Source organism: Klebsiella sp. BDA134-6, from assembly GCF_015601345.1.
GTDB lineage: Bacteria > Pseudomonadota > Gammaproteobacteria > Enterobacterales > Enterobacteriaceae > Klebsiella > Klebsiella grimontii.
On sequence record NZ_CP064784.1, the window covers coordinates 5,512,937 to 5,628,279 of the forward strand.

The following is a 115,343-nucleotide window of genomic DNA, read 5'->3' on the forward strand; positions in this document are numbered from 1 at the left end:
TTTACGAACAATTGCTGGCCGAGGGGTACGTCGTATCCCGCCGCGGCAGCGGAACATTCGTCGCGAAAACGCTGCCCGATATGTTCCTTCCCGCCAGCAGCGCCAGTGAAAGCAGCCCGGCGCCCGCAGCCAGCGCGCCTATCTCCAGGCGCGGCCAGCATCTGCTGGGACAGGTCAGCGCCAGCCCGCGTCAGTGGGGGGCGTTTATCCCCGGCGTACCGGACGTCAACGCGTTTCCCCATCCGCTGTTCAGTAAAATCCAGGCGCGTATCAGCCGCCGTCCAAAACCGGAACAGCTCAGCTACAGCTGTAACGGCGGAACGGCCGAGCTACAGCACGCATTGGTGGACTATCTGAGAGTAGCGCGCGGCGTTCAGTGTCAGGCAGATCAAATTCTTATCACCGAAGGGATCCACCAGGCGATCGACCTGATTACCCGCATGCTGTGCGACCGCGGCGATCTCGCCTGGGTGGAGGAACCGTCCTACTGGGGCATTCGCCATGTGCTGGCGATGAATGAAGTGCGGGCCGAGCCCGTGGTGGTTGATGCCAGCGGCCTGTGCCCGCCCGAAAGCATAGCCGAAGCCCCGCGGCTGATCTTCGTTACGCCATCCCATCAGTATCCCCTCGGCGCGGTAATGAGCCTTGAGCGCCGACAGCGCCTGCTTACGCTAGCCCATCAGCACGACAGCTGGATTGTGGAAGATGATTACGACAGCGAGTTTCGCTTTTCCGGCCAGCCGATCCCGGCGCTACAGGGCTTAGTCCCCGAAGCGCCGGTGGTCTATGTCGGTACGTTCAGTAAAACGCTCTACCCGGGACTGCGGCTTGGCTACGTCGTGCTGCCTCGACCGTTGGCGGCTGAACTCAAAAACGCCCATGCCGAGCTCTATCGCGGCGGCCATTCGCTTATCCAGCTGGCGCTGGCGGAATTTATCAACGCCGGTCATTACTCGGCGCATATTCGCCGCATGCGCCTGCTCTACAGCCGCCGCCGCGTCTTTTTGACCGAGCTGATTCAGCGGCACTGCGGGCCGCACGCGCTGTCGGACTTCAGCGATAATGCCGGGCTACATCTAATACTGAATTTGCCGGATGAGGCGGATGACGTGGCGATTGCCCGCGACGCCAACGCGCGCAATATCTTAGTGCGTCCGCTGTCACGCTATTACCTGACAACGCAACGCAAGAAAGGGCTGTTGATGGGCTTTGCTTCGCAGCCGGAAACGCAGATGGAGCCGGCGTTCAACATCCTGCTTGAGTGTCTGAAAATGCACTGCCCACAGGCGCTGGCGGAGGCAGAAAAACAAAACGCCCCAACGTAATGTGGGGCGTTATCGGGGGACTGGCGCTCAGATTAGGCTTCGATAGCGGCGCGCAGTTTTTTCATGGCGTTCTTTTCAAGCTGGCGCACACGTTCAGCCGACACGCCGTAGCGGTCTGCCAGCTCCTGCAGCGTGGACTTGTTGTCTTCGTCCAACCAGCGGGCGCGGATGATGTCCTGGCTACGTTCGTCAAGACCCTGCATCGCGTCGGTCAGCTTGTTCGCCGCCTGCTCTTCCCAGTTATCGTCTTCGATGCCATCGGCAAAGTTAGACGTTTTATCCTGCAGATAGAGTACCGGCGCCATCGGCTGGCTATCGGACTCATCATCCGAAGACATGTCAAAGGTCATGTCCTGCGCCGCCATACGTGACTCCATCTCACGCACGTCTTTGCTCGACACGCCCAGCTCGCGGGCAACCATTTCGACTTCATCCTGATTAAACCAGCCCAGACGCTGCTTGGTTTTACGCAGGTTAAAGAACAACTTACGCTGTGCTTTCGTGGTCGCGACCTTCACGATACGCCAGTTACGCAGCACGTATTCATGAATTTCCGCTTTGATCCAGTGCACGGCGAAGGAAACCAGACGCACGCCCACTTCCGGGTTAAAACGGCGCACGGCTTTCATCAGGCCAATGTTGCCTTCCTGAATCAGATCCGCCTGCGGCAGGCCATAGCCCGAGTAGTTACGAGCAATATGAACAACAAAGCGCAGGTGAGACAGGATCAGCTTTTTCGCTGCTTCCAGATCGCCCTGGTAATGCAGCTTTTCAGCAAGCTCCCGCTCTTCATCAGCCGATAACATCGGCCAAGTGTTAGCAGCCCGGATGTACGATTCCAGGTTACCAACGGGGGCTAAGGCTAAAGTTTGCATATCTTTGGTCATTCAAATCCTCTCAATCGATATCTTCTGGCATCATTCTGTCCTCACAACGGAGCAACAAACATGCCAGCATTGATGAGCAACGAGAATATCACTCACATTAGTATCAGACAGTGATTTTATCCACAAGTTCCATGCAATGATGTGAATAGATTACGCACAAAATGTGACATGGTCATGAAGTTTAGGGAAGCGTCGACAGGGACTCTTTCCCTGCAGAGAGATATTCAGTGCAGGGAAAGATTATACCAGATTTTTACTACTCGGGAGTAAAGTGACGTAAATGTTGAACGGTTGCCAGCCAGGCGGCGACCCAGCCAATCATCGAGCAAACAATCAGCATCAGCAGGCACTCGTCAAAGCCTAAGCCGCTGAGTTCAAACTGCGTGCCGAAGACTTTCGCCACTTCGGTAACCGCCGACGACAGGCGCATGACCATAATTTCCGACAAGATCAGCGACAGAAACGCGCCGGAAAACCCCAGCAGCGCTCCGCCGTAAAGGAACGGACGCAGAATGAAGCCGTCGGTCGCGCCAATCAGTTTCTGCACGTTAATGGTATCGCGACGGGCGAAGATGCTCAGACGTACGCTGTTGCCGATCACCAGGAAGACCGCCGCCACCATCAGTACGCCGATCATCGCCGACACGCGTCCGACCAGCCCGGTGAGCGACGAGAGGCGCGCAAACCAGCTGTCATCCATACGCACTTCATCAACGCCCTGAACGTGGCTCACGCGGTCGCGCAGCGTGTTCAGCGCCTCAACGCTCTGGAAATCAATCTTCGGCACCACGATCGCTACCGCCGGCAGCGGGTTCTCTTCCAGCATATCCAGCGCGCCGCCAAAGCCAGACCAGTTGCGGAATTCGCCAAGGGCTTCATCACGCGACAGATAGTTAACCTTCTCGACGCCCTGCTCCGCCTGCAGCTGGCCGACTACCCGGGCAGCCGCATCGTCATCCAGCGTTTTTTCCAGATAAACGGTGATTTGCGGCGTGGGGTAATACTGCGACGCTGCGGTGCTGACGTTTTTGTAGACCATGTAGCACACGCTCGGCAGGGTCAACGAAATGGCGATCACCATCACCGTCAGGAACGTCGCCAGCGGCGTACTTTTCAGATCCTGTACCGCGCCGTGCCAGGCGTAGCGCACCTGCTCATTGAATACGTTGCTCTTACGGGAAGCCGGATTCGGCGCGGCTTTTGGCCGCTTCGACCCATTGCGTCCGCCGCTACCACCCGCCCCGCCCGCATTGCGGAAACGGTCGAATCGATTGCCGAATCGGCGAATGTGGTTCATTGCCTCGCGCTTATTCACCGATGTGGCCTCCATGCATATGCCCCTCGCTGAGGGACAGGACGCGGTACGGACGACTGGATATAAGCCCCAGGTCATGCGTCGCCATCAGCACCGTCACCCCAACGCGGTTAAACTCTTCAAACAGACGTAAGATCCCTTCCGACAGCGCCTCATCGAGGTTACCGGTCGGTTCATCCGCCAGCAGGACCGCGGGTTTATTGACCACCGCGCGGGCGATGCCCACGCGCTGTTGTTCACCGCCTGAAAGCTGAATCGGCAGGTTTTTCGCTTTGTCCAGCAGCCCGACTTTATCCAGCGCCGCCGAGACGCGACGACGGATATCATCGCCACTGGCGCCGGCGATAATCAGCGGGATCGCCACATTATCGTAAACGGTACGGTCCATCAGCAGATGATGGTCCTGGAAAATCATGCCAATCTGACGGCGCAAAAACGGCACCTCGCGGCTCTTCAGGCGGCTGATATCATGGCCGCCGAAGAGGATTTTGCCGGCGCTGGGCCGTTCGATACCGCAGATAAGCTTCAGCAGGGTACTTTTCCCCGCGCCGGAATGGCCGGTCAGAAACGCCATCTCGCCCGCCTGCAGGTGGAAAGTCACCCCCTGCAGCGCTTGTCTCCCACCGAGATAGGCTTTGCTGACTTGTTCAAAGCGAATCATTTTTAATCCTCTCGGGCAAAAAGTGCCTCAATAAAGTCGCCCGCATTAAACGGACGCAGATCTTCAATACGTTCGCCAACACCGATGTAGCGAATCGGAATACCGAACTGATCGGCAACCGAGAAGATAACCCCGCCCTTGGCGGTACCATCCAGCTTAGTCAAGGTGATACCGGTCAGTCCAACCGCTTCGTGGAACAGTTTGGCCTGGCTAATCGCGTTCTGCCCGGTGCTGGCGTCAATGGTCAGCATAACTTCATGCGGCGCATCGACATCGAGTTTTTTCATGACGCGGACAATCTTCTTCAGTTCTTCCATCAGGTGCGATTTATTCTGCAGACGGCCCGCAGTATCGGCAATCAGGACGTCAATATTGCGCGCCTTCGCCGCCTGGATGGCATCGAAAATGACCGATGCCGAGTCCGCGCCGGTATGCTGGGCAATCACCGGAATATGGTTACGCTGCCCCCAAACCTGAAGCTGCTCTACCGCCGCCGCGCGGAAAGTATCGCCCGCCGCCAGCATCACCGACTTGCCCTGCTGCTCGAACTGACGCGCCAGCTTACCGATGGTGGTGGTTTTACCGACGCCGTTGACGCCGACCATCAGAATCACAAACGGCGTTTTGCCTTCAACGTTCAGCGGCTCATCCACTTTCGCCAGAATATCGCCCATCTCTTCTTTCAGCAGACCGTACAGCGCCTCGGCGTCGCGCAGCTGCTTACGGCTGGCGTCGTTGGTCAGATTAGTGATGATCTTACGCGTGGTTTCCACGCCGACGTCGGCAATCAGCAGCTGCTCTTCCAGCTCTTCAAACAGATCATCGTCGATTTTCTTACCGCGGAACAGACTGATAAATCCGGAACCGAGGTTTTGTTTGGTTTTTACCAGGCTGCGTTTGAGGCGGGCGAAGAAACCTTCTTTGGTCGGTTTTTCCTGCTCTAACGGCGTCACGACGGTTTCGTCCGGCACCACTTCCTTAGCGTTTTCTGCCGCATCGGCCGCCGCCATAGCCTGCGCTTCCAGCTCTTCATCGGTGATATCGGCCTCAGCCTCTTCTGCCGTTTCGTCTGGTTCCGGCTGGTCAACGGCGGTTTCTTCAATAACTGCTGTTTCCGGTTCGGTAATGACCGCTTCCGGCGTCTGTTCAGCGACGGCTTCAGCCGCTACCGGCTCGGCAATGACCTCTTCAATCAGCGGCTCAGCGACAATTTCTTCAACCGCAGGCTGCTCCGCAACTGCTTCAACGACCGGGGATTCGACAACCGCCTGCGGTTGTTCGCTCTCCACGACCTGCTCGGTCACCTCAACCACCTCGGCGGCAAAGGCTTCGGCGTCCGGTTTCTCCGTCGCAGGCGCGTCGACCGTTTCCGGCGCAGCGACAGGCGCTTCACTTTCCGCAGACGGTTCTGCAACCTCTTGCTGGGCTTCTACTTTTTGTTCTGTTTCGCTTTCCTGCGCCTGTTCTTTTTGGCCAAAGCCCAGCCAGGAAAAGAAGCCACGTTTTTTGTCTTTCGCCATTTGCGACTACACTCCTCGCTGTTAATTCATGGCACAGCTTCGGCCTGTTGGCAGCGGAAGCTGAAAAATGATGAAATTAGTCGGATAGTCTACCACTTAACTTAACTCGCATCACCGCCCCCGGATTAAGGTTTCGTCAACCGCTGCCGATCGTTAGAATAGCAGCCCGGAAGTTGAGACTTGAGCAAAGAGATGAAGAAACCAAACCACGCAGGCAGCGGCCAGATCCGTATTATCGGCGGGCAATGGCGGGGCCGTAAATTACCGGTGCCGGAGAGCCCGGGTCTGCGCCCGACCACCGACCGGGTACGCGAAACGCTATTTAACTGGCTGGCGCCGTCGATCGTTGACGCTAACTGCCTCGACTGCTTCGCCGGCAGCGGCGCGCTGGGCCTTGAAGCCCTCTCCCGCTATGCGGCCAACGCCACGCTGCTGGAAATGGAGCGCGGCGTCGCGCAGCAGCTGCAAAAAAACCTGGCGACCCTCAAAGCCAGCAACGCTAAGGTCGTGAACACCAATACTTTAGCGTTTCTCGCTCAGGCGGGCGCACCGCACAATATTGTGTTTGTCGATCCCCCGTTTCGTAAGGGGCTGCTTGAAGAGACGCTGAAACTGCTGGAAAACAACGGCTGGCTTAGCGATGAAGCGCTCATCTACATCGAGAGTGAAGTCGAAAACGGCTTACCGCCGGTGCCGGAGAACTGGCACGTCTATCGTGAAAAAGTGGCCGGACAGGTCGCCTACCGTCTCTATCAACGTGAGGCCCAAGGAGAAAACCATGCTGATTAATTTTGGCCGCTTGCTGATGCTGTGCGTGTGGGCGTTTTTATTGCTGAATCTGTTTCAACCGTTCCCAAAGCCACTGAATATCTTCGTTAACGTGGCGCTAATCTTTATGATTCTGATGCACGGCCTGCAGCTGACGCTGCTCAAGGCGACGCAGACGAAAGAGATGCCGCCGCTGGGGCGTTTCGAACAGGTCCGTATTTTCATCTTCGGCGTGTTCGAACTGGTCGCCTGGCAGAAAAAACTCAAGGCGACCCTGAAGAAGAAGTAACGCCGGGAAAAGGTTCAGGGATCTGGCGCAAAGCCCATAAACCGCGAACCTTTATAGCTCAGGACGCCTTTATCGCCGACGCTTAACGCATGATACTGCGGCGCCTGCAGACGAAAAACCATTTCCATTCCGCCGCTTTCCGGCCTGAAGCTGGCTTCATAACGCATCTCGCTGCCGGCAGGCGTCACCGTCTGCTGGCGCGAACGGCGATCGTTAATCACCTTCTCCCGCTTATTGCTCACCACCACCCGTTTTTGCAACAGCGGCGCGGCGTCATTCTCCATTTTTTCGCGGCGCTGCTGCGCATAGCGATACGACGCGGCAACCGCAATGATGGCAACGGCAACCATAAAAAACAGCGGAACCTTACTCATTCACCTTGCCCCCAGGAATTATCAGGAATAAGCATACTGTGGCTTGATTATCATTGTCATCTTCCTCTGCAAACCACTACACTGAGATTCAGTACTGTAAGTACAATCACTTACTTAATGATAACAGATACAGGGACTTACTATGCTTTGGTCATTTATTGCTGTCTGTTTCTCCGCATGGCTTTACGTCGATGCGTCCTATCGTGGGCCAGCCTGGCGTCGCTGGGTATTTAAACCCGTCACGCTGATCCTGCTTCTGTTACTGGCCTGGCAAGCGCCGATGTTTAACGCCATCAGCTATCTGGTGCTGGCCGGGCTTTGCGCTTCGCTGGTCGGCGACGCCTTGACCCTACTGCCCCGGCAGCAGGTGATGTACGCCGTGGGGGCGTTCTTTCTCTCCCATCTGCTCTACACCATCTGGTTTGCCAGCCAGCTGACGCTATCGTTCTTCTGGCCGCTGCCGCTGGTGCTGCTGATCCTCGGCGCGCTGCTGCTGGCCATCATCTGGACGCGCCTGGAAGAGATGCGAATGCCGGTGTTTACCTTTATCGCGATGACGCTGGTGATGGTCTGGCTGGCTGGCGAGCTGTGGTTCGCTCGCCCGACGGACACCGCGCTGTCCGGTTTCGTTGGCGCCGCGTTCCTGCTGCTCGGCAACGCGGTCTGGCTCATCAGCCATTATCGCCGCCGCTTCCGCGCTGACAACGCGATCTCCTCGGCGTTTTACTTCGCCGGGCACTTCCTGATCGTCCGCGCACTCTATTTGTAATTAAGCGCTTGACTCTGGAGTCGACTCCAGAGTGTATCCTGCGGGTAATGAGAAAATTATCATTACCCGGAGGGTCCTATGTCGGCTCCAGAATCGCAGGATAAAAAAGTCCCACAATTCTCATCGTTAAAATTTACCCCTGCCGCACAGCCTGCGGAAAGCTGCTGCGCGGACCACGCCTGCAGCAGCGAAACCGCCGCTGAAAACGACGCGTTCAGTCACGCTCGCTTTAGCTGGCTGGTAGAAGGCATGGATTGCGCGGCCTGCGCCCGCAAGGTTGAAACCGCCGTTCGCCAGGTGCCGGGAGTAAGCCAGGTTCAGGTGCTGTTCGCCACCGAAAAGCTGCTGGTCAACGCCGAGGGCGACGTTGGTCCGCAGATCGAAAGCGCCGTGCGCGCCGCGGGCTATCAGCTGCGGGATGAAAACGCGCCCCGGACAGAGGACTCCACCTCGTGGCTGCGCGAGAATCTGCCGCTCATCACCCTGGTCGCAATGATGGCCCTCAGCTGGGGGCTGGAGCAGTTTAACCCTCCTCTGGGCGAAATCGCCTTCATCGCAACCACCCTTGTCGGCCTGTGGCCGGTCGCCCGGCAAGCAATACGCCTGATCAAAAGCGGAAGCTGGTTCGCCATCGAAACCCTGATGAGCGTCGCCGCCATCGGTGCGCTGTTTATCGGCGCCACCGCCGAAGCGGCGATGGTGCTACTGCTGTTCTTAATCGGCGAACGCCTTGAGGGTTGGGCCGCCAGCCGCGCGCGTCAAGGCGTCAGCGCGTTGATGGCGCTGAAACCCGACACGGCAATCCGCGTGCGAGACGGCGTACGCGAAATCGTAGCCCAGCGCGACCTGCGCCCCGGCGACGTGATTGAAGTGGCCGCCGGGGGCCGTCTGCCCGCCGATGGCCAGTTGCTCTCGCCCTTCGCCAGCTTCGATGAGAGCGCGCTAACCGGTGAATCCGTACCGGTGGAGCGTAACGCCGGGGAACGCGTAGCGGCCGGCGCCACCAGCGTCGATCGTCTGGTACAGCTGACGGTGCTCTCCGAACCGGGCGACAGCGCCATCGATCGCATTCTTAAGCTGATTGAAGAAGCGGAGGAGCGCCGCGCCCCGATTGAGCGCTTTATCGATCGCTTCAGCCGCATCTATACCCCGGCGATTATGGTCGTCGCGCTGCTGGTAGCCCTTGTTCCGCCGCTGCTGTTTGCTGGCGCATGGCTGCCGTGGATCTATAAAGGTTTAACGCTGCTGCTGATTGGCTGTCCGTGCGCGCTGGTGATCTCCACCCCGGCGGCGATTACCTCAGGGCTGGCGGTGGCGGCGCGTCGCGGCGCGCTGATTAAAGGCGGCGCGGCGCTGGAGCAACTGGGCCGCGTGCGCCAGGTGGCGTTTGATAAAACCGGCACCTTGACTATAGGCCAGCCGCGCGTCACCGCCGTGATGGCGACCGCGAACATTGGCGAAAACGATCTGCTGGCGCTGGCGGCCGCCGTGGAGCAAGGCTCCAGCCACCCGTTAGCCCAGGCCGTCGTACGTGAGGCGGAGCAGCGTCAGCTGGTGATTCCGCTGGCCAGCGGCCAGCGCGCGCTGGCCGGCTCCGGCATTGAGGCGCAGGTCGAAGGTCGTCAGGTGCTGATTTGCGCCGCCGGGAAAAATAACGATCCGCAGTACGATGAACGTATTCAACAGTTGGAGAGCGCCGGACAAACCGTGGTGCTGGTGATGCGCGATGAGACGCTGCTGGGGATTCTGGCGCTGCGCGATACGCTGCGCGACGATGCCCGCCAGGCGGTGGATGAGCTCCATCAGTTAGGCGTTCAGGGAGTCATACTGACCGGCGACAATCCGCGCGCGGCGGCGGCCATCGCCAGCGAACTGGGGCTGGCGTTCCGCGCCGGGCTGCTGCCTGCGGATAAAGTACAGGCGGTGATCGCGCTCAACGCCGAGTCGCCGCTGGCCATGGTCGGCGACGGAATCAACGATGCGCCGGCGATGAAAGCGGCGACGATTGGCATCGCCATGGGCAGCGGCACCGACGTCGCCCTGGAAACTGCTGATGCGGCATTGACCCATAACCGCCTGACCGGGCTGGCGCAAATGATTTCGCTAGCGCGCGCCACCCACGCCAATATCCGGCAGAACATCGCTATCGCGCTGGGTCTGAAGGGGATTTTCCTCGTCACCACCCTGCTTGGACTGACCGGCCTGTGGCTGGCGGTGCTGGCGGATACCGGGGCGACGGTGCTGGTCACCGCTAACGCGCTGCGGCTGTTACGTAAGAAATAAGGGCAAGTCCCGGGACGGCGCTTGACGCGCCTGGCCCGGGCTACAGGTTAGTGCGGTCTGGTTTGTTGTAGCCCGGATCAGGCGCCAGCCGCAATCCGGGGAAACCTGAAGCGGATCAGTGGCTTTTACGGATCAAATAGCGGTACGGCAGCGCCTCGGTTTCCTGCGCCAGCAGTTCATGCTCCATAAAGCGGCAGAAACCGGGAATATCGCGGGTCGTCGCCGGATCGTCGGCCACGATTAGCAGCGTCTCGCCCACCGGCATGGTACGCACGGTCTTACGCACCATCATCACCGGTTCCGGGCAACGAAGCCCCTGCGCATCAAGCGTATGATCAGGGCTGGAGAAAAGTTCGCTCATTTTCATCTCACATTAACAAAACGGCCCTAGTTTACCCCCAGTTCGCCAGTACGCAAGCCAGGTTAACGTTTGCGCGAAAAACAACCATTGCAATACGCTCGCAACGCAGTATCATGCAGCCGTTTTTATTGGGTTCCCTCACCCCAACTCTCTGGCCCTAAATCATTCGAGTTGCAGAAAGGCGACGACGCAGCGAATTTCCAGCAGCTTACATCAGTAAGTGACTGGGATGAGCGAGGAAAGTTAACGCATCTGCAGCTTGAAGAATAACGGGCATAAAAAGGTCACAATATGAGTCCGTTTACTACCGTACAGCGTAAAAAAGCGCTGATCTGGCTATCGCTTTTCCATCTGCTGGTCATCACTTCCAGTAACTATCTGGTGCAGCTGCCGATCTCCATCTTTGGTTTTCATACCACCTGGGGCGCGTTCAGCTTTCCGTTTATTTTCCTCGCCACCGACCTGACGGTGCGGATTTTCGGCGCTCCGCTGGCGCGACGCATTATCCTCGCGGTGATGATTCCGGCGCTGCTCATCTCCTACGGGGTTTCCGCGCTGTTCTATATGGGCGAGTGGCAGGGCTTTGCCGCATTAACCAGCTTTAATCTGTTTGTCGCCCGTATCGCCGCCGCCAGCTTTATGGCCTACGCGCTGGGGCAGATCCTCGACGTCCACGTCTTCAACCGCTTGCGTCAGAACCGCCGCTGGTGGCTAGCGCCCACGGCATCCACTCTTTTCGGTAACGTCAGCGATACGCTGGCCTTCTTCTTTATCGCCTTCTGGCGCAGCCCGGATCCGTTTATGGCGGCGCACTGGGGTGAAATCGCCATCGTCGACTACTGCTTCAAGGTGCTGATTAGCATCGTATTCTTCCTGCCGATGTACGGCATGTTGTTGAATATGCTGCTGAAAAAGCTGGCAGATAAATCTGATTTATCCGCATTGCAGCCAGGTTAAGAGTACTCGTGAAACGATGTGATAAGATAAGCGAATGAGCCGTTAGTGGCCGTTTATCGAAAGGAAGATGTCAATGCGCAATTTGGTTAAATATGTCGGTATTGGCCTGCTGGTTGTGGGTCTTGCGGCCTGTGATAACAGCGATACAAAAACGCCGACTGCCGGGGCGGCTGCGGAAAGCAACGCCAGCGGGCAACCTATTAGTCTGCTGGATGGCAAACTGAGCTTCTCCCTGCCAGCCGGTATGACCGACCAGAGCGGCAAGCTGGGCACCCAGGCCAACAATATGCACGTCTATTCTGACGCTACCGGCCAGAAAGCGGTGATCGTGATTGTTGGCGACAGCACCAATGAAGATCTGGCCGTCATGAGCCAGCGTCTGGAAGAGCAGCAGCGCAGCCGCGACCCGCAGCTGCAGGTGGTGAGCAATAAATCCATTGAGATCAAAGGCCACACCCTGCAACAGCTGGACAGCATCATCTCCGCCAAGGGCCAGACCGCCTGGTCTTCCGTCCTGCTCGGTAAGGTTGATGACAAACTGCTGACGCTACAGATCACGCTGCCAGCGGATAATCAGCAGCAGGCGCAGACCGAAGCGGAAAACATTATCAACACCCTCGTCATCCAGTAACTACTGGCCTGACGCCGCGGCCTCCGGTTCAGCGACCGGGGGCCGTTTTTTTAACCGCCATCCCAGCAGCAGCGCCGCCGCGACCAGCCCCGCCGTCGCCAGATAGATCGATGAAATGCCCGCCCACGCCATCAGCAGCCCGGCAAGCGGACCGGTGATCCCCAGCGAGAGATCCATAAATACCGTATAGGTTGCCAGCGCCGCCCCCTGGTTCTGCTGCGGCACGGCCTTCACCGCCACCACGCCAAGCGCCGGGAACACCAGCGAAAAACCGGCTCCGGCAAAGAAGGTGCCGACTTTCGCCAGCAGCGGCGTCTCCGCCAGGCCTACTAACAGCAGCCCAATAATCTCGACGACAAAACAGATCATCGCCACGTTCAGCCCGCCGAGGCGGTTAATTCCGTTGGGGAACAACAGCCGGGTGCCGACAAAGGCGCAGCTAAACAGCGTCAGGGCGAAGGCGGCACCGTCCCAGCCTTTAGCATCATAAAACAGGGTGATAAAGGTGGCGATAACGCCAAACCCCGCCGAAGCCAGGGCCAGCGCCATGCCGTAGAGCCAGACGCGCCCCAGCACCGCGCGAAACGACATCGCTTTACCCCTGCCCGCTTTCACCGCTGCCCGCGGCAACGCGCACAGCACCGCCACCAGCGCGACCGCCATAATGGTCAACGCCAGCCCGTGCAGGCCCATCAGCGAGTAACAGAGCACGCCGAGCGGCGCACCCATCGCCATCGCCCCGTAAGTGACAATGCCGTTCCAGGAGATAACCCGCCCGATATGCAGCGAACCGACTACCCCGACGCCCCACAGCGTGGAGCCGGTTCCCGCGAAGCTCTGCCCGATGCCGAGAATTATGCGCCCAAGGCACAGCAGCGCCAGGCTAACCACGGGCAAACCGCCGAAGAGCGCCGCCAGCAGATAGCCGAGTCCGCTCAAAAAGCAGCCGCACAGGCCGAAAATGACGATCTTTTTTGGCCCCAGCTGGTCGGCGTAACGCCCGGCGTGCGGGCGGCTGAGCAGCGTAGCGAAGTACTGGAGGCTAATCACCAGCCCGGCCCAAAAGGCACTAAACCCCATCACATCATGAACGTAGCCGGGCAATACAGCCAGCGGCAGGCCAATGGTCAGATAGCTGGCAAAGTTAAACATCACGACAGAGACAATCCGCAGATTGAGGCGCAATCCATTGAGCGCCGGTTCAGCGACGGTTTCGGGCATCGGGTTCCACCAGATTTTTACAACTGTGTTTCATTTCTACCACGCCACACGTTATAAATCAGCAGCCAGATTAGGATTCCTGGCAGCAAGCCAGCCGCTACACTTAGAGTCTATCCCACCAGGCGTTATTGTCGCAGGCAGTTTGAACACGGACAGCGCACAGAAACCGGAGCGTACACGGAGTACGTGAGGATTGACTCGCTACGCTCGCCCTCCGGGCCGCCCTGAAGGGCGTTCAAAATACTTTCGTATTTTGTCGAGCACTGCCCGTGTTCAAAATGGCAAGTAAAATAGCCCTAATGGAGTGGGCTCTTTATGAAAATCATAGAAAGGAAGAGTGAATGACAACCCCTCAGCCCGATAAAACGGGCATGCATATTCTGCTCAAACTGGCGTCACTGGTGGTTATCCTCGCCGGTATTCACGCCGCGGCAGATATCATCGTGCAGCTATTACTGGCGCTGTTCTTCGCCATTGTCCTCAACCCTCTGGTCACCTGGTTTATTCGCCGCGGCGTGCGTCGCCCGGCAGCCATTACTATCGTGGTGGTGGTGATGCTGATCGTGCTCACCGCGTTAATTGGCGTACTGGCCGCGTCGGTTAACGAATTTGTCGCCATGATGCCAAAATATAATAAAGAGCTGACGGCAAAAGTCCTGCGATTGCAGGAGGCGCTGCCGTTTTTGCATATTCACATGTCCCCGGAGCGTATGCTACAACGCATAGACTCTGACAAGCTGATGACGTTCACGACCACCCTGATGACCGGGCTGTCCGGCGCTATGGCCAGCGTCGTTCTGCTGGTGATGACGGTAGTATTTATGCTTTTTGAAGTCCGTCATGTGCCCTATAAGCTCCGTTTTGCCCTCAACAACCCGCAAATCCACATCGCCGGTCTTCACCGGGCGTTAAAAGGCGTTTCGCATTATCTGGCGCTGAAAACGCTGCTCAGCCTGTGGACAGGGGTGATTGTCTGGTTAGGACTGATGCTGATGGGGGTACAGTTTGCGCTGATGTGGGGCGTGCTGGCTTTTCTGCTGAACTATGTGCCTAACATTGGCTCGGTGATTTCCGCCGTCCCGCCGATGATCCAGGCGTTACTTTTTAACGGGTATTATGAGTGTCTGCTGGTCGGCGCGCTCTTTTTAGTCGTGCACATGATTATCGGCAATATTCTCGAACCCCGCATGATGGGCCACCGGCTGGGCATGTCTACGCTGGTGGTTTTCCTCTCATTGCTGGTCTGGGGATGGCTGCTTGGCCCGGTGGGAATGCTGCTGTCGGTACCGTTAACCAGCGTGTGTAAAATATGGATGGAGACCACCAGGGGCGGCAGTAAGTTAGCCATCCTGCTCGGGCCCGGTCGCCCCAAAAGCAGGCTACCGGGCTAGCCCTGCCGCTTCACCGGCCAGAAGATCGTCAGCACCCCGGCGACAATCAGCAGCACGCCCAGCAGCGATTGCCAGTGGAAAGGCTCATGCCAGCCGGGGAGCCAGATGGCGGCGGCCCATACCAGGATGTAGCTCAGGCTCAGCAGCGCGTAGGCTTTCGCCAGCGGCAGTCGATGCAGGGCGAAGTACCAGCAGACCATCGACAGCAGGTAACCCATAAGCCCAAACGCCAGGCCAAACGTGCCCGCCCGCAGATGCAGCAGATGGTTGAGGAAGGTGAATATCTCCGTCAACGGCGGGAGCTCGACCATCGCGCTGCGCAGCAGCAGCTGCGCGCCGCTCGCCAGGCCGACGCTGAATAACGCCCAGATTAAGCCCATCAGATACGGCTCCCCAGAATAACGATCCCGACGACGATGAGTCCCACGCCAATCCAGTGGCGACGCGCGACCGGCTCGCGCCAGATCCCCCACGCCGCCAGGGTCACCCAGACAAAGTTCAGGCTTAGCATAGGGTAGGCGATACTGACCGGGATCGACTGCAGCACGCTAAGCCACAGCAGCATACTGCAGCCCAGAGCGAGCAGCGCTAAACCCAGCCAGCCGAGGATATGGCGCCCGCGCCGCCCGGATTTGGATGGGCGGGTGGCCTGTTTCTGGCACAGCTGTCCAGCGCAGCTCAGCAGGCTGGCGAAAACCAGACAGATCCACACGCTCATTGCGGCAGATACTGGATAAACACCACGCGCCCTAGCTCGTAGGAGCTATCTGGTTTCGGTAGCGCTAAATCAGCCATACTTTCTCCTTTGTCCATCAGCAGAACCAGCGAGACGGGGCCCTGCTGGCGGTGTGTCGCCAGCCAGTCAGCAAAATGCGCCTGATCGACAAACTGGCGCTGCGCGTCCGGCCAGGAGAGACCGTACTTCAGCTCGCCCTGCTTGTCGAACAGAATGATATCGCTGCGCTTGAGCTCCCACGACAGCCCGCCGGCGATACCGACGTTATTGGTCAACACGTAGCGGCTCGGGGTCAGCGATTCGCTGACGATATCCACCAGGAACTGCGGCTGCTTGCTGTCGATCACCCGATCCGGGATAGCGAAGCCCACCAGCAGCGCCAGCCCGAGCGGGCAGCAGGAGGCGAGGGTCCAGCGGCGGCCGTTGTCCTTCATCGCCAGCCAGCCCATCAGCGCCCAGCAGCCAAATATCAGCGCAGCCAGCAGGCATTTATAGAGCTCAATATGGCTCCATACCGGCTTGTGCATAAAGCCCCACGGCGAAACCACCAGCACGGCGACCAGGCCAATCAGGCCAAAGGCCAGGTTGATCGCGCCGTTAATTTTCAGCGCCTTCACCCCCGCCTTCGCGGCGTCCAGCGCGTAGCGCGCCATCAGAATCGACAGGGGAGCAAAACAGGGCAGGATATAGGTTGGCAGTTTACCCTTAGCAATGCTGAAGAACAGGAACGGCATCACCACCCATCCGAGCAAATAGAGCGCGCCGCGCGACTCATCGCGTTCGGTCCAGCCGCGCTTGAGCGCCCCCGGCAGCAGCGCCAGCCACGGCAGGCTGCCGGCAATCAGGAACGGAATGTAGTACCAGAACGGCGCTTTATGCTGGGCATCTTTTTCCGCGAAACGCTGGATATGCTCCACCCAGAAGAAGTAGCGCCAGAAGTCCGGCTCGCGTTTGGCGATGGCGAGCCCCCACGGCAGCACCACCAGCGCGCAGACGCCCACCGCCAGCCAGCCGTAAGTCAGCACTTCGCGCCAGCGCTTACGCGCAATCACCCACGGCAGTACCCCGACCACCGGCACCGCCAGCGCGAGGAAGCCTTTGGTCATCACCCCCATCCCGCAGGCCACGCCGAGTAAAACATAGCCGAGAATTTTGCCGCCGTGGCTTTGGGCCTGCGCCGCGCCCCAGAAGCTGCACATCGCCAGCGCCATCCACATGGTGATCATCGGGTCGAGCACCGCGTAGGTGCCGATACCGTAGACCAGCAGCGCGGTCAGGAAGATCACCGGCGACAGGATCGCGACGCGTTTATCGCGGAAAAGACGCCATGCCAGCCAGGCGACCAGCAGCGCGGTGACGGTAATGGAAAACACCACCCCAAAGCGGACGGCAAAATTATTGTGGCCGAATAGCCACTGGCCGATGCTGTTGATCCAGTAGCCGGCAATCGGTTTTTCAAAGTAGCGCAGCCCGAGGAAATGCGGCACTACCCAGTCGCCGGTCGCCAGCATTTCGCGGCTGATCTCCGCGTAGCGGGTTTCATCAGGCTGCCAGAGCAGGCGGAAGTTGAGCGGCAGTAAATAGTAGAGGACAAAAAGGGCGACCAGAGAGGCGCCGTAGCGAATGCTTTTCATCAAACACCCGAATTGAGTAATTGTTCACGTCCAAGCCAGCCTTCCCGGCCGGCCAGTTCACCACGAACCACCTTCCCTCGCGGCAGCACGCTAAAGTCGGCGGGCAGAAGCTGGCTTAGCGGGCAAAACTGGATCTCTTCCTGTGCGGCCATGGTCAGCAGTTCATCAAACTGATCCGCAAAGGCGATGCCTTCCACTTCAGCATGGATGGTATAGACCGGCGTCCCCGCGTCGCGGTGGATGCAGTCCAGCAGATAGCGGTTGAAGCCCGCAATATCCACCGCGTTTCCCACCGCTTCATCCCAGGTCGGTAAGGTCACCGGGATCTGCACGGTCCCCGGCGCCCCGTTCCCCAGCTGCGGCAGAAAAGGCCCGGTCCCCCGGCAGTCGCTGTTATAGAGGAAATCGAAAGCCTCTTTGGCTTTGATCACCCGCTGATCGGCGCGCCAGCCAGCAACGGCGGAACAGGTTACCGGGCGACCGATAATCCGCTCCAGCTCCAGCAGCCCGCGTTCAACCTCCAGCGTCAGCCTTTCCTGCGGCCAGACGCCGCTCCACGCCTGCCAGCTATAGTGATCCCAGGCGTGCAGGCCAACTTCATGCTCCTGCGCGGCGGCGCGGATAACTTCTTCATTACCCGCGCCGATCCTGCGCCCTGGCCAGGCGGTGCCGGCCAGCAGGATATCCCAGCCGTATAGCGACGCGGCCTTTGAGCGCAGCATCTTCCACAGAAACTTCGGCTTTACCAGGCGCCAGATATGACGCCCCATGTTGTCCGGCCCGACGCTGAAAAAGAAGCTTGCCTGAATCCCGTGCTGGCTCAGCAGAGCCAGCAGTCGCGGGACCCCGTCCCGCGTACCGCGAAAGGTATCGACATCTATGCGTAAGCCGACCTGTTTCATGATTTGCCGCTGTCCGTCAGTTCAACCGTACGCAGGAAGAAGTCCAGGGTATGTTCCACGGTCTCTTCCATTTCCACCGTCGGCACCCAGTTCAGGCAGCGCTTCGCGTTGCGAATGCTCGGCTTACGATGTTCGACGTCCTGGTAGCCTTTACCGTAGTAATCGCTGCTTTCCACTTCGCGGAATCCGGCGAATGGCGGGAAGCGGTCGCGCAGCGGATGGCGTTCAAAGCAGGCCAACAGCATTTCCGCCAGTTCTTTGATACTCGCTTCGTTATCCGGGTTGCCGATGTTGATGATCTGCCCGTCGCAGCGGCCGTCCTTGTTCTCAATGATGCGGAACAACGCTTCGATACCGTCGCTGATATCGGTAAAGCAGCGCTTCTGCTTACCGCCCTCAATCAGCTTGATCGGCGAACCTTCTACCAGGTTGAGGATCAGTTGGGTGATGGCGCGAGAGCTACCGATGCGCGCGGCATTAAGGTTATCGAGGCGCGGCCCCATCCAGTTAAACGGGCGGAACAGAGTAAACTTCAGGCCGTTCTTATCGCCGTAGGCCCAGATCACGCGGTCCAGCAGCTGCTTGGAAACCGAGTAGATCCAGCGCTGTTTGTTAATCGGCCCGACCACCAGATTGGAGGTATCTTCATCAAAGTTGTTGTCGGTACACATGCCGTACACTTCCGAGGTCGACGGGAAGATGATGCGCTTATCGTATTTCACGCAGTCGCGGATAATCTTCAGGTTCTCTTCGAAATCCAGCTCAAATACGCGCAGCGGGTTGCGGGTATATTCGATTGGCGTGGCAATCGCCACCAGCGGCAGGACCACATCGCACTTCTTAATGTGGTACTCGATCCACTCGGAGTGGATGCTGATATCGCCTTCAACGAAGTGGAAGCGCGGGTTGTCGAGGAAGCGGCTGATAGCGTCGGAGCCAATGTCCAGGCCGTAAATCTCGTAGTTGTCGTCCTGCAGCAGGCGCTCGGTCAGGTGGTTGCCGATAAAGCCGTTCACCCCGAGGATCAGCACGCGGGTACGGCGCTTAATCGCCACCACCGGTTTGCTGCTCAGCACCGCGCCGGCAACCAGGCCAAGCGCCTGCGCCAGCTGGGTACCCTGCATATAAACGCCGCGCTCGGTCTGCCCGGTAACGATTTCTAACGCCCCTTCCTGACAGGCGACGACCAGCGGCGCAACGGAGAGCACCGTCCCTGCTTTGGCGGCGGCCAGATCGTGGCGCACGCGGGATTTCCAGACGATAAACTTGTTTGCGCCGGCGTAGCCGAACGCACCCGGCCACGGATCGGAGACCGCGCGGACGAGGTTGTGCAGCGTCTGGGCCGAATGTTCCCAGTCGAGGCGACCGTCTTCCGGCGTACGGCGACCGACGTAAGTCGCCTGGCTTTCATCCTGGACGCGCTCTTCGGTTTTACCGTCGCGGATGGCGGGTAGCGCCTGCGCCAGCAGATCCGACGCTGCGGCGCAGAGTTTACGGTGCAGCGCCAGCGCCGCGTCATCCGCGCCGATCGCGACGCTTTTCTGCGCCACGATATTGCCGGCATCCGCGCGGTTAACCATACGGTGCAGCGTTACGCCAGTTTCGCTTTCGCCGTTCACCAGCACCCAGTTCAGCGGCGCGCGGCCGCGGTATTTCGGCAACAGTGAACCATGCAGGTTAAAAGCCCCCTGCGGCGCAATATTCAAAATGTCATCGCACAGCAGGTTGCGGTAGTAGAACGAGAACAGCACGTCCGGTTTAATCTCACGGATACGTTCGATCCACAGCGGATGATTCACATCTTCCGGCGCCCATACCGGGATGCCTTGCTCAGCGGCAATACGCGCCACGGAGCCAAAAAAATGGTTTTCGCCAGGGTTATCCGGATGGGTAAAAATAGCGGCGATGTCATAACCGGCGTCCAGCAGAGACTGAATACCTGCACAACCCATATCGTGATAAGCGAAGACTACGGCTTTCATGAACGATCTTCCTCTTGAGATGCCGTTTCCGGCTGGCGAACAACACGTTGAATAAAGTAGCGGGGGCGGGCGCGGACATCGTTATAGATGCGGCCGATATACTCCCCGAGCAGGCCCATCCCGACGAACTGGGCGCCGATAAACATAAATAGCACCGCGAACAGCATGAACACCCCTTCCGCCGCCCACTGGGGACCAAACACCAGACGCAGCACAACCAGCATCAGGCCGAAGGCGAAGCCCAGCAGAGCGATGACGCTGCCGAACAGGCTCAGCAGGCGCAGCGGCGTGGTGGTCAGGCAGGTCACCAGGTCGTACATCAGGTTAATCAGGCGCATAAAGCTGTATTTGGAATCGCCGAATTCGCGCTCGGCGTGCATCACCGGGATCTCAACCGCCCGGCGGGCAAAAGTGTTCGCCAGAATCGGGATAAACGTACTGCGCTCATGGCAGTTGAGCATCGCGTCGATGATATGGCGGCGATAGGCGCGCAGCATGCAGCCATAGTCGCCCATCGCTTTACCGGTGGTGCGCTGGATCAGGCGGTTGATCATCTTCGAGGCGCTTTTACGGAAGAAGGTGTCCTGGCGGTTCTGGCGCACGGTACCGACCACGTCGTAGCCCTCGTCGGCCTTCTCGACCAGGCGCGGGATCTCTTCCGGCGGGTTTTGCAGGTCGGCATCAAGGGTAATGATCAGGTCGCCGGTAACGTGACTGAAACCCGCCATAATCGCCGAGTGCTGGCCGTAGTTGCGGTTCAACAGGACCGCCACCACGTGGCTGCCTTCGGCCTCGGCGGCTTCGGTGAGCATCCGCGCCGAGTCATCGCTGCTGCCGTCGTCGACCAGCAGAATTTCATATTGCCGTCCGAGCGTCGCGCAGGCGGTGTCGGTGCGGCGGATAAGCTCCGGCAGGCTCTCCTGTTCGTTATACACAGGAATAACGACCGAGACCTTTTTCACGGGAGGATAGCTAAACATATCAACGTCCTGACAGCTGGTGCAGTGCGGAAATGACCCGAGTGACATCGTCATCGGTCATATCCGGGAACAACGGAATGGAACAAATGCGCGCGCTGTTCCATTCCGTATGCGGTAATGAAACTTCAGGGAAACGCTCGCGGTAATACTTTTGCGTATGGGCCGCACGGAAGTGCAGGCCGGTGCCAATGCCCATGGCCTTCAGTCTTTCCATCAGCGCATCGCGGCTGATGCCGCAGGTGGCTTCATCAACGCGGATAATAAACAGGTGCCAGGCGTGCTGATGCTCCCACGACGGTGCCACCAGCGGCCTGAAGGGCGTATCCGCCAGCTCGCGCAGATAGCGTTGCGCAATCGCGGCGCGACGCTGATTGGCGTGGGCGAGCTTGTCCAGCTGCACCAGCGCCAGCGCGGCGTTGATATCCGCGAGATTGTATTTAAAGCCCGGCGAAATCACCTCCGCCTGCGGGGCGCGGCCCAGAGTCTGGCGGTCATAAGCGTCAACGCCGAGGCCGTGGAACTTCAGGCTGCGAATGCGCGCGGCCAGCTCGTCATCATCGGTCACCACCAGCCCGCCTTCGGCGCAGGTCATATTCTTGATCGCATGGAATGAGAAAATGGCGGTACCGCGCCAGCCGACGTGACGGCCTTTGTAGTACGTCCCCGCCGCGTGGGCGGCATCTTCAATCACCGGAATAGCGTGACGCTCGCCAATCGCGCGAATAGCGTCAATATCCGCCGGTGCACCAGCGTAGTGCACAGGGATAATTGCTTTGGTTCGCGGGGTGATTGCCGCTTCAACCGCTTCGGGGGTAATCATCAGGTTATCGGGATCGACATCGATCATCACCGGGGTCGCGCCGAGCAGGCAGATCATGTTCAGCGTGGAGACCCAGGTCTGAGAAGGGGTGATCACTTCATCGCCCGCACCGATACCCAGCCCCATCAGCGTGACGTGCATGCCGCCGGTCGCCGAACTGACGGCGATGGCGTGACGGTTGCCGGTTAACGTGCAGAACGCCTCTTCCAGCGCCTGATTTTTCGGTCCAGTGGTGATCCAGCCCGATTGCAAAACTTCACGCAGCGCAGCCAGCTCTGCGTCGCCCATCGACGGGCGCGAAAACGGCAAAAAATCGCTCATCATGTTCCTGTTCTGTGAATGACCCGCGAAAAACCGGGTCGATAAGAAATATCCTGCACCTGCTGACCTAAACAAAATGAAAATGAAAGCGAAATCAGCCCGAGGGCGCATTTCATTATTTTGTATTCAGATGTTATTAAATTTAGTCAGCTTTGCTTAGGATAATATTAAGAAATTAATATTAATTAGATATGCATGATGATTTCTTTAAAAATCATTGAGATAGAGTGGAATTTATCGCAGAAAAAGGCGCTATAGCGTTCCCGCCGGACGGCGAAATAGCGGGAACGCATTGCTGAAAAGTAAACGGATGCTCAACCAGATTCTCATAAACAGTCTTTAAACATGGTTCAGCAAATATAAAAAATCCAGTCGAATCACGAAACTATTTCAAAATGATTACAGGTTGGCAGGAAAGTTGTCAGGTAATTCGTTAGCCGGGCAATTAATCACTTCGTCATTATCCGCGCCGCAATCGCGCACAAAAGTGATGGTAGCAAACTCATCAATCACTTCTGTCGGATAAGCCGGACCGGCTTCACGATAAGAGACCATCAGCGGAATATGATCGTTCTGGAAGCAGACGGTTTTCTCCGGGTTATTCATTACCCAGCGCGGGAAAAAGATGGTGCCGTGAAACAGTTTATCGCCGAGGTTAACGATCAGGCTCACGTCGGTACCGGTCGGTTCGGTCCAGGAAATTTTGTAGATGCTTTCGCCGACGCGAACGATGTAAGCCTGCTGATCTTTCACCCAACGATTCGCGACGATACCGCTGTGAATACGATAATCCAAAGTGGTGCCGTTTTTAACGTAAATTTCGTAGTTCCAGCCATTATCATAGGTATAAACCAGATGTTTGCCGATAAAACCGCTCAGGTCATGTTTGTCGAATGTGCTCATAATCTGTTCTCCTCTGTTTGTTGAGAACAAGCATACTGCTTTAAAAAATGGATGAATAACGCTATGTTTGGATTAAACTCATTCACTTTTTAGATGGATTATGCACAAGACTACGCTGGAACAATGGGCGCTGCTGGAGAAAGTTGTCGAGCTGGGTAGCTTCGCAAAGGCGGCGGACGAGACCCACCGCAGCCAGTCGTCGGTGAGCTATAATCTCGCGCTATTGCAGGAACGGCTGGGCGTCACGCTGCTGACGCCATCGGGCCGTCGCGCGGTGCTGACCCCGGCAGGCGAGCTGCTGCTCGGTCAGGTTAAACCGCTGCTGCAGGCCTTCTCTTACGTCGAAACCCATGCCGCCACCCTGCGAGACGGCACCCGGACCCGGCTGGATCTGGTGGTCGACAGCATTTTCCCACGCCAGCGGCTATTCGCCATTCTGCGCCAGTTTCAGCAGCGCTACCCGCAAACCCAGGTCAGGCTGACCGAAGTGCTGGAAAACGTTGAGGAAGAGCATCCGGCCCGCAGCGAGGCGGACGTGATGGTGCTGACCCGTCGTCAGGATATTACCGGCCGCGGCGAATGGCTGATGAATATTGATTTTGTCGCCGTCGCCCATCGCGATCATCCGCTATCCGCCCTCGAAGGGCCGCTGGACGATAACGCGCTTACTCCCTGGCCGCTGGTGCGCATCGCCGACCGCAGCAACGATCCGCAGTCCGCCCGCGACGCGTGGACCTTCTCCACTATTGATGCCGCTATCGATGCGGTGCTGTATCAGGTCGGGTTCGGCTGGCTGCCGGAAGAGCGGATTCGCCCACAGCTTCAAGAGGGGGTACTGAAGGCGCTACCGTTAGGACACGGCGCGCGGCGGGCAACGCCGCTTCACCTGATCGTGAAGCGTGATTTAACGCCAATTGATGAGCAGGTCGCCACGCTGTTGGATCTGTTCAGAACGCCCTGATGGGCTTGTTTACCCGGCTCGCGCTGCGCTTAGCCGGGCTACAGGTTCTACAGGTTCCCCGCCGTCTGCGGATCTGGTAGCCCGGACAGATGCGCAGCATCGCCTCCGGGAAATGTGCCGAAGCTGATGCTTCCCGGCTTGCGCTGCGTTTAACCAGGCTGCAGGCGGGTTCGTAAACTCATACAGCCAAAGGAACTATATCTTTTTCTTATACTTTCAGGCGCTATATTGATCCAGCTTACGCCGAAAGTATGATGAATCATTAAAATCGTCATACTTTCCTGTCGCTGAGAAAAAGCCTTGTCTATTATCCGCACCACGCTGCTGGCGCTACTCGCCTGCGTTTGTTTGCTGGTCCGTGCCGCGCCGAATGATATCACCACCGCATGGCCGGTTAACGTGGGACCGCTCAACCCGCACCTCTACACGCCCAATCAGATGTACGCCCAAAGCATGGTGTATGAACCGCTGGTGAAGTATCAGGCGGATGGCTCGGTGAAGCCCTGGCTGGCCACGAGCTGGACGCACTCGGAGGATGGCAAAGTCTGGACCTTCACCCTGCGCGATAATGTAACATTCTCCAACGGCGAAGCGTTTGACGCTCATGCCGCCGCGGAGAACTTCCGCGTGGTGCTCGATAACCGCCAGCGCCACGCCTGGCTGGAGCTGGTCAATCAGATCGTCGATGTCAACGCGCTCGACAAAAGCCATCTGCAAATCACCCTGAAAAGCGCTTATTACCCGTTCTTACAGGAGCTGTCGCTGCCGCGCCCTTTCCGCTTTATCGCTCCGTCGCAGTTCAAAGACAATGAGACCCTGCTCGGCATTAAAGCGCCGATTGGCACCGGTCCATGGGTACTGAAGGAATCAAAACTCAATCAGTATGACGTGCTGGTGCGTAACGACCGCTACTGGGGTGAAAAGCCGCAAATTCAAAAGATCACCGTCAAGGTGATCCCGGACCCGACCACCCGCGCGGTGGCGTTTGAAACCGGCGATATTGATCTGCTCTACGGCAACGAAGGGCTGCTGCCGCTCGACACCTTTGCCCGCTTCAGCCACAACCCGGCCTACCGTACCCAGCTTTCCCAGCCGATAGAGACGGTGATGCTGGCGTTGAACTCCGCCAGGGCCCCCACTAATGAGCTCCCGGTGCGCGAAGCGCTGAACTTTGCGGTGAATAAAAAAGCGTTGATTGATAACGCCCTGTACGGCACTCAGCAGGTTGCCGATACGCTGTTCGCTCCTACCGTGCCCTATGCCGATATTGGCCTGAAGCCGCGTCGGTACGATCCGCAGCAGGCGAAGGCGTTGCTGGAAAACGCGGGCTGGGTACTGCCTGCGGGAAAAGATATTCGCGAGAAAAACGGCCAACCGCTGCACGTTGAACTGTCGTTTATCGGCACCGACGCGCTGAGCAAATCGATGGCCGAAATCATTCAGGCCGATATGCGCCAGATTGGCGTGGACGTGGCGCTGGTCGGCGAGGAAGAGAGCAGTATTTATGCCCGCCAGCGCGATGGTCGCTTCGGCATGATTTTCAACCGTACCTGGGGCGCACCCTACGATCCGCACGCCTTTATGAGTTCGATGCGCGTGCCGTCGCACGCCGATTTTCAGGCGCAACAGGGATTAGCCGACAAACCGATTATTGATAAAGAAATTGGCGAGGTGCTGGAAACCACCGACAAAACGCGGCGTCAGGCGCTGTATCGCGACATTCTCACGCGTTTGCACAACGATGCGGTCTACCTACCCATCAGCTACGTCTCGATGATGGTGGTCGCCAGACCGGAGCTGGGCGCGATCCCCTATGCGCCGATCGCGTCTGAGATTCCGTTTGAACAGATTAAGCCGGTGAAACCCTGATGTTACGTTACGCGCTGCGGCGGGTTGCGCTGCTGATACCGATGATCTTCGCCGCCTCGGTGATTATCTTTTTAATGCTCCGCCTGGGCACCGGTGACCCGGCGCTGGACTATTTGCGCCTGTCAAACCTGCCGCCGACGCCGGAAATGGTGGCCTCGACCCGCGCGATGCTGGGGCTGGATCGGCCGCTTATCGTCCAGTACGGCGGCTGGCTGTGGCGGGCGCTGCAGCTGGATTTTGGCGTTTCGTTCGCCACCCAGCGCCCGGTGCTGGACGATATGCTGAGCTTCCTGCCCGCCACGCTGCAGCTGGCGGGGGCCGCGCTGGTGCTGATCCTCCTCACCTCCGTGCCGCTCGGCATCTGGGCGGCGCGGCACCGCGACCGCCTGCCGGATTTTATTGTGCGGATCATCGCCTTTCTCGGCGTGTCGATGCCCAACTTCTGGCTGGCTTTCCTGCTGGTGATGTTCTTTTCGGTTTACCTGCAATGGCTGCCGGCGATGGGCTATGGCGGCTGGCAGCACATCATTCTGCCTGCGGTGTCGATTGCCTTTATGTCGCTGGCGATCAACGCCCGTCTGCTGCGCGCCAGCATGCTGGAAGTCGCCGGACAGCGTCACGTAACCTGGGCCAGACTGCGCGGCCTGAACGCTAAGCAAACCGAGCGTCGCCATATTCTGCGCAACGCCTCGCTGCCGATGATTACCGCGGTGGGAATGCATATCGGCGAGCTGATTGGCGGCACGATGATTATCGAAAATATCTTTGCCTGGCCCGGCGTGGGCCGCTACGCCGTCTCGGCGATTTTTAACCGCGACTACCCGGTCATTCAGTGTTTTACCCTGATGATGGTGATCGTTTTTGTGGTTTGTAACCTGATGGTTGACCTGCTGAACGCCGCGCTGGACCCACGCATTCGCCGCCATGAAGGAGCGCGCTCGTGAACTTCTTCTTCTCTTCACGCGGGTCAGTCCGCATATCCTTGCTCATCATCGCCCTGCTGGCGATCGTTGCGCTCACCAGCCAGTGGTGGCTGCCGTACGATCCGCAGGCCATCGATCTGCCTTCGCGCCTGCTGCCGCCTGGCGGACAGCACTGGCTCGGCACCGATCATCTGGGGCGCGATATCTTCTCGCGCCTGCTGGCGGCGACCCGCGTATCGCTTGGCTCGGTGATGGCCTGCCTGCTGCTGGTGCTGGCGCTGGGGTTCATCGTCGGCGGCAGCGCCGGGCTTATCGGCGGCCGCGTCGATCAGACCACCATGCGCGTCGCGGATATGTTTATGACCTTCCCGACCTCAATCCTCTCTTTCTTTATGGTAGGAGTACTGGGAACCGGGCTGACCAACGTGATTATCGCCATCGCCCTGTCGCACTGGGCATGGTATGCGCGGATGGTGCGCAGCCTGACGATCTCCCTGCGCCAGCGCGAATTTGTGCTCGCCGCGCGGCTTTCCGGGGCGGGCCACGTACGGGTATTTGTCGACCATCTGGCCGGGGCGGTCATTCCGTCGCTGCTGGTGCTGGCGACCCTGGATATCGGGCATATGATGCTGCACGTCGCCGGGATGTCGTTCCTCGGCCTCGGCGTCACCGCGCCCACCGCCGAGTGGGGAGTGATGATTAACGACGCCCGCCAGTATATCTGGACCCAGCCGCTGCAAATGTTCTGGCCGGGACTGGCGCTGTTTATCACCGTCATGGCCTTCAACATGGTGGGCGACGCGCTCCGCGATCGCCTGGATCCTCATCTTATCGCGGAGCACGCCCACTAATGCCGCAACAAATTACATTGCAAAACATAGTCTTACAGGCCGAGTGTCCGCTGGTGCACGGCGTATCATTGACGCTCAAACGCGGGCGCGTGCTGGCGCTGGTTGGCGGCAGCGGCAGCGGAAAATCGCTAACCTGCGCGGCGGCGCTGGGCATTCTGCCTCCCGGCGTGCGGCAAACGGCGGGAACAATTCTCGCCGACGGCCAGACGGTTTCTCCCGGCGAACTGCGCGGCAGCAAAATCGCCACCATTATGCAGAACCCGCGCAGCGCCTTTAATCCGCTGCACACCATGGCGGCCCACGCGCGGGAGACCTGCCGGGCGTTGGGTAAACCCGCAGACGACGCCGCGCTTATCGCGGTGCTGGAAGCCGTTGGGCTGGAGGAGGCGCGGCGCGTCCTGAAGCTTTATCCGTTCGAGATGAGCGGCGGCATGCTGCAGCGGATGATGATTGCCATGGCGCTGCTATGCGAGGCGCCGTTTATCATTGCCGATGAACCGACCACCGATCTGGACGCGGTGGCCCAGGCGCGCATTCTCGATCTGCTGGCAGGCATTATGCAAAAGCGCGGGCCCGGGATGCTGCTGGTCACCCACGATATGGGTGTTGTGGCGCGGCTGGCGGACGATGTGGCGGTGATGGATAGCGGCAGCATCGTGGAACAGGGCGATGTGGAAAGAATATTCAGCGCTCCGCAGCACAGCATCACCCGCGGTCTGGTGGCGGCGCATCTCGCCCTCTATGGTCTGGAGCTGGCCTGATGACATTACTGAGCGTATCCGCGATTACCCATCAATATACCGATTTAAAGGTGCTAAAAGAGGTATCTTTGGCGCTGAAAAGCGGCGAAACCGTAGCCCTGCTGGGACGCAGCGGCTGCGGGAAAAGTACCCTGGCGCGCCTGCTCGTCGGCCTGGAATCGCCCACTGAGGGCAGCGTCTGCTGGCGGGGAGAACCGCTCTCCCGGCTCAATCGCGCTAAGCAAAAGGCGTTCCGGCGGGATATTCAGATGGTATTCCAGGACGCCATCAGCGCGGCGAATCCGCGTAAAACGGTACGCGAAATGTTGCGCGAACCCATGCGTCATCTGCTGTCGCTGACCAAATCGGAGCAGCTGGCCCGGGCAAGCGCAATGCTCAAAGCGGTGGATCTCGACGATAGCGTGCTGGATAAACGCCCCCCGCAGCTGAGCGGCGGACAGCTGCAGCGCGTCTGCCTTGCGCGCGCGCTGACGGTAGAACCGAAGCTGCTGATCCTTGACGAGGCGGTTTCTAACCTCGACCTGGTGCTCCAGGCAGACGTCATTGGTCTGCTCAAAAAACTCCAGCAGCAGTTTGGCACCGCCTGCCTGTTTATCACCCACGATTTACGTCTGGTGGAGCGCTTTTGCCAGCGGGTGATGGTGATGGATGAGGGGCAAATCGTTGAGATACAGGCCGTGGGCGATAAATTAACGTTTTCTTCCAGTGCCGGCCGCATGTTACAAAATGCGGTACTTCCTGCCTTTCCCGTGCGCCGCAATAAGGTTTAAAACAGATGCAACGTATCACGATTACTCTCGATGACGATTTACTCGACATGCTGGATAACCTCAGCCAGCGCCGTGGCTATCACAATCGCTCCGAAGCCATCCGCGATATTCTGCGCGGCGCGCTGGCCCAGGAAACCACTCAGGAGCAAGGTACCCAAGGCTTCGCGGTCCTCTCCTATGTTTATGAGCATGAGAAACGCGATCTCGCCAGCCGTTTAGTCTCCACCCAGCATCACCACCACGATCTCTCGGTCGCCACCCTTCACGTCCATATCAACCACGATGATTGTCTCGAAATCGCCGTGTTGAAAGGCGATATGGGCGACGTTCAGCATTTTGCCGATGACGTTATCGCCCAGCGCGGCGTGCGCCACGGCCATTTGCAGTGCCTGCCGATGGAGAAGGAATCCCCCTACTCATAAACTGTGCGCGGCGATAAACGGCTTTTTAACTCGCGAGCGGAGCTAACGCTATCATGCTGGCTCGTTGGCCCATGCGCCTCGTAGCGGTTTTTCTCAACGATTAATAAACAACATGAATTATACGTTTGGTTAATTATTTCACTTCGCTAATAATCACGTCTCATTTAACGATCTCGTTATGGCGAGGCTCCTGCATAAACATAAGTTACCGCCCTGTTGGTATCGAGAGAGACCACTCAGGGAAATACAGGCTTCCATCGAATCAAGGTGTTGCCAAGGTAACTTCTGACGGCGTTCATGCCGGACAGATACGTTGTGCAGTGCTAAAACCAGGACGTAGGGATCTGCCTGTGCTCATCCTGTCTTGTTCGCCCCTATGAGTGATTTTTTATAGGGAATTACACCATGTCTTCCATTCAACTGCGCGCCGCACACCACGCCACCTCGGCTTTCGACGGCGACGCGATCGTCCAGTACATGCGTACCGATTTCATCACCCTGCCGGAACATCTTAGCGTGCATGAAGCCCGCGAGCTGTTTGTTTCTCAGCTGGCCAGCGATGAGATCCCCGGCCAGGTTTTTGTCGTCGCCGGAAAAAAACTGCGCGGCAGCTTATCGATAAAAAAGCTGCTGCAGGAGAGCGATGCCGCACAATCCATTCGTTATTTAATGGATAGCTGCCTGTTTCGCGTCAGGCCTGACGACCCGCGTCCACAGGTGGTCGCCGAACTGGCCGAGCGCGGGCTCGATCTCGTGCCGGTGGTCGAAAAGGGCGAGCTGGTCGGCTGCCTGATGGAAAAAGAGATTGCGCATCTGCTGGAAGATGACGTGACCGAGGATGCTCAGCGCCAGGGGGCAACGCTGCCGCTGGAAAAGCCCTATCTGGAAACCAGCCCGTGGGCGCTATGGAAAAAACGTTCGGTATGGCTGCTGCTGCTCTTCGTCGCCGAAGCCTACACCAGCAGCGTGTTACAGCATTTTGAAGAGGCGCTGGAGTCAGCTATCGCGCTGGCCTTTTTCATTCCGCTGCTGATTGGTACCGGCGGCAACAGCGGGACGCAGATCACCTCCACCCTCGTGCGTTCCATGGCGCTCGGGGAAGTGCGGCTGCGCGATATGGGGCGCGTGATCCGTAAAGAGGTCTCAACCTCGCTGCTGATCGCCATTACGCTCGGTCTGGCGGGCTGCCTGCGCGCCTGGATGATGGGCATCGGCATGGAGATCACCCTGATCGTCAGCCTGACGCTGGTTTGTATTACCCTGTGGAGCGCGGTGGTATCGTCGGTGATCCCCCTGACGCTCAAACGCGTCGGTATCGACCCGGCGGTAGTTTCAGCGCCGTTTATCGCCACCCTTATCGATGGTACCGGACTGATTATCTACTTCAAAATCGCCCAGTATTTCCTTGGGCTGAACTGATTATCTTGCCCGGCGGGAAAGATTTGCCGGGCTGTTTTATTCCTGCCCGAATATCCGCAATCACATTAAGCAATCTCAGTAACTCTGGGGCAAGTCGATAAAACGCGTGCCCTTTTTCCGTTAAGATAACTTTTCTGATATTCCTGCCGCGCTTAATAAGATTGAAACCCAGCGCATTTTCAAGCGCACAAATGCTGGTTGTTATCGAAGAGGGTTCAATACTTAGCCGCTGAGATACGCAATGAATATTCCCCTCCTGAACCATAAGCATGAATATCTCCAGCTGTAGTTTATTCACTGGCAATAATTCCCCTTGAGAAAACGTCACCCTGACGTTTTAAGTTGTCCGCTGAACAATGTCAATGGATACAAACAAACCTTTACTTTGCATCAACAACAGAAAATGTGAAGCGAATAGCCGCCTCATTTAATTTTGCATTTCAACCATTTCAAAATTAAATATCCCAACCCACAGCACTATCTTAATATGTGAAGAGCATCACTCAGCCGCAAAAACAAAAATAAAAAAACTGAATATTTATCATGTAGTTGAAAATTTAATTCGCACAATATTAATTTATGGCACACCCCATGCAATTACCTCCACGTAATCAACACTGGAGATAGTTAAATGACCTACAAAATTTTACTCCCGCAGGAAATCATGGCGGAAGGAAGAGAATATCTGGAAAGCCGCGGTTATCAGCTGATTAACGGCTCAGGGATGGAAGAAGAAGATATCATTCGCGACATTGGGGATTGCGACGGTATTATCGTACGCCTTTCAAAAATGTCCGATCGCGTATTTGAGGCGGCTAAAAAGCTGAAAGTCGTTGCACGACATGGTGCTGGTTACGATACGGTCGATCTGGAGTCCGCTAAACGTCATGGCGTAGTCGTATTAAATGCGCCCATTGCTAATAGTATGTCCGTTGCCGAACTGGCCATATTTTATATGCTGCACTGCTCGCGTAATTTCAAGCTGGTACAGGAAAAGATGCTTGAAGATTATTACTGGGCAAAACTGCGCACGCCAAAAGTGGAACTGGATGGTAAAACGCTGGGCCTGATTGGCGTGGGAAATATCGGTTCACGCGTGGCAATAAAAGCGCTGCATGGCTTTAATATGAAAGTTATCGCCTACGATCCGTATAAAACTCAGCAGCAGATCCCCGAAGGCGTAGAGCTTACCGACGATTTTGACCGTATTTTCAAAGAAAGCGACTTTGTTTCTCTGCACTGCCCAACAACCGCGGAAACCACTGATTTTGTCGGTGAGAAACAGTTTTCCATGATGAAGCCCACCGCCTACTTCATTAATACCGCACGCGGAAAGCTGGTCGATGAAAAAGCGCTGTATCACGCCTTGAGCACCCACGCTATCGCCGGGGCGGGCGTGGATGTTTTAAAGAAAGAGCCGTTTGATGCCAACGATCCGATTTTCTCGCTAAGCAATATCGTGATTGCCCCGCACATTGGCGCCGCCACTATCGAAGCGACCGACAGAGCATCGCTCCATTCCGCTATTGGCATTGATGAAGTCTTATCCGGTAAGAAGCCGTCCTGGCCGGTCCCGGGTTTTTAAGGAGAAAGAACATGACTATTGGTAACCGCATTTTTTTAAAACGTCCAGCCTGCAGCGTCGATCTCCTTAAAGAATTTGAACAGCTCCCGGCGGCGAATATCGCTGACACCATGAACCGCATTGCCGTACTGGGTAACGGAATTAAACGTATTTCTTCGCCGAAAAAACCGATTATGGCGGGCTTCGCCATCACCGTAAAAGTTCGCGCGGGCGATAACCTGATGCTGCACGCCGCGCTGGATATGGCGGGTGAGAACGATGTGATTGTGGTCTCCAACGAAGGCGACCGCTCGCGAGCGTTGATGGGCGAGATCATGGTGGCCTATGCCCACTGCATGAAGAAAGTCGCCGGTATCGTGCTGGATGGACCTATCCGCGATATCGATGCGCTGTCGGTTCTCGATTTTCCGCTGTTCGCCACCGGCTCCAATCCCGCGGGCCCGTTTAAACAAGGTCCGGGAGAGGTGAACACGCCGATCGCCGTTGGCGGCGTCGCGGTTTGTCCGGGCGACCTGATCGTCGGCGATGCGGATGGCGTGATTGTAATCCCCCTCGGCGACGCAGAAGCCGTACTGAATAAAGCCAAAGAGTATGCAAAATTCGATGCCAGCAAAGTAGAGGCCGCCAAAAACGGCACCGCGAATCGCCTTTGGGTCAAAAAATCACTGGATGAGACAGGCGTTGAGTTTATCGACGACATGTATCGTTAATTTGATTAAATAATATCAGGCCGCGGTGCCCTGAAGGGCCGCGGCATTAAAGCAAAGGTAATAAAAATGCTTTATTTAAAACTCTTGCCCATTATCTTTTTCCCCGTTTTATTTTGGATAATACCGCACCCGGAAGGCGTCTCCGCACCGACCTGGCATATGGTTGGCATCTATCTGGCGATGCTGTGCGGGCTGGTTTTGCGCCCGTTTACCGATGCGGTCATTATGCTGATTATTCTCGGGTTTGCCTCTCTGGTTCTCGACCCTGCTCCCCTGTTTGCCGGTTTTGGCAGCCCTATGGTCTGGTTTATTATCAGCGCCTTTATTATTTGCAAAGCGTTTGTTATCACCGGACTGGGTAAACGTATCGCCTATCTGCTGCTAAAACGCTACGGTAAAAATACCCTCACCCTGGGATATCTGATGATGGTGACGGATACCGTACTGGCCCCGGCAACGGGTTCAAATATGTCCCGTTCGGGAGGCATCACCTATCCCATCTTCAGGAACATCGCCGAAGCGCTGGGCTCTAAGCCCGACGACGGTAGCCGGAAAATCGGCGCCTATCTGACCATCCTGATGTACGTCGTCTCAATGGGAACCTCCAGCCTGTTTCTGACGGGGATGGCGACTAACTCGATTACCGTCTCGCTGGCCAATGAGATCATGAAAGTGAATCTCGAATGGATGACCTGGTTTAAAGCTGCCGTGGTGCCTGCCGGACTGGTGCTGCTGCTCGCGCCGTGGATACTGTATAAAATCTACGCGCCGGAACTGAAAGTTATCGATAACGTCAATGAAATTGCCGAGAAGGGTCTGCGTGAACTGGGTCCGGTAAAACGCGAAGAGAAGCTGCTGATCGTGTTCTTTGTTCTGGGCGTGCTCGGCTGGATGACGGGTTCCATCACCGGTATCGCCTTTATTCCCGTCGGCCTGGCGTTTCTCGCCTGTCTGCTGCTTTTCGGCGTGCTGAGCTGGAATGACGTGGTGAGTGAAAAATCGGCCTGGCAAACTTTCGTCTGGTATGGCGCGTTTTATGGATGTGCGGTTGCCCTATCAAAAGGCGGTTTCTACGTCTTTCTGGTGGACGTTATCAAAAACTATCTCGACCTGTCGCACCTGAATGAAATCAGCGCGATTGCCGTCCTGGTCTTTATCAGCCTTGCTGTCCGCTATTTCTTTGTCTCGAATAGCGCGTTCGTCGTCTCTTTCTATCCGGTACTCTTTACCCTGGGAATGACGACCCAGGCGCATCCTATGTACGTGGCGCTTTCTCTGGCCTTCTCCGCAGGATACGGCGCACTGCTTACGCACTACGGCAACGGCGCTGGCGTATTTACGTTCTCCAGCGGCTATGTCCCGCAAAAAACGTTCTGGATGCTGGGCACCATCATGGTGGTGGTCAACGTATTAATCTTCTTCCTGATCGGTATCCCCTACTGGAAGTTTATCGGCATTTAACAGGAGCAAAAAATGAAACTGGATATTCTGATTAAAAACGGTCTGGTCGCCGATCTCGAAGGCCATGATTATATTAATCGCAATATTGGCGTTATCGGTAATCGCATCGTGGACTTAAATGCCGTTGACGATTTGCAGGCCGAAACGGTGATTGATGCCGCGGGTTGTATCGTGCTGCCTGGTTTAATCGACTTCCATGGTCATGTTTTTCACGGCGGAACCGCCATCAGCGTCAACCCTGACATCGTATGCTTGCCCAACGGGGTCACCAGCATGGTCGATGCCGGCAGCAGCGGCTGGGTGAATTATCAGCTTTTTCGCAACAGCGTGATTCATCCTGCCATGGTGAAAATCAAAAGCTATTTGAACGTGGTCAACGTCGGGCTTTCCACCCTCGGGGGCGGGCCGACCGGTTATCTGGAAAATACCAACCCGGCAAATTACAACGAAGAGAAGATAGCCCAAACCCTAAATGGCAATAGAGACAATATTCTCGGCTTGAAACTACGCTACAGCCAGGATATCGCCAAAGGGAAACAGTACGCCAGCGACCCGCTTCTCTCTACCGTCTCCCTGGCGCGTAAACTGGATACCACGATTTGCGTTCACGTCACGGACTCGCTTCTCTGTGCCGATGAACTGATCCGTTATTTTAATGCCGATGATATTTACGCACACTGCTTCCACGGTACCGGCCACTCGATTCTTAATGAACAGGGCGAGGTCTATGCGGCGATAAAAGAGGCGCAGACCCGGGGGGTTATCTTCGACTGTTCAAACGGCGTGGCCCACTTTGATTTTCACGTTGCCAGAACCGCCATGGAGCAGGGATTCTATCCGGATATCATTAGTACCGATCTCACCCTGAGAAATAGCTTACGGACGGATAAGGTCTACAGTCTGCTCCACGTCATGTCGAAATATCTCAACATGGGAATGTCCTTCTTCGATATCGTTCGCGCGGTAACCGCTACGCCGGCGCGCTTAATGAAAATGCAGGGACAAATTGGTACCCTGGCGCCCGGTGCTTGTGCTGATATTTCCATTGTTAAGCTGCGAAAAGAGAAGATTGTTTTTGAAGATACTCAGGGCGTTAAAATTGAAGGGGACCGTTACATTGATAACTGCGCAACTCTGTGTAATGGTCAAATCGTCTATCGCCGCCTGCGCTTCTAATCGCTAATTATGAAGCCTTACGTCTACATCGGCGTAGGGCTTTTATTCTGAATCACTCATAACATGACTTCCCTCATTGCTTCTCCTCGGTCTCATCATATACTAAGGCTTGCCTACTCTGATGCCTGCGAGAATAATGCATGAATAATAATGAAATTGTTATCTTTTCAGTTTCCAGGACAATAACCCAAAGAATTATGAATGTCCTTATTGAAAGAAAGCTCGACATCCCCGTCTATGAATTTCGTTATTCAGATGTTCTCGACAAAGCCCATGAGATGATTCAATCCGGCACTAAGATAATTATTAGCCGGGGCGGTACCGCCGCACTCTTGCGTAGCAACATTACTATCCCTGTCGTTGAAATCGCCCATGATTTTCATGGCGTTTATCGCATCTTACAAGAAGCCAACAGCAAATCGCAAAAAATTGCCGCCGTTGGCTTCCCGCAATTTTGTAGCGCCTTGCGCCATTACCAAAACATGACCAATGAAGAGTTTAAAATTTGTCAGGTTTACAACCATCACGATATTGAAAATGTCATAAAGAATCTTTCGGAGAATAATTATCATACCGTAATCGGCGGCCTGACCGTTGCTGAAATGGCGCAAAAATATCACCTCAATGCAATCATGGGTGATACCGATAACATTTCCATTGAACAGGCCATCAATGAATCTCACAGTTTATTGAAATACATTAATCGAGAAAACAGCAAGCTAATCATGAGCCATTCAGCCTTGAATCAGGCGCGTGAAGGTATTATGTGCATTGATCAGCTTGGTGAAATTATAAATATCAATGCCACCGGTGTTGAATTATTTCAATGTCAAGCCGGAGATAAACTATTCAAAAAAGAAGCCTTTAAAGAGATTTATGCCAGCATTATTAATGAATTAGACATCAAAGAGCAGGCTATAGACATTAACGGCGTAACGATTCATATTTCCGTGCGCCATTTTTCTAACCCAAAAATATCTTATGCCGTTATTACGGGGTTAAGCCAGGAAAGCTCGCTTTGGCAAAATAGTATCAGCAAAAAAAGTAAGCTCCGCGGTTTTTCCACAACCTGGTCTTTCGACGACATTATTGGCCAGTCTCCGGCGATACGCGATGTCATAAAAAAAGCTAAACTGTGCGCCCGCCACGAACTTCCCATTCATATTTTAGGCGATACCGGCACAGGCAAAGAGCTTTTCGCCCAGAGTATTCATAACCATAGCGCCAGAAGCCATAGCCCTTTTATCGCGATTAACTGCGCGGCCATCCCTGAGGGTATTCTGGAAAGCGAACTCTTTGGCTATGCCGACGGCGCATTTACCAGCGCACGTAAGGGCGGAAAACCGGGTGTGTTTGAAATGGCGATGAACGGCACAGTGTTTATCGATGAAATCAGCGAAGCGCCGTTATCGGTACAGGTTAAGCTGCTGCGCGTGTTACAAGAGAAGCAATTCTCTCGTCTCGGGGGCGATACGTTGATCACCGCCGATTTTCGCCTGATCACCGCCAGCAATAAGGATCTGCGCCAGCTCGTCGCCAGCGGTGAGTTCAGGCGGGATCTGTACTATAGAATTAATATTCTTGAGTTGAGTCTACCGGCCTTACGCCAACGACCGGGCGATATCATGTTGTTGATTCAGAACCTGCTTTATCAGCAAGGTAAGCAAATCACATTCACCCCCGACGCGGTGGATTTTTTGCATCGCTATAGCTGGCCTGGCAACATTCGTGAACTTCAGGCGGTTATCTACCGGCTCATCGTCCTGCTGGACATCGATCGAGTGAGCAAAGACGTTTTGCTGCAGATCGGTCAAATTTCACCGGATGGCGACAACGAGAGCTCTCACTTCCCGGCCACGGGCGTGACATCAGATGAAACCGATTTATTAAAGAAACAAGAGAAACGGCTGATTACCGATGTCATCGAAAAAACCGACGGGGACAGAACCAAAGCGTCGGTGATGCTCGGCATCAGTCCCACGACCCTGTGGCGCAAATTAAAGCAGCACAATATCAGCGGATAAGGCGGAGCCGGGTCTGCGGATACAGAGCAAGCGGTTATTTCTGTTCCGCTAAAGCCTGCGCGCAAGCCCAGGCTGATGCCCACGCCCACTGGAAGTTATAGCCTCCCAGCCAGCCGGTGACGTCCATCACTTCGCCGATAAAGTACAAACCGGGCACCTTTCGGGCTTCCATGGTGCGCGAAGAGAGCTCATTCGTATCGACACCGCCGAGGGTCACTTCCGCCGTGCGATAGCCTTCGGTACCATTCGGCTGGACGCGCCATGCGGTCAGCGTCTCAACCAGCGCCTGCTGCTCGCGAACGTTAAGCTGTTTCAGGGTGACATCCGGAAGTTGGCCCAGCTGCTGTAAGCACTCAACCAACCGCTTCGGCAGCTGCATCGCGAGGGTGTTTTTCAGGCTCTGATTGGGATGCGCCGCACGCTGCTCGTTAAGGAAGTCATCAAGATGGCAATCCGGCAGCAGATTGATGCTGACGAATTCTCCCGGCTGCCAGTAGCTGGAAATTTGCAGTACCGCCGGTCCGGACAGCCCGCGGTGGGTAAAGAGCAGATTTTCCCGGAAGACGGTCCCATTTTCCGCCGTGATGGTCGAGGGTACCGACACCCCGGAAAGCACCTGCAGCTGTTCAAGCAGCGGCTTATGCAAGGTGAACGGCACCAGGCCCGCTCGGGTCGGCAGCACCTTCAGGCCAAACTGCTCGGCAAGCTTATAGCCAAACGGCGAGGCGCCGAGGCCCGGCATAGACAGTCCGCCAGAGGCAACCACCAGCTTTTTCGCCGCCACCGTCTCGCCGTTAAGCTGTAGCGTGTAGCCCTCATCATCCCGTTCAACGCCGATAATTTCGCTGCGCAGACGAATTTGCACGCCGCCTTTTTCGCACTCGGCCAGCAGCAGGTTAACGATTTGCTCGGCGGAATCATCGCAGAAAAGCTGGCCCAGAGTTTTCTCATGCCAGGCAATACCGTATTTGCCAACCAGATCGATAAAGTCCCACTGGGTGTAGCGCGCCAGCGCAGATTTGCAAAAATGCGGGTTTTGACTGAGATATGCCGCGGGTTCGATATACATGTTAGTAAAGTTACAACGGCCACCGCCGGACATCAGGATCTTACGCCCGGGCTTTTTGCCATTATCGAGCAACAGTACCCGGCAACCTGCCTGCCCCGCCTGCGCCGCACAAAACATTCCCGCCGCTCCGGCGCCGATTACGATGGCATCAAACCTTTCCACACAACATTCCTCATATCCCGATTGTCGGGAATTGTAAATTTTTCATTCTGGTCGCACCAGCCTGAAAAAAACAGATTTATGTACCTTATTGAAAGATATAGGAATACTCCCAACAAGGTAAAACTTAAACAGGAAGAAAATCAAAAAAAGTCTATATTTCACTTTGCCCGCGCCGCGAAAGTCACTGATAATGCGCCGCGTTCATGTCCTCAAAATGGCGTAACGTCCTATGCTACATTTATTTGCCGGTCTGGATTTACATACCGGGCTATTATTATTGCTTGCTCTGGCTTTCGTGCTTTTTTACGAAGCGATCAATGGTTTTCATGATACCGCAAACGCTGTTGCAACTGTGATTTACACACGCGCAATGCGGTCGCAGCTTGCTGTGGCGATGGCGGCTCTTTTTAACTTCTTCGGCGTTCTGCTGGGCGGTCTCAGCGTAGCCTATGCCATCGTGCATATGTTGCCGACCGACCTGCTGCTTAACATGGGTTCAGCGCATGGCCTCGCCATGGTCTTTTCCATGTTGCTGGCGGCAATCATCTGGAACCTCGGCACCTGGTACTTCGGCCTTCCGGCCTCCAGCTCGCACACTCTGATCGGCGCGATCATCGGTATTGGTTTAACCAATGCGCTGATGACCGGCACGTCGGTGGTAGATGCGCTGAACATCCCGAAAGTCATGGGTATTTTTGGCTCGCTGATCATCTCGCCAATCGTGGGTCTGGTTGTGGCGGGCGGCCTGATTTTCATTCTGCGTCGCTACTGGAGCGGAACCAAAAAACGCGCCCGTATCCACCTGACCCCAGCCGAGCGTGAAAAGAAAGACGGCAAGAAAAAGCCGCCATTCTGGACGCGTATTGCGCTGATTCTGTCCGCCATTGGCGTCGCGTTCTCCCATGGCGCGAACGATGGCCAGAAAGGCATTGGCCTGGTGATGCTGGTTCTGATCGGCGTTGCTCCGGCGGGCTTCGTGGTCAATATGAACGCTTCCGGCTACGAAATCACCCGTACCCGCGATGCGGTCAACAATGTGGAAACCTTCTTCCAGCAGCGCCCTGAGCTGTTGAAGAAAGCGACCGGCGCCGAGCAGCTCATTCCGTCTCCGGACGCAGGGGCAGCCGCTAACGGCGAGTTTCACTGCCACCCGGCCAACACCATCAACGCACTTGACCGCGTGAAGACGATGCTGGCCGGCACCGAAAGCTACGACACGCTCTCCGTTGAGCAGCGTAGCCATTTGCGCCGTATTATGCTCTGCATCTCCGACACCACCGATAAAGTGGCTAAACTGCCGGAAGTGAATGCTGACGATAAGCGTCTGCTGAAGAAGCTGAAAACCGATATGCTGAGCACCATCGAGTATGCGCCAATCTGGATTATTATGGCGGTTGCTCTGGCGCTGGGAATCGGCACCATGATCGGCTGGCGTCGCGTGGCGACCACTATCGGCGAGAAAATCGGTAAGAAAGGGATGACCTACGCGCAGGGTATGTCAGCTCAAATGACCGCAGCCGTATCGATTGGTCTGGCGAGCTATACCGGGATGCCGGTTTCCACCACCCACGTGCTCTCCTCCTCGGTAGCGGGGACGATGCTCGTTGATGGCGGCGGTCTGCAGAAGAAAACCGTCACCAGCATCCTGATGGCCTGGGTGCTCACCCTGCCGGCAGCGATTCTGCTGTCCGGTGCGCTGTACTGGCTCTCGCTGCAGTTTATCTAAGCGGGTATCAGTCAGAAGAGAGACAAACGGGTCAGGAAACTGGCCCGTTTTTTTTGCCTGCCGTAAAGCTAGTGCCAGATAGCCAGGGCAATCATGCTGACCACCACCAGGCCGCATAGCGCGCTGGTGAGGATAAACTGCCGACGAACCCGCTCGCAGCGGCGAATAAACTCATCGTCATGGTGATCGCGGTAGCGCTGAGCGTAGATGTACCACACCAGGCGCATCTGTTTGCTGGGCTGTCCGTGCGACGTAAAAAAACCGCCGCCGTCGACATATTGATAGAGCAAAGGGTCACAACCACGTAGCACAACAAGCAATGCACGCAGCGACGAGAAGTAGCGTGCCATATTCACTACACATACGATACACAGGGCCCAAAACAGCGCAATAGTGCTGATCATACCTCCTCCCCGGCGACCCGTCCTCGGAGGCTCCCTCCGGGACTACCGCTCCCCAATAGCAAACCGACTGTACAGTAAAAGAGTGCGATTCCGATCACGTTTATTTATCCGACCGGCTCATTAAATAGTGTAGGAGATCAGTTAATTTTTTTACCACAACGTTAATCATTATCAATGCATAAGTCGGATATATTTGTTTAACTATTCGCTGAACAAGGTGGATTGACGGATCGCGAGGGGCGCTATAAGGTAGAAATATCTTCTACAATTAGGTCCTTAAGGACTAGCCCCCGCGAATGTAGCACGCAGGACGCGGGCGAAGCGGCAGCGCTGGCTGTCAGGTCCAACGGTCATCGACAACTTATGGAAGGAGTAACACTATGGCTTACAAACATATTCTTATTGCAGTAGACCTGTCCCCGGAAAGCAAAGTACTGGTAGAAAAAGCCGTTTCTATGGCCCGTCCCTACAATGCAAAAGTTTCCCTGATCCACGTGGATGTGAATTACTCCGATCTCTACACCGGCCTTATTGACGTCAATCTGGGCGACATGCAGAAACGCATCTCTGAAGAGACTCATCACGCGTTAAGCGAGCTGTCGACTAACGCGGGCTACCCGATCACTGAGACCCTCAGCGGCAGCGGCGATCTCGGCCAGGTTCTGGTTGATGCGATTAAAAAATATGATATGGACCTGGTGGTTTGTGGTCACCATCAGGACTTCTGGAGCAAACTAATGTCCTCAGCGCGTCAGCTTATCAACACCGTTCACGTTGATATGCTGATTGTCCCACTGCGCGACGAAGAAGACGAATAACAGGACGTTATTTAATTCGCTGATGACCAACGCCCGCTAACGCGGGCGTTTTTGTTTCTCGCCTCACCCACCGCAGAAAAAGCACATACATCCACAAAATCACCACAATGCCAGATTTATCAACCATTTCACCGGCAATTTACCCATATAATAATTTGTTAACAGCCATGAGCATCATATCATTACGCAAAATAAAGCTTTTTCAGCGCGTTTTGGCATACGCGTTCATACTTTTCCGGACAGGACTTAAAGGCGAAGAAAGATGAATTCAACCGCACCGACAGGCTTGCTGCAGCAACCTCGCCCATTCTTCATGATCTTTTTTGTGGAACTATGGGAGCGATTTGGCTATTACGGCGTACAGGGCATCCTGGCTGTATTCTTTGTTAAACAGCTTGGTTTTTCTCAGGAGCAGGCGTTTATTACCTTCGGCGCGTTTGCCGCGCTGGTCTACGGCCTTATCTCCATCGGCGGCTATGTCGGCGATCATCTGCTGGGTACGAAACGTACGCTGGTTCTGGGCGCGATTGTGCTGGCAGCGGGCTACTTTATGACCGGCCTGTCGCTGCACCAACCCAATTTGATTTTCATCGCGCTGGGGACTATTGCGGTGGGAAACGGGCTATTTAAAGCCAACCCGGCGAGCCTGCTATCTAAGTGCTATCCGCCAAAAGATGCCCGTCTGGATGGCGCCTTCACGCTGTTTTATATGTCGATCAATATCGGTTCGCTGCTGTCGCTCTCGCTGGCGCCGGTGATTGCCGATAAGTTCGGCTACGCGGTGACCTACAACCTGTGCGGCGCAGGGCTGATCGTCGCCCTGCTGGTTTACTTCGCCTGTCGAGGAATGGTGAAGGATATCGGCTCTGAGCCGGACCGCAAGCCGCTAAGCCTGCGCAATCTGCTGTACGTGCTGGCCGGAACGGTGGTCATGATTTTTCTCTGCGCCTGGCTGATGCATAACGTCAAAATCGCCAACCTGGTGCTGATTATCCTCTCGGTGGTGGTGACGATTTTTTTCTTCCGCGAGGCCTTCAAGCTGGATAAGACCGGACGCAACAAAATGTTCGTCGCCTTTATCCTGATGCTGGAAGCGGTGCTGTTTTATATTCTGTACGCGCAGATGCCCACCTCACTCAACTTCTTTGCGATCAACAACGTCCACCATGAAATTCTCGGCTTCGCGATTAATCCGGTGAGTTTCCAGGCGCTAAACCCGTTCTGGGTGGTGGTTGCCAGTCCGATCCTCGCCGCTATCTATACGCGTTTGGGTAATAAGGGCAAAGATTTGACCATGCCGATGAAGTTCACCCTCGGTATGTTCCTTTGCGCGCTAGGCTTTCTGACGGCCGCCGCCGCGGGAATGTGGTTTGCCGATGCCCAGGGGCTGACCTCGCCGTGGTTTATCGTGCTGGTCTATCTGTTCCAGAGCCTGGGGGAACTGCTGATTAGCGCTCTGGGGCTGGCGATGGTCGCCGCGCTGGTACCGCAGCATCTGATGGGCTTTATTCTTGGGATGTGGTTCCTGACGCAGGCCGCCGCGTTCCTGCTGGGCGGCTACGTGGCGACCTTCACCGCCGTACCGGACAATATTACCGACCCGCTACAGACGCTGCCGATTTATACCGATGTCTTCAGCAAAATTGGCCTGGTGACCCTGGGCGTAACGGTGGTCATGGCGATCATGGTGCCGTGGCTGAACCGGATGATTAATACAAAAAGCGCGTAAAAACGCGGCCGCCGACAAGGTTTCCCGGATTGCGGCTAACGCCTTATCCGGGCTACACCCCCCCAGACCGCACGAACCCATAGCCCGGGCAAGGCGCGATGAGCGCCGCCCCCGGGGGAAGCACGCACGCTATTTCAGTCAGAAACATGCCCGGATTGTGGCTCAACCGCCGTTCCGGCGTATATATCAAACCGGTGGCCTTTGGTCACGACTGCGTTCGGCGTCGCCACGTCCGCCAGCGGCGGCGCGTAGTCCGGTCGCTTAACCACTACCCGTTTGCTCGCCAGCCGTCGCGCCGGTTCCAGCAGACCATCGGCGTCTAAATCCGGCCCCACCAGCGACTGAAATACCCGCATCTCTTTCTTCACCAGCGCGCTTTTCTGCTTATGCGGAAACATCGGGTCGAGATAGACCACCTGCGGACGCGGGGTGATATCGGTCAGCGCCGTCAGGCTGGAAGCGTGGATCAGCTGCAACCGCTCCTGCAACCACGGGCCGATCTCCGCATCGGCGTAGCCGCGCGCCAGGCCATCGTCGAGCAGCGCGGCAACCACCGGGTTACGCTCCAGCATCCGCACGCGACAGCCCACGGAGGCAAGAACAAAGGCATCCCTTCCCAGACCGGCGGTCGCATCGACCACATCCGGCAGGTAGTCGCCTTTGATGCCCACCGCTTTCGCCACCGCCTCGCCGCGGCCGCCGCCGAACCTGCGCCGATGGGCCATCGTCCCACCGACAAAATCGACGAAGATGCCGCCAAGCTTCGGCTCATCGCGCTTGCGAAGCTCCAGATGCTCGGGCGTCATCACCAGCGCCATCAGGTTGTCCTCATCCTGCTCCAGCCCCCAGCGGTCAGCCAGAACGGATAGGGCGCCGTCTCCGGCGCCCGCTTCATCAATTAAACAAATTTTCACAACAGGATTAACTCTTAATACCGTAATGCTCAAGCATCGCGTCCAGCTGCGGCTCGCGACCGCGGAAGCGTTTGAACAGGACCATTGGCTCTTCCGAACCGCCGCGGCTAAGGATGTTGTCGAGGAACGACTGGCCGGTTTCGCGATTGAAGATCCCCTCCTCTTCGAAGCGCGAGAAGGCATCCGCCGCCAGCACGTCGGCCCACAGGTAGCTGTAGTAGCCCGCCGCATAACCTCCGGCGAAGATATGGCTGAAGGCGTGCGGGAAGCGGCCCCACGACGGACCAGGAATCAACGCGACCTGCTGCTTAATTTCCGCCAGCGTTTCGAGGATTTTCGCGCCCTGCTGCGGGCTGAACTCTGCATGCAGGCGGAAGTCGAACAGACCGAACTCCAGCTGGCGCAGAATAAACATCGCCGCCTGGTAGTTTTTCGCCGCCAGCATTTTCTCCAGCAGCTCCTGCGGCAGCGGCTCGCCGGTTTCGTAGTGGCCGGAGATAAACGCCAGCGCTTCCGGCTCCCAGCACCAGTTTTCCATAAACTGGCTCGGCAGTTCGACCGCATCCCACGGTACCCCGCTGATGCCGGAGACGCCAGCGGTATCGATACGGGTCAGCATATGGTGCAGACCGTGACCAAATTCGTGGAACAGGGTGATCACTTCATCGTGGGTGAACAGCGCCGGCTTACCGCTGACGGGACGGTTAAAGTTGCAGGTCAGATAAGCGACCGGCTTTTGCAGCGTGCAGTCAAGCTTGCGCATCTGGCCGACGCAGTCATCCATCCACGCCCCGCCGCGTTTGTGTTCGCGGGCGTAGAGATCGAGGTAGAAGCTGCCGCGCAGCTCGTTATTTTCATCATAGAGTTCGAAGAAGCGCACCTCCGGATGCCAGACGTCAACGTCAGTACGCTCTTTCGCGGTAATGCCGTAAATACGCTTAACCACTTCGAACAGGCCGTTAACGGCTTTGTTTTCCGGGAAGTACGGGCGAAGCTGTTCATCGCTGATGCTGTAAAGATGCTGCTTCTGTTTTTCACTGTAGTAAGCGATATCCCACGGCTGCAGCTCATCAACGCCGCATTCGGCTTTGGCGAAGGCGCGCAGCTGAGCCAACTCTTTCTCACCCTGCGGACGGGCGCGTTTGGCCAGGTCGGTCAGAAAGTCGAGCACCTGCTGCGGATTTTCCGCCATTTTGGTCGCCAGCGACTTATCGGCATAGCTGTCAAAGCCCAGCAGCTGCGCCAGTTCATGGCGCAGGGCAAGAATTTCCGCCATCACCGGGCCGTTATCCCATTTTCCGGCGTTCGGCCCCTGGTCGGAGGCACGGGTGGAATACGCGCGATACAGCTCTTCACGCAGCGCCTGATTGTCGCAGTAGGTCATCACCGGCAGATAGCTCGGGATATCCAGGGTCAGCAGATACCCTTCCTGCTCTTTGGCTTCAGCCTGGGCTTTCGCCGCGGCAAGCGCGCTTTCCGGCATCCCGGAGAGCTCGGACTCATCGGCGATCAGCTTGGTCCAACCCATGGTCGCGTCGAGCACGTTGTTGCTGTACTGATTGCCCAGCTCGGAGAGGCGAGCGGCGATTTCGCCGTAGCGTTTCTGCTGCTCTTTCGCCAGGCCAATACCGGAGAGTTCAAAATCACGCAGCGCGTTATCGACCGCTTTTTTCTGCGCGGTATTCAGGGTGGCGTAATGGTCGCCGTCGCGCAGATCGCGGTACGCTTTGTACAGACCTTCATGTTGCCCAACCCAGGTGCTGTACTCGGAGAGCAGCGGCAGGGTTTGTTCGTAGGCTTCGCGCAACTCCGGGCTGTTTTTAACCGAGTTCAGGTGGCTGACCGGAGAAAAAAGGCGCCCCAGCACATCGTCCACTTCCGCCAGCGGCTGGCAAAGATTTTCCCAGGTATACGGCGCCCCTTGCGCCACCGCGCGCTCTACCGCCGCCCGGCAGTCATCCAGCGCTTTAGTGACCGCGGGGACCACGTGCTCGGGTTTGATTGCAGAAAATGGCGGTAATGAAAAAGGCGTCAGTAATGGATTGGTCATATGCGCAGTCCTGTTGAATAGGGTGAATGAAGCGCGCGTCCCGCGCTGTAGCATGGGATCTAGAATGGGGGATAGTTGGGTGAATTTCAATGTCAGGCGCCGCGCGCAGGCGGGTATTACTGCGATAAGTCTGGCCGTTGTGGCCATCACGCATAAAAAAGCCGGGTTCGCATCGCGGCGACCCGGCCCGTTTTAAGGCGATAACTGGCTTACACCACCATACCCAACAGCAGGCAGCCGATCAAACCGCACACGGAGATAATGGTTTCCAGCACTGACCACGACTTAATGGTCTCGCCGATGGTCAGGTTGAAGTATTCCTTAAACAGCCAGAAGCCCGGATCGTTAACGTGGGAGAAGATAACGCTGCCGGAGCCAACGGCGATAACCATCAGTTCAGGGCTCACGCCGGTGCTGGCGATCAGCGGCGCGGCGATACCGCCCGCGGTGATAGCCGCAACGGTGGCGGAACCCAGCGCGATACGCAGAACCGCAGCAATCGACCACGCCATAAACAGCGGGGACATATTGGATTCATGCATGATAGAGGCGATGTATTTATCCATCCCGCTATCGACCAGCACCTGCTTGAAGGCGCCGCCGCCGCCGATGATCAGCAGCATCATGGCGATGATTTTGATCGAGGAGGTCAGCGTATCGTTAATCTGCTCCATTGAACGACCGCGGTTGAGACCGAAGGTGAACATCGCGATCAGTACCGCGATCAGCGTCGCCATCACCGGGTCGCCGAAGAATTCAGCGATCGGCAGAAAGGCGTGGCCTTTCGGCAGAACCATCTCGGCCACGGCGCGCATCGCCATCAGGATAACCGGGACCAGCGAGGTCCAGACGCTGACGCCAAAACCCGGCATCTCTTCTTCAGTGAAGGTTTTCGGGTTATGCAGCCCTTCCGGAATCGGCTTATCGATGCCTTTCAGGAAGCGCGCATAAACCGGGCCCGCGAGGATAACCGTCGGGATCGCCAGAATCGTACCAAACAGCAGGGTCTTGCCCATGTCGGCATGGAAAATAGTGGCAATCGCCGTCGGGCCCGGGTGCGGAGGCAGGAAACCGTGCGTCACGGAGAGCGCGGCCGCCATCGGCACGCCGATATAGAGCAGCGGGATACCGGCGGATGCGGCGATGGTAAAGACCAGCGGCAGCATCAGTACGAAGCCCACTTCATAGAACAGGGCGAAGCCGACGGTAAAACCGGTCAGCACAACCGCCCATTGAATATGTTGTTTACCAAATTTGGCAATCAGCGTGGTGGCGATACGCTGCGCACCGCCGCAGTCCGCCAGCATTTTACCGAGCATCGCGCCGAAGCCCATGATCAGCGCGAGGCTGCCGAGGGTTCCCCCAACGCCGTTTTTGATGGAGACGATAACTTTATCCAGAGGCATACCCTGCATGAGCCCGACGGCAAGTGCCACCAGAACCAGAGCGATAAACCCGTTCAGCTTGAAACGGATCATCAGCAACAATAACAGGGCAACCCCGATAGCAACGATGACTAATGGCATGATTTACCTGGCCTTAATTTGTTATGGGTAACGTCATAGTTTCAACATTGACTTCATCCGTTCCGACCGGAACAAAAAATGTCTGACGCCGTAGAAGCTGGCTTTATCCTTACCCAGAGAAAGGATAGCTGGCTATTTTTTTATCTGTGGCGCCTGAAGTGAATGATACGGGTAACATATGAAGTTTGAGAATCACCTGGGCGGTGAAAATTTCAAATATGAGACTTAAGTCATACTCTTTCCCGGGTTTTTGCCGGGTCGCTTAGCGGGGAATGTTGCGCGGTAACATGGGGGAGCCGCCCGGCTGCGCAAAGGCAACCGGGCGGATAATTAGTAGTAGGAGTGCTCGCCGCGCTGGTGTTCGGTCAGATCGCGTACGCCTTTCAGTTCCGGGAACTCGTTTAGCATCTGCTTCTCGATCCCTTCTTTCAGCGTCACGTCGACCATCGAACAGCCGTTGCAGCCGCCGCCGAACTGCAGGATCGCCAGGCCATCTTCGGTGATTTCCATCAACGTGACGCGCCCGCCGTGACCGGCCAGCTGCGGGTTAATTTGCGACTGCAGCAGGTACTCGACGCGCTCCATCAGCGGGGCATCGTCGGACACTTTGCGCATCTTGGCGTTTGGCGCTTTCAGCGTCAGCTGGGAGCCCAGTTGGTCGGTAACAAAATCGATTTCAGCGTCTTCCAGATACGGCGCGCTAAGTTCATCGACATAAGCGGTGAGCTGTTCAAACTTCAGCGCGGTATCGGAATCTTCCACCGCATCCGGTGGGCAGTAGGACACGCCGCACTCGGCGTTAGGGGTGCCGGGATTGATCACAAATACGCGAATTTGTGTCCCTTCTTCCTGATTTGCCAGCAGTTTGGCAAAGTGCGCTTGTGCAGCATCGGAAATACGGATCATAGCGTTGGCCTAATAGTTGACTATTTTACTGGGTTATAATACGCCCATCAGCAGGGGTCTACAAGGTACGGCATATACACCATACCTGAACCGTCGCGGCGCCGTTTCGCAAAAGCAGGCGGGATATCTCGGCGACGGTGCTTCCGGTTGTGACGACATCATCCACAATGGCGATATGGTGACCCTGTAGCGACAATTCAAGCTGAAAGGCGTTTTTCAGATTCTGTTTACGCAATCTGGCGCTGAGCTGATGCTGGGTGCCGGTACGGCGCCGACGGGTCAGCGCGTCGCTACGCCAGGCGCTGCCCAGCCAGCGGGATAGCGGCCGACACAGCAGGTCGCTCTGATTAAACCCCCGCTTCCACTGGCGCCGCTGCCAGAGCGGCACGCTAATTATCCGGTCCGGGCGGGGAAGATCCCGACGCAGGCGAATGCGCAACAGCAGCAGACGCGCCAACGCCGGGGCCAGCTCGGGCCGCTTATTGAATTTCAGCTGGTGAATCAGGCCGCTCAGCGGCGGTCGATAGTCATTCACCGTCACCAGCCGCTGCCACGGCGGCGGTTTTTGCAGGCAGCGCCCGCAGGGCAGCGCGCTTGATTGGGCCGGCAGGCCGCACTGCGGGCACAGCGGTTCAGACGCCAGCAGCGCCGACGTGCATCGCGAGCAGATCCCCCAGTCGGCGATGGCTAGCGGCATTTGGCATAGCCAGCATAAGCTGTGTGCTGTTAGCATATTTCCCCCTCATATTGGTGGAAAGAGAACAGTAACTGATGAAAACGATCGCGTGGCAGACCACGGGCGAAGGAAATTGTCATCTTGTGCTGCTGCACGGATGGGGGCTGAATGCCAAAGTGTGGGATTGCATCACGCCGCAGCTGGCTTCGCATTTTACGCTGCACCTCGTCGATCTTCCTGGCTATGGCCGCAGCGGCGGCTTTGGCGCGATGTCGCTGGAAGAGATGGCGCAGCGGGTGCTGGAAAAAGCGCCGGATCGCGCGATCTGGCTAGGCTGGAGCCTCGGCGGGCTGGTGGCCAGCCAGGTCGCGTTATCCCATCCCGATCGCGTGCAGGCGCTGGTCACCGTCGCCTCTTCCCCCTGCTTCAGCGCTCACGACAGCTGGCCCGGCATTAAGCCCGACGTGCTGAGCGGATTTCAGCAGCAGCTGAGCGAAGATTTTCAACGCACCGTCGAACGCTTTCTGGCGTTGCAAACCATGGGTACCGAAAGCGCGCGTCAGGATGCGAGAGCGCTGAAGAGCACGGTACTGTCGCTACCGATGCCGTCGCCGGAGGTTTTAAACGGCGGGCTGGAGATCCTCAAAACCGCCGATTTACGCCAGCCGTTGACTACCCTCGACGTGCCGTTTTTGCGCCTGTACGGTCGCCTGGATGGCCTGGTGCCGCGTAAAATCATCCCGGTTCTCGATGCGCTGTGGCCAAAAAGCACGTCGATTGTCTTCGATAAAGCCGCCCATGCGCCATTCATTTCACATCCGCAGACGTTTTGCGCTCCGCTGATTGAGCTGAAGCATGAGATCGATAAATTTTTTTAGCGGGACGTGGTAAAAACGCAAGGTGCAGCAATACTTAGGTTGTTGCGGGGGTTGACTATTTCACGTCGGACCCGTGACCTAAAAAAACAACCTAATGGAGAGTAGAGGCTATGAAACTTGTTACAGGAATTGTTGCATCTCTGGTGATTGGCTCCCTGTCCTTCGGCGCATTCGCCGCCAAGGAAATTCAAAAAGACGAAGTGGCTAAGATGAACCTGACCAAAATTGGTTCTATTACCACCTCAAGAACGACCTCTCCGATGGATGCAAAGCGCGATCTGTCGAAAAAAGCGGATGAGCTGGGTGGCACCTATTTCGTGGTGATTGCAGGCGAGAAGAACGAGAAAACGGTTCACGCTAACGCGGACGTCTACAAGTAAGCCAGAAAGCGGGTCTCAGGACCCGCTTGCAGCCCTGGGCCCGGAGACGTCGCGGTGAGACTGTCCGCGCTCCCCACCCCAAAACCGTACAAATCTGTGATCGAATCTCCCGGGTCGCGGCGTAAACGCCTTACCCGGGCTACCAGACTCAAACCGCACAGGCGTGTAGCCCGGATAAGGCGTAAGCCGCAATCCGGGGAAATCAACCTTTACATACCCATCAGCGCAGCGACCACCACTCCCGCAGGCAGGCTTTGCCTTCTGGGCAGCTTTTACAGCTGCCGGAGAGGCAGCCATCGGCATCCTCGGTCACTTTCACCGCTTTACCCATCGCTTCCAGGCGGCTCAGCATCGCGTCGATCAACGGCTGCGGCGCTTGCAGGCGAGCGCTGAGCTGCTTTGCGTCCATCCTCCCCTGCAGGGCCAGCATATCGCGCACATCAATTAACGACGCCATCATCGCTCCTTAGTGACAATCGCCAGCCGGACTCTGGCAGCAGGACGACGGCGTTTTGCGCGTCGCCAGCAGCGAGACGTCCACCCGGCTACGTGCTCTGCGCAGCAGGCCGAAGACCACAATATTAAATAACACAACGGCCAGAATGCACACCAGGCTATAGCGCGGATGCTGGCTAAAGCTGACGGTCTGGTAGTACAGCGTAGAGAGCGAGTAAGCGATATTCAGCCCCCACAGAACCGAGAACATCATCCAGCCACGGCTCGACTCACGGGCAATCGCCCCCATGACCGAGATGCAGGGAATATAGAGCAGGACGAAAATCAGGTAGCTGTACGCCGCAGCGGCGCTACCGAATTTGCTGCCCATCACGCCCATCGCGCCGGTTGCCATTTCGCCGTCGCCTTTACTGGCTTCGATAGGGTTGGCCAGCACGCTCAGGCTAAAGGTGTCTTTCAGGCTCTGCCAGGTCTCATCTACCGCGGCCAGTAGCTCATCGCCGAGGTTAAACGCCTGCGGATTAAACGCTTCGTTCTGGATATCTTCGGCGGTGTAGAGGGTGTTCAGCGTCCCGACCACCACTTCTTTCGCCATCGCGCCGGTAAACAGGCCGACGGTCGCCTGCCAGTTATCCTCATGTACGCCAATCGGCTTAAACACCGGGGTAATCACCCGGCTGACCGACGCCAGCGCCGAGTCGTTGATGTTATCGACGATCTTACCGTTCAGCGAGAAGCTGTTCAGCGCGCTGAGGAAGATACTGACGATGACGATAACTTTACCTGCCCGCAGGACGAAGCCTTTCAGGCGCTGCCAGGTCTGGATGAGCAGGCTTTTCACGTGCGGAACGTGATACACCGGTAGCTCCATCACAAACGGCGATGCTTCGCCGCGCATAATGGTATGCTTCAGCATCAATCCGGTCGCAATCGCCATCACAATCCCCAGCACGTACAGGGAGAAGACCGCCAGCGCGCCGTTCTGGCCGAAAAAGGCGGCGGCGAAGACAGCGAAAATCGCCAGCCGCGCGCCACACGACATAAACGGCGCCATCATAATGGTCATTAGACGCTCGCGCGGCGCATCAAGCGTACGCGCGCCCATCACCGACGGGACGTTACAGCCAAAACCTACGATGAGCGGCACGAAGGATTTCCCCGGCAGACCCAGCGCCTGCATCAGGCGGTCCATGACAAACGCCGCCCGCGCCATATAGCCAGAGTCTTCAAGGAAAGAGAGGAACAGGTACATCATGCCGATCTGCGGCACCAGCGGCAGCACGGTATTGATACCGCCGCCAATCCCCTGGGCGAGAAACACCGTCAGCCAGTCCGGGAAGTGAAGAGAGTAGCCAATCCACTGTATGCCGTGAATAAAGATAGCGACGGAACCGGCATCAAAAATAGGCTGCAGCGCGCCGCCAATATTAATCGCCAGCAAGAACATCAGATACATAACGAACAGGAAGACCGGCAGGCCGAGGAAGCGGTTGAGGATCACTTTATCCATCGCTGTGGTAAAGCGGCTGGGCTCGGCAGTGAGGGTATTACTGACCGCATCGCAAATGGCGGCAATGCTTTGGTAGCGGGCATCGGCGATGTGCAGCGCAGGGTCATCCAGCTCTTCGCTCAAATTCGCCAGGGCTACGTCCAGCTTGTGGGCGGCGTCTCCGGCGAAGGCGCGACTATAAATATCGCCTTCAAGCATCTGTAAACCCAGCCAGCGGCGCTGGCGCGGCGGAATGTCCGCGGCCATTATCTCCGCCAGCTTGTCCGCCTCCCGCAGCAGCGGCCGCGGATAGTGCACCAGTTCAATATCCTGATTCTGCTGATGGCGGTCGATAGCCATTTTCAAGGCTTCGATACCGCGCCCGCGGGTGGAGACCAGCGGGATCACCGGGCACCCGAGGCGGGCGGCCAGGGCGTCGACATCAATGCGGATGTTCTGTTTTTCCGCGATATCGAGCATATTCAGCGCGACCACGCAGGGGATGCCGAGCTCCAGCAGCTGTAGCGTCAGATAGAGGTTACGCTCCAGATTGGAGGCATCGACCACGTTTATCAGCATGTCGGCGTCGCCGCTGAGAATATAGTGGCAGGCAATCTGCTCATCCAGCGAGGTTTGCGAGGAGATGGTGGTCAGGGAATACGTGCCAGGAAGGTCTACCAGCGTGACCTGATGATCGGTGGTGTTGAAGCCACCCTCTTTGCGCTCAACGGTTACCCCCGCCCAGTTCCCGACACGCTGGCGCGCGCCGGTGAGCTGGTTAAACAGCGTTGTTTTCCCGGAATTTGGATTACCAATTAAACCAAGGGTTAATTTTTTCATATTCATACTCTTAGTGCCGGTCAGGCATTATTGTGCAACCGCTTCCAGCTCAATTAACGCAAGATCCTTTTTACGTAATACCAGGCTAACGCGTCGGGTTTCAATATGAATAGGGTCGCCGAGCGGCGCCACGCGGACCACATTAAAAGACGACCCCGGCAGCATCCCGAGGGACAGCAGCTTCTGCCGATATGCCGGACTAATATCGCGGGAGAAGCCGGTGATTTTCCACGCACTATCAGGTGTGAATTGCATAGGACCTACTTGTTTATCGCCAACTGAAAAGAGAGTTTTCCGTATGCGCCGGAAACGCGGCGCCAGGGACCGTAGCCAACGAAGAATAAAAAATATTCAATGGAAATAATGATAATGAGAATAGTTTTTATCATCAATACATATAATGCGCTCGATTCTTTTTTTAAACAGAAAATTGAGCATTTGTTGATATTGAGCAAACTCTATTTTGTCATGGCCGTAGCGAGAATCATTATTTCTGCTTAGCAAATGTTTAATAAAGGTGTCATTGGTTAATGAAATGAAAATAATAATCTCATTATCCGCAATTCGCGCTTATTAAGAGGTTATAAGAAAATACTGATGCTTGTTTGCGCAATATGGCGAAGAGCAGAGGAGAAACGGCCCCTCAGAAAAGGGGCCGGAAAGAGACTAGCGTTTTTTACCCATTGCCGCCGCCAGCGCGTCCATCATCGCGCTGTTGCCCGCTGGCTGCGCTTCGCGACCGCGAGGTTTAGCGGCCTTCGCCGCCGGGCGGTTACCCTGAGGACGATCGCTTCCGCCGCCGCGGCGCGCGTTGCTGTCGCCAGGCTGTTCGTCCAGACGCATCGTCAGCGCGATACGCTTCCTCGGCAGGTCGACTTCCATCACTTTGACCTTCACGATATCGCCCGCTTTGACCACCGTGTGCGGATCTTCAACGAACTTATTCGACAGGGAAGAGATATGCACCAGGCCGTCCTGGTGAACGCCGATATCGACAAACGCGCCGAAGTTGGTGACGTTGGTCACCGCGCCTTCGAGGATCATCCCCGGCAGCAGGTCGTTCATGGTCTCTACGCCATCGGCGAACTGGGCGGTTTTAAACTCCGGACGCGGGTCGCGGCCCGGTTTTTCCAGCTCTTTGATGATGTCGGTCACCGTCGGCACGCCGAATTTCTCATCGGTGAAATCAACGGCTTTCAGATTACGCAGTTCGCCGCTGTTGCCCATCAAATCTTTCAGCGCCTGCTGAGTCGCCGCCAGAATGCGCTCCACCACCGGATACGCTTCCGGGTGCACGGTTGAGGCATCCAGCGGGTTGTCGCCGTGGTTGATGCGCAGGAAGCCTGCGCACTGCTCAAACGCTTTCGGCCCCAGACGACTCACCTTCAGCAGCTGCTGGCGGTTCTGGAACTGACCGTTCTCATCGCGCCAGGAGACGATATTCTGCGCCATCATGCGGGTCAGACCGGCAACGCGGGTGAGCAGCGGGACGGAAGCGGTGTTCAGGTCGACGCCGACGGCATTCACGCAGTCTTCCACCACCGCGTCCAGCTTACGCGCCAGCTGGGTCTGGCTGACATCGTGCTGATACTGGCCGACGCCGATAGATTTCGGATCGATCTTCACCAGCTCGGCCAACGGGTCCTGCAGACGACGGGCGATAGAGACCGCGCCGCGCAGGGAAACATCGAGATCCGGGAACTCCAGCGCCGCCAGCTCGGAGGCGGAATACACGGACGCGCCCGCTTCGCTGACGATAACCTTTTGCGCGGTCACTTTCGGGAACTGCTTCTGCACGTCGAGGAAGAAACGCTCGGTTTCACGCGAAGCGGTACCGTTGCCGATAGCCACCAGCTCAACGTTGTACTTTTCACACAGCGCGGCAACCGCCACCGCCGCTTTAGCGGCCTGCCCGGTATGCGGGTAGATGGTATCGGTAGCCACCAGCTTGCCGGTACCGTCAACAACGGCGACTTTAACGCCGGTGCGCAGACCCGGATCGAGGCCCATGGTGGCGCGCAGCCCGGCCGGCGCGGCCATCAGCAGGTCGTGCAGATTGCGGGCGAAGACGTTAATTGCCTCATCTTCCGCACGTTCGCGTACGGTACCCATCAGTTCGGTTTCGAGGTGCATCAGCACCTTGATGCGCCACGTCCAGCTCACCACGCCCTTACGCCAGCTGTCCGCCGGGGCGTTGTTCAGGCGCAGGCCGAGATGGTCGATAATGATTTGCTCGCCATGGCTCTCTTTCGGCGGCTCGTCGAACTGCGGGTCGGCATTTAAAGAGAGCTGCAGCACGCCTTCGTTGCGGCCGCGGAACATCGCCAGCGCGCGGTGCGACGGCACGGTGGCGATCGGTTCGTGATGGTCGAAGTAGTCGCGGAATTTCGCCCCTTCCTCTTCCTTACCGCTGACGACGGTCGCCACCAGGTGGGCGTTTTTCCATAGATAGTCACGCACTTTTGCCAGCAGGGCGGCGTCTTCCGCAAAGCGCTCCATCAGGATATAGCGCGCGCCGTCGAGAGCGGCTTTGCTGTCCGCGACGCCTTTATCGGCGTCGATATATTTGGCGGCTTCGGTTTCCGGGTCGTGGGACGGTTCGTTCCACAGCAGCTCAGCCAGCGGCTCCAGCCCTGCCTCAATGGCGATCTGTCCGCGGGTGCGGCGCTTCGGTTTGTACGGCAGGTAGAGGTCTTCGAGTTCGGTCTTACTCAAGGTCCCGTTGATGGCTTTTTCCAGCGCCTCGGTCAGTTTGCCCTGTTCGCCGATGGACTTCAGGATTGCCTGACGGCGATCTTCGAGTTCACGCAGATAACCGAGGCGGGTTTCCAGATTACGCAGCTGCGTGTCATCCAGACCGCCGGTGACTTCTTTACGATAGCGTGCGATAAACGGCACGGTGTTCCCTTCATCAAGCAGGCGAACGGCAGCTTCTACCTGTTCAGCTCTGGCCTGAAGTTCACCCGCAATAATGCGGCAGAGCGAATCATTCATCATCGGTTTAATTCATCTTTAGGATCAAAAATCAGGGGGATAGTTATACGGACTGACACGCTAAAATGCCAGCCGCGACCAAAGCCTCTCGGAATGTTCCGGGCCTATTTGGCTTTGACGTATTCAATTTCGTTCACGTACCAGGCCGCCTCGCCCGCGGGGGTGTTCACGATAGCTAAATCGCCGACCTCTTTTTTCAGCAGCGCGCGCGCCATTGGCGAATCAATGGAGATGTAGTCGTTGCGGCCAAAGATTTCATCGTAGCCGACAATCCGGAAACGCTTCGTCTCGCCCGCATCGTTTTCAATCTCCACCCATGCGCCGAAAAAGACCTTCCCCTCCTGCTGCGGCGAATAATCAACGATTTTCAGCTGCTCAAGGCACTTGGTCAGGTAGCGCACCCGGCGGTCAATTTCACGCAGGCGCTTTTTATTGTATTGGTAATCGGCGTTTTCACTGCGGTCGCCGAGGCTCGCCGCCCAGGTCACTTTTTTGGTGACTTCCGGACGTTCTTCGCGCCACAGAGTATCCATCTCTTTCTTCAGTTTTTCATACCCTTCACGGGTGATCAGCGGCGTTTTCATCGAAGGTTCCGGCTCCTGATTACAGATCTTTGTGCAATGCTGCGCACAATTCGTCGCACGTCATCATAGCAACAGGATAAATAATGTGTCTTATGCTTAAATGTATACTTAAGCTGCTGTTAAATATGCTTTGTAACAATTTAGCCTGGAATATATACCAGATTTCGCTGGTGGGCGACCCGGGCTTTTTTGAGAATACGTACTGACAATTGCAGTGAACCTTTGGGAGTATAAACAATGCAAGAGAATTATAAGATTCTGGTTGTCGATGACGACATGCGCCTGCGTGCGCTACTCGAACGTTATCTGACCGAGCAGGGCTTCCAGGTTCGTAGCGTGGCGAACGCTGAACAGATGGATCGCCTGCTGACCCGTGAATCCTTCCACCTCATGGTGCTGGATCTCATGCTGCCGGGCGAAGATGGCCTGTCCATTTGCCGCCGCCTGCGCAGCCAGAGCAACCCGATGCCGATCATTATGGTCACGGCGAAAGGGGAAGAAGTTGACCGTATCGTGGGCCTGGAAATCGGCGCCGACGACTACATCCCAAAACCGTTCAACCCGCGCGAGCTGCTGGCCCGTATCCGCGCCGTGCTGCGCCGCCAGGCTAACGAACTGCCGGGCGCGCCTTCGCAGGAAGAGGCGGTGATCGCCTTTGGTAAGTTCAAGCTGAACCTCGGCACCCGCGAGATGTTCCGCGAAGATGAGCCTATGCCGCTGACCAGCGGTGAATTCGCGGTACTGAAAGCGCTGGTGAGCCATCCGCGCGAACCCTTATCCCGCGATAAGCTGATGAACCTCGCCCGCGGCCGTGAATATTCGGCCATGGAACGTTCCATCGACGTACAGATCTCCCGCCTGCGCCGCATGGTGGAAGAAGACCCGGCGCATCCTCGCTATATCCAGACCGTTTGGGGCCTGGGCTACGTTTTCGTCCCGGACGGCTCTAAGGCATGAAACGCGTGCGCTTTTCGCCGCGAAGCTCGTTTGCCCGTACCCTGTTACTGATCGTCACCCTGCTGTTCGCCAGCCTGGTGACGACCTATTTAGTGGTGCTGAATTTCGCGATCCTGCCCAGTCTCCAGCAGTTTAATAAGGTTCTGGCCTACGAAGTGCGTATGCTGATGACCGATAAACTGCAGCTGGAAGACGGCACCCAGCTGGTGGTGCCGCCGGCGTTTCGCCGCGAGATTTACCGCGAGCTGGGCATTTCGCTCTATTCCAACGAAGCGGCGGAAGACGCAGGCCTGCGCTGGGCGCAGCATTATGAATTCTTAAGTCAGCAGATGGCGCACCAGCTCGGCGGGCCGACCGAAGTGCGGGTGGAAGTGAATAAAAGCTCGCCCGTGGTGTGGCTGAAAACCTGGCTCTCCCCCAATATCTGGGTGCGCGTACCGCTGACCGAAATCCACCAGGGCGACTTCTCGCCGCTGTTCCGCTACACCCTTGCCATCATGCTGCTGGCGATCGGCGGCGCCTGGCTCTTTATTCGTATTCAGAACCGACCGCTGGTCGACCTGGAGCACGCGGCGCTGCAGGTCGGGCGAGGCATTATTCCCCCGCCGCTGCGCGAATACGGCGCATCGGAAGTGCGGTCGGTGACCCGCGCTTTTAACCATATGGCGGCTGGCGTGAAGCAGTTGGCGGACGACCGTACGCTGCTGATGGCCGGCGTCAGCCATGATTTACGCACCCCTCTCACGCGTATTCGTCTGGCGACGGAGATGATGGGCGAAGAGGACGGCTACCTCGCCGAGTCGATTAATAAAGATATCGAAGAGTGTAACGCCATTATTGAACAGTTTATCGACTACCTGCGCACCGGTCAGGAGATGCCGATGGAGCTGACGGACCTTAACGCGGTGCTGGGGGAAGTGATTGCGGCGGAGAGCGGCTACGAGCGAGAGATCGCCACCGATCTGCAGCCGGGCGAGATCCCACTGCGCGTGCATCCGCTCTCCATCAAACGCGCGCTGGCGAATATGGTGGTCAACGCCGCCCGCTATGGCAACGGCTGGATTAAAGTCAGCAGCGGCAGCGAGGGGAACCGGGCCTGGTTCCAGGTAGAAGATGACGGTCCAGGGATTAAACCGGAGCAGCGTGAGCATTTGTTCCAGCCGTTCGTGCGCGGCGATAGCGCCCGAACGATTAGCGGAACCGGACTCGGCCTGGCTATCGTTCAGCGCATTATCGATAACCATAACGGTAAGCTGGAACTTGGCTCCAGCGAACGCGGCGGATTATTAATTCGCGCCTGGCTGCCGGTACCGATGAACCGCGCTCTGCCTGCGGTAAAATCCTCAAAAGAGAGCTAGATCGACCTTAAACCAACCCCATCCGGTACGCCCACATAAAACCGCCCGGCGGCGCTACGCTTGCCCGGGCCTACCGGAACAGCGGCTCCTGCAAACCCCGCATCGCCTTTGTAGCCGGGACAGGTGCGACAGCGCTGCCTCCGGGACAAGCCCCAATCGCGTTACGTTTAATGCGCTTTATTCGCCATCTGATACGCCGCCGGCAGATTCAGCCGCTGCCAGAACTGCTGAGCGTCGTTCTCACCGGAGAGCGGATACCCTGCGGGCAGCGCCGTTTTGACCATCAGCGCCCGACGCTGCGCGGCGGACAGATTCGGTAACGCAGCCTCCAGCAGCACTTCAGCCCCCTGCGGCACCTTCAGGCTCGGTTTTTCGCCCTTCTGCTGCGGCAGATCGTAGGTCATGGTAAAGCGATAAAACGCCTTCATCGCCGGGTCGCTATACGGATCGTCTTTTGCAGGCACCTTAGCGCACTCCGCCAGCGTCGTGCCGCACTCCTTCTCCAGCGCGGCGCGCAGCTGGTCGCGCGCCTCATTAAACAGCCCGCGATACTTCGCGTCATTCAAATAGTGGGCGACGTTGCGCTGCGCCACCATCCGCGAACCCATCACGTCCAGCGGATAATGCACACCCAGCACGATGCGCGAATAGCCATAGCGGGCGCCGCGGGTCACTAGCGCGTCGAAGCGCTCCGGGATCATCTCCGCCATCAGCAGAGCGTCGGTATAGCCAGTGTTGGTGTGCCCGCTCGGAAACGAGCCGCCGTCGGCGGTATAGGGCTCATTGTCCTTAACGACCACATCGTCCGGCACCAGATGGATGGTATTGCCCTGAATCAGGAACGGGCGCGGGTTGTTAAAGTGCTTTTTCGCCGCCCCGGTACTCACTTCAGACGCTTTGATCAGCGCCGCCGCCTTACCGAGCTCGCCTTTGTCGTAGGCGGCGAGGAACGCTTTGCCGAGACGCGGCCCCAGCGCATCGCTGAGGAAGTAGAGATAGCCGATGCCCTCGGCATCCGCCAGCGCCTGATGTCGGGAGGTCTGTACGGCATCGCGATTGATGGCGGTGACCGTCGCCAGATTTTGCTCAATTACCGCCTTCGGCAACGTAGTGAACGCCGAGAGCAGCGCAATACCCGCCTGCTGGTTGGCTTTTGCCTGGAAGTCATAACCGCTGGCCTTCAGCCATGCGGTATCCGCCTGGGTTTTATTCTGTCTGGCGTGTTCGAGCTGGTCGCGAGTCAGAGTTACCGCATCGCCCTTCAGCGCGTTGCGCAGCTGCGACAGGCTTTGGCTCTCCAGCGCATCAAACACCGGGCTGGCGGCGGCTGGCGTCACGCCGTTGGCGATTGCCGCCGCCTGATTCAAAGGAACCTCTTTCGCCAGCGCCGGCAGCGCCAGCATTAACGCCGATGCGAGTAGCGTGATGTGCAGTTTCATTATTTTTCCTTTTATTCAAACCATTACCTTGCCTTTACGTGACGCTAGCCCTTCTCTTTGATGCTTTTATGACACGGTTATGTTTTGCAACGCTTTAAGCGGAATGGAAACAGCGCGGCGGTAATCCAGGCCGATCTGCGGTAAACTATCGGTAATCTTGTCTAAATCCCGGAATCACCGTATCCATGCTCAGTTATCGTCATAGCTTTCACGCAGGCAACCACGCCGACGTTCTTAAACACACCGTTCAGAGCCTGATCATTGAATCGCTCAAAGAGAAAGAAAAACCGTTTCTTTATCTGGACACCCACGCCGGCGCAGGCCGCTATCAGCTGAGCAGCGAACACGCCGAGCGTACCGGTGAATATCTCGAAGGCATCGCCCGCATCTGGCAGCAGGATGACCTGCCCGCCGAGCTGGAGCCGTATATCTCCGTCGTTCAGCACTTCAACCGTAGCGGCCAGCTGCGCTACTACCCCGGCTCGCCGCTGATTGCTCGCCAGCTGCTGCGCGAGCAGGACAGCCTGCAGATGACCGAACTGCATCCCAGCGATTTTCCGCTACTGCGCGCCGAGTTTCAGAAAGACGACCGCGCCCGGGTTGAAAAAACCGATGGCTATCAGCAGCTGAAGTCTAAGCTGCCGCCGGTGTCTCGCCGTGGACTAGTGCTGATCGACCCGCCTTACGAAATCAAAAGCGATTACCAGGCGGTCGTGACCGGTATTCATGAAGGCTACAAACGCTTTGCCACCGGCACCTACGCGCTGTGGTATCCGGTGGTGCTACGGGCGCAGATTAAGCGCATGATCAAAGAGTTAGAGGCCACCGGCATTCGCAAAATTCTGCAAATCGAGCTGGCGGTGCGTCCGGACAGCGACCAGCGCGGAATGACCGCCTCCGGGATGATCGTCATCAACCCGCCGTGGAAGCTGGAGCAGCAGATGAACAACGTTCTGCCGTGGCTGCATAAAAAGCTGGTGCCGACCGGTATCGGCCATACCACCGTCAGCTGGATCGTGCCTGAGTAATCGCAGTCATCGGTGGAAACTATTGATTTCAGGTATACAATCGCGCCAATCAGACATTAAGGATAAGACTCATGAGCAAGCATTATGACTATATCGCCATTGGCGGCGGCAGCGGCGGTATCGCCTCCATTAACCGTGCCGCTATGTACGGCCAGAAGTGCGCGCTGATTGAAGCCAAAGACCTGGGCGGTACCTGCGTAAACGTCGGCTGCGTGCCGAAGAAAGTGATGTGGCATGCGGCGCAGATTCGCGAAGCTATCCATCTGTATGGCCCGGATTACGGTTTTGATACCACGATCAATCATTTCGATTGGGACAAGCTGGTCGCCAGCCGTAGCGCCTATATCGATCGTATCCATACCTCGTACGATAACGTGCTGGGCAAAAATAAGGTCGACGTGATTAAAGGCTTCGCCCGTTTTGTCGATGCGAAAACCATCGAAGTCAACGGCGAGACGATAACCGCCGATCATATTCTGATCGCCACTGGCGGCCGCCCGAGCCATCCGAACATTCCCGGCGTCGAATACGGGATTGATTCCGATGGTTTCTTCGAACTGCCGGCCCTGCCGAAACGCGTTGCGGTTGTCGGCGCGGGCTATATCGCCGTTGAGCTGGCGGGCGTGATTAACGGCCTGGGCGCGGAGACCCACCTGTTCGTGCGTAAACACGCGCCGCTGCGTAGCTTCGATCCGCTGATCGTGGAAACGCTGGTTGAGGTAATGAACGCCGAAGGCCCGCAGCTGCACACCAACGCCATTCCGCAAGCGGTAGTGAAGAACGCCGACGGCAGCCTGACCCTGGAACTGGAAGATGGCCGCAGCCAGACCGTGGACTGCCTGATTTGGGCGATCGGTCGCGAACCGGCGACCGATAACTTCAACCTCGCCGCGACCGGAGTGGAAACTAACGATAAAGGCTATATCGTCGTCGATAAGTTGCAGAACACCAGCGTTCCGGGTATTTACGCCGTCGGCGATAATACCGGCGCCGTCGAGCTGACCCCGGTCGCCGTCGCCGCAGGCCGTCGTCTCTCCGAGCGTCTGTTTAACAACAAGCCGGACGAACATCTGGACTACAGCAACATCCCGACCGTGGTGTTCAGCCATCCGCCTATCGGCACCGTCGGCTTAACCGAGCCGCAGGCGCGCGAGCAGTACGGCGATGAAGCGGTGAAAGTGTATAAATCCTCTTTCACCGCCATGTATACCGCCGTGACTTCACACCGCCAGCCGTGCCGCATGAAGCTGGTCTGCGTCGGCCCGGAAGAGAAGATTGTCGGTATTCACGGTATCGGCTTCGGGATGGACGAGATGCTGCAGGGCTTCGCGGTGGCGCTGAAGATGGGCGCAACCAAGAAAGACTTCGACAATACCGTGGCGATCCACCCAACCGCCGCGGAAGAGTTTGTGACGATGCGCTAAGACGGGCACCACGCATGAAAAAGAAGCTCTCCGGAGCTTCTTTTTTATCTCTACGCCACGCCGTTATTGCCGTGGCGCTTAAACGCCGGCCGCTGATTCAGCGCCATATACCAGCGCTCCACTTCCGCCATTTCAGGATGCGCGAACGGCGTCATTTTCCAGCGATGCACCGACAGGCCAAGGACAATATCCGCCAGCGAAAACTCGCTACCGGCAACCCATGCCCCGGTTTGCTGCAGCTGCGTATTAACGATCTGCACGCAGCGGGTCCAGGCGGCGATACTCTCTTTGATAGCCGCCGAGTCCTGGAAGCGCGGGTCCTTGCGCACCAGCCCCATAAAGGCGTAGCGCCAGGCCGTGTTAAATTCCGTTGCCTGCCAGTCCATCCAGTGCTCAACCTCGGCGGCAGCCCGCGGCGCCGTAGGGAGCAGGTCTTCCCGCCCGGCTTTGCGCGCCAGGTAGCGGCAGATGCTGTTCGACTCCCACAGCACAAAGTCGTCATCCAGCAGTACGGGCACCAGGCTGTTCGGGTTAAGGGCGCGAAACTCAGGCGTCTCGATGGACTGAAACCCGCTGCCGTAATCCTCCTGCTGATACTCAAGTCCCGCTTCCTCGCAGGTCCACAGCACTTTACGCACGTTAATTGATGAGCGTTTGCCCAGTATTTTTAGCATTCTCAGCAATTCCTCAATCAAAAGAGATAGTTGTTTCACAATACTGCATCGGCGACGCATGTACACCCGGATAATGTGTATAGTGGATTGCACGATTTTTCTCCAGGACAGGTTACCCGACATGTTGACCTCTTTTAACGTTTTAACACCGGGCAATATCCGCTTTGGACGCGGCCTTGCTCGTAGCGCCGCGCCCTGGCTCGCTGGACGCTCCGCGCAGATACTGCTGGTTCACGGCGCCAGCCTGCAGCGCGCAGAGTTTTTGTTAAGCGAACTCCACGCTCACCAGTTGCACGTCACCACGCTGTCTATCGCCCATGAACCCGACCTGCAGGATATTGAACGGGGCGTTCGTCTGGCGCGGGAAAAAGGCGTCGGCGCAGTGGTCAGCCTCGGCGGCGGCGCGGTTATTGATGCGGGCAAAGCGATTGCGGCGCTGGTTCCCGCTCAGGGGCCCGCTATCGAATATCTGGAAGTGGTGGGCTCCGGGCGGCTGTTGGAAACCAATCCGCTGCCGTTCGTCGCCATTCCCACCACGGCCGGTACCGGGGCGGAAGTCACAAAGAACGCGGTGATCAACGTCCCCGAGCAGCAGCGCAAGGTCAGCCTGCGCGATGACCGCATGCTGCCGGACCTGTCGATTGTCGACCCGTCGCTCACCGACAATACCCCGCGCGCGGTGACTCTCGCCTCCGGTCTCGACGCCATCACCCAGGTGATTGAGCCGTGGCTGTGCACCCGGGCGAATCCTTTTACCGACGCTCTCTGCCGGGAGGCGATCCCACGCGGCATCAAAGCGCTCAGAACGCTGATGCTAAAAGAGTGCCAGGATAGCCGCGATGAGATGGCATGGGTCAGCCTGTGCGGCGGACTGGCGTTAGCCAATGCCGGCCTCGGCGTGATTCACGGTCTGGCAGGCCCCTTAGGCGGTCTGAGCAACGCCGCCCACGGCGCGCTTTGCGGCAGCCTGCTCCCCTTCGGCCTGGCGCTCAATGAAACCCAGGTTAATGACGAAAAAATCCGCCAGCGTTTTGCCGACGTACGCCAGTGGCTGGCGGCGGGGCTGGACGTTGACCCGAACGACGCCTGGGAGAGCCTGCGCGAATGGAGCCAGCGCGCCGGGCTGGGTAACCTGCGCGAGCTCGGCGTCCCCCGCGAAGCGCTGGAACCCGCGGCTCTCGCCGCCAGCAGCTCGTCATCAATGAAGGCTAACCCGGTCGTGCTAACCAGCGAGCAGCTGCTGGAGATGCTGGAAGCCGCGTGGGAGTAAGAGCTTTATTGCTAAAGCGCCCGGAAATTTAGATTTTGTTGCAAAACGAAATCTCCGAATTTTTCGGCACAATACGAAGCGGTTAAAACGGTTTTAATGCGCCAGGTCAAATAGTTAAAGCACAAACCCCGGGCTGAAGGTTTAGAAAAAAGCGTGATATACCTCACACTTCTCTTTTCGTTTCCCGCTGCGAATGTCTAAGCTTAATAGACAGGTCGGGCGCGCCCGGCATCCTCTACTGACGCAATCCGGAGGTCCGTACCACTATGTTCAGCCAGAAATTACGCAACGTTGATGACGATGAGCTCAGGATCGAAAACGATCCGTGCTACGAAGCCGATCCGTATGAGTTAAAGCTGGATGAAATGTTCGACGCCGAACCCGAACCGGAGATTATTGAAGGGCTGCCCGCCTCGGATGCCCTGACCCCTGCCGATCGCTACCTGGAACTGTTCGCTCACGTCCAGAAGTCACGCATTTTCGCCGATAGCAAAACCTTCCCCGACTGCGCGCCGAAGCAGGACCCGCTGGATATTTTGATTCACTACCGTCGCGTAAGGCGCACTCCCGGATTCGATCTCCGCCAGTTCGTTGAAGATCACTTTTGGCTGCCGGATAGCCGCGCCGAGGATTACGTCTCCGATCCTAATCGAACGTTAAAAGAGCATATTGATAACCTGTGGCCCGTGCTGACCCGCGAGCCGCAGGATCATATTCCCTGGTCGTCGCTGCTGGCGCTGCCGCAGTCTTATATTGTTCCCGGCGGCCGTTTTAGCGAAACCTACTACTGGGATTCCTACTTCACCATGCTGGGGCTGGCGGAAAGCGGCCGTGGAGATCTGCTGAAGTGTATGGCCGATAACTTCGCGTGGATGATTGAAATTTATGGTCATATTCCCAACGGCAACCGCACTTATTATCTCAGCCGCTCGCAGCCCCCGGTGTTTGCCCTGATGGTTGAACTATTTGAAGAAGATGGCGTCCGCGGCGCTAAACGGTACCTTGACCATCTGCAGATGGAGTACAGCTTCTGGATGGACGGCGCGGAATCGCTGATCCCCAATCAGGCCTACCGCCACGTGGTGCGTATGCCGGACGGCTCGCTGCTGAACCGCTATTGGGACGATCGCGATACGCCGCGCGATGAGTCATGGCGGGAAGATGTCGAAACGGCAAAACACTCCGGCCGCCCGCCAAACGAGGTCTATCGCGACCTGCGCGCCGGGGCGGAGTCCGGCTGGGATTACTCCAGCCGTTGGCTGCGGGATATCACCCGGCTGGCGAGCATCCGCACCACCCAGTTTATCCCCATCGATTTGAACGCCTTTCTGTTCAAGCTGGAGAACACCATCGCCAACCTCTCCGGCCTCAAGGGCGACCGGGAAACAGAGGCCGCGTTTCGCCAGAAGGCCAGCGACCGCCGGGCGGCGGTAACCCGCTATCTGTGGGATGACGAAAGCGGCTGTTTTCGCGATTACGACTGGCGCCGCGAGCAGCTGGCGCTGTTTTCCGCCGCCAGCATCGTCGCGCTCTACGTCGGCATGGCGACCCATGAACAGGCCGACAGGCTCGCCGACGCGGTACGCGCTCGCCTGCTCACTCCGGGCGGTATTATGGCGACCGAATATGAAAGCGGCGAACAGTGGGATAAACCCAACGGCTGGGCGCCGCTGCAGTGGATGGCGGTACAGGGTTTTAAAATGTACGGCCAGGATCCGCTCGGCGATGAAATAGCGCAGAGCTGGCTGCAAACGGTGAATCATTACTATAAACAGCACTACAAGCTGATTGAAAAGTACCATATCGCCAGCGCCACACCCCACGAAGGCGGAGGGGGTGAATATCCCCTCCAGGACGGGTTCGGCTGGACTAACGGCGTGGTGCGCCGGCTTATCGGCCTGTACGGCGAGCCTTTGTAAAAGCTCGCTATTCGAGGAGTCGATGTCCTGCTATGTTCATGACATCGACTTTCGCCGGAACCCCTGCCATGCCTGAACTGATGACCCCACGCCTGCGCTGCTCGCCGCTGCAGCTTGACGACTGGCCCTTTTTTCTCAGCTTACAGCAAGACCCCGAGGTCATGCTCTACGTCGCGGATCCTCGCCCGGTAGCGGAAATTCGCGACGCTTTTGATTCGCGGCTTCCCGCGTGGTCGCCGGGGGCGCCCCACTGGCTGTGCCTGGTGGTGCGCGACCGCTATACCCACGCCCCCCTTGGCCTCACCGGTTATCATCACCATGCCCCCGACAGCGCTGAAGCGGGTTTTCTATTCGCTCCCCATGCACAGGGCCAGGGTTACGGCTATGAGTCTCTGCGCGCGCTATGCGATTACGCCTTCTCCACGGGCGGCATCCGGCGGCTTACGGCAACCGTCACCGCGGGCAACCTTGCGTCAAAAAATCTGCTCCAAAAAGTGGGTTTTCATCAGGAAGGCGAGCTGCGCGAATGCTACTGGCTCAACGGTCGCTGGCATAATGATTGGCTTTTTGGCCTGCTGCACCGCGATTACAACTAGCCTGGGCCATCTGGCGAATAGGGCGCGACGGACTTTTCCTCTACACTGCAGGCCGACAACAGAGGAAGGCAATAAATGTTCCCGACGATACCGCCGCTAAGCCTGCAGGGCCTCGAGTTTATTAAGCGCGCCCAGGGATTATCGCTCGTCCCCTATCGGGACGAAAACGGCCTGCGCGTGATTGGCTACGGCCACGTTCTCAACGATTTCGAGACGTTCAGCCACTTCACGCGCGAGGTCGCGGAGACCTTACTTACCGTGGATCTACTGCAATGCCAGCGCGAGCTTAAGCGCAGCCTTCGGGTTACGCTTAATCAAGCGCAATATGATGCGCTGGTCTCTTTAGCCTTTAGCTGCGGGCCAGCGTCTCCGGCGCTTAATCTCGTTTTGACGCATCTTAACCAGCAGCGGTTCGCTGAGGCGCTTAAAGCATGGGAAAATATTCGCAGCGGACGCGAACAGCGTCGCGAAGAGTGCGCACGATTCAAAGCCAGAACCGATTAAGTTTCGCTAATGCTATTAAAAATCATCGCCGCCTGGGTACGATTCTTCACGTCAAGCCGGCGATAGAGCGACTCAAGGTGGGCCTTTACCGTGCCGGCGCTAATATTTAACGTACGGCTAATCTCTTTATTTGAATCACCGGCGGCCAGCAGCTGTAAAATCTCACGCTGGCGCTGGCTTAAATGAACCCATTTATTATCCCGTGCATCCGCCGTCATTAGCCAATCGCCCGGTAAACAGAGCAGCCCCTGCAGTACGCTGTTGATCGCCTGAGCGAAAGTTTGCAAACCTTCCTCGCGTTGCACGATGGCCCGCACATTGTAAGACAGCGCGCGCTGTAGCCAGTTCTTATTATTGTCAGAAACAATTAACAGTACCTGAGATTGCGGGAAGCGAAGCTGTTTTTCCTGCAACAACCAACAGCAAAACTCACTGTGCATATCACCATCCAGAATGAGCAGCGCGTCAGGGTGCGTCGTCAGCGTCTGCCAGAGCTGTTCAGGCTGACAGGTGCCAAAAAGATCAATTTCAGGAATGTATTGCTGAAGGCCAATTTTCATTCCATGAATAAATATCGACTGCCTGTCAAACATAATTACCTGCATGGATTTCTCTCCATCAAAGAAATGCCCGATTTAATCAGGGGGAAGGGGAATATCAGCAAGTAAAATAAGCGCTCGCTGTTTGGCCTGGGGCATTTTACCGATAGAGAGGATTAACTGAATATCATAACAATGAATAGTTACAGGCCTTGTTGATACCATTACTTATTCACAATAATTATTACATTTAAATTAAGGAAATCCTTAATTACCAGGCAAGAAAAGAATAAAACATAATATTAATTACTCTATTTTAAACGACCCCGGAAACGCAGGCGATGGCAAAGTGAGGAAAGTATGTTACGGAGTAAGAAAACGCATGAAATGCGCGTTGCCCCGCCATCATTGATGGAGGGGCGTTCAATCACAAAAACATCCCGCCTGAAACTTCTACGCGCTGGGCGTTCATCCAGCGCAGGTCATCGCTCAGTAGCGCGGCGATGGCATCGCCAATATCATCCGGAAGCCCTACTCTTCCCAGCGCCGTTTGCGCGGCAATATGCTGATTAACCTGGGCGTTATCCCTCACCACGCCGCCGCCAAAATCGGTTTCAATCGCGCCAGGCGCAATGATATTGACCGAAATTCCGCGTTCCCCCAGCTCTTTCGCCTGATAGCGCGTCAGCACCTCCATCGCCCCTTTCATTGAGGCATAGGCCGCGTAGCCCGGGAGAGCAAAACGCGCCAGCCCGCTGGAAACATTGAGGATCCGCCCGCCGTCCTGCAATAACGGCAGCAGGCGTTGGGTGAGGAAGAAAGGCCCTTTAAACTGGATGTTCATTAATTCATCAAACTGCGCTTCGCTGGTTTCAGCAAAAGGAATATTCAGACCAATTCCGGCATTGTTCAATAAATAGTCGAAGGTATCCCGTTTCCAGCGCTCCCGCAGTACCTCCGCCACCTGCTGAGCAAAAGCATCGAAACTGCCGACATCACCGACGTTTAACGGTAATGCCGCGGCTTTCACGCCTGTTCGTTCAATTTCAGCCACCACGTCCAGCGCATCCTGCCGGTTACTGCGCCAGGTCAGAATAATATCAGTTCCCTTCGCCGCCAGTTTCAATGCGGCGTTTTTTCCCAATCCACGGCTGCCGCCGGTGACTAAAGCGATACGTTGTGCCATCAGAAAACCCCTTCTCGGTTGCGTTTGCATAGTTGAAGAGCTTATTAGCTGCTATAACAACAATAAATATGGCAAATTACGTTTTACTGTTTCTTATTGAACAACAATAGGCCGCCGGGATGGATAAAATTCACGCAATGCAGCTGTTTATTAGGGTAGCTGAGCTGGAAAGTTTTTCCCGCGCCGCCGACACTCTTGGCCTGCCGAAAGGAAGCGTATCGCGCCAGATTCAGGCGCTGGAGAGCCACCTTGGCGCTCGCCTGCTGCACCGCACGACCCGCCGGGTGCAGCTAACCCAGGACGGCATGGTTTACTATGAACGCGCCAGAGACCTGCTGAGCAATCTTGATGAGCTCGACGGTATGTTTCAGCTCGACCCCTCCAGCATCAGCGGACGTCTGCGGATCGACATGCCTGTCGCAGTCGCGAAAAAGCTGGTCATTCCGCAGCTGCCGGCGTTTTTGCAGCAGTATCCGGGCATCGAACTGGAGCTCAGCAGCAGCGATCGGTTAGTCGATGTGGTCCGCGAGGGCTTTGACTGCGTGGTACGCGTCGGTACGCTGAAAGATTCCGGGCTGATCGCGCGGCCGCTGGGTAAGCTCACGCAAATTAACTGCGCCAGCCCGCAGTATCTGACGCGCTTTGGCTATCCGCAGTCGCTGGACGATCTCGCGGATCATGCGCTGATCCACTACGCCAGCAATCTGGGCGTTCGTCCTCTCGGATTTGAAGTGGTCAGCGATGGCGCGGTTCGCTGGGTTAAAGTGGGCGGCGTGCTTACGGTCAATAGTACCGAGACCTATCAGGCGTCGTGTCTGGCAGGACTGGGGATTATTCAGGTTCCACGGGTAGGCGTTCGCGAGATGCTGCGCAGCGGAGAACTGATCGAAATTCTTCCCCACTACCGCGCCGAACCGCTGCCGGTGTCGCTCATTTACCCGCACCGGCGTAATCTCTCGCGGCGGGTACATCTGTTTATGGAGTGGCTCGGCGGGCTGATGAAAAACTACGTTGATTAGTCCGCATGATGAAAAATCCGTATTTGAGAGCGTGCCGATATTTTCTGCCGGATGCCGAATGAGGCCTGACTCAGAATGAAAAACCAGCTATAACATCACGTTATCAACTTCCTGTAGCTCCGCACAATGGCAGAAGAGCGCGCTTCAACCGCCCTATGATTCATACAACGGATGGCTCCAGTACGCCTTATCCGCGATTTTACGTATATAATTTTTGAAGAATATCGCTGTAAAAAAGGAAGAAATAATTTATGACGCCGGAAAACGACGCTCAACGCCCAACCGAGGATCCGGGCCAGCAGCCGGAAAAAAACAAAAGCGCGATGGCTGCGATAAACGACTCTACTGTGGCGAAAAAAGCCAACCAGGCGCTGAAAAGCGTCACCGGAACGGCGGAAAAAGTTCAGCGTAACCATATGGTCGCCCATATTATCCGCGCCGCGGAGCGCTTCAACGACAGGCTGGGTAATCAGTTTGGCGCGGCGATCACCTACTTCTCGTTTTTATCGATGATCCCGATTCTGATGGTCTCTTTTGCGGCCGCCGGTTTTGTGCTGGCCTCGCATCCCACGTTGCTACAGGACATTTTCGATAAAATCCTGCTGAACGTTAGCGATCCGACACTCGCCGCAACGCTGAAAAATACCATCAACACCGCCGTACAGCAGCGCACCGCCGTCGGGATCGTGGGTCTTCTGGTGGCGCTCTACTCCGGCATTAACTGGATGGGCAACCTGCGTGAGGCCATTCGCGCCCAGTCGCGCGATGTCTGGGAGCGCACGCCGCAGGATCAGGAGAAAATCTGGGTAAAGTATTTTCGCGACTTTATCTCGCTGATCGGCCTGCTGGTGGCGCTGGTTATTACCTTGTCGATCACCTCTATCGCCGGCTCGGCGCAGCAGATGATTATCTCGGCGCTTTATCTTGATTACATTGAGTGGCTGAAACCGGCGTGGCGGCTTATTGGCCTGGCGATTTCCATCTTCGCCAACTATCTGCTGTTTTTCTGGATTTTCTGGCGGCTCCCGCGCCACCGTCCTCGCCGTAAGGCGCTGATTCGCGGCACCCTGATTGCGGCCGTCGGCTTTGAGATAATCAAAATCATCATGACCTGGACGCTACCTGCGCTGGTGAAATCTCCCTCTGGGGCGGCATTCGGGTCGGTGTTGGGGATAATGGCCTTCTTCTATTTTTTCGCCCGCCTGACGCTGTTCTGCGCCGCATGGATTGCGACCGCCGAATATAAAGACGACCGCCGGATGCCGGGCAAAGCCCACGACTAAACCATCACTGGGCTGAATAAAAGACGCAAAATTCAGCCCAACCTGGCATTTCAGCATATAAATCCAACATGTAACTTTTATTTAACCAAAACCTGGTTTTATCGACCATTATTTGAATTTTGTGAAGCATTTCATAGAAGTTATTTTTCTGGCACAGAAATTATTCACTTTTTGCTTCTTTTTTCGCCTCTCTCGCCCCTTGTTACAGATTGAAATGTCCCAGAGGCTGTGGCTATATGGCCTTTCGTTCGCAAAAAATAAGAAAGATCTATGCAAGCCACAGCCACAACACTCGACAACGCGCAGGACACCGTACCGGTTAACTCACGCAATAAAGTCGTCGTCGCCTCACTCATTGGTACCGCCATCGAGTTCTTCGACTTCTACATCTATGCCACCGCGGCGGTTATCGTATTCCCGCACATTTTCTTCCCGCAGGGCGATCCCGCCGCCGCGACGCTACAATCGCTGGCCACCTTCGCTATCGCCTTTATCGCCCGCCCTATCGGTTCAGCGGTCTTTGGCCACTTCGGCGACCGCGTAGGCCGTAAAGCGACCCTCGTCGCCTCGCTGCTGACGATGGGGATCTCCACCGTGGTTATCGGCCTGCTGCCCGGCTATGAAACCATTGGCATTATGGCGCCGGTGCTGCTGGCGCTGGCGCGCTTTGGCCAGGGGCTCGGCCTTGGCGGCGAATGGGGCGGCGCGGCGCTGCTGGCGACGGAAAACGCTCCGCCGCGCAAACGCGCGCTGTACGGCTCTTTCCCACAGCTGGGCGCGCCGATTGGCTTCTTCTTCGCTAACGGCACCTTCCTGCTGCTCTCCTGGCTGCTGACCGACCAGCAGTTTATGGAGTGGGGCTGGCGTATGCCGTTTATCTTCTCCGCCGTGCTGGTGATTATCGGCCTGTACGTCCGCGTTTCGCTGCACGAGTCGCCGGTATTCGCTAAGGTTGCCGCCGCGAAGAAACAGGTCAAAATCCCGCTGGGCACGCTGCTGACCAAACACGTCCGCGTGACGGTGCTCGGCACGTTTATCATGCTGGCGACCTACACGCTGTTTTACATCATGACCGTCTACTCCATGACCTTCAGTACCGCCGCCGCGCCGATTGGCCTCGGTTTGCCGCGTAACGAAGTGCTGTGGATGCTGATGATGGCGGTTATCGGTTTTGGCGTGATGGTGCCGGTTGCGGGCCTGCTGGCGGATGCATTTGGTCGTCGTAAGAGCATGGTTGTGATCACGACCCTGATCATTCTCTTCGCGCTGTTTGCCTTTAAACCGCTGCTTGGTTCCGGTAACCCGCTGCTGGTCTTTGCCTTCCTGCTGATTGGCCTGAGCCTGATGGGGCTGACGTTTGGCCCAATGGGCGCGCTGCTGCCGGAGCTGTTCCCGACGGAAGTTCGCTATACCGGCGCATCGTTCTCCTACAACGTCTCGTCGATCCTCGGGGCGTCCGTCGCGCCGTATATCGCCGCCTGGCTGCAGGGTAACTACGGTCTGCCTGCGGTCGGACTCTATCTGGCCGCCATGGCGGCGCTGACGATGATCGCGCTGCTGCTGACTCACGAAACGCGCCACCAGTCGCTGTAATTCTCCACTCGCTCCCCTGACCATCCGGCCAGGGGAGTCACCTTGCCGACTATTTTTTCATCTGCGACAGTATGGTCCGGCACTGATTCGCCTCGCCTTCGGCGGGTGAGATCAGCGCCAGCAGCGCGGCGGCTGGCGTCACCAGCGTCGCCAGCGCCGCCGCCACAGCGCCGCGTGCAATCAGCGGACCCGCCTTCACGCCCGCGTTCGGCGACTTAAAGCTACCGCGCACGTAGAGCGGTGAGCGCAGAGTGATAATGCGGAATCCCTTGCTTTCCGGATCGATGGTCAGGTCGAGCTGCTCCGACGCAAAGCTGGCGGTACCGGTGACGTTGATCAGCGCGTTTTCGGTATCAAAAGCAAATACCTGCGGCCGGGCGACACCGTTGACCACGTCGATATTGGCCGCCGCGCAGTTTACCCGCACCTCATCGTCGCCAAAGATCTGCCCGATGATATAGTTGCCGACGTTCAGACCGAGGATTTCCATCAGGTTGCGGCTGATTAGCCCGTCGTTCATCAGCAGCTTCAGGTTACCGTTACTGTTGCCCAGCAGCGCGGCGACGGAGTTGCCGGTACCGCGAAGCTGCACATCGCCGTTCATTTCGCCGAGGGTTTTCTGCATCATCTCCACGTTTGGCATCAGCGCTTTCAGCTTCAGGCGGCGCGCCTGCAGGTTCGCCGTCCCCTGCAACGGTTTTTTATCCCCCGCCAGATGAATGCTGCCGGCAATGGTGCCGTTGGCCAACCCCAGACGCAGCGGCTGCAGGCGCAGGTCGCCCCGTTCGAGGATCACGTGGGTGGAGAGGTCGCTGATAGGGAGCGTGCCGCCGTGCTCAATGCGCCGTCCTTTAAAGCGCACATCGGCATCCATCACCTGCCACTTATCGGTTTCAAAGCGGTCATACGGCAACACTTTTCCGGCCGGCTGCGGAGAGGACTCGCCTTTACGCTGTTCGGTTTTGCTCCCTTTGCCGCCGGAGTCGACGCCAATCAGCGGTCCCAGATCCGCCAGCCTTAGCTGCCTGGACTCCAGGTCACCCTCCAGCTTAGGTCGGGGTTTACCGGTGGTGTAGGTCAGGGAGCCGTGGATATCGCTCTCGCCGATACGGCCATTAAAGTCCTGATAGGCGAAGCGTGAACCGGCCTTATCCTTGAAGGTGGCCCGTAGATGCCCGTCGGTCGAAAACGCCGGCGTATCCGGCAGCAGTACGCCGGTCAGGTCGTAGAGATCGCCCAGCGAATCACCGGAGAACTTCAACCGTAGATCGACTCCACCGAGGTTAAGCGGGTCGCTGACCGTGCCGGTAAAAGCGACCCGGGTATTGCCGGAGCGAAAATCCCCCTGCAGCGGGAACGGCGTGCCTTCGCTGCGCAGCGCCAGCATGCCGCCGATTTTGCCGTTACCGGCAAGCGGCTGCCCGTTGTAGCTGCCTTTCGCCTGCAGGCCGAAGACATAATCGCCCACTTTCTGCGACTGCCCTTTCCCCTTTTCACCAGTCACCTCGCTAAACGCCAGCGGCTTACCGAGCGGGTCAACCACAATCGTCACGTCTGCGCGCGACACCTTGTCGTCGATAGCAATCTTGCCGCGGTCAAACAGAATATTGTCGAGACGGAAAGACCAGCTGGAAGGCGGCGCATCTTTCTCCGACGCCCCCGCCGAGGCCAGGTCAAAGGTCCAGTTGTTGGTCTTCTCCGACAGTCGAATCAGTCGCGCGTCGGGCTGTTCAAGCTTTATCCACGGCAGATAGACCGTTTTGCTAAGCAGCGCCAGCGGGGCGAGCGTCGCCTCAACGCGCGGCAGATGGACCATCGTGACCTGTGGGATATCAGGCGGGTTGCCGAGGACGATATCTTCGGCGTGAACGTGCGGCCAGGGGATCCAGCTTCGCCAGCCGCTTTCACCGGGCTGGCGTTCCCAGACGACGCCCAGATCGCCGCGAATAGCAAACGGGCGGTTCAGCTCGGCCGATACTTTCTGATTAATCGTCGGCTTCAGGCGGTTCCAGTCAAAGGTCGCCAGCACGATAAAAAACAAAACGATCAGTATGACTATCGTTCCAGAAATAATAGCAACGGTTTTTCGGGTTCTGCTCATCCCTTCTGCACTCCTTTTGCGTATCGCCAGTCCTGAATATAGTTGAGAAACGCCAGTTGCTCCGTCGAATGAGGTTTTCGTCACATAATCCGCGCCAGGTCAAAAAAATAATGGAACGTTGTTTTAATATCATTGACCATAAAAGCGGCCCAGCGCACACTAGGGTTAATATTGATTTAATTTCAGGTCATCACTATGTCTAAGAAAATTGCCGTCATCGGCGAATGCATGATTGAGCTGTCAGAGAAAGGCGCGGCGGTAAATCGCGGCTTTGGCGGCGATACCTTAAACACTTCCGTCTACATTGCGCGTCAGACTGACGCCAGTGCGCTGGGCGTGCACTACGTTACCGCCCTGGGAACGGATACCTTCAGCCAGCAAATGCTTGAATCCTGGCAGAGCGAGAATGTCCAGACTGACCTGATTCAGCGCATGGCCGACCGGCTACCGGGCCTCTACTACATCGAAACCGACGATACCGGCGAGCGCACCTTTTATTACTGGCGTAATGAAGCCGCGGCGAAGTTCTGGCTGGAGAGCGAACAGTCCGCGGCCATCTGTGAAGAGCTGGCGACCTTTGATTATCTGTATCTCAGCGGCATTAGCCTGGCGATCCTTAGCCCAACCAGCCGCGAGAAGCTGCTGACCCTGCTGCGTGAGTGCCGGGCGAACGGCGGCAAAGTTATCTTTGATAACAACTATCGCCCGCGCCTGTGGAGCAGCAAAGAGGAGACGCAGCAGGTTTATCAGCAGATGCTGAGCTGCACCGATATCGCCTTCCTGACCCTCGATGACGAAGACGCGCTGTGGGGCGAGAAGCCGGTTGCGGAAGTGATTGCCCGCACCCACGCCGCCGGCGTGGAAGAAGTGGTGGTTAAGCGCGGCGCAGACTCCTGCCTGGTGGCGATTGCCGGACAGCCGCAGCGGGAAGTCCCGGCCGTTAAGCTGCCGAAAGAGAAAGTGGTTGATACCACCGCGGCGGGCGATTCGTTCAGCGCTGGCTACCTGGCCGTGCGCCTGACCGGGGGCGATGCTGAATCGGCGGCCAAACGCGGGCATCTGACCGCCAGCACGGTGATCCAGTATCGCGGCGCGATTATCCCGCGCGAGGCGATGCCGCAGGAGCTATAGCAGAAGCATCGGCGCTGCTGCTTCCCGGCTTGCGCTGCGCTTAGCCGGGCTACGAGTTTACCGCCGTCTGCGGGCCGGTGGCCCGGACAAGGCGCGCCAGCGCCGTCTCCGGGAAAATCACCGGGCCAACCCAGCAATACTTAAAACAGATTAGCCATAAACCTCACCGGATAGCCACGCTATCCGGTTTTGCTTTACTGCCCTGGCGGGATATCCGTCGCTTCGTTACGCCCTTGCACAACGTCTCCGTTACTGCTGGGCGCCGCTGCGGCCGCCGGCGCTGGCGCCATCAGCTTTTCCCACGTCGCCTGCAGATCCTTCATGTTGTATTCCGGCTCACCCTGCGGCTGCTGCAACACTAGCGCCATATCCTGCGACAGTTGCTGACGCAGGTACTGATTCAGCATGTCGACCGTCAGCGAATTGAGAAACTCCTGGCGCAGCTTCTGATACTGCTCGGGCGCGATATCCACTACCTGATTTTGCAACGAACGCATCCGCTGGCTAATCAGGATCCAGGTATCGGTGCGCGCATAGGTGGCGAATAGCTTCTGTAGCTCGAGGTTTTTCTGCGCGATCAGAGCATCAAACTCCTCCTGCGGCAGGCCGTTATCGCGTACTTTCGCCAGCTCGCGCGCTACGGTGGTCAAGTTGGCGTTCAGGCGCTCGCCCGGCGATTCGATATTGATCGCGCACTGGGCGCGCTGGTAGAGGACGCGGCAGTCAAAGCCAAGGCCGATATCCTTAATATTACTTTTGCTCAGATTCTGCTGTACGTGCCAGAACAGCGCTTCCCGGGCCAGATCGTCACGCCAGTAGCGCTGTAGAGCGACCGAGTCGCGGATCGGCTGCCACGGCGCATCCCACATCAGCGACAGCTTATCCTGGCGCACCGCATCGGTCATGATGCTGACCGGTGTCGTCGGCAGCGGCGACAGTGTAGGAACCGCCACCGGCGTTTCGCGCTTGCCCTTCAGGCCGCCGAACGTTTTGTTGATTTGCTCCGCAACGCTGCGGCTGTCAACGTTGCCGACCACAATCAGGGTCATGGCATCCGGCGTGTACCACTTCTGGTAATATTCTTTTAGCTGAGCAATATCAACCGGTTGCTTCAGGGGTGCCGCCGGATCGTGCCCCAGCATGGTGGACCCTTTCAGCCGATAGCGCCACCAGCCTTCTTTGGTATCGGCAGGCCAGGTCGCCACCATATCTTCGCCCTGCAGCGCGTGGTTGACCGCTTCCGGGGTGATCGACATTTTACCGCCGGCGCTGGCCAGCCAGCTCAGGGCCTCTTTCAGCAGATCGTTACGGTTATTCGGTAAGCTCAGGTTAAACAAACTGTAGTCATAAGAGACGATGGCGGGCGGCTGAGGACGCTTCGGATCAATACTCTGCTGCCATAGCGAACGGGCCTGCATGGTCGGGAGGCCGCCGTTTTGCGTCAGCGCGAGACGCGGGATAAAGTGGCTAAAGCCGCTCTGCTGAGTGCTTTCGCTCAGCGAGCCAATATTCACGGACAGGCGAACTTCGATACGATCGCTGGGACGCTGCGGGGTGGCCAGAACCTGCCACTGAAACCCGTTCGCCAGTGTCCCCTGTTGCCAGGCCGGGTCCGGCTGGAGCGCTTCTGCCTGCACATAACCGACCGTCGCCATCATCAGCAAACCACCGGTTAAGAGTCGAATTTTTGTGCCCTGCATGTGAACCCCTGATGAACAATCCTGGTTACAACAGCGGCCCACGGGAGGGCCGCCGAAAAAATATGGTGAGTTAAGTACGTCGGTTAGACCACACGGAGATGAAAATGTCGCATGTTGACGTGAAATAATCATAAGGGCCACCGCCGCGTCAGCGACAGTGACCCCTAATTATGCGCAGGAGCCCGTACTCCAGCAAGGGACTACGGGCCTAACAGATGGATTTATGAGGATAATTCGTGCGATTTGTTTACCGGCGTACGGTTATTCAGCACATCATCGAGCTGCTGTGAGTCCAGCTCTTTAACCCATTTCGCGACCACAATAGTCGCGACGCCGTTACCCACCAGGTTGGTCAGCGCGCGCGCCTCAGACATAAAACGGTCGATACCAAGGATCAGCGCCAGACCGGCGACCGGCAAGTGGCCGACGGCGGAAATCGTCGCCGCCAGGACGATAAAGCCGCTGCCCGTCACCCCCGCCGCGCCCTTCGAGGAGAGCAGCAGCACCACCAGCAGGGTTATCTGATGGAAAATATCCATATGGCTGTTCGTCGCCTGGGCGATAAACACCGCCGCCATCGTCAGGTAGATTGAGGTTCCATCGAGGTTAAAGGAGTACCCCGTCGGGATCACCAGCCCCACCACCGACTTACGGCAGCCCAGCTTTTCCATCTTATCGAGCATACGCGGCAGCGCCGACTCGGATGAAGAGGTGCCCAGCACGATCAGCAGCTCTTCGCGGATATAGCGGATAAATTTAAAGATGCTGAAGCCGGTGGCTTTGGCGATTGACCCCAGCACCACCACCACAAACAGGATACAGGTGATGTAGAAGCAGACGATCAGCTGGCCAAGCTGCACCAGCGTACCGACGCCGTATTTGCCGATGGTAAAGGCCATGGCCCCGAAAGCGCCAATCGGCGCCAGGCGCATAATCATATTGATGATGCCGAAGATCACCTGCGAGAAGCTTTCGATAACATTAAAAATCAGCTGGCCTTTGCTGCCGAGGCGGTGCAGCGCGAAACCAAACAGCACCGCAAACATCAGTACTTGCAAAATGTTGCCGCTGGCGAAAGCGCCAATCACGCTGCCGGGGATAATATCGAGCAAAAATGCCACGATCCCCTGGTCCTTCGCCTGTTCGGCGTAAACCGCCACGGCCTTCGCGTCGAGGGTCGCCGGGTCAACGTTCATTCCCGCGCCGGGTTGCACCACGTTAACGATAATCAGGCCGATGATCAGCGCAATGGTACTCACGATTTCAAAATAGAGCAGCGCCACCGCGCCGGTGCGGCCGACGGCCTTCATGCTCTCCATCCCGGCAATCCCCGTCACGACGGTACAGAAGATAACCGGGGCAATAATCATTTTAATCAGCTTAACGAAGGCATCGCCGAGGGGTTTCATCTGCGCACCCAATTCCGGGTAAAAATGGCCCAGCAGAATACCGATCGCTATGGCCGAGAGAACCTGGACATAAAGGCTTTTAAAGAAAGAGATTTTCATAGGGTGTCCTTTGGATATAACCACAGACCGTGAGGGGGTATTGCGTCCGTGGCTTAAAAATAACACCCATGAAACATTTCAGAAATAACGAGTGATGAAATTGAAATGTAATTGTTAATTTATTTGAGCTGACTCGCGTAAGCTAACAATGCGTTTACAAACTTGCATCCTCTACGGCGGCGGGTAAAAAGCGGGCGATAAAAGCCTCAGGCGGCATGGCGCAGCCAAAAAGATACCCTTGCACCGTCTCGACCCCCGCCACCTGCAGCCAGCGGTACTGGGTATCGGTTTCGACGCCTTCCGCGACAATGCGCAAATTCAGTCCGCGCGCCAGCTGGATAATCGCAGGCACCATACTGATGTCATTCGGCAGCATATCGATAAAGACTTTATCGATTTTCAGGATATCCACCGGCAGCGATTTAATATGCTGCAGCTGGCGCAGTCCCGCGTAGCCCATACCAAAGTCATCCAGCGCAATCCGCACTCCCGCTTCACGCAGCGGACGCAGCAGGGAAATAATCGCCTGCGGGTCGTCTATCCGCCGGCTTTCGGTGACCTCCAGAACCAACGTACCCGGCGCGATGCGATAGCGTGCGAGCAGGGCCAGCATCTCCTCGCCGCGATCGTGATGCAGCAGCTGTAGCAACGACACGTTGACCGACAGCGGCAGCATGATGCCCTGGTTTTGCCAGGCGGCAAGCTGACGGCAAGCCTCCTCCATCACCCAGTAGCCAACCGGGATCATCAGTCCGCAGGCTTCAATACGCTCAATCAGATCGCCCGGCAGCGACCAGCTCCCGTCCGCCTGCCGTTGACGCAGCAGCACTTCCGCTCCGCACACATTACCGCTGCTGGCGTCCACCTGCGGCTGTAGCCAGATAGCAAATTGCTGGTTATCAAGCGCCGTCAGAATATCGTGCTCTTCCATCAGGCGGCGCTGCGCTTTTTCCATCTGGTGCGGATCGAAGAATTCAATCTGGTTTTTCCCTTTACGACGCGCGGTCACGGCGGCGGAAAACGCCCGACGGTAGAGTTGTTCGCCGTTGATGTCGCCGTTAAACATCGCAATACCGATACTGGCGCAGGGGCGCAGCTGGATCCCGTGCAGCGGCAAACGTTCATTTAAGACAGTAAGTACTTGCTTACTTAACGTCACCGCCTGCCAGGGTTCGCTGATACCGTGGGCCAGAATCGCGAAGTCGTAGCCGCTCACCTGGGTCAGCACCATCTGCGCCGGGATAATCGCCCGCAGCTTTTCAACAAGGGTTAGCAGCAGCATTTCACGCTGCGTCTCTTTCAGTACGCCAGCGGTATCCTGTAGCGTTTCGCAGGCGACAATCAGCAGCGCCGAGGCCTGCGGGCGGGCGACGGTTTGCTCCAGCATGGCCATCAGAAAGGCTTTGTTCGGCAGCTCGGATACCGGGAAACGGGTCGACTGCAAAGAGAGCTCGTCGTGCATGCGCAGCAGCGTCTGCTGGTTGCGGTTGTAGCTACGCACCAGCATGCCGATTTCATCATCATGATGTAAACGCGGCAGCGTGAGCTGATGGCCCAAACGCTCATGCTGCGGGACATCGTTCAGCTCACGGGCGATTTTACGCAGCGGGCGGACGATCAGGCGGTTGATACACCAGGTAATCGCCACCGTCAGAATCAGCACCAGGAGTAAGTAAGCAGTCACTAACGTTGCGAGCGCGCTCATGACGAATTTATACATGCGGTAGGAATCGGCCTGCAGCACCAGATAGGCCAGCGGTTGCGGGTTGGCCGGGCGCTCCAGGGAGTAAATTGGCAGAGAAATCTGTACCGGCAGTTCGAACATGCGGGTGATCGTTACCGGCACCGGGCGTTCGGGAATAAAGCGCATCCGTAGCGCCTGGAACTGGTTGGGCAGCACGACATCCGCCCGGCTGACGATGCCTGCGGGCTGAATACGGCTCAGAATGGCTTCCGCCTCAGGGATATCGGCTTTCAGGATAGCCGCTGACAGCGGTTCGCGAACGGAACGCGCGATGCTTTCTAACTGCGTGGCCGTGGTAAAGCGACTCTGCTGGACGAAGTGAAACAGCAGAATAGAACAGAAGACCAGTACAAACGCCATGGACACGCTCGCGACCATCGCCATCTGTTTAATTGTAAGTGAACGGCTGACGCGCAACGGGGGTTCTCCACTGAAACTGAACGTATATCGGGTATAGATCCCTCTCACCGATCGTTATCAGGCTGATTATATACTTAAATTGTTCGCTCACGCCCGCCAGGCGCGAAGCAATGCCATCGGGAGGCTTTCCCGCAGGCTACACGGGTCGGTAAAGCACAGCGCGACCGGGGAACATTCCCGGGCGGCGGCTGACGCCTTACCGGGCTACAAAACCGTCCGGGTGATAAGTTCACCACCGCCATCGGGCCGGTGGCCCGGACAGGCGCCCCTGGCGCCGCCTCCGGGATGCAGCGCGCAGTGCAGCTTCAGCGCCACCGGAAAGGGAATCTGCGTGCCTGGCTGAAGGCAACGAGTATACGCGAAGAGCGCCGTGGAGTGGCGCCCTGTCGCATAATTCAGTCTAATCTGCTACCAGTCAGCGTAAGGGACCAACGGCTGCGGCGGCATATCCATATCGCCTTGCCAGCCGGAAGCTGAATAGCGGACGTACAGCAGCGCGTGGCTCGGGGTGTAATCTTTCGCCTGCTGAATATCCACCGCCGCCCCGACAAACCAGTTGCTGGTCACCCGTCGCTCAATCAGCGCCCGCGCGGTATAACCGACGCCGGAACTGCTGCTGCCCTCTTCCGTAAGCTGGCTGGCATCATGGCGATACTGCGAGGGAATCAAATTGAGCAGCGGATAGCGCGCCTCGGTTTTGGTGCGCGAATGGGACCATGACACCGAGCCTCCCAGCTCCCATGACCAGTTCTCCGTCCGCTGACGCCAGGTGACCGGCACCGAGAAGGAGACATATTCCTGTGGACTGTAGTAACCGCCCTGACCCAGCGTATAGCCGCTGAGATCCTTATCGTAGTGCCAGAGCATATTGTTCAGGCCGACGGTGACCCGGCGGTTATCTTCGTTAATGACTTTATAGTAGTAGCCGGTCATCCAGCGCACGCGCCAGTTGTCGGCGACGTTTTTCCCGGTCAACTGGTCGACGCCCAGCGAAGACCAGACGCCGTTGGCCTCGCCTTTATCGTAGCTCAGACTCACACCGCCGCCGTCGGCGCGCACTCCGCCCCAGGTCTTGCCGGTATGGCCGTCGTTAGGGTTATCTTTCTGCCCGCCAAAGGCCAGCAGCGAGCTGGAGATGGGGCGTCGGTGGAGGTTAACGGTGTAGCCCAGCGGGCCAACGTCGCTGCTGTAGCTCAGGCCGCCCACCACATCAACGACGTTAAAGCCCATCGGCGTAGTGCCGATATCGCCGCTCCAGGTATCATTCTTCCAGCCCACCGCGACGCTGGCGCCGCTGTCGCTCTGGTGTTTGCTGCCGCCGGTACAGGCGATTTCACCGCAGGTACCCCAGCTCGGCGAATAGCTGCCGTCGCTCTTCGTCGAAAAACTCCCGGCGTCCATATTCACCAGATCGGTACGGAAGAACATGCGCCCGTCGGCCAGCGGCGCGTCCACGTGCAGCATTGTGGTATGCGCTTTCAGGTCGGAATAGCCGCCGGTACCGCTGGAGCCCCAGTAATCATGTTCGAGGGTGACGTTAAGATCTTGCTGACGATAAAGATCGGCGGCGTCGCTGCGGATCCCGCGCTTCAGCCAGTCATCGCTGCTGTCGTTACGCGTCAGCCGCGTAAAGGTGTCGTTATCCTGTGGGCGCTCGCGGGCGACGCCGGAGGCCACCATTGCATCTTTATAGCCTTCCAGCGCCTGCTGCGGCTCGCCGTTCTGCGCCTGGAAACGCGCGGCGTCGCGCAGCACCAGCGCGCTTTCCATTGACGGCGGCTGCGCTTTCGCCTGTGGCACGATGCGGGCGAAGGTTTGCTGCGCCTGAGCGCGATCGCCCAACCCGGCCTGCGCCAGGGCGATACGCCGCTGCATATTGATAGAATCGATGTCTTCACCCTTGAGCTGCGCCACCTGGGCGCGGGCGGCATTTTTATCGCCATCGGCAAGATACACTTCCGCCAGGCCCAGACGCGCATCGCCGTTGTCCGGCTGCTGCCCCAGCACCCGCTGATATTCAGCAATCGCCGTCAGGCTGTCGCCGCGCTGCTGCGCCCAGTCCGCTAGCGTCAGCGCGTAGCGCACCGACGTCGGCTGCTGTTGAATCAGCGCGATCGCCCGGTCTTCCTGGCCGCTATCGCGCAACTGGTTTGCCTGCCGCAAGATCCTGTCGCTTTGCAGACGCGCCTCCAGCTCGCGGATATTATCCGTCCACTGCCCTCGAGGCAGGGCGTTAATCTGCGCCAGCGCCATCTCATCCTGGTTATTTCCGGATAAATAGAGGCCGTAGGCGTAAACCCGGTCGGCATCGCCAGGCTGGCGGTTGACCATCGCGCGCATGATCGCATCGGCTTCGCTGCGGCTGCCCGCGCTGACCAGATCCCGCGACAGACGGTAGGCGATCCACACGCTATCCGGATCCAGCGCCAGCCGTCTGCGCTGCACTTCCGCCGCCTGCGCCCAGTTGCCCTGGCTCTCCAGCGCTTCGGCCTGTTTCTCCAGCCGATCGTTCGTCAGGCTGCGTTCAATATCATCAATGCTGCGCCGCTGGCCCGGCGACAGGCTGGCGATATACGCGCTGGCTTTTTCCGGCGATTCGGCGCGATACAGATTCGCCAGACCGCGCACCGCCAGGCTGTTGCCGCGATCCATTCGCAGCGCGCGCTGGTAGTAGCGCTCCGCCGCCGCGTTTTCTTTACGCGCCGCCGCCACGTCGCCCAGCCCCAGCACCGCATAGCTGTCGGTATTGTCTATACGCTGCGCCTGGGCGTAATTATTTTGCGCCTGCGCCAGCTGGCCGCTTTTGAGGGCGCTATCGCCCTGCTTAATCAGCAGCCAGTAGCGGTTAGTCTTGAGCAGGCTGTCCCACTTATCGCGGCTCGGGCTATCCGGGTCCATTTTGATGGCTTTACTCAGTTGGGCCACCGCCCGCGCCCGATCGCCGCGCTGGGAGTACGCCTGCCCCAATGCGCCAACCGCGTCGCTGTCTTTGGCATCCGCCCGTACGGCCTGCTGCAAATCGGCCACGGCCACCGAACCTTTCCCGGCCTTCACCGCCGCCAGCCCCTCCGCGCGGTCGCGGAACGTCGGGTCTTTTAGCTGCGTCTGCTGCTGATCGAGCAGGACGCGGGCATTGGCCGAGGTGGAACCGGTGGGAAACTGCATGAGAAAGCGCTGCAGCGCCTGCACGCTGGCCCGGCTGACCGGCATGCTTTTCACTTCGTTAAACCAGATGTCCGCCGCGATACCGCGGCCCGCCGCCGAGCGGGACATCTGCTCCAGATAAGCAAATCCCTCTTCGGGCTTATTATCGCCAAACATCTGTTTCGCCAGCGCCGTTTGCAGCGAGACGTTGCCCGGCAAGCGGGCGTTAAGTTTTTTCAGCTGATTGATGCCTTCGTTATGACGGGCGGGAAGCCGCGCCACCAGCGTCCAGTACTCAATCGCCGCGTCATCATCATCAGGAACGCCGTTAAACAGCTTCTCGTAAGCGGCGATGGCTTCATCAACCTTCCCTGCCACGCCCAGCAGACGAGCCTGCTGCAGCTCCTGGCGACCATCGCCGGTGCTGCTTTTCATCTCATCGCGCGAGGCTTTCAGCTCAGGCGATTCCGGCGCCAGCTTCGCCAGACGTTCCAGCTGCTGCTTCGCGCCGGCGGTATCGCCCTGGCGGAGAAGATAGCGCATCCGCGCGGCAACAACGTCCGGATTATTCGGGTCGATCAATTCCAGGCGATAGAGCGACTGGCGCACCAAATCCTCACGTTTGCTGGCCTCACCGAGGCGGACCTGCTCCAGTAGATGCTCCTGAACAGGGGTAGTCGCGGCATGCGCCAGCGGCATCAGCGCGACGCCCAGGGAGAGAGTGAATAAGCTTAGTGAGAACTTGTGCATTCCTGGTTCCAGTCAGGCCGTAATTCACCGCCGGCGGTGAAACGAAAACGGTGTTGATCCCATCCCTGGCCGAAAAGGGTCAGGACCGCGCTGTAGTATGCATCCGCCCCGGGATAGTCATCGGCGACGCGCTGGCGCTGAATGGCGCGGGCATCTTCCTTCTGCAAGAACGGCAGTAACGCCGCAGAGAAGCCGACGGGGCCATTACCGGTGGTTTTACCGGTCGCGATGTTGGTTTTTTCTGGCGGCACGCCCTGTGCAACCGTCTGGGCCGCCATCGGTTTAAAGCGCGCCAGCAGGGGGGCTTTTTGCTTATCGCCGTCATCGAGCATACCGGTCCACAGATAGACGCGGATGGCGTCATAGCTGCCGATAATCGGTTTATCCGCTTTTAGCTGCCAGCCTTTCCCTTTCTGGTAGCGCACCCAGTCAGGCGAGAAGCCTTTTGGCGCGGTCTCCAGCAGCAGGCGCAGATTGTTGTCGCGTATTTTCGGCCAGGGTGCGCCAAAAGCGGCAAAATAGGTTGCCAGCTGCGGCGGTAGGTAGCTGGGATTGAAACGCCAGCCGCCGTCATCAACAAAGCCGACTTTTCCCGGCAGTACCAACGGCCCCAGTCCCGGCACCGTGGCGACCTCTTCTTCGGCAATACGCGCCAGCAGCGCTTTGCCGACTTCCGTATAGTGAGGCGTTTGCCACAGACGTCCGGCTTCCAGCAGCGCCCAGGCTATCCACAGGTCGGAGTCCGAGGCGGAGTTGCTGTCCAGCACCGTCCACTGGTCATCGCTCTTTTTCCCCCACAGCCAGCCCGGCAGGTGCGCGCGCAGATCGCCCTCAGCAAGATTGTTTTGCGTCCACTCAAACAGCTTGCGGAAGCCGTCGCGATCGTTAGCCGCCAGAGCAAAGAACAGCCCGTAGCTTTGTCCTTCTGAGGTGGTGATTTTTCGCGCATCGCTGGGATCGATAACCCGACCTTCGGCGCTGACGTACTCTTTTTTAAACTGCTCCCAGGCCGGCCACTGGCAGGCGGCGCTCACCTGCGCCGCCGCCAGCATCAATACTGATAACACCACACTACGTACCGCGTTCATCATCAATTACTCATCATCAAGATCGAGGCGGCGACGGCTGATAATACGCAGCATGCGCCACAGTACCCATGCCAGCAGAACGATGCTGACCGCCGCCAGAATCGCCAGCAGCACCGGATGGCTGGAGAGCGCAAACCAGATGCGTTCGAACCACGGCAGGTGGCCGATATAGTAAATATCGCCCACCCTCAGGCTGTTAACACCCGACTCACGAATGACCGCAACGGAACCAAACATCGCCGCGCGTTTACCGCTGTCGTTAAGCGCCTGGGTCAGCAGTTCGTTGCCGCGCGGGCTGTCGGCCAGCAGCGCCACGACGCTGCGTTGATCGTTGTACGGCGACTGGAAGCCAATAATCGCCGCCATCGGCCCGGTCGACGTGACGTCGGTGCGGGTATTCGGCGTTCTGGCCTCGGTATCGGGATAGATGCTGGCCAGATCGTAGTGGCGCATCGGCATTTTCACCCAGCTTTTGGTCGCTTCAACCAGCAGGTTGATTTTCGTGTCGTCCTTCAGCGCCTGCGGAATGGAGCCAATCAGCAGCAGGTCGGCGTCTTTATCTTTAATCTGGCTACCGTCGTCAGTCATGCGCAGGTTAATGGCCGCCATGCCGGTTTGCGCGCCGATGCCGCCGGCGGTTTCCAGCAGCGTGGCAACCTGGCCCTCGGTCGGCGACCTGGGTACCACGACCAGGGTATCGGCGAGATCGGCCATCCGGCTGTACGGGAAGCCCGCGTTAGCAAAGACGCGCAGATCCGGCATCGCCATAAAGTGATAGTACTTCGAGAAATCGATGGTCGAGTCATCGCCTATCACCACGTGGTTCTGCACCGGCTGGAAGGTAATACAGTTATCGATAGAACCACCCGGCATCGGGTTCATATACTGGAAGTCGAAGCGCAGCTGATTCATGGCGCCGAGGCGCAATGCCGGGATCGTCACTTCCGTTTTGCCGTCCAGCAGCCCCTGCAGCACCGGCAGGCGCAGTATCAGCTTATTCACATCCTGCGAGCTGTTGAGGCTGAAGGACTGTAAGAACTGATCGTTAAGGCTGATATCCATGCGCGAGCTGTCCTTGATCGGCGGCATGGTATAGCGATAGTTCAGGTTCATATCGATGCCGTTGGCGCGCAGCAGGTAGAGATCCGGCGGCAGGTTCAGCGCCACGTTGATGGAATCCGGCACCAGACCGCTGGATTGCAGCTGCTGTTCGTAGGTTTTCAGCTCGGCAAAGGTCACCGCCCGATCGGTACGCACCCAGTTTGGCGCATCGTACGGTTTACGCGCCTGCAGCTGTTTGACATCGTCAACCGTCACGCTGCTGCCGCGGAACAGAATATTGCCCTGGGCTATCCCCTTCGCCGCCTGCAGCAGGTCTTTATCATCCCGCCCGAAGACCACCAGCAGCTTGACGTACGGATTATCCGGGTGGTCGATCATTTCAATCGTCGGCGCCTTAACCGGCGGATGCTCGCGCAGGAAGTCAGGGCGCTTATCGTTGGTCGCAAAAACAATGGCGTTACGGTCAGGCAGTTGGTTGAACTGGACCGGGAACTGCTGGCCGCGCCAGCCCGCCTTGCTACCAAACCAGGAGGCGATAATGGCCGCCGCCTGCTGCTGCAGGACATCCGGTGCGGAGGCGAAGACCATCGGCAGCGTCAGCTGGCGGTTATCGCGCGAATCGTAGAACGGCACCGGGAAATGCGAAAGATCGTTGCGCACGTTCAGCGACTGGTAGGTTAAATCCAGATAGCTTTCGCGACCGACGTCCAGCCATAAGGTGCTGCTGGCCGGGTTTTCACACACATCGCGATAGTGGCCAACGAACTCAAGACGCACGCGGTTAAAGTCGGTGATATAGAGCGGATCGATAGGGATCTGCGCGCTGACTTTTTTGCCCAACTGCTCTTTGGTGACCGGCAGCACGCCCATCAGCTCATCGTTAAGATACACCTTCAGCTGCGACTGCACCGGCAGCAGTGACGGAGAGGGCGTGTAGTCGAGATTCAGCAGCGCTTTCGCTACCACTTCATCGCTGCGCATGCCGAACTCTACCGAACCCTCAGGGCGCGCGCCGCGCAGCACCATGCTGCCCGGAGGCGGGGCGATTTTAGCGAAGGTCAGCTTCACGTCGCGGGTCGGGGCGTTATCCAGCACCACCACCGGCGCCGCTGGGTCGGCAAGCGTCGCCGTGGGCTGGCTGTCCGCCACCGTACCGGCGATACCGGGTACCGTCGTCGTCTGCGTGGCCTGCGGCGCCGGTTCCGCATACGAAGCGAAGGGAGACCAGCCGCCAATGCCCACCGCTACTGCATAAATCAAAGAGAGTTTTCTGTTCATCGCATTATCATCATTGTTGAGCCATCGCCGGTTCTGCCGAGAGTGTCGCCGCTGCGCGTTCCGGACGGCGCGGAATAAACGAGACAAACCAGGCCACCAGCATGGTGAGCGAGCGGAAAATAACCTTCACCGACGGCGGAGAGAACTCCGCCAGGTGACGATATCCACGGAACCCCAGCTTCAGGATATCCAGCAGGCTTTCCATCGGCTTATCTTCCGGGAAGCTATCCTGCCAAAGCGCCCACGTATCTGCGCGAGCAAACGTACACTGTACAAAATCGATATGTTGTTGATTGCTTAACGGCAGCAGCTGTAGCCCAACCTCGCTGCCGTTGACCCGCGCAACCCGCACCGGGAAGGCGTACTCCTGCTGCCCGCGCTTCAGCAGCAGCTTGACGTGCTGACTTTCCAGCACCTGCGCCTCGCCGTGAATCTTGACGCCGAGGCCGCCGTCGGAGTAATCATGGACGGTACAGGAGAACAGGTGCCCGTCATCGCGGGCAATCGCCGCTGGCATCGACATCTCCACGCGGTGCGATCGCCGCACCTGCTTGCTCTCAACCGAGACCGCCACCGCGCCGCCGAGAATAATCAGGTTATAGAACACCCAGATAATGCTCACCCAGACGGTCAGAATTTCGTTTTCCGGGCCGTACATAAAGCGCCAGATCCCCACCCCGACGCCGACCAGGTTCAGCAGCACGAGGTAGATATAGGGACGAGAGATCACCCAGTCGACGTACTCGTCCTCCACCAGGCCGCCTTTCGCCGTCACGTTGAATTTGCCCTTATGCGGGTTAATCAACGCGACAAAGGTCGGCGGCGCGATATACCACGCCAGCACCGTTTCATAAATTTCACTCCAGAAAGAGTGGCGGTATTTGCCCTGAATCTTCGAGTTGGTCAGGCTGGCGTGAATCATATGCGGCAGCACGAACAGGGCGATCATCAGCGCTGGCGCATAGATGATATAGGCGTGCAGCAGCAGAAACGCCAGCGGCGCGGTCAGGAAGATCAGCCGCGGAATACCGGACAGAAAGTGCAGCATCGCGTTGACGTAGCAGACGCGCTGCGCCAGCTTCAGCCCTTTGCCAAACAACGGGTTATCAAGGCGGAAAATTTGTACCATCCCGCGGGCCCAGCGGATGCGCTGGCCAATATGCGCCGACAGGCTCTCCGTTGCCAGACCAGCCGCCTGCGGAATACGCATGTAGGCTGAAGTGTGCCCGCGACGGTGCAGGCGCAAGGAGGTGTGGGCGTCTTCCGTCACCGTTTCCACGGCAATGCCGCCGATTTCATCCAGCGGGCCGCGGCGGATCACCGCGCAGGAGCCGCAGAAGAAGGTCGCATCCCACATGTCGTTCCCGTCCTGCACCAGGCCATAAAACAGCGTGCCTTCGTTCGGCGTTTTGCGGAATCGTCCCAGGTTGCGCTCAAACGGGTCCGGGGAAAAGAAGTGGTGCGGCGTCTGCATCATCGCCAGCGCTTTCTCTTTCAGGAACCAGCCCATGGTCATCTGCAGGAACGAACGGGTCGGCACGTGGTCGCAGTCGAAAATCGACACAAACTCGCCCTTGGCGTACTTCAGGGCGTTGTTGATATTGCCGGCTTTCGCGTGTTCGTGGGTGGTGCGCGCGATGTAGTGCACCCCGACGTCTTTGGCGAACTGACGGAACTCTTCGCGCCCGCCGTCGTCGAGGATCCAGATATTGATCTTGTCTTTCGGCCAGTCGATGCCCTGAGAAGCGTAAATGGTGTTTTTCACCACGTTAAGGTCTTCGTTATAGGTCGGCACAAAAATATCGACCGTCGGCCACTGCGCCATATCCTCCGGCAGCGGAACCGGTTGACGGTTCAGCGGCCAGACGACCTGGAAATACCCCAGCACCAGCACCACCCAGGCATAAGTTTCAGCAAACAGCAGAATTATCCCGCACACGAGGCTCACGGGATCATCCCAGTTGAGCGTCGAGGTGTAGCGCCACCAGATGTAGCGGCAGGAGACGGTTAGCGACAGCACGATCAGCATCAGGGCCGAAAAGCGTCCCGGAATACGGCGCACCAGCAGCGCTACGCCCCACAGCAGCAGCAGGAAAATAAACTGCGATAGCGGATTAAACGGCTGGGTAATGCAGAGCAGCGCGAGGATCAGCGAGAAAAAGGTTATCGTGCCCAGAATAAGCCGCCGTATTTTCGGATTCAGGTGCCCCAGCTCTTTATGCTTATCCAGATGGCCGGTACGGGCGTTGACCTTTTCCGGCAGCTTTTCCAGCCACTGGGCGTAGCGCCCGTGGACGCCTTCCAGCGCCGCCAGGGAACGCCAGTTGATCTTTTTATCCGGCTCAGGCGCCCGCGTCGCCAGCAGCCACACGGCTTGCAGCAGGTAGCGAATCGGGTCCAGCGGGCGCGGCCGATGCGGATTAATATGCGGGAAAAACTCGCCGTGACGTTCGCGGATAGCCTGCCAGCGCGGCGTTTCCAACGGCATAAACGCCCATGCCAGAGACGCCCACAGGCAGCCCAGCGCGGCCGACAACCACGAGGCGCCGTGCTGGCGGTAATCAAGATAGCGCTCGCTCAGCCGTTTCCCGACCGGCGGCGCCAGCAGCAGCGCGCTCAGGCGAAGCATTCCGCCCCCTTGCCGGCGTAGTGCAGCAGGCACCAGTTGGCAAGCGTCAGTATCTCTTCCGCCGCCAGCGAGTCCTGGCGGTATTCGCCGAGGGGCTGCTTCGCCGCCAGACACTCCGCCATCGCCTCATCACGATGAATCGTTACCGGCAGAATGCGCCGCTGGCTCTCCAGCCACAGCTGATACAAATCCTCCTGCAGCTGGCTGCCGACGCGCAGATCGTTAATCAAAATATCGCTATTGACCGGCAGCGCCTGCTGATGCAGGCGAATATGGCTATTGCCGTCCGGATGCACGACGACCAGCGTGCGGTCGCAGACGTCAATGAGAGAGCGGGTCAGCGGCGAGTAACCGTCCGGCAGGTCAATCAGCAGCCAGCGGTGATCGCCCTGCTGATGGAGCTTCTGCACGATCCCGGCCATCGGCGCCAGCGTCGGCTGAAGCTGGTCGATATTCTCGCGCTCGCCCGGCGTCAACTGACCAAAAGGCAACAGATCGATATGCGAAGTGTAGCGCAGCCCGGCGTCGCGCCAGTCGGTGCCGTCGATCGTGGCGCGCGCCCAGCCCGCTTTATGGCTGAAATCGACGTTGAAAAAGAAGCGCAGCATGTTGTCCGGGCTGGCGTCCACCACCAGTACGGTTTCACCAAGTAACTGCAGCGCCCAGGCCAGCGCAGCGGTTATCGACGTGGTGCCAGTACCGCCGCGCACGCCCTGTAATCCCAGAATCGCCATTGATGGCTTCCTTACTTTTTCTCTGCTAATTCAGCCAGTAATGGCCAACGTTTTAGCGCCGCGGTTAACTGCTCGCGTCGGGAAATATCGTGGTAGTTAATATCAGGCAGGGAAAATGCCCGGCTTAACGCCAGGAAATCATTTTGAAACGTGTAGCCCAAAGTCGCATCGGTGGGTACAGCAGGCTCTTTTGCTGGCATTTCTCTGTCCGTTGGAAAATACAATAAATTAAACCGAGAGGCGTAAGTTCATCCTTAAAATATGTTTACATGCTAAAACTGATGTCCTTTAATTTCAATGTTAGGTTTACTCTGACGCTTTCGCTAGTAAACTAATCAAGTGTAAATCAAGTCTCACGAGGGACGCCGTGGATATCGTATATTCTTTGGGTATTTCATCATTATGGGACGAAGTACGCCATATGCCCGTTGGTGGAGTATGGTGGCTGAATGTCGACCGCCATGCCGACGCAGTAAGCCTGCTCAACCATACGCTGGCAGCCCAGGATAAAAAGAGTCAGGTTGCGGCGATAGTCATGGGCGAGAACCCCAATAAAATCATTGCACCAGGAAAAGATCGCGGCCCAGAAAAGATCGCGTTGTTTAGCATGCCGAACCGCTTTGAGGGTCTGGCAGAAATGCACCGTGATTTAGTTTGCTCCCTCGAACCTGGCAATTATTTGTTTATTCTGCTATGCGCTGAAAATGCCTGGCAAAATATAAAAAGTGAAGATCTATGCAATTGGGTTGAAAAATCATATCGATGGACTAATTACCATCGTTGTTCATTATTAGTACTTAATTCCGGGCACGATATCGATAAGCAACTCTCCCCTTTATTACGCGAGTACCGCTCGCTTTCCGGCCTGGCAAGTATTCGTTACCAGGGGGATAATCACCTGTTCGATATCGCCTGGTGGGGAAGTGAAAAAGGCATCAGCGCCCGGCAGCAGCTCATTGTTCTCCAGGATGAGAACGGCTGGCAGCTGGCGCAGGATGAAGAAACGGTGGTGCAGCCGCGCAGCGATGAGAAAGTCATTCTCAGCAATCTGCGCGTACTGGAGGGGGCTCCCGCGCTTTCCGAATACTGGACGCTGTTCGATACCAACGACGCCGTTTTCAACGCCGGGAGGATGGCGCAGGCGGCGACGCTGATCTTCTCCATTACCCAGAATGAGCAGATTGAACAGCTGGGACGCTATATCCATACCCTGCGCCGACAGCGCGGCAGTGCGTTAAAAATTATCGTCCGTGAGCAAACGCCAAGCCTGCGCGCCACCGATGAACGCCTGCTGCTGAGTAGCGGCGCCAATATGGTTATTCCCAGCGGCGCGCCGTTATCACGCTGCCTTACGCTTATAGAAAGCGTTCAGAAACAGCAGTTTACTCGCCATATTCCGGAAGATTTTAATACTCTGTTGACCTGGAGCCAGCCGCTAAAACTGCGCGGCTACCAGAAATGGGAGGACTTCTGCGAAGCGGTGCATAATATTATGGCCAACACCATGCTGCCCGCCGATGGCAAAGGCGTGATGGTGGCGCTGCGCCCGGCGCCCGGCCTGCGCGTAGAGCAGGCGCTGACGCTGTGCAAGCCCAACCGCATGGGCGACATTATGACCATCGGCAACAATCGCCTGGTGCTGTTTCTGTCATTTTGCCGGGTGAACGACCTGGATACCGCGTTAAACCATATTTTCCCTTTACCAACCGGCGATATTTTTTCTAACCGTATGATTTGGTTTGAAGATAAGCAAATAACGGCAGAGATCATCCAGATGCGCGGGATTCTGCCGGAGAACTGGAACACGCCGCTGCCCATTTCGCTTGGCAAAAATGAAACCATCAACGCGACCCATGACGGGCGAAGCTGGCGGCGCAACCCCGAGGCGCACCGTCTGTCCCTTGATGGGGAGCCAACCTTATGATGTCTATCGCCGATATTATTCAGCTGGTCGTCCTGTGCGCCCTGCTGTTCTTCCCGCTGGGATACCTGACGCGCCACTACCAGCGGCGTATTCGCACCACGTTAAGACTGATGTTCTTTAAACCCCGTTATGTCAAACCGGCTGGCGTGCTGCGCCGGGAAGCGGCATCCAGGCAAGGCAAACCAACGAAATGACCAAACCCAAAACACCCACCGCGTCGCTTCCGCTCTGGCGGTACTGGCGAGGCTTATCTGGCTGGAACTTCTACTTTCTGGTGAAGTTCGCTTTGCTATGGGCGGGATACCTCAATTTTCATCCCATGTTAAACCTGGTGTTTCTGGCCTTCCTGCTGGTGCCGATTCCGCAGTATAAGCTGCACCGCATCCGCCACTGGATAGCGATCCCGCTGGGCTTTATGCTGTTCTGGCACGACACCTGGCTGCCCGGCCCGGAAAGCATTGCCAGCCAGGGCTCGCAGATTGCCGGCTTCAGCGCCGACTATATCTGGGATTTGGTGACCCGCTTTATTAACTGGAATATGGTCGGCGCTTTCTTCGTGCTGCTGGTTCTGTGGCTGTTTATCAGCCAGTGGCTGCGGGTGACGGTTTTCGTCTCTGCAATCATGGTCTGGCTGGTCGTCAGCCCGCTGCTGCCCTCTTTCACCCTTTGGCCGGCAGGTCAGCCAACGGCAGTGGCGGCGAACACCACCGCGAATACGACCGGCGGTACGGCCATCGCGACCAATACCGCACCGGCGAATAACGATATTCCGCCGCAAACCGAGCCGCCGACTTCAGCCAATCTGACCAACTGGCTGAACGCCTTTTATGCTTCTGAGCAGAAACGTAAAACCACTTTCCCGGACGCGCTTCCGGCCGATGCCCAGCCGTTTGATGTCCTGATTATCAATATCTGCTCGCTCTCATGGTCAGACATTGAAGCAGCCGGGCTGACGGACCATCCGCTGTGGAAGCATTTCGACCTGCTGTTCAAAAACTTTAACTCGGCGACCTCCTACAGCGGCCCGGCGGCGGCGCGTCTGCTGCGCGCCAGCTGCGGCCAGCTCTCGCACGCCAACCTCTACCAGCCGTCAGGTAGCGAATGCTATCTGTTTGAAAACCTCGCGAAGCTGGGCTTTACTCAGCAGTTGATGCTCGGTCACAACGGTATCTTCGGCGATTTCCTGAAAGAACTACGCTCGCTGGGCGGTATCCAGAGCCCGCTGATGGATCAATCCGGCCTGCCGGTGATTCTGCAGGGCTTTGACGGCTCCCCGGTCTATGACGACCAGGCAACGCTGAACCGCTGGCTGCAGACGCTGGATAAGCTGAATACGCCGCGCACGGCGACCTTCTACAACACGCTGCCGCTGCATGACGGTAACCACTATCCGGGCCAGAGCAAAACCGCGGACTATAAAGCCCGTGCGCAGAAGTTCTTCGATGAGCTGGACAGTTTCTTCACTGAACTGGAGAAATCGGGGCGTAAGGTGCTGGTCATCGTCGTACCGGAACACGGTGCAGCATTGAAAGGCGACAAAATGCAGGTTTCCGGCCTGCGCGATATTCCCAGTCCGTCCATTACTAACGTTCCTGCGGCGGTGAAATTCTTCGGCATTAAAGCGCAACATCCCGATGCGCCGATAATCATCAACCAGCCAAGCAGCTACCTGGCGATTTCTGAGCTGGTGGTTCGCGCCCTCGACGGCAAGATGTTTGACGAAAACGACATCAACTGGCAGCAGTATATAGCCAACCTGCCGCAGAGCGCGGCGGTGTCGGAAAACTCCAACGCTATCGTCATTCAGTACCAGGGGAAACCGTATGTTCAGCTGAACGGCGGCAGTTGGGTCCCTTATCCGCAGTAAACGAAAAGGCCGCAGGATGTTACCCCTGCGGCCCCGTTCGGGCGCATGCTGCCACTAAGGCAGGCAGATACCCACCGGCTGGCTACTTGCGGTTATCCATCCAGCTCACGATGATGCTGACCAGAATGCCAGCAATCACCGGAGCCGCCAGATCGTCCCACAGCACCAGGCCTAACTGAGCGAGCGTCATACAGCCGCCTTGTTGCAATGGCAACCGTTCGCGGCTATCCTCAAATTGTTCAGGTTTGAGAGTAGCCCCCGATACGTTGCCAGGTTGATACCAAACAACGTGCGGGGGTTTTCTCTTTCCAGCAACCAATTCATCTCTGCCGCCGGGGTTCAAGCCCCCACAACATTGCGCCTCACCGGGTAATCCCGGCTTGCCGATGATTCTACGGCGCCCTTCCGATTTCAGTACTCGGTCCTGGCGCGTTATTCGAGGCGCCTTCCATAGTTTACGCCTGGTCTTTATTTGCCAGCCATACCAGCAGCTTCAGGCTGGCGGAGTAGTAGTCGTCCTGGGCACTAATCTGCGGCTCGGCCTGCGCTTCGCCAAGGGTTAAATCGCGTACCGCCAGCAGCCCGCCGGTCATAAACCACGGCGCCACTTCATTGGTGTTGACATTGATCCACGCCGGCGTTTGCAGACGCGGATAGCGCTGGAACCAGTTTTTCCATGGCGTCAACAGGCTGCTTTTCGGGTCACTCCAGTAAACATACAGCGGAATACGGATCGCATCGAAGCTCATCCGCGTCGGCCACTCTTTTGCCGGCTCCATCCTGCCGTCCGCTCTTAAGGCGACCCAGTCGCTGGGAAGCTGAGATGTCCCCCACGCCATTTTCCCCAGCAGCGCCTGACCATCGCTCTGCAGCTTTCGCCAGGCGGTTAAATGCGTCCGCGCGGCGAAAGCCTGCCATGCCGGAAAGATAAAGTAGGAGGGATTAAGGTTCAGATGATCGTTGAGATAGAATCCCTTCGCGCCCGGAAGCATGACCTGACGGCCGGCGAAGGTGACCACCGTGGACTTCAGTAGCGAAGCGGTTATCGCATCCGACGCACTGCCGTAGGATTTTTCATGCCACTGCTGCTGCGCGCGCAGCAGCGCCCAGGCAATCAGGGTATCGCCATCGGTGGCATCGTTTTTATCCGCCACCGGATTAGGCGCCACCGGATTGTAGCGCCAGTAAAACAGCCCATTTTCTTTGTTACGCAGCGTTTTATCGGTCCACTGCCATAGCTTGTCAAAGGCGGGGCGATCGTTATTGCCCACCGCTAACAGCATAGCAAAACCTTGCCCTTCGGTATGAGAGACGTTGCCATTGCCGGTATCAATAATGCGCCCGTCCGGCATCATAAAACGCGATTTATAGCTTTCCCACGCCGTATCGGCCCACGCGTGGGGAAGCATCATCACCGTCGTCACCACGACTGTCGCTAAAGCACGCAAGGACATAAATTCACCCTTCAGGGATGGAAGTAAAGAAACTGAACGTCAGAGACCGAAAACAGCCGCTCGCGCTGTAAAACCACATGCGCCGCGCCGCCCTGTCCCTGTAGCCAGCGGGAATAAAGCCCCTCGAGTATGGCACAAAACGCATTACACCAGCGTACGCGGCGCGCTTCATCGCGGCTCACCGGCAGCGCCTGATGGCGTAACCGCAGGCCATCATCGCTCACCTCAACGCTCACCAGCCCCCACTGAAAGCGGCTGAGCTGCGCATTGATATGGGCTTCCAGCTCACCGATCGTCTCCGACTCCGGCAGCGGATGCTCATCGGCCAACGCCTCGCCCATTTGTCGCAGAAAGGGCTGACTCTCCAGTTCACCCGCGTTGTTGACCATGCCATCAACCATAATCAGCAGCAGATCGAACCACCCGGCAGGCGTTTGCTGCTGCTGAAACCAGGTCGTCACCAGCGCATTATTATTGTCCGTCATGATCAGCGATCTCCCAGCATGTAGCGGATATAGAGGCCGGCGGTGCTCTCGTTATAATCGCCGAAAGTGTCATAGCCCACCTGGCCGCCGAGCGTCATCTGTTTATTCACTTTGTAATCCGCGCCGGCGCGCAGCGTATAGCCGATGCCGCTCTTCGACGTGGCTGAATAGTACGCCTCTTTGGCAAAACCGTTGCTCACAGCGGTCTCGAGCGTCTGCTGCCACTCGGCGTTGGTCGGGAAATAGGCGCTCTTATCCTGGCTGTACGATTGATACCCCACCGAACCGCCAAGCTTCATCGTCCAGTTATCATATTTCTCCGTCAGGCTGACCGGCAGCGACACGCTGACGTAGTTCTGCGGGCTGAAGTAGCCCCCTTGCCCGTAGGTGAAGTAGCTGAGGTTTTTCGAGTAATCCATGTAGCTCATACTCAACCCGGTTTGTAACTGACGATATTCATCGTGATAAGGCCGCAGGTAAACCCCAGCGTTGGCGTTAATGCTGGTGTTGCTGGCGACGTTTTGACCAAGGTAGCTATAGCCCCCGCCGCCGACGTAAAAACCAGCATCGCCATCGTCATAGCTTAGCTGCAGGGTGCCGCCATTTTTGGTCACCTGACCCCAGGTCTTGCCGGAGTAGGAATCCTTCAGCCCCACCCAGGAGAGCAGGCTGTCGGTCAGCGAACGACGCTCGCCGGTAAAAATCAGCGACAGGTAGTTGGTCAGCTTTGGCGACCACTTCACACCGCCCACCACGGTATTCAGATCCTGACCCAGCGGCGTGCTGCCGATATCGACGCGATATTCGTCGCCGCTCAGCGCCAGCGCCAGCTCCACGCCGTTCGCCTTCTGTGAATCCGTCGAACCGCTGGCCTGATCAACGTTAGGTTTCAGATTTGAAGAAGCCAGATAGCTGGCAACTTGCCCGGAGTCATAGGTGCCGAGCTTTGCCAGATTCTCCATGCCGCTGCTGGTGGTGGCATTAAAATCTGAAGCATTCAGCGTGCCGAGGCCGCTCAATGTCTCCGCCCCCGGATTGTTGGCAAAGTACGTCGTGCGCTCGGTAGCGGTCATCGCCGCAATCGCCGCCTGCTCGCTGGTGGCCGTGGAGATCATATTGGAGACCGCGTTTGATAGCGGATTCGCGCCATAGCGCCGCCAGGCGTCGCCGGTTGCCGTCCCTGCGTTCAACGTAATTGGCGTCACGGTAAAGTCGAAACGCGAATCACCGAACGGCGAGGAGGACCAGGTCAGGGGGGTTTTTATTTCGGTCAGCTTGCTGGTGCCGGATTCACCATCACGACCGCGAACCTCCATGCCCCCCTGCAGCCAGGTGCCGGTTTTTTCCTGCAACGTCTCCATCATGGTGTCCACCTGGCGCAGCATTCGGGTCTGCGCGGTTTCGACCGGCAGATCGGTGCGCTGGATCCCCGGCAGCGTGCTGCCATCGCCCGTCGATACCTGAGAAACCTGCCACGGCATATATTGCCCGTAGGTGGAGGCAGTACGCGTCGCCGCCGGCGTACGCGAGACGCCGACAAACGGATTATCCGCCGCCAGCACGCCGCCCACGGTCGGCGTTTGCGTACCGTTGCTGCTCTGTAACCCCAGCAGCCTTCCGCGAGCGCTGCGCAGATAGGTCATCGCCTGCTGATGATGCCCCTGCGATTCGGCAACGCGCGCCAGCAGCAGCAAACGGTCCGGCGAATTATCCGGGCGCAGCCCGCCTGCCAGCTGCGCCGCCCGGTCGTTATCGCCTGCCGACAACGCGACATCAATAGCCCCGCTGCGCGCGTCCTGGGTCGGCGTATCGCGGGTCATCAGGTAGTCATAGACGACCCCGGCCTCTTTATTCATTTTGCCGCTCTGATAGAGACGCGCCATGGCGAACATCAGGTCGGTATTTTGCGGGTCGCTTTGCATCGCGCCCATCAGCTTGTCATACGCCGCCGCGTAGTTGCCCTGCTCGCGCAGATGGTCCGCTTCGTTAATCACATAGCCGTTGCGGATACTGGCTAGCTGCGTCGGCGTACTGCTCGCCTGCAGCTGCGGGTTGGTGAGCAGCCTCTGCGCTTCGTTCGTCAGGCCTGCCTGGTTAAGTACCGTCACCTGGTCTGCGTAATCCCCGGCATTACCCGAGATACCGCCGTTAATATTGTTGCGTACCAGCGATACCGCGGTGGTCACATCGCCGCTCTGGGCCAGCAGACGCGCCAGTTTACCGACATCAGCCGGGGCTTTTGGCGGCGTCGCGGCCATCGCCCTTAGCGTATTGGAAGCCGCGACGGTATTCCCCTGCGCCAGATAGCCCTGCGCCGTCGCCAACTGCAGGTTGTAGTTCACCCGCTGGTGTAAATCGCGCATCTGGCTGGTCTGGCTGGCGGGAGGAATTCTCGCCAGCAGGGTTTGCGCCTGCTGCCAGCCGCCGTTCTCGCTGGCGAAAAGGGCCGCGGCGTACAGCGAGCTGCTGCTGGCGCCGGGACGATACGCGGCGCCCATGATCGCGTTCGCCTCGCCGTCGTTACCGGACTTTTGCAGCAGTCGGGCCAGATCGAGGCGCATCCACGCATCGTCCGGATAGCGAGAAACGCCCTGGCGCAGCGTGGCGATAGCCCCGGTCACGTTACCACCGCTGGCCTGCTCCTGCGCCTGCCGACGCAGGGAGTCTCCCGGCGTCCCGGTGACCACGCGCGGCTGCAGTTTTTGCTGCAGGCTTTCCGGCAGCGTTCGCAGCATCGCCTGGGCTTCCGCAGTTTTATTCTGTTCACGCAAGACGTAATAGAGATTCTCCCGGGCGGGGCCATTTTGCGGCTGGTCGTTGAGCAGCGCCCGCAGCGTTTGTTCGGCCTGAGGCAGATCTTTGTTGTGGCGCAGAACGTCGGCGCGGAACAGCTTCGCCGCCGAGCCCTGGGCTCCGCTCTGCTGCGCCAGCGGCGCGGAGAGCGCCAGCGCCTGGCTAATGTTGCCTTGCTTGTAGGCCTGCTGCGCCTGCGCGAGCTGGCCGTAAAACAGCGCATCCGCCGCCTGCTGGCGCCGGGTTTCAGAACTCTCGCCGCCGAGATCCGCCGCCCGGCTCAAATATTGAGAAGCCGCCTGAAAATCGCCGCTGCGCTGGGCGATATAGCCCATCCCGGCAAGCGCGTCAGCGTCCTGCGGATTGGTTTGCAGGACCTGTTCAAACTGCTGCTTCGCCGCGGCGGTATTGCCGCTGTTCAGGTCAGAGTAGCCCTGACCGCGCGCCTGGCCGCTACGCCGTTCACGGAAGTAGTTTTGCACTTCGCTATCCTGCGGGTGGCGCTGCATCCAGGTATCGTAAAACGGTTCATCCCCCGGCTGTGGTCCCATCCACAGCAGCGCCTGGCGCAGTCCGGCATCGGCCTCTTTGCTGCCGCTGGCCATCGGCTCCAGCATAGCGATCCCTTCCCGCCGGGTCTCTTCGCGCCAGGTCAGCGCCTTACCCAGGGCTACGCGCGGCCCGTTCTCTTGCGGATGCTGAGCGACGTATTGACGCAGTTCGCTCACCGCCTGCGGATAGAGCGACTTGTCGCTGGCCATCGTCAGGTAGTATTCCGCCGCCAGACCGGAAGGCGGAACGTTGCCGTTAAACATACTCCGCCAGGTCGCCAGCGCGGCGGGCACGTTGCCGCTGCGCGCCTGCTGTCTCGCCAGGTTTAGCTGCCCCTGCGGGACCTGGGCCATTTTTTTGGCGCTATCCAGATCCTGCAAGCCGGGACTGTTGGGCGCCGCTTTCTCCAGTCGCGCCCGCCACTGGGCCGCGGCCTGCAGGTTGCCTCCCTGCTGCGCCCACAGCGCCATCAGGTACAGCGCCTGAGCGTTGTTGGCATCCACCGACAACACTTTTTGCAGCGATTCCATCGCCAGCTCATCGTGGGATTTTTCATGCCAGTAGTTGGCCTGCGCAAACAGCGCCTGTAGCGCCGCATCGTTACCCGCCGCCTGCGCCTCGCCAAAGGCGCCCAGCGTCAGCGCGCCGGACAGGCACAGCGTGGAAAATTGACGGGCCGCCTTATTATTCATTCTGCTGACTCTTTTCATTGGCTATCTCCCGACTCCAGGCGCTTACGAGCATGACGTTTAAACATGGCGGTCAGCGCCAGACCCAGAATCGATGTGGCGATTAACCCCAGCACAGCCAGCAGGCCGGAGTGCTGGTTGGCATACCACACCGCCATCATGTACCACGGCATCTGGCCGCTGGGGAACGGCGTACTGACCTGGAAGCTACGCACGCCGTTATCGCTGGTAATCACCGCCGTATCGCCGCGAATACCGGCATTGATACGCGGTGAATTAAGGTCGTCTTCGAGTTTCGCCAGCTGATCGTCGCTGCTGGCCATCGCCACCACCACTACTCGCTGCGGGTTCCACGGCGAGCGATAGCTAATAAACCCACGCCAGGCGCTGCTGGAAGAGAAATAGCGATCGGCATCCACGCCGTCGGAGGCCCAGTCGCCGCTCAGCCTGCGCTGAATTTTCGCCCATAGCGCCGGTTCACGCACGCTCAGCAGGTTTTCGACTGGGTTATAGGGAGAGTCGGCCAACAGGCGCTGGTTGAACGCTTTTTGGTCAAGCGCGCTCACCGCCAGCACATCGCGATCGCGTAGAAAAGGCGAATTGGCGACGTCGTCAGGAACGCCCAGCATCACGCGGTTATTGGCCAGCGCTTTGCCGGTCGAGTTCCCCGAGCGGGCGGCCAGATTCAGCATCATCGCGACCTGGGTTTCCGAAGGTCGCTCCGGCAGCAGCAGCGTGGTTTGCGAGTAATCCGCTAGCCGGGAGAATGGGAACGACGCGCCGACAAAGTAGGAGAGATTCGGCAACAGCGAGAAGTGCCGGGTGCCGCTCAAATCGATCCACGAGTCGTCGGTAATGCGGCTCTTGATCGTGCTGTTCAGCAGCACTGAACAGGGAGCGCTATCCTTCGGCACCAGATTAAAATAGAGCGAGAGCTGGTTATCGCCGTAAATCAGATACGGCGCCAGCGGGATCGTAAAACGCTCCTGACGCGCGTCGCCGCCCAGGTGACGCCAGAGCTTCTCCAGCGGCCCCTGTTTGTTCATCGGCAGGTTGTTGAGAAAGGTGTTGTTGAGCGTCACGCTCAACAACGACTTGTCCTCGTTAATCCAGCTCTCCGACGGGAAACGGTAGCCAATCTGCAACGGAATGGTTTCGCCATCCCACAGGTAGAGATCCGGCGCGGCGCGGAAGGCGACGCGCAGCGGTTCATGCCACACGCCGCTGACGGTCATACTTTGATCCTGGCGGATCAGCTCGCTGATTTTTACCGGCCGATCGGTGGCGATCCAGCGCGGGGCGTCATACGGCTTGCCGACGGGAATCGCCTGCGGATCAACCTCCATACTGGCCGTCTGCAGGGCGAAATCGCCGCGGGTCAGACGCCAGGCGGCCATCCGCAGCGCGGCGTCATTCTGCCCGACAATCAGCAGCAGCTTATAGGCCGGGTTGCCGGGATTCTCAACGATCCGCAGCAGCGGCTTGTCGGTTTGCGGTAGCGTCAGGCCGCCCACCCGATCGCCGGGGTGGCCGATAATAATGCCGTGCTTCTCAGGCAGGCGATCGCGCAGCGCGTCAAAGGCGATACCGCGATAGTCGGCCTGAATACCCAGCCACGACGACACCAGCGCCGCAGCGCTGAAGATATCCGCCGTCGATTTCTCCGGATAAGCGATAGCGATATCCGCCGGCGTCATCTGCATGCTGTCGAAAAACGGCCGCGGAAAGTGGCTTAAATCGTTGCTGATATTGAGCTGCTGGCTCTCCCAGCTAAAGTGCGAGGCGGGTAAAATGGTCACCCGCGAGGTGTCGTGAATATCGAGCCGGCACTGCATCGCGTCGCCGTCGTTAATCTTAAAGCTCAGGTTGTTGCTGGAGACCATCAGCGCCGCCGGGATATCCAGCTGATAGTGCGAAATATCCTCGCCGTCCGCGCCCAGCGGCAAGGTGCCGAGGGGCTGGCCATTGAGCATTAACTGCAGCGTGGCGTTGCGGGCCGCCATCTCCGGCGAGACCTTAACGTCCAGCATCAGCTGAGCGTGGGTCACCACCTGATCGGAGGGCAACGTAAAGCTGGCGCCGCCCTGGTTTTGCCCGCCGCTAAGGATGATGCCGTCCGGCATACCCATCTGCGTCAGGTTCAGGTTACCGCCGACAATCGGCGTTAGTGGTACCGTATCAGGAATGCCGGGGGCGATCGGCGGCGGCATCGCGGGTAGCGAAGCCGGCTGAACGGCGTTTGCCGGCTCGGGCTCCGTCGCGGCGGGCGAATTCGCCTCGGCCGCCGATGCGCCGTTGGCTTCCGTCCCGGATAGCGGAAAGTTAAGCTGCGGCAATGCGTCAGCGGGCGTTTCCTCGCTATGCAGCGTCGGCGCAGAGAGCATCCCGGCCAGCAGCGCAAGCGTCGTTAAGCGTTTCATAAGCTACCATCCTCCTGCGCCGGATTGGCCGCAGGCGGCTGGCGGCGCTGGCTGCGGCGCGTTTTCCACGTTAGCCAGAACAGTTCAAACACGCAGCGCAAAATGGTGGCAAAAGAGCGGAACGGGTTATCCTGCGGGCGCGGCGGGTTAATCCACGCATCGGCGCGGGCCAATACCACGCGCACCAGTTCGCGGCGGCGGGAAAGCTGAATATTTTCATCAAATTGCAGGCGGATAAAGCGCTCATCGGCGGTGATCTGGCGTACCGGAATCGAGATCGCCCCGGACTGGAGGATCAGCTCAATCTCTTCAATTTCATCCTGCAGGTGACGGTTATCCGGCGCGCTAACGCGACAGCCGCCCATTGACAGGTCCGCGGTGTGGCTGCGGGAGACAATGCCGCTGGCGTAGTGGATAAGCACCGGGATATCGACGTCAATACGAATCGTTTTTCGCACCTGGCGGGTTTCGCGCGCCACGGCGATGGCCGCCAGCAGGAAGATCAGGCTGTAAATTCCCCAGCCGACGTTCAGCGCGATAACGTTCGGGTCTGAGGCAAAGTAGTCGTGACCGATGGCGCGGACGATACCGACCACCACGCCCAGGCCCAGCAGACAGGCGACGACCAGGTGCGGTCTGACGACGGTAAAGTCGAAGTAGCCTACGTCCAGCAGGCCGCCTTTATCGGTCACGTTGAATTTCCCGCGTTTGGGGAAAATCATGGTCACCAGCGTCGGCAGCACCAGGTGGAACGCCAGCACGATATCGTAGATTTCGCCCCAGAAGCTGTAACGATAGCGACCGTTCATGCGCGAACCGACGTAGATCGCGAGGAAGAGATGCGGCAGCGCGTAAGAGACGATCAGGCTGGCCGAGGAGTAGATGATATTCAGGTTGAACAGCAGGTAGGCCAGCGGCGCAGTGACAAAGACCACGCGCGGCAGGGCGAACTGATAATAGAGCATGGCGCTGAGGTAGCACAGGCGCTGCTGAAAGGTCAGCCCGCGGCCCAGCAGCGGGTTATCCAGACGGAATATTTGCGTCATCCCTCGCGCCCAGCGGGTACGCTGAATGACGTGCACCACCAGACGTTCGGTGGCTAAGCCGGCCGCCAGTGGGATATCGAGGAATGCCGACTTCCAGCCCAGACGCTGGAACTTCAGCGCGGTATGGGCATCTTCGGTCACGGTCTCTACCGCAAAGCCGCCGATCTGCTCCAGCGCGGCGCGGCGAATGACGGCACAGGAGCCGCAGAAAAAGGTCGCGTTCCAGTTATCGTTCCCCTGCTGAATCGGGCCATAAAACAACATCCCTTCGTTAGGAATATTGCGGCCAACGGAGAGGTTGCGCTCAAAGGGATCCGGCGAGTAGAAGTAGTGCGGCGTCTGTACCAGCGCCAGCATCGGGTCGTTGAGGAATCCGCCTACCGTCGCCTGCAGGAAAACGCGGGTTGCCACATGGTCGCAGTCAAACACGCAGATAAGCTCGCCGTGGGTCAGCGTCATCGCGTGGTTGAGGTTGCCCGCCTTGGCGTGTTTGTTGTCGTTACGGGTGATATACCCCACCCCAACGTCGGCGGCGAAGACCGCAAATTCATTGCGCTTCCCGTCATCCAGTAAATAGATTTTTAATTTATCTTTAGGATAATCAATACACTGTGCGGCCAGTACGGTATCACGCACCACTTCAAGCGGTTCGTTATAGCTGGGAATATAGATATCGACCGTCGGCCACTTGCTCATATCATCCGGCAGCGGGACGATTTCACGCTTTAGCGGCCAGACCGTTTGCAGGTAGTTAAGCAGTAGCATCACCCAGATATAGACTTCCGCCAGAAACAGCCCCATCCCCAGAATCGCTTCGATGGTGGAGTTAAAATGCAGGGTCTGCGTCAGACGGAAATACATATAACGGGTCGACATCAGCAGCGATGTCACCACCATGATGACGGAAACGCTGCGATTTTTACTGAATCCCATCAGGAAAAGAATACCGATGCTCAGCAGGCCAAAAATATACTGCTTTTGGCTGTCCATCGGCGTGATCACCACCAGCACGGCAATCGGCGAAAGCACCAGTACCAGCAACCAGAAAAGCGTCTTTTTCATTCAGCAGCCCTGCAATTAAATTAAAGCCCTGACCTGCGAGGCTGGCTATGCACCTTGCCGTCACCAATATTGATACCCAACAGCGCAGAAATTTTTTTGGCAATAATTTCAATATCAAAGGCGGCTGCGGAGGATGAATTAAAGTCAAGGATCGACTTCTGGGAAGCATTCGCTTCCACCACGCTTTCATCACGATGAATGATGCCCAGCAAACGATCGCCCAGCTTTTCTTCCATCAACGCCGTGACATCGCGACTGACCTGGCGACGGCTATCGCTCTGGTTAATCACAAAATAGTGTCCGTGTTTCTGGTTGAGTTCGCCCCCGGTCAGCCGCTGATTGTCGACGTGCGACAGCACCGACATTGAAGCGGTATCCGCCAGCAGCGGTACCAGATGCAGGTCGGCAAGCGAAGTGAGCGCTTTCAGCGCGGGCGACGGGCCCGGCGGCAGGTCGGCGATGGTAATCAGCCCCGGATAGTTGAGTAATGCCGCCAGGCCGCGGGTCAGGAAATGCTCGTCGTGGGTCAAACGCTCATCAAAAGCCTGTCGCTGGGCTTCACTCACGTCGCCGTAGGGCAAGACGAAAATATTGCTGCCGGCGCTTAATACGCACTGGCTCCAGTCATGGAGCTCCAGCGCTTTCGCGACATAGCCGCGCTCATCGCTAAGCGGGACGCCAAAATGCAGGCGCAGGGCGTTCTGCACATCAAAATCGAGGGCCAGAACTTTGCTGCCTGCGCGGGCCAGCGCCCAGGCCAGATTTGCCGCCAGGGTCGTCTTTCCTACGCCGCCTTTCGGTGAACACACGCAGATCAACGGCATGTCGCGATCCTCTCCAGGAGTGATTTCAGTGACTGATCTTTATCTTTTGCTACCGGCTCTGCGGTTTTTGTCGCAAAGAGATGGGCAAACCCTTCCGCCGTCGGCGCTATCGCCGGGCGATGTCTGACAGCCGGAGCTGTCACGTGGTCAGATAGCGGTGCAGCAGGTTGCGACACGGCTGCCCGGGGAGCTTGCCCGGTCGCGGCCTCGCTTGCCTGCACTACCGGTTCTACGGCCACCGGAGCAACAGGACTCACCGCGGGAACAGGCTGCGGCGCTGATGATGCGACAGGGTCTGGAATCATTACCGACGGCACAACCGACGATGCCGCCGGCGCGGTCTGAACGGCTGTCCGCTCCACCTGATGAAACATATTGGCAGGTACCAGCTGCGGCACGGGTAAAGATACCGATCCGCCCATAGCCAAAGAGGATGCTTCCTCCGCGGGAATAAGCTGATTGAGAATAACCCAATCGCCTTTTTCACCGGCGCCGGTTTCTGATGAGAGGTCCTTGAATTTTAGACTGTGTGTCCGCGTCTTTTCCTTGAAGCGCTGCAAATCATCATAATGGTTCATAGATAACCTCATGATTTAAATACATCATATTTAATCTGTTTTAATTGTCATTCTACGCCGCTAAAGCATAGTTTAATTTGTTGTTTTTTGGGCATTTATCCGGCGTCATGCCCGTCACAATATGCTAACTTTAGTCGCGATTTGATTATTATGAATAAGTCAGGCTGGTGTAATACCATAGTGGTAGTGCGGCTACACTAACAGCTCTTTTTCAAAATGATAGCCCCATTTTTTAGGCGGCGGCGCCGTCTTTCCCCCCGCAGCCTGCCAGGCTATTCGCAGAGAGTAGTTTTTTATACTGCCTTAATTTTAAAAAACGGCGTAATACACGCCAACCGACGGCTAAAGAGAATACATTTTAATATTTTTTAAGGCGTTTAGAAATCACCTCCCGCGCTTAATTAAAATAATAAATAATGTTCTGCCGCAAAATAAATAGCTCAGGATGTTATCCAAAAACCAGGAATATAAAGCGTTGAGCGAACAACAAAGAACAACATCAGAAATCATTGCTGCCCCCCTTTTAGACCACCTGAAAGCTTGAATAGCGTAAAATAAAATATATTCAGAGAGTTAGCTTAGTTGATAGACATAGTGATTTCAGATCCTCTATATTCGATAAATGTTCGTTTTATGTTCCCGATTGTGAAGGGGTTTTTCAGTCTATACACAAAATCATTCGAGATGCACCGAGGCGGCAAGGGAAGAAATCCCCAGGAGCATAGATAACTATGTGACTGGGGTTTCTGAGTGCAGCCAACAAAGAGGCAGCTTGAAGGATGACGGGTATATCGCTAGGAAGAGGGTATGTTGATAAGCGTCCAGGCATTGAACGTCATCGTCACCATCGCGCGCTGTGGCAACTTTAGTGCTGCCGCCGAAGAGCTGCACAAGGTGCCCACGGCTCTCAGCTACACGGTACATAAGCTGGAAAACGAGCTGGGCGCCAAACTGTTTGAACGCCAGGGCAAACAGCTGATCCTGACGGAAGCGGGCCGTTATTTTATCAAAAAAGGGCAGTTGATCCTGAGCGAACTGGGAGAGTTGCAGCACACCACTCGTCGCATTGCCAGCGGTACAGAGACGAGCTTAAGCCTCTCGCTCAATAACATTATCAGCCTGCAACCTATTTACGCGCTGTTGAAACAAAGTGAACACCACTTCCCGCAAACGGAAATTCAGTTGAGTATTGATGTGCATGATGGCGTCTGGGACGCGCTGCTGGAAAAGCGTGCGGATATCGCTATCGGCGCGCCTAACCAGGTGGTACGCCACGGTGAAGTCCTTTGTGCAGAAATGCCCGCCGTTGAGTGGCTGTTCGCCATTGCGCCCGACCATCCGCTGGCGGCGGTTCACCGCCCGCTACAGGCAGAAGATCTGCGCCGCTACCCGGCAATCTGTATCCAGGATACTTCCGTGCAGCTCGAGCCACAGGTTGCCTGGCAACTGCGCGGCCAAAAAGCGCTGCTCGCTCCCGATTACCACAGCAAAATTACGATGCATCTCCACGGTCTGGGCATTGGCTTTCTTCCCCGCCATTTTTGCCAGCGCTACATTGACGACGGCAGACTCGTTAGCGTGCCGGTGGACGTCAGTAAACCGCCGACGCCGCTTTTTCTGGCCTGGCAAAACGAACCTCCCCGCCCTTGTTGCCACTGGTGGCTGACGCAGTTGCAGCGGGCGGATGTCATCGAAGGGTTTTTAACCGAACTCAGTTGACCGGGTTTGCTGATATACCCTAAATAATTCGAGTTGCAGGAAGGCAGTGACGCAGGGAATCCCCTGGAGCTTGACTTCCGTAAGTGACAGGGGTGAGCGACAAATCTGTCCGGAACAGATTGCAGGGCGAGGCTCATGGATGAGCCGAGTAACAAAACTAACGCACATGCAACTTGAAGTATGACGGGTATAAAACGCTGACCGCCGCCGCCATCCCGGCCAGCATATCCAGACCAGACGTATGACCATACCCGGCAACCGCAGGAAAATTAACCGCAGGCGTCGCCATCAGCGCTAACAAATGCTGGCTATAGCGCCCCTGACACGCATGTCCCAGCATTTCCCGACTGATATCCGTGGTAGCTAACAACAGCGGGGGAATAGCCCGGCGCAGCAAGGAGAGCCGGGTTCTCCATGACCAGCAATACGCCCACCAGGAAATCATCGCCTGAGGGCGTTAGCCCCTCCCCGCGCCCAATCAGAAAACGCAGCAGGGGAACGACATCACCTTCACCATTCGTCAGCCAGCGGGTAAAGCGTTGATAGACATCAGCCAGCGCGGGCTCTTGCTGCAAGGCCAGCCGAATACCATTGCAGGGTTGCCCTGCGAGGAAAACAGATAATGCGCTGGCGAAACGCCGTAAATTCGCGGCGTTTCCGGCAGAAATAAGCTGCGTGGAGACAGGAGTCGAACCGAGCATCGACACATCGCCCCCGCGGGGCAAACAGGCCACGCTCGTCCCGGCGATAAAACGGAGTCGCAAATCGTCGACGTCGACAATGATACCGTTGGGGGCCAGCGGCATTTCGCGGGTTTGCACAACCCAGAGTTCGCCATTCGGCATGAGCAGATTACAGGCGTGGGTGAAGACCGAGTGCACGCGCCCCGCTTGGCCAGAAGTCAGCCTGGCGCAATGTTTTAGTGCATTCAAAGCCATACGTTAACCTTATTTCCCGAGGGGGTTCACACTTTTGCACATCCATTTTCACCCCCTTGACCGACCGGCTGATATCCCCTGTTCGCCGTAATCCCCACGGCATCAGGACCCCAGCCATTTTGCCTTGCCGATATGGATTTATCCCTCATATTTTTTGAGGGATAAGCAGAAAACCTTTCTGCGCAGCCATCGCGTTCTGTCCATACACTGCTAGTGTAGTCATAGCTAACAAGGGATCGTTTATGCGTACTATTCAAGCTCAACCTTTTGATTTCACGTTTGATCCTGCCAGCACTGCGCTGGTCATCATCGATATGCAACGCGACTTTGTCGAACCCGCCGGTTTTGGCGAGGTGCTGGGTAATGACGTCTCGCATCTGCGCCGGACTATCGCGCCATGCCGTCAACTGCTGGAACAAGCCCGAGCCTCAGGGTTATTTATTATTCACACCCGCGAAGGCCATCGCGCGGATATGGCGGACTGTCCTCCAGCGAAAAAAACACGCGGCGGGAAAACATTTATCGGCGAATCCGGCCCGATGGGGCGTATTTTAATTCGCGGCGAACAAGGGCACGATATCATCCCGGAGCTCGCGCCACTCCCCGGTGAACCGATTATCGATAAACCCGGCAAGGGAGCATTTTACGCCACCGACCTGGGGCTGATTCTGCAAACTCGCGGCATTAAATCACTGATTATCTGCGGCGTGACCACGGAAGTGTGCGTGCAAACCACGGCCAGAGAAGCCAACGACAGAGGCTACGAGCTGGTCATCCCGGAAGACTGCTGCGCCTCCTACTTTCCAGAATTCCACCGCGCCGCGCTCGACATGATGAAAGCCCAGGGCGCCATCGTCGGCTGGGTCAGCGATTCAGCCAGCATTATCGGCGCGCTGCAAAACTAATTTTTCGACAACTGGTAATAACCCCATTCCGCCACATCTGTGGCGGTGGCCTCTTATTGCCCGAGGACAGGAAATGACTCTGCATTACCACTGCTTCCCTAACCTGTATAAAGATTCCGTTTCTCTGATGCAGGTTTCCGCAAAACTCAATGCTTTAGAGGGCGTTGAGCAAGCTTCTGTCGCCATGGCGACGGCGGCCAATATCGAACGCATGCGCGATGCGGGAATGCCCATTACGCTTGAGGCCCGACCTAACGATCTGCTTATTGCCCTGCTGGCCGATGACGAAACGGCAAAACAGGCGCTGACGCTGGCGGGTGAGTTACTGAGCCCTCCAGCCGCAACGGAAAACACCGAAGGTACAACCCGACGCCCGGCCACCAGCATCGCCGCAGGTGTGGGAGCGTCCGCGCAGGCTAATTTGGCGCTGATTTCGGTTCCCGGCAGCTACGCCGCCGCCGAAGCGCTTAAAGCCCTGAGCGCCGGGCTGCACGTGATGCTCTTTAGCGATAACGTCCAGGAAGAACAGGAAGCAGCCATTAAGCAGTATGCCCGCGAGCATAACCTGCTGGTGATGGGGCCGGACTGCGGTACCGCCATCATCAACGGAATGCCGCTGGGATTCGCCAACGTAGTCCGCCGCGGAGCGATTGGTCTGGTTGCCGCTTCCGGTACCGGCTTACAGGAAGTGAGCTGCCGCATTCACCACCTCGGTGAAGGTGTTTCGCAAGCTATCGGCACCGGCGGTCGCGATCTGCACGAAGAGATTGGTGGTCTGAGCATGCTGCAAGGGATCGCCATGCTGGCGGACGATCCCGAAACGCAGCTCATTGCGCTGATCTCCAAACCACCGTCACCCGCCATCATGGAAAAAGTGCTGGAATCCGCCCGTCAGTGTGGCAAACCGGTTGTAGCCCATTTCCTCGGGACAAGCGAGGCGACGCTGCTGACGTATGGCATCATCCCAGCCCACAGTCTGCAGCATGCCGCGGATATCGCGGTCGCCACGCTGCGGGGAGAAACGGCCGCCGCCAGCCATTCCTTACCTGAAGCCTTACGGCAGCAAGCGGTGCAATCGATTCGCGAGATGACCGCGGAGCAAACCGACATTCGCGGCGTTTTCGCGGGCGGGACTTTCTGCTACGAAGCCCAGCTCGCGCTCCAGGCGGCAGGACTGTCCTGTGAATCCAATGCCCCTGTAACGGGCGCACGGGCGCTGCAGGATAAACATCATGGTCACGGCCACAGTCTGGTGGATATGGGCGATGATGAGTTCACCCAGGGACGCCCGCATCCGATGATTGACCCGGAACTGCGTAACGCGCGCCTGCTGTCGGAAGCGCTGGACCCGCGCACCGCCGTCCTGCTATTCGACATCGTGCTGGGCTATGGCGCCAGCGCCGAGCCGTGCAGCGCCCTGCTGCCCATTATCGAAGAAATTCAGCGCATTGAAGCCGCTGAACAGCGCCATATTGTCTTGCTTGCTCATGTCTGCGGCACGGATACCGATCCCCAGGACAGAGCGCAGCAGATCACGCTGCTGCAAAGCGCTGGCGTCCTGGTGGCTGACAGCAATATCGAGGCCGCTCGCCTGGCGGCATTTATCGCGCAACAACGGAAATAAACTATGACGACCTTATTTCAACAACCGCTTTCGGTTATCAATCTCGGACTGGAAAGTTTTGCTGATAATCTGCGCGAAGCCGGTGGCGAAGTGCTTCATCTGCAATGGCAACCCGTGGCGCAGGGTGATGAACAGGCGGGCTGGACGCTGGCGACCCTGCTGGCCGACGAGCGTATAAAAGCCGCTAACGAACAGGCGCTACAGCGCTATCTTGATGCCCAACCGGTACTGGTCGATGTCGCCAAAGCCAGCGAGGCAATCTCCGGCCTGAACGGCGTACGCAAAATTCTTCATGCCGGGCCACCGATCGCCTGGAGCGATATGTGCGGCCCGATGCAGGGCGCGATTGCTGGCGCGATTGTTTTTGAAGGCTGGGCCAGCAGCACGGAAGAAGCAATGCAAATGGCGGCGACGGGGCTGGTCGATCTCGAACCGTGCCATCATCACCACGCCACCGGGCCGATGGCAGGGATTATCAGTCCTTCCATGCCGGTGTGGATTGTAGAAAACCGCACTCACGGCAATCGCGCGTTTTGTAACTTCAACGAGGGACTCGGTAAAGTTCTGCGTTTCGGGGCCAATAACGAGGATGTGCTGAGCCGCCTGACCTGGATGGGGAACGTGCTGGCTCCTGCATTGAAGCAGGCGCTGGCGCTCAGCGGCGAAATAGAGCTCAAACCGCTGATTGCCCAGGCGCTGCATATGGGTGATGAGTGCCATAACCGCAACGCGGCAGCGAGCGGGCTGTTCTTTAAACGCCTGGCGCCGCATCTGGCGCGTATTCAACACGGCCCGGAAGCGCTGGAGTTTATCGCCGCCAAC

At 57.4% G+C, this 115,343-nt stretch carries 96 protein-coding genes, 1 pseudogene and 1 riboswitch (2 of these 98 running past the window's edge); of the genes and pseudogenes, 45 read left to right on the forward strand and 52 right to left on the reverse strand.

What is annotated here, in order from left to right:
- On the forward strand, positions 1 to 1,325 hold the 3' portion of the coding sequence (locus IYV58_RS25635) for a MocR-like pyridoxine biosynthesis transcription factor PdxR (protein WP_049112323.1). It extends 190 nt beyond the left edge of the window; the window shows 1,325 of its 1,515 coding nt (coding positions 191–1,515); its start codon lies off the left edge, out of view; its stop codon occupies positions 1,323 to 1,325.
- A 32-nt stretch (positions 1,326 to 1,357) separates the two neighbouring features.
- Here IYV58_RS25635 and rpoH read toward each other — a convergent pair whose 3' ends face one another.
- From rpoH to ftsY, 4 genes are all read right to left on the reverse strand, one after another.
- Positions 1,358 to 2,212: an RNA polymerase sigma factor RpoH gene (gene rpoH / locus IYV58_RS25640; RefSeq protein ID WP_004106554.1), complete on the reverse strand. Its 855-nt coding sequence runs from the start codon at positions 2,210 to 2,212 to the stop codon at positions 1,358 to 1,360.
- A 256-nt stretch (positions 2,213 to 2,468) separates the two neighbouring features.
- Positions 2,469 to 3,527: a permease-like cell division protein FtsX gene (ftsX, locus tag IYV58_RS25645; RefSeq protein ID WP_032742212.1), complete on the reverse strand. Its 1,059-nt coding sequence runs from the start codon at positions 3,525 to 3,527 to the stop codon at positions 2,469 to 2,471.
- Entirely contained in the window at positions 3,520 to 4,188 is a 669-nt protein-coding gene (gene ftsE / locus IYV58_RS25650; RefSeq protein ID WP_004106557.1) for a cell division ATP-binding protein FtsE, read from the reverse strand. Before ftsE ends, ftsX begins: the two co-directional genes overlap by 8 nt.
- Before the next feature lie 2 nt (positions 4,189 to 4,190).
- Positions 4,191 to 5,708 carry a signal recognition particle-docking protein FtsY gene (gene ftsY / locus IYV58_RS25655; protein WP_112165956.1) on the reverse strand — a complete coding sequence of 506 codons (1,518 nt, stop codon included), beginning with the start codon at positions 5,706 to 5,708 and terminating at the stop codon, positions 4,191 to 4,193.
- A 192-nt stretch (positions 5,709 to 5,900) separates the two neighbouring features.
- Here ftsY and rsmD point away from each other — a divergent pair, with 192 nt between their 5' ends.
- Together rsmD and IYV58_RS25665 are read left to right on the forward strand one after the other, a co-directional pair.
- Positions 5,901 to 6,497 carry a 16S rRNA (guanine(966)-N(2))-methyltransferase gene (rsmD, locus tag IYV58_RS25660; RefSeq protein WP_004126189.1) on the forward strand — a complete coding sequence of 199 codons (597 nt, stop codon included), beginning with the start codon at positions 5,901 to 5,903 and terminating at the stop codon, positions 6,495 to 6,497.
- The gene (locus IYV58_RS25665; protein WP_004126191.1) at positions 6,487 to 6,765 is read left to right on the forward strand and encodes a DUF1145 family protein; all 279 of its coding nucleotides are present in this window, start codon (positions 6,487 to 6,489) and stop codon (positions 6,763 to 6,765) included. The genes rsmD and IYV58_RS25665 overlap by 11 nt, the downstream gene beginning before the upstream one ends.
- A gap of 14 nt (positions 6,766 to 6,779) precedes the next feature.
- Here the strand turns inward: IYV58_RS25665 and IYV58_RS25670 are convergent, their stop codons facing one another.
- Positions 6,780 to 7,139, reverse strand: a complete 360-nt coding sequence (locus tag IYV58_RS25670) for a DUF2500 domain-containing protein (protein WP_004126192.1) — start codon at positions 7,137 to 7,139, stop codon at positions 6,780 to 6,782.
- Between the two features lie 142 nt (positions 7,140 to 7,281).
- On the opposite strand from IYV58_RS25670, the gene IYV58_RS25675 reads away from it, so the two are divergent.
- Entirely contained in the window at positions 7,282 to 7,908 is a 627-nt protein-coding gene (locus tag IYV58_RS25675; RefSeq protein WP_195729319.1) for a lysoplasmalogenase, read from the forward strand.
- A gap of 78 nt (positions 7,909 to 7,986) precedes the next feature.
- Positions 7,987 to 10,191, forward strand: coding sequence for a Zn(II)/Cd(II)/Pb(II) translocating P-type ATPase ZntA (gene zntA / locus IYV58_RS25680; RefSeq protein WP_112165958.1), 2,205 nt, complete (start codon positions 7,987 to 7,989; stop codon positions 10,189 to 10,191).
- Positions 10,192 to 10,306: 115 nt separating this feature from the next.
- Here zntA and tusA read toward each other — a convergent pair whose 3' ends face one another.
- Complete coding sequence (gene tusA / locus IYV58_RS25685; RefSeq protein WP_004106582.1) at positions 10,307 to 10,552, reverse strand: sulfurtransferase TusA; 246 nt, start codon at positions 10,550 to 10,552, stop codon at positions 10,307 to 10,309.
- Positions 10,553 to 10,843: 291 nt separating this feature from the next.
- Between tusA and IYV58_RS25690 the strand changes: the two genes are divergently transcribed.
- Together IYV58_RS25690 and IYV58_RS25695 are read left to right on the forward strand one after the other, a co-directional pair.
- Positions 10,844 to 11,509, forward strand: coding sequence for a 7-cyano-7-deazaguanine/7-aminomethyl-7-deazaguanine transporter (locus tag IYV58_RS25690; protein ID WP_004126198.1), 666 nt, complete (start codon positions 10,844 to 10,846; stop codon positions 11,507 to 11,509).
- 73 nt (positions 11,510 to 11,582) lie between these two features.
- Positions 11,583 to 12,140 carry a DcrB family lipoprotein gene (locus tag IYV58_RS25695; protein ID WP_004126200.1) on the forward strand — a complete coding sequence of 186 codons (558 nt, stop codon included), beginning with the start codon at positions 11,583 to 11,585 and terminating at the stop codon, positions 12,138 to 12,140.
- Here IYV58_RS25695 and IYV58_RS25700 read toward each other — a convergent pair whose 3' ends face one another.
- A complete protein-coding gene (locus IYV58_RS25700; protein WP_004126201.1) occupies positions 12,141 to 13,361 on the reverse strand; it encodes an MFS transporter in 1,221 nt (406 codons plus the stop codon).
- 341 nt (positions 13,362 to 13,702) lie between these two features.
- Between IYV58_RS25700 and IYV58_RS25705 the strand changes: the two genes are divergently transcribed.
- The gene (locus IYV58_RS25705) at positions 13,703 to 14,752 is read left to right on the forward strand and encodes an AI-2E family transporter (RefSeq protein WP_087828578.1); all 1,050 of its coding nucleotides are present in this window, start codon (positions 13,703 to 13,705) and stop codon (positions 14,750 to 14,752) included.
- Here IYV58_RS25705 and arnF read toward each other — a convergent pair.
- From arnF to IYV58_RS25745, 8 genes are all read right to left on the reverse strand, one after another.
- Complete coding sequence (gene arnF, locus IYV58_RS25710) at positions 14,749 to 15,132, reverse strand: 4-amino-4-deoxy-L-arabinose-phosphoundecaprenol flippase subunit ArnF (protein ID WP_004126203.1); 384 nt, start codon at positions 15,130 to 15,132, stop codon at positions 14,749 to 14,751. The two genes, IYV58_RS25705 and arnF, sit on opposite strands and share 4 nt — an antisense overlap.
- The gene (gene arnE / locus IYV58_RS25715; RefSeq protein ID WP_004126204.1) at positions 15,132 to 15,470 is read right to left on the reverse strand and encodes a 4-amino-4-deoxy-L-arabinose-phosphoundecaprenol flippase subunit ArnE; all 339 of its coding nucleotides are present in this window, start codon (positions 15,468 to 15,470) and stop codon (positions 15,132 to 15,134) included. The genes arnF and arnE overlap by 1 nt, the downstream gene beginning before the upstream one ends.
- Entirely contained in the window at positions 15,467 to 17,122 is a 1,656-nt protein-coding gene (gene arnT / locus IYV58_RS25720) for a lipid IV(A) 4-amino-4-deoxy-L-arabinosyltransferase (protein WP_142468095.1), read from the reverse strand. Before arnT ends, arnE begins: the two co-directional genes overlap by 4 nt.
- Positions 17,122 to 18,024 carry a 4-deoxy-4-formamido-L-arabinose-phosphoundecaprenol deformylase gene (arnD, locus tag IYV58_RS25725; RefSeq protein ID WP_004126206.1) on the reverse strand — a complete coding sequence of 301 codons (903 nt, stop codon included), beginning with the start codon at positions 18,022 to 18,024 and terminating at the stop codon, positions 17,122 to 17,124. Before arnD ends, arnT begins: the two co-directional genes overlap by 1 nt.
- A complete protein-coding gene (arnA, locus tag IYV58_RS25730) occupies positions 18,021 to 20,006 on the reverse strand; it encodes a bifunctional UDP-4-amino-4-deoxy-L-arabinose formyltransferase/UDP-glucuronic acid oxidase ArnA (RefSeq protein ID WP_004126207.1) in 1,986 nt (661 codons plus the stop codon). The genes arnD and arnA overlap by 4 nt, the downstream gene beginning before the upstream one ends.
- Positions 20,003 to 20,986: an undecaprenyl-phosphate 4-deoxy-4-formamido-L-arabinose transferase gene (arnC, locus tag IYV58_RS25735; RefSeq protein ID WP_004126208.1), complete on the reverse strand. Its 984-nt coding sequence runs from the start codon at positions 20,984 to 20,986 to the stop codon at positions 20,003 to 20,005. The genes arnA and arnC overlap by 4 nt, the downstream gene beginning before the upstream one ends.
- Position 20,987: 1 nt before the next feature.
- Entirely contained in the window at positions 20,988 to 22,127 is a 1,140-nt protein-coding gene (gene arnB, locus IYV58_RS25740) for a UDP-4-amino-4-deoxy-L-arabinose aminotransferase (protein WP_004126209.1), read from the reverse strand.
- A gap of 399 nt (positions 22,128 to 22,526) precedes the next feature.
- Complete coding sequence (locus IYV58_RS25745; protein ID WP_025106840.1) at positions 22,527 to 23,033, reverse strand: phenolic acid decarboxylase; 507 nt, start codon at positions 23,031 to 23,033, stop codon at positions 22,527 to 22,529.
- Positions 23,034 to 23,130: 97 nt separating this feature from the next.
- Here IYV58_RS25745 and IYV58_RS25750 point away from each other — a divergent pair, with 97 nt between their 5' ends.
- The 8 genes from IYV58_RS25750 to IYV58_RS25785 all read left to right on the forward strand — a co-directional run bounded on the left by IYV58_RS25750 (position 23,131) and on the right by IYV58_RS25785 (position 31,006).
- A complete protein-coding gene (locus IYV58_RS25750; protein WP_004126211.1) occupies positions 23,131 to 23,991 on the forward strand; it encodes a LysR family transcriptional regulator in 861 nt (286 codons plus the stop codon).
- Between the two features lie 300 nt (positions 23,992 to 24,291).
- A complete protein-coding gene (gene nikA, locus IYV58_RS25755; RefSeq protein ID WP_195729320.1) occupies positions 24,292 to 25,860 on the forward strand; it encodes a nickel ABC transporter substrate-binding protein in 1,569 nt (522 codons plus the stop codon).
- Entirely contained in the window at positions 25,860 to 26,804 is a 945-nt protein-coding gene (gene nikB / locus IYV58_RS25760; protein WP_049113782.1) for a nickel ABC transporter permease subunit NikB, read from the forward strand. The genes nikA and nikB overlap by 1 nt, the downstream gene beginning before the upstream one ends.
- Positions 26,801 to 27,634, forward strand: coding sequence for a nickel ABC transporter permease subunit NikC (gene nikC / locus IYV58_RS25765; protein WP_195729321.1), 834 nt, complete (start codon positions 26,801 to 26,803; stop codon positions 27,632 to 27,634). Before nikB ends, nikC begins: the two co-directional genes overlap by 4 nt.
- A complete protein-coding gene (nikD, locus tag IYV58_RS25770; protein ID WP_004126230.1) occupies positions 27,634 to 28,395 on the forward strand; it encodes a nickel import ATP-binding protein NikD in 762 nt (253 codons plus the stop codon). The genes nikC and nikD overlap by 1 nt, the downstream gene beginning before the upstream one ends.
- On the forward strand, positions 28,395 to 29,165 hold the full coding sequence (nikE, locus tag IYV58_RS25775; RefSeq protein ID WP_004126231.1) for a nickel import ATP-binding protein NikE: 771 nt from the start codon (positions 28,395 to 28,397) through the stop codon (positions 29,163 to 29,165). The genes nikD and nikE overlap by 1 nt, the downstream gene beginning before the upstream one ends.
- 5 nt (positions 29,166 to 29,170) lie before the next feature.
- Complete coding sequence (gene nikR / locus IYV58_RS25780; RefSeq protein WP_195729322.1) at positions 29,171 to 29,587, forward strand: nickel-responsive transcriptional regulator NikR; 417 nt, start codon at positions 29,171 to 29,173, stop codon at positions 29,585 to 29,587.
- Between the two features lie 165 nt (positions 29,588 to 29,752).
- Positions 29,753 to 29,936: riboswitch (M-box (ykoK) riboswitch) on the forward strand.
- Positions 29,937 to 29,992: 56 nt separating this feature from the next.
- On the forward strand, positions 29,993 to 31,006 hold the full coding sequence (locus IYV58_RS25785) for a magnesium transporter (protein WP_004126233.1): 1,014 nt from the start codon (positions 29,993 to 29,995) through the stop codon (positions 31,004 to 31,006).
- Here IYV58_RS25785 and IYV58_RS25790 read toward each other — a convergent pair.
- Positions 30,972 to 31,334 carry a LysR family transcriptional regulator gene (locus IYV58_RS25790; protein ID WP_305955100.1) on the reverse strand — a complete coding sequence of 121 codons (363 nt, stop codon included), beginning with the start codon at positions 31,332 to 31,334 and terminating at the stop codon, positions 30,972 to 30,974. The two genes, IYV58_RS25785 and IYV58_RS25790, sit on opposite strands and share 35 nt — an antisense overlap.
- Before the next feature lie 303 nt (positions 31,335 to 31,637).
- Here IYV58_RS25790 and IYV58_RS25795 point away from each other — a divergent pair, with 303 nt between their 5' ends.
- The 5 genes from IYV58_RS25795 (at position 31,638) to IYV58_RS25815 (ending at position 37,962) form a co-directional block, all read left to right on the forward strand.
- The gene (locus IYV58_RS25795) at positions 31,638 to 32,591 is read left to right on the forward strand and encodes a hydroxyacid dehydrogenase (RefSeq protein ID WP_004106636.1); all 954 of its coding nucleotides are present in this window, start codon (positions 31,638 to 31,640) and stop codon (positions 32,589 to 32,591) included.
- 11 nt (positions 32,592 to 32,602) lie between these two features.
- Positions 32,603 to 33,301 (forward strand): RraA family protein, encoded by a 699-nt coding sequence (locus IYV58_RS25800; RefSeq protein WP_004126241.1) that lies wholly within the window; start codon positions 32,603 to 32,605, stop codon positions 33,299 to 33,301.
- A 66-nt stretch (positions 33,302 to 33,367) separates the two neighbouring features.
- On the forward strand, positions 33,368 to 34,762 hold the full coding sequence (locus IYV58_RS25805; RefSeq protein ID WP_004126262.1) for a DASS family sodium-coupled anion symporter: 1,395 nt from the start codon (positions 33,368 to 33,370) through the stop codon (positions 34,760 to 34,762).
- A 12-nt stretch (positions 34,763 to 34,774) separates the two neighbouring features.
- Positions 34,775 to 35,938: a metallo-dependent hydrolase gene (locus tag IYV58_RS25810; RefSeq protein WP_004126263.1), complete on the forward strand. Its 1,164-nt coding sequence runs from the start codon at positions 34,775 to 34,777 to the stop codon at positions 35,936 to 35,938.
- A 140-nt stretch (positions 35,939 to 36,078) separates the two neighbouring features.
- Positions 36,079 to 37,962 (forward strand): sigma 54-interacting transcriptional regulator, encoded by a 1,884-nt coding sequence (locus IYV58_RS25815; protein WP_195729323.1) that lies wholly within the window; start codon positions 36,079 to 36,081, stop codon positions 37,960 to 37,962.
- 34 nt (positions 37,963 to 37,996) lie between these two features.
- Here IYV58_RS25815 and IYV58_RS25820 read toward each other — a convergent pair whose 3' ends face one another.
- Positions 37,997 to 39,193, reverse strand: a complete 1,197-nt coding sequence (locus IYV58_RS25820; RefSeq protein ID WP_032741979.1) for a BaiN/RdsA family NAD(P)/FAD-dependent oxidoreductase — start codon at positions 39,191 to 39,193, stop codon at positions 37,997 to 37,999.
- Positions 39,194 to 39,422: 229 nt separating this feature from the next.
- On the opposite strand from IYV58_RS25820, the gene pitA reads away from it, so the two are divergent.
- Positions 39,423 to 40,919, forward strand: coding sequence for an inorganic phosphate transporter PitA (gene pitA, locus IYV58_RS25825; protein WP_004126266.1), 1,497 nt, complete (start codon positions 39,423 to 39,425; stop codon positions 40,917 to 40,919).
- Between the two features lie 68 nt (positions 40,920 to 40,987).
- Here the strand turns inward: pitA and uspB are convergent, their stop codons facing one another.
- Positions 40,988 to 41,323: a universal stress protein UspB gene (uspB, locus tag IYV58_RS25830; protein WP_004126267.1), complete on the reverse strand. Its 336-nt coding sequence runs from the start codon at positions 41,321 to 41,323 to the stop codon at positions 40,988 to 40,990.
- Between the two features lie 380 nt (positions 41,324 to 41,703).
- Between uspB and uspA the strand changes: the two genes are divergently transcribed.
- Both uspA and dtpB read left to right on the forward strand, forming a co-directional pair.
- Entirely contained in the window at positions 41,704 to 42,141 is a 438-nt protein-coding gene (uspA, locus tag IYV58_RS25835) for a universal stress protein UspA (protein WP_004126268.1), read from the forward strand.
- A 286-nt stretch (positions 42,142 to 42,427) separates the two neighbouring features.
- The gene (dtpB, locus tag IYV58_RS25840; RefSeq protein ID WP_232391399.1) at positions 42,428 to 43,870 is read left to right on the forward strand and encodes a dipeptide/tripeptide permease DtpB; all 1,443 of its coding nucleotides are present in this window, start codon (positions 42,428 to 42,430) and stop codon (positions 43,868 to 43,870) included.
- A 134-nt stretch (positions 43,871 to 44,004) separates the two neighbouring features.
- On the opposite strand, the gene rsmJ is transcribed toward dtpB, so the two are convergent.
- From rsmJ to gntX, 5 genes are all read right to left on the reverse strand, one after another.
- The gene (gene rsmJ, locus IYV58_RS25845; RefSeq protein WP_142446994.1) at positions 44,005 to 44,784 is read right to left on the reverse strand and encodes a 16S rRNA (guanine(1516)-N(2))-methyltransferase RsmJ; all 780 of its coding nucleotides are present in this window, start codon (positions 44,782 to 44,784) and stop codon (positions 44,005 to 44,007) included.
- Between the two features lie 7 nt (positions 44,785 to 44,791).
- Positions 44,792 to 46,834, reverse strand: a complete 2,043-nt coding sequence (gene prlC, locus IYV58_RS25850; protein ID WP_195729324.1) for an oligopeptidase A — start codon at positions 46,832 to 46,834, stop codon at positions 44,792 to 44,794.
- A 209-nt stretch (positions 46,835 to 47,043) separates the two neighbouring features.
- The gene (gntT, locus tag IYV58_RS25855) at positions 47,044 to 48,360 is read right to left on the reverse strand and encodes a gluconate transporter (RefSeq protein WP_004126272.1); all 1,317 of its coding nucleotides are present in this window, start codon (positions 48,358 to 48,360) and stop codon (positions 47,044 to 47,046) included.
- A gap of 330 nt (positions 48,361 to 48,690) precedes the next feature.
- Entirely contained in the window at positions 48,691 to 49,266 is a 576-nt protein-coding gene (nfuA, locus tag IYV58_RS25860; RefSeq protein WP_004126273.1) for a Fe-S biogenesis protein NfuA, read from the reverse strand.
- A 58-nt stretch (positions 49,267 to 49,324) separates the two neighbouring features.
- The gene (gntX, locus tag IYV58_RS25865) at positions 49,325 to 49,999 is read right to left on the reverse strand and encodes a DNA utilization protein GntX (RefSeq protein WP_004126274.1); all 675 of its coding nucleotides are present in this window, start codon (positions 49,997 to 49,999) and stop codon (positions 49,325 to 49,327) included.
- A 38-nt stretch (positions 50,000 to 50,037) separates the two neighbouring features.
- Between gntX and bioH the strand changes: the two genes are divergently transcribed.
- Positions 50,038 to 50,820 (forward strand): pimeloyl-ACP methyl ester esterase BioH, encoded by a 783-nt coding sequence (gene bioH / locus IYV58_RS25870; RefSeq protein WP_004126275.1) that lies wholly within the window; start codon positions 50,038 to 50,040, stop codon positions 50,818 to 50,820.
- A gap of 110 nt (positions 50,821 to 50,930) precedes the next feature.
- Positions 50,931 to 51,200, forward strand: coding sequence for a YdgH/BhsA/McbA-like domain containing protein (locus IYV58_RS25875; protein ID WP_004106665.1), 270 nt, complete (start codon positions 50,931 to 50,933; stop codon positions 51,198 to 51,200).
- Between the two features lie 220 nt (positions 51,201 to 51,420).
- On the opposite strand, the gene feoC is transcribed toward IYV58_RS25875, so the two are convergent.
- The 5 genes from feoC to greB form a co-directional block, all read right to left on the reverse strand.
- Positions 51,421 to 51,657 (reverse strand): [Fe-S]-dependent transcriptional repressor FeoC, encoded by a 237-nt coding sequence (gene feoC, locus IYV58_RS25880; RefSeq protein ID WP_004126276.1) that lies wholly within the window; start codon positions 51,655 to 51,657, stop codon positions 51,421 to 51,423.
- Positions 51,658 to 51,666: 9 nt separating this feature from the next.
- Positions 51,667 to 53,985, reverse strand: a complete 2,319-nt coding sequence (gene feoB, locus IYV58_RS25885; RefSeq protein ID WP_004126277.1) for a Fe(2+) transporter permease subunit FeoB — start codon at positions 53,983 to 53,985, stop codon at positions 51,667 to 51,669.
- 27 nt (positions 53,986 to 54,012) lie between these two features.
- The gene (feoA, locus tag IYV58_RS25890) at positions 54,013 to 54,240 is read right to left on the reverse strand and encodes a ferrous iron transporter A (protein ID WP_004126281.1); all 228 of its coding nucleotides are present in this window, start codon (positions 54,238 to 54,240) and stop codon (positions 54,013 to 54,015) included.
- A gap of 411 nt (positions 54,241 to 54,651) precedes the next feature.
- Positions 54,652 to 56,982: a Tex family protein gene (locus IYV58_RS25895; protein ID WP_112165982.1), complete on the reverse strand. Its 2,331-nt coding sequence runs from the start codon at positions 56,980 to 56,982 to the stop codon at positions 54,652 to 54,654.
- 101 nt (positions 56,983 to 57,083) lie between these two features.
- A complete protein-coding gene (gene greB, locus IYV58_RS25900) occupies positions 57,084 to 57,563 on the reverse strand; it encodes a transcription elongation factor GreB (RefSeq protein WP_004106676.1) in 480 nt (159 codons plus the stop codon).
- Between the two features lie 237 nt (positions 57,564 to 57,800).
- Here greB and ompR point away from each other — a divergent pair, with 237 nt between their 5' ends.
- Entirely contained in the window at positions 57,801 to 58,520 is a 720-nt protein-coding gene (gene ompR, locus IYV58_RS25905) for an osmolarity response regulator transcription factor OmpR (protein WP_001157751.1), read from the forward strand.
- On the forward strand, positions 58,517 to 59,878 hold the full coding sequence (gene envZ, locus IYV58_RS25910) for a two-component system sensor histidine kinase EnvZ (protein ID WP_004126293.1): 1,362 nt from the start codon (positions 58,517 to 58,519) through the stop codon (positions 59,876 to 59,878). Before ompR ends, envZ begins: the two co-directional genes overlap by 4 nt.
- Positions 59,879 to 60,045: 167 nt before the next feature.
- Here envZ and IYV58_RS25915 read toward each other — a convergent pair whose 3' ends face one another.
- Positions 60,046 to 61,317 carry an acid phosphatase gene (locus tag IYV58_RS25915; RefSeq protein ID WP_049114756.1) on the reverse strand — a complete coding sequence of 424 codons (1,272 nt, stop codon included), beginning with the start codon at positions 61,315 to 61,317 and terminating at the stop codon, positions 60,046 to 60,048.
- A gap of 185 nt (positions 61,318 to 61,502) precedes the next feature.
- Between IYV58_RS25915 and IYV58_RS25920 the strand changes: the two genes are divergently transcribed.
- Both IYV58_RS25920 and gorA read left to right on the forward strand, forming a co-directional pair.
- The gene (locus tag IYV58_RS25920; RefSeq protein WP_009651758.1) at positions 61,503 to 62,345 is read left to right on the forward strand and encodes a 23S rRNA (adenine(2030)-N(6))-methyltransferase RlmJ; all 843 of its coding nucleotides are present in this window, start codon (positions 61,503 to 61,505) and stop codon (positions 62,343 to 62,345) included.
- A gap of 71 nt (positions 62,346 to 62,416) precedes the next feature.
- Positions 62,417 to 63,769: a glutathione-disulfide reductase gene (gorA, locus tag IYV58_RS25925; protein ID WP_087828574.1), complete on the forward strand. Its 1,353-nt coding sequence runs from the start codon at positions 62,417 to 62,419 to the stop codon at positions 63,767 to 63,769.
- A gap of 50 nt (positions 63,770 to 63,819) precedes the next feature.
- Here the strand turns inward: gorA and IYV58_RS25930 are convergent, their stop codons facing one another.
- Positions 63,820 to 64,443: a glutathione S-transferase family protein gene (locus IYV58_RS25930; protein ID WP_004126298.1), complete on the reverse strand. Its 624-nt coding sequence runs from the start codon at positions 64,441 to 64,443 to the stop codon at positions 63,820 to 63,822.
- A 121-nt stretch (positions 64,444 to 64,564) separates the two neighbouring features.
- Here IYV58_RS25930 and IYV58_RS25935 point away from each other — a divergent pair, with 121 nt between their 5' ends.
- From IYV58_RS25935 to IYV58_RS25950, 4 genes are all read left to right on the forward strand, one after another.
- Entirely contained in the window at positions 64,565 to 65,713 is a 1,149-nt protein-coding gene (locus tag IYV58_RS25935; RefSeq protein ID WP_195729325.1) for an iron-containing alcohol dehydrogenase, read from the forward strand.
- A 266-nt stretch (positions 65,714 to 65,979) separates the two neighbouring features.
- Positions 65,980 to 67,632 (forward strand): alpha,alpha-trehalase, encoded by a 1,653-nt coding sequence (locus IYV58_RS25940; RefSeq protein WP_123828686.1) that lies wholly within the window; start codon positions 65,980 to 65,982, stop codon positions 67,630 to 67,632.
- Between the two features lie 68 nt (positions 67,633 to 67,700).
- Positions 67,701 to 68,228, forward strand: coding sequence for a GNAT family N-acetyltransferase (locus IYV58_RS25945; protein ID WP_049114759.1), 528 nt, complete (start codon positions 67,701 to 67,703; stop codon positions 68,226 to 68,228).
- Positions 68,229 to 68,303: 75 nt separating this feature from the next.
- Positions 68,304 to 68,732, forward strand: coding sequence for a lysozyme (locus tag IYV58_RS25950; RefSeq protein WP_004126306.1), 429 nt, complete (start codon positions 68,304 to 68,306; stop codon positions 68,730 to 68,732).
- On the opposite strand, the gene IYV58_RS25955 is transcribed toward IYV58_RS25950, so the two are convergent.
- Both IYV58_RS25955 and IYV58_RS25960 read right to left on the reverse strand, forming a co-directional pair.
- Complete coding sequence (locus tag IYV58_RS25955; RefSeq protein ID WP_004126308.1) at positions 68,729 to 69,337, reverse strand: response regulator transcription factor; 609 nt, start codon at positions 69,335 to 69,337, stop codon at positions 68,729 to 68,731. The genes IYV58_RS25950 and IYV58_RS25955 overlap by 4 nt on opposite strands.
- Before the next feature lie 361 nt (positions 69,338 to 69,698).
- Complete coding sequence (locus tag IYV58_RS25960; RefSeq protein WP_004126309.1) at positions 69,699 to 70,457, reverse strand: SDR family NAD(P)-dependent oxidoreductase; 759 nt, start codon at positions 70,455 to 70,457, stop codon at positions 69,699 to 69,701.
- Positions 70,458 to 70,576: 119 nt separating this feature from the next.
- Between IYV58_RS25960 and IYV58_RS25965 the strand changes: the two genes are divergently transcribed.
- The 3 genes from IYV58_RS25965 (at position 70,577) to IYV58_RS25975 (ending at position 74,352) form a co-directional block, all read left to right on the forward strand.
- Positions 70,577 to 71,476, forward strand: coding sequence for a LysR family transcriptional regulator (locus IYV58_RS25965; RefSeq protein WP_004126311.1), 900 nt, complete (start codon positions 70,577 to 70,579; stop codon positions 71,474 to 71,476).
- A 251-nt stretch (positions 71,477 to 71,727) separates the two neighbouring features.
- A complete protein-coding gene (gene yhjD, locus IYV58_RS25970) occupies positions 71,728 to 72,759 on the forward strand; it encodes an inner membrane protein YhjD (protein WP_004126313.1) in 1,032 nt (343 codons plus the stop codon).
- Positions 72,760 to 73,029: 270 nt separating this feature from the next.
- Positions 73,030 to 74,352: an MFS transporter gene (locus tag IYV58_RS25975; RefSeq protein ID WP_004126314.1), complete on the forward strand. Its 1,323-nt coding sequence runs from the start codon at positions 73,030 to 73,032 to the stop codon at positions 74,350 to 74,352.
- 49 nt (positions 74,353 to 74,401) lie between these two features.
- Here the strand turns inward: IYV58_RS25975 and IYV58_RS25980 are convergent, their stop codons facing one another.
- Complete coding sequence (locus IYV58_RS25980; protein ID WP_004126316.1) at positions 74,402 to 76,453, reverse strand: AsmA family protein; 2,052 nt, start codon at positions 76,451 to 76,453, stop codon at positions 74,402 to 74,404.
- A gap of 195 nt (positions 76,454 to 76,648) precedes the next feature.
- On the opposite strand from IYV58_RS25980, the gene IYV58_RS25985 reads away from it, so the two are divergent.
- A complete protein-coding gene (locus IYV58_RS25985; RefSeq protein WP_004126317.1) occupies positions 76,649 to 77,584 on the forward strand; it encodes a 2-dehydro-3-deoxygluconokinase in 936 nt (311 codons plus the stop codon).
- Between the two features lie 194 nt (positions 77,585 to 77,778).
- On the opposite strand, the gene IYV58_RS25990 is transcribed toward IYV58_RS25985, so the two are convergent.
- From IYV58_RS25990 to bcsR, 9 genes are all read right to left on the reverse strand, one after another.
- Positions 77,779 to 79,284 (reverse strand): M16 family metallopeptidase, encoded by a 1,506-nt coding sequence (locus IYV58_RS25990; protein ID WP_004126319.1) that lies wholly within the window; start codon positions 79,282 to 79,284, stop codon positions 77,779 to 77,781.
- Positions 79,285 to 79,505: 221 nt separating this feature from the next.
- Positions 79,506 to 80,792, reverse strand: coding sequence for a dicarboxylate/amino acid:cation symporter (locus IYV58_RS25995; protein WP_004126321.1), 1,287 nt, complete (start codon positions 80,790 to 80,792; stop codon positions 79,506 to 79,508).
- Positions 80,793 to 80,946: 154 nt separating this feature from the next.
- On the reverse strand, positions 80,947 to 82,953 hold the full coding sequence (gene hmsP / locus IYV58_RS26000; RefSeq protein ID WP_004126323.1) for a biofilm formation regulator HmsP: 2,007 nt from the start codon (positions 82,951 to 82,953) through the stop codon (positions 80,947 to 80,949).
- Positions 82,954 to 83,364: 411 nt separating this feature from the next.
- On the reverse strand, positions 83,365 to 86,850 hold the full coding sequence (gene bcsC / locus IYV58_RS26005) for a cellulose synthase complex outer membrane protein BcsC (protein ID WP_195729326.1): 3,486 nt from the start codon (positions 86,848 to 86,850) through the stop codon (positions 83,365 to 83,367).
- Positions 86,832 to 87,941 carry a cellulose synthase complex periplasmic endoglucanase BcsZ gene (bcsZ, locus tag IYV58_RS26010; RefSeq protein ID WP_004126327.1) on the reverse strand — a complete coding sequence of 370 codons (1,110 nt, stop codon included), beginning with the start codon at positions 87,939 to 87,941 and terminating at the stop codon, positions 86,832 to 86,834. Before bcsZ ends, bcsC begins: the two co-directional genes overlap by 19 nt.
- Positions 87,942 to 87,944: 3 nt before the next feature.
- Positions 87,945 to 90,278: a cellulose biosynthesis cyclic di-GMP-binding regulatory protein BcsB gene (gene bcsB, locus IYV58_RS26015; protein WP_195729327.1), complete on the reverse strand. Its 2,334-nt coding sequence runs from the start codon at positions 90,276 to 90,278 to the stop codon at positions 87,945 to 87,947.
- Between the two features lie 10 nt (positions 90,279 to 90,288).
- A complete protein-coding gene (gene bcsA / locus IYV58_RS26020) occupies positions 90,289 to 92,907 on the reverse strand; it encodes a UDP-forming cellulose synthase catalytic subunit (protein WP_195729328.1) in 2,619 nt (872 codons plus the stop codon).
- Positions 92,895 to 93,641, reverse strand: coding sequence for a cellulose biosynthesis protein BcsQ (bcsQ, locus tag IYV58_RS26025; protein WP_195729329.1), 747 nt, complete (start codon positions 93,639 to 93,641; stop codon positions 92,895 to 92,897). Before bcsQ (IYV58_RS26025) ends, bcsA (IYV58_RS26020) begins: the two co-directional genes overlap by 13 nt.
- An 11-nt stretch (positions 93,642 to 93,652) precedes the next feature.
- On the reverse strand, positions 93,653 to 93,841 hold the full coding sequence (bcsR, locus tag IYV58_RS26030) for a cellulose biosynthesis protein BcsR (protein ID WP_004126335.1): 189 nt from the start codon (positions 93,839 to 93,841) through the stop codon (positions 93,653 to 93,655).
- A gap of 167 nt (positions 93,842 to 94,008) precedes the next feature.
- Here bcsR and bcsE point away from each other — a divergent pair, with 167 nt between their 5' ends.
- Genes bcsE through bcsG form a run of 3 tightly spaced genes read left to right on the forward strand, consistent with a single transcriptional unit; the run spans position 94,009 to position 97,432 of the window.
- On the forward strand, positions 94,009 to 95,565 hold the full coding sequence (gene bcsE, locus IYV58_RS26035) for a cellulose biosynthesis protein BcsE (RefSeq protein ID WP_049114981.1): 1,557 nt from the start codon (positions 94,009 to 94,011) through the stop codon (positions 95,563 to 95,565).
- Positions 95,562 to 95,759, forward strand: a complete 198-nt coding sequence (gene bcsF, locus IYV58_RS26040; protein ID WP_004126340.1) for a cellulose biosynthesis protein BcsF — start codon at positions 95,562 to 95,564, stop codon at positions 95,757 to 95,759. The genes bcsE and bcsF overlap by 4 nt, the downstream gene beginning before the upstream one ends.
- A complete protein-coding gene (bcsG, locus tag IYV58_RS26045) occupies positions 95,756 to 97,432 on the forward strand; it encodes a cellulose biosynthesis protein BcsG (protein WP_004126343.1) in 1,677 nt (558 codons plus the stop codon). Before bcsF ends, bcsG begins: the two co-directional genes overlap by 4 nt.
- Positions 97,433 to 97,514: 82 nt before the next feature.
- Here bcsG and IYV58_RS26050 read toward each other — a convergent pair whose 3' ends face one another.
- From IYV58_RS26050 to IYV58_RS26085, 8 genes and pseudogenes are all read right to left on the reverse strand, one after another.
- A complete protein-coding gene (locus IYV58_RS26050) occupies positions 97,515 to 97,622 on the reverse strand; it encodes a type I toxin-antitoxin system toxin Ldr family protein (protein ID WP_042926890.1) in 108 nt (35 codons plus the stop codon).
- A gap of 265 nt (positions 97,623 to 97,887) precedes the next feature.
- Entirely contained in the window at positions 97,888 to 98,886 is a 999-nt protein-coding gene (locus tag IYV58_RS26055) for a glycosyl hydrolase family 8 (RefSeq protein ID WP_004126345.1), read from the reverse strand.
- An 11-nt stretch (positions 98,887 to 98,897) separates the two neighbouring features.
- The gene (gene bcsD / locus IYV58_RS26060) at positions 98,898 to 99,374 is read right to left on the reverse strand and encodes a cellulose biosynthesis protein BcsD (RefSeq protein ID WP_162626056.1); all 477 of its coding nucleotides are present in this window, start codon (positions 99,372 to 99,374) and stop codon (positions 98,898 to 98,900) included.
- Positions 99,374 to 103,426 (reverse strand): cellulose biosynthesis protein BcsC, encoded by a 4,053-nt coding sequence (locus tag IYV58_RS26065; protein WP_087828563.1) that lies wholly within the window; start codon positions 103,424 to 103,426, stop codon positions 99,374 to 99,376. Before IYV58_RS26065 ends, bcsD begins: the two co-directional genes overlap by 1 nt.
- Positions 103,423 to 105,825 carry a cellulose biosynthesis cyclic di-GMP-binding regulatory protein BcsB gene (gene bcsB / locus IYV58_RS26070; RefSeq protein WP_049114976.1) on the reverse strand — a complete coding sequence of 801 codons (2,403 nt, stop codon included), beginning with the start codon at positions 105,823 to 105,825 and terminating at the stop codon, positions 103,423 to 103,425. Before bcsB (IYV58_RS26070) ends, IYV58_RS26065 begins: the two co-directional genes overlap by 4 nt.
- On the reverse strand, positions 105,822 to 107,933 hold the full coding sequence (bcsA, locus tag IYV58_RS26075) for a UDP-forming cellulose synthase catalytic subunit (protein ID WP_087828562.1): 2,112 nt from the start codon (positions 107,931 to 107,933) through the stop codon (positions 105,822 to 105,824). The genes bcsB (IYV58_RS26070) and bcsA (IYV58_RS26075) overlap by 4 nt, the downstream gene beginning before the upstream one ends.
- Before the next feature lie 20 nt (positions 107,934 to 107,953).
- Positions 107,954 to 108,746: pseudogene (gene bcsQ, locus IYV58_RS26080) on the reverse strand (cellulose biosynthesis protein BcsQ).
- A 1-nt stretch (position 108,747) separates the two neighbouring features.
- Entirely contained in the window at positions 108,748 to 109,335 is a 588-nt protein-coding gene (locus tag IYV58_RS26085) for a cellulose biosynthesis protein BcsO (protein ID WP_004126356.1), read from the reverse strand.
- Between the two features lie 807 nt (positions 109,336 to 110,142).
- Here IYV58_RS26085 and IYV58_RS26090 point away from each other — a divergent pair.
- Complete coding sequence (locus IYV58_RS26090; protein ID WP_004126358.1) at positions 110,143 to 111,054, forward strand: LysR substrate-binding domain-containing protein; 912 nt, start codon at positions 110,143 to 110,145, stop codon at positions 111,052 to 111,054.
- Positions 111,055 to 111,211: 157 nt separating this feature from the next.
- Here the strand turns inward: IYV58_RS26090 and IYV58_RS28635 are convergent, their stop codons facing one another.
- A complete protein-coding gene (locus IYV58_RS28635) occupies positions 111,212 to 111,394 on the reverse strand; it encodes an oxamate carbamoyltransferase subunit AllH family protein (protein WP_195729330.1) in 183 nt (60 codons plus the stop codon).
- Positions 111,363 to 111,992, reverse strand: a complete 630-nt coding sequence (locus tag IYV58_RS28500; protein ID WP_195729331.1) for an oxamate carbamoyltransferase subunit AllH family protein — start codon at positions 111,990 to 111,992, stop codon at positions 111,363 to 111,365. Before IYV58_RS28500 ends, IYV58_RS28635 begins: the two co-directional genes overlap by 32 nt.
- A gap of 242 nt (positions 111,993 to 112,234) precedes the next feature.
- On the opposite strand from IYV58_RS28500, the gene IYV58_RS26105 reads away from it, so the two are divergent.
- The 3 genes from IYV58_RS26105 to IYV58_RS26115 all read left to right on the forward strand — a co-directional run.
- Positions 112,235 to 112,897 carry a cysteine hydrolase family protein gene (locus IYV58_RS26105; protein ID WP_112165996.1) on the forward strand — a complete coding sequence of 221 codons (663 nt, stop codon included), beginning with the start codon at positions 112,235 to 112,237 and terminating at the stop codon, positions 112,895 to 112,897.
- 73 nt (positions 112,898 to 112,970) lie between these two features.
- Entirely contained in the window at positions 112,971 to 114,521 is a 1,551-nt protein-coding gene (gene fdrA / locus IYV58_RS26110) for an acyl-CoA synthetase FdrA (RefSeq protein WP_112165998.1), read from the forward strand.
- Positions 114,522 to 114,524: 3 nt separating this feature from the next.
- Positions 114,525 to 115,343: the 5' portion of a YlbE family protein gene (locus IYV58_RS26115; RefSeq protein ID WP_142445853.1), read on the forward strand. Its footprint extends 588 nt past the window's final position; 819 of the gene's 1,407 nt are visible here — the first part of the coding sequence; it begins with the start codon at positions 114,525 to 114,527; the stop codon falls past the right edge of the window.

Bases quoted from the DNA above. Each gene is read 5' to 3' on its own strand.
- rpoH (WP_004106554.1), bottom strand. From the start codon at position 2,212: ATGACCAAAGATATGCAAACTTTAGCCTTAGCCCCCGTTGGTAACCTG.
- ftsE (WP_004106557.1), bottom strand. From the start codon at position 4,188: ATGATTCGCTTTGAACAAGTCAGCAAAGCCTATCTCGGTGGGAGACAA.
- ftsY (WP_112165956.1), bottom strand. From the start codon at position 5,708: ATGGCGAAAGACAAAAAACGTGGCTTCTTTTCCTGGCTGGGCTTTGGC.
- rsmD (WP_004126189.1), top strand. From the start codon at position 5,901: ATGAAGAAACCAAACCACGCAGGCAGCGGCCAGATCCGTATTATCGGC.
- IYV58_RS25665 (WP_004126191.1), top strand. From the start codon at position 6,487: ATGCTGATTAATTTTGGCCGCTTGCTGATGCTGTGCGTGTGGGCGTTT.
- IYV58_RS25670 (WP_004126192.1), bottom strand. From the start codon at position 7,139: ATGAGTAAGGTTCCGCTGTTTTTTATGGTTGCCGTTGCCATCATTGCG.
- IYV58_RS25675 (WP_195729319.1), top strand. From the start codon at position 7,282: ATGCTTTGGTCATTTATTGCTGTCTGTTTCTCCGCATGGCTTTACGTC.
- zntA (WP_112165958.1), top strand. From the start codon at position 7,987: ATGTCGGCTCCAGAATCGCAGGATAAAAAAGTCCCACAATTCTCATCG.
- tusA (WP_004106582.1), bottom strand. From the start codon at position 10,552: ATGAGCGAACTTTTCTCCAGCCCTGATCATACGCTTGATGCGCAGGGG.
- IYV58_RS25690 (WP_004126198.1), top strand. From the start codon at position 10,844: ATGAGTCCGTTTACTACCGTACAGCGTAAAAAAGCGCTGATCTGGCTA.
- IYV58_RS25695 (WP_004126200.1), top strand. From the start codon at position 11,583: ATGCGCAATTTGGTTAAATATGTCGGTATTGGCCTGCTGGTTGTGGGT.
- IYV58_RS25700 (WP_004126201.1), bottom strand. From the start codon at position 13,361: ATGCCCGAAACCGTCGCTGAACCGGCGCTCAATGGATTGCGCCTCAAT.
- IYV58_RS25705 (WP_087828578.1), top strand. From the start codon at position 13,703: ATGACAACCCCTCAGCCCGATAAAACGGGCATGCATATTCTGCTCAAA.
- arnF (WP_004126203.1), bottom strand. From the start codon at position 15,132: ATGGGCTTAATCTGGGCGTTATTCAGCGTCGGCCTGGCGAGCGGCGCG.
- arnE (WP_004126204.1), bottom strand. From the start codon at position 15,470: ATGAGCGTGTGGATCTGTCTGGTTTTCGCCAGCCTGCTGAGCTGCGCT.
- arnT (WP_142468095.1), bottom strand. From the start codon at position 17,122: ATGAAAAGCATTCGCTACGGCGCCTCTCTGGTCGCCCTTTTTGTCCTC.
- arnD (WP_004126206.1), bottom strand. From the start codon at position 18,024: ATGAAACAGGTCGGCTTACGCATAGATGTCGATACCTTTCGCGGTACG.
- arnA (WP_004126207.1), bottom strand. From the start codon at position 20,006: ATGAAAGCCGTAGTCTTCGCTTATCACGATATGGGTTGTGCAGGTATT.
- arnC (WP_004126208.1), bottom strand. From the start codon at position 20,986: ATGTTTAGCTATCCTCCCGTGAAAAAGGTCTCGGTCGTTATTCCTGTG.
- arnB (WP_004126209.1), bottom strand. From the start codon at position 22,127: ATGAGCGATTTTTTGCCGTTTTCGCGCCCGTCGATGGGCGACGCAGAG.
- IYV58_RS25750 (WP_004126211.1), top strand. From the start codon at position 23,131: ATGCACAAGACTACGCTGGAACAATGGGCGCTGCTGGAGAAAGTTGTC.
- nikB (WP_049113782.1), top strand. From the start codon at position 25,860: ATGTTACGTTACGCGCTGCGGCGGGTTGCGCTGCTGATACCGATGATC.
- nikD (WP_004126230.1), top strand. From the start codon at position 27,634: ATGCCGCAACAAATTACATTGCAAAACATAGTCTTACAGGCCGAGTGT.
- nikE (WP_004126231.1), top strand. From the start codon at position 28,395: ATGACATTACTGAGCGTATCCGCGATTACCCATCAATATACCGATTTA.
- nikR (WP_195729322.1), top strand. From the start codon at position 29,171: ATGCAACGTATCACGATTACTCTCGATGACGATTTACTCGACATGCTG.
- IYV58_RS25785 (WP_004126233.1), top strand. From the start codon at position 29,993: ATGTCTTCCATTCAACTGCGCGCCGCACACCACGCCACCTCGGCTTTC.
- IYV58_RS25795 (WP_004106636.1), top strand. From the start codon at position 31,638: ATGACCTACAAAATTTTACTCCCGCAGGAAATCATGGCGGAAGGAAGA.
- IYV58_RS25800 (WP_004126241.1), top strand. From the start codon at position 32,603: ATGACTATTGGTAACCGCATTTTTTTAAAACGTCCAGCCTGCAGCGTC.
- IYV58_RS25805 (WP_004126262.1), top strand. From the start codon at position 33,368: ATGCTTTATTTAAAACTCTTGCCCATTATCTTTTTCCCCGTTTTATTT.
- IYV58_RS25810 (WP_004126263.1), top strand. From the start codon at position 34,775: ATGAAACTGGATATTCTGATTAAAAACGGTCTGGTCGCCGATCTCGAA.
- IYV58_RS25815 (WP_195729323.1), top strand. From the start codon at position 36,079: ATGAATAATAATGAAATTGTTATCTTTTCAGTTTCCAGGACAATAACC.
- pitA (WP_004126266.1), top strand. From the start codon at position 39,423: ATGCTACATTTATTTGCCGGTCTGGATTTACATACCGGGCTATTATTA.
- uspB (WP_004126267.1), bottom strand. From the start codon at position 41,323: ATGATCAGCACTATTGCGCTGTTTTGGGCCCTGTGTATCGTATGTGTA.
- uspA (WP_004126268.1), top strand. From the start codon at position 41,704: ATGGCTTACAAACATATTCTTATTGCAGTAGACCTGTCCCCGGAAAGC.
- prlC (WP_195729324.1), bottom strand. From the start codon at position 46,834: ATGACCAATCCATTACTGACGCCTTTTTCATTACCGCCATTTTCTGCA.
- gntT (WP_004126272.1), bottom strand. From the start codon at position 48,360: ATGCCATTAGTCATCGTTGCTATCGGGGTTGCCCTGTTATTGTTGCTG.
- nfuA (WP_004126273.1), bottom strand. From the start codon at position 49,266: ATGATCCGTATTTCCGATGCTGCACAAGCGCACTTTGCCAAACTGCTG.
- gntX (WP_004126274.1), bottom strand. From the start codon at position 49,999: ATGCTAACAGCACACAGCTTATGCTGGCTATGCCAAATGCCGCTAGCC.
- bioH (WP_004126275.1), top strand. From the start codon at position 50,038: ATGAAAACGATCGCGTGGCAGACCACGGGCGAAGGAAATTGTCATCTT.
- IYV58_RS25875 (WP_004106665.1), top strand. From the start codon at position 50,931: ATGAAACTTGTTACAGGAATTGTTGCATCTCTGGTGATTGGCTCCCTG.
- feoC (WP_004126276.1), bottom strand. From the start codon at position 51,657: ATGGCGTCGTTAATTGATGTGCGCGATATGCTGGCCCTGCAGGGGAGG.
- feoB (WP_004126277.1), bottom strand. From the start codon at position 53,985: ATGAAAAAATTAACCCTTGGTTTAATTGGTAATCCAAATTCCGGGAAA.
- feoA (WP_004126281.1), bottom strand. From the start codon at position 54,240: ATGCAATTCACACCTGATAGTGCGTGGAAAATCACCGGCTTCTCCCGC.
- IYV58_RS25895 (WP_112165982.1), bottom strand. From the start codon at position 56,982: ATGATGAATGATTCGCTCTGCCGCATTATTGCGGGTGAACTTCAGGCC.
- greB (WP_004106676.1), bottom strand. From the start codon at position 57,563: ATGAAAACGCCGCTGATCACCCGTGAAGGGTATGAAAAACTGAAGAAA.
- ompR (WP_001157751.1), top strand. From the start codon at position 57,801: ATGCAAGAGAATTATAAGATTCTGGTTGTCGATGACGACATGCGCCTG.
- envZ (WP_004126293.1), top strand. From the start codon at position 58,517: ATGAAACGCGTGCGCTTTTCGCCGCGAAGCTCGTTTGCCCGTACCCTG.
- IYV58_RS25915 (WP_049114756.1), bottom strand. From the start codon at position 61,317: ATGAAACTGCACATCACGCTACTCGCATCGGCGTTAATGCTGGCGCTG.
- IYV58_RS25920 (WP_009651758.1), top strand. From the start codon at position 61,503: ATGCTCAGTTATCGTCATAGCTTTCACGCAGGCAACCACGCCGACGTT.
- gorA (WP_087828574.1), top strand. From the start codon at position 62,417: ATGAGCAAGCATTATGACTATATCGCCATTGGCGGCGGCAGCGGCGGT.
- IYV58_RS25930 (WP_004126298.1), bottom strand. From the start codon at position 64,443: ATGCTAAAAATACTGGGCAAACGCTCATCAATTAACGTGCGTAAAGTG.
- IYV58_RS25935 (WP_195729325.1), top strand. From the start codon at position 64,565: ATGTTGACCTCTTTTAACGTTTTAACACCGGGCAATATCCGCTTTGGA.
- IYV58_RS25940 (WP_123828686.1), top strand. From the start codon at position 65,980: ATGTTCAGCCAGAAATTACGCAACGTTGATGACGATGAGCTCAGGATC.
- IYV58_RS25945 (WP_049114759.1), top strand. From the start codon at position 67,701: ATGCCTGAACTGATGACCCCACGCCTGCGCTGCTCGCCGCTGCAGCTT.
- IYV58_RS25950 (WP_004126306.1), top strand. From the start codon at position 68,304: ATGTTCCCGACGATACCGCCGCTAAGCCTGCAGGGCCTCGAGTTTATT.
- IYV58_RS25955 (WP_004126308.1), bottom strand. From the start codon at position 69,337: ATGCAGGTAATTATGTTTGACAGGCAGTCGATATTTATTCATGGAATG.
- IYV58_RS25960 (WP_004126309.1), bottom strand. From the start codon at position 70,457: ATGGCACAACGTATCGCTTTAGTCACCGGCGGCAGCCGTGGATTGGGA.
- IYV58_RS25965 (WP_004126311.1), top strand. From the start codon at position 70,577: ATGGATAAAATTCACGCAATGCAGCTGTTTATTAGGGTAGCTGAGCTG.
- yhjD (WP_004126313.1), top strand. From the start codon at position 71,728: ATGACGCCGGAAAACGACGCTCAACGCCCAACCGAGGATCCGGGCCAG.
- IYV58_RS25975 (WP_004126314.1), top strand. From the start codon at position 73,030: ATGCAAGCCACAGCCACAACACTCGACAACGCGCAGGACACCGTACCG.
- IYV58_RS25980 (WP_004126316.1), bottom strand. From the start codon at position 76,453: ATGAGCAGAACCCGAAAAACCGTTGCTATTATTTCTGGAACGATAGTC.
- IYV58_RS25985 (WP_004126317.1), top strand. From the start codon at position 76,649: ATGTCTAAGAAAATTGCCGTCATCGGCGAATGCATGATTGAGCTGTCA.
- IYV58_RS25990 (WP_004126319.1), bottom strand. From the start codon at position 79,284: ATGCAGGGCACAAAAATTCGACTCTTAACCGGTGGTTTGCTGATGATG.
- IYV58_RS25995 (WP_004126321.1), bottom strand. From the start codon at position 80,792: ATGAAAATCTCTTTCTTTAAAAGCCTTTATGTCCAGGTTCTCTCGGCC.
- bcsC (WP_195729326.1), bottom strand. From the start codon at position 86,850: ATGCACAAGTTCTCACTAAGCTTATTCACTCTCTCCCTGGGCGTCGCG.
- bcsZ (WP_004126327.1), bottom strand. From the start codon at position 87,941: ATGATGAACGCGGTACGTAGTGTGGTGTTATCAGTATTGATGCTGGCG.
- bcsB (WP_195729327.1), bottom strand. From the start codon at position 90,278: ATGAACAGAAAACTCTCTTTGATTTATGCAGTAGCGGTGGGCATTGGC.
- bcsA (WP_195729328.1), bottom strand. From the start codon at position 92,907: ATGCTTCGCCTGAGCGCGCTGCTGCTGGCGCCGCCGGTCGGGAAACGG.
- bcsQ (WP_195729329.1), bottom strand. From the start codon at position 93,641: ATGGCGATTCTGGGATTACAGGGCGTGCGCGGCGGTACTGGCACCACG.
- bcsR (WP_004126335.1), bottom strand. From the start codon at position 93,841: ATGCCAGCAAAAGAGCCTGCTGTACCCACCGATGCGACTTTGGGCTAC.
- bcsF (WP_004126340.1), top strand. From the start codon at position 95,562: ATGATGTCTATCGCCGATATTATTCAGCTGGTCGTCCTGTGCGCCCTG.
- bcsG (WP_004126343.1), top strand. From the start codon at position 95,756: ATGACCAAACCCAAAACACCCACCGCGTCGCTTCCGCTCTGGCGGTAC.
- IYV58_RS26050 (WP_042926890.1), bottom strand. From the start codon at position 97,622: ATGACGCTCGCTCAGTTAGGCCTGGTGCTGTGGGACGATCTGGCGGCT.
- IYV58_RS26055 (WP_004126345.1), bottom strand. From the start codon at position 98,886: ATGTCCTTGCGTGCTTTAGCGACAGTCGTGGTGACGACGGTGATGATG.
- IYV58_RS26065 (WP_087828563.1), bottom strand. From the start codon at position 103,426: ATGAAAAGAGTCAGCAGAATGAATAATAAGGCGGCCCGTCAATTTTCC.
- bcsB (WP_049114976.1), bottom strand. From the start codon at position 105,825: ATGAAACGCTTAACGACGCTTGCGCTGCTGGCCGGGATGCTCTCTGCG.
- bcsA (WP_087828562.1), bottom strand. From the start codon at position 107,933: ATGAAAAAGACGCTTTTCTGGTTGCTGGTACTGGTGCTTTCGCCGATT.
- IYV58_RS26085 (WP_004126356.1), bottom strand. From the start codon at position 109,335: ATGAACCATTATGATGATTTGCAGCGCTTCAAGGAAAAGACGCGGACA.
- IYV58_RS26090 (WP_004126358.1), top strand. From the start codon at position 110,143: ATGTTGATAAGCGTCCAGGCATTGAACGTCATCGTCACCATCGCGCGC.
- IYV58_RS28635 (WP_195729330.1), bottom strand. From the start codon at position 111,394: ATGCTGGGACATGCGTGTCAGGGGCGCTATAGCCAGCATTTGTTAGCG.
- IYV58_RS28500 (WP_195729331.1), bottom strand. From the start codon at position 111,992: ATGGCTTTGAATGCACTAAAACATTGCGCCAGGCTGACTTCTGGCCAA.
- IYV58_RS26105 (WP_112165996.1), top strand. From the start codon at position 112,235: ATGCGTACTATTCAAGCTCAACCTTTTGATTTCACGTTTGATCCTGCC.
- fdrA (WP_112165998.1), top strand. From the start codon at position 112,971: ATGACTCTGCATTACCACTGCTTCCCTAACCTGTATAAAGATTCCGTT.